Raw genomic sequence first — 109,536 nt, forward strand, 5'->3', positions numbered from 1 at the left:
GGTCCCGATGTCGGGAACCATAATGAAAGCTGCACAGGAAGACAGTATCAGCTGGGTGAAAGTGGATCTGCGATATTTCTGGCAGTATGAACTGGTTGATTCCCATCTGGGACCTGTCCAGGTGTCTCATAAGGCGCTTGTGCGTTTTGGCCGTCTGGCTAAACACGATGAAAATGCCAGCGCTATTCGTATGCTTCGCCAGCGGTTGTCATCACCATTTATTCAGGAATATGAGATGCCTGAGGAGGAGCTGAAGCGTAAGCAACAGATCATGAATACCGCCGATGTGAAAATGCTTTTTCATGCTCATTATCCGGGGCAGAAATTGCTGTTGGCCCGGTATGCCAATGGCTGGGTGCTGGTGGATTGTTTCCTGTTCCACCATATCAAACCCAAAAAGAAGGCGAAAAACAAAACCAAAGCAGGCAAATCAGAAACACAAAATATAAAAACGACGGGGAGTGAGGATCATGGAACTGGGCATTATGGTGTGCATCGTGTTGTTACTCTCACTGGCAGCGGTGTGGATCAGTAACAAGGCGGTGGGATTACTGGAAATCCATTATTTTAAGCGACCGCTGAGCATGGAATATGCGGCGTGGCTGAGGGTGATGTGTGCCGGTTTGTTGTTTATTTTTATCCAGATGGCCCCGGCATTCACGTTTCTGTATACGCTTAAGCTGGTGGCACTGTTAAACTTGGGTGTGCAAACTATGAAGCTTAACGGCGTTTATAAAATGAAACGCACAGGTATGCTGCCGCCGAAAGACGCCCTTCAGGATCTGAACCGGTTTAATCCTTTCCGTAAGAAATAACCCTCAGCAGCGCCCGCATGGGCGCTACTCATCCAGCGCTCCGCGCATGAATTGCGTCATCGCTTTTTTACCAGCTTCAATGTTACGGATATAGCGTGAAACCATCTCCGCGTTGCTCCAGTTACCCATCTCCATGATCTGCAAGAGCGTATACCCGGCATGAGCAAGTTCGATGGCACCGCCTACGCGGACGCTGTGACCGGTCCAGCATCGGGTGCCCGTTTCCTGCGGATGAAGCTCTTCCCAAAGCGCTTCAAAGGCCCGGAGTAGCGTGTTCTTACTAAGCATACCCTCATCCTCGACGGGAATGGGTTCGCCATTTCCCCCGAGCGGGGTTCGGGTAGGCAGATAGGGCATGTTATGGTTTCTCAGCAGCGCATTGATTTCGTTACCCTGGCTTCGTAAACCCCATTCAGGTGGCATATATCCGTTATCCTGAAAGTTAACGGCCTGAAAGAGATAGTCCTTCGGATGGCTGTATTGATCCCTTCCGACCATACCCATCAGCCTTCTCAGTGTGGCTGTGAGGTTAGGGGTCAGATGATAGGTGAGCAGGGTACTGACAGTGGATTTTGTCCGGTATACCGTCAAGGTAAAGCTGCCGGTCTTTTCATCCAGCACAAGGTCTTCCATCCGAATTCGCCTGATCTCCGCTGAGCGAAGCAGTGTTTCAAACCCTGTCCAAATTAGGCAAAGGTCGCGGAGTTTGCGCACCGACTGCGTCGTACTGTGTGCTTTAATCAATGCCTTTAGATCCGTCACCATGAATGGCGTAGCCTGGCGGGTAACTTTCTGCTTTCGGGCTTCAGCCTGTTCGAGGGCCGCAAGAATATAACCCACTTCAGATGTGATGATCCCAGGCTGATCGAGTGCTTTCCTTTGGATACTGTTCAGGGCATGCAGGCACCCTTTAATACTGCTTCGTGACAGTGACTTCTGAAGATGGTCTAAATAGGCCAGCAGTGGAGTTTCAGTCACCGGGAGAGAGCTGGCGGGCCAATCTTCGTTCACCTCCTTTCCTGCATTTGCCTGATACCACTCATTCCAGGAACGCAGCCAATGGAGATACGTCTTAGCCGTATGGTATTTCAGGTGAGAAAAATAGCGGATGAGGCGCATCAGTTGCTTGTCATTAACTTTAACCGTAGACAATTGTTGATGGAGATCGTTGTCTGCAAACCGTCTGGTTACTGGCTGGCTATTCATTGTGTCCACCTGAATACACTGTTTTTATTTACAGCCATTTTAGCATTGCGGTACCTGCTTATGAACAGGTTCCGGGCAACAAAAAAGTGCCGGTGTCAATTCTTTCGCGCAAATCAAGAAGGACTTGAAACCGTATATGGGACAGTAGGTTAGCTCCTTTCGGGGCCGCTTAGAAGAAGAGCGGCGTTGTCGGCTAGGAGCGACATAGGAGCGTTGGGAGAGAAAGCCGCATCGCACTGTGTAGTGCTGGATTGCCGAGGAACGGCGGGCCTGTCGCATCATCATAGCCCAACAGGCTCGGCGGCATCCAGAATGAAGAACGCGCAGCCTGGGCTGCGCGTTCGATGGATGCCGTTGAATAGCATGCGGTGCAATCATGGCGGCTTCGGTGGTGTGCTGCGGGTCGCCGTGCCCTTCCTGAATCCTCGATCCCCCGCCATGAACGCTTCCAGCATATGCGGGATCAGCGTCGCCGCATCAACGGCCTCGCCATACGCCTGCGCGTGTAGCGCGGCGTAGCGGTCGAGGTCGACTTTCAAGCTGGTCGGGCAAACGAAAGTCAGCTTGGTGCTCTCGGTCTTCGGCAGCGGGCCGAGCCGCAGCTTCTTGGTCGTGCTCATCGTGAAGTCCCCCGGTTGAAGAACAGCGGCTGGTACGGCCGCAGCACCAGATCCCGGTTGACGATGATGCGAACCGGCAGGCCCGGCCGTTGCGTTAAGGTCGGCTGGATGTTGAGGTTGCGCCGGGTCATCTCCTGGCCGACCTGATTGATGCTGTCCTGCGCGCTGTCGCGCCCAGCGATGATGACGCGATCACCATCCTGCCGGTTCTCCGGCGCGGCCAGCTCGGCACCGACGCCCAGCAGCGTGGTGAGTGCCGCACCGGCAAAGATGCGGCCCCAGTGGTAGTCCACATCGTCCTCCAGCCCGGCATAGCCGGCTGGGTCGGTGCCGGCCAGGTTGTCGAGCGTGAGCGAAGACGTGTCCGGCAGGATGATCCGGTTCCAGACGACTTGAACGCGGCTCTGCCCGTAGCTGACCTGGCTGTTGTATTTGCCCAGGATGCGCGAACCCTGCGGAATCAGCAGGAAGCGCCCGGTGGCTGTGTCATAGACCGGCTCCGTCACCGTGGCGATCACGTCGCCGGGCAAGTCCGACTTGATGCCCGTCACCAAGGCACCTGCGACCACTGTTCCGGCCATAACCTGATACGGCGAAATTGGCAGAGTCAGATTGCCGGAATTACGGGTTTCAGTGGGGCCAGCTTTCATGAAAGCCTCTTTCTGGTCTTGCCGGTTTTGCACCGCTGTCGGGTCAGCAGGTTGGGCCGCCGTGGAGGCCGGCCCGGCCGCCAGCGGGTCAAACGCCGCATTGGCGGCGAAGCCCGGCGCAGCGGCCACCTGTGTCTGCGCTACCGGCGCCGCATTCTGCCCACCCGAGCGGAAGAACACGGACGAGGCCGCGGCCGCCTCGGCTTCTTTTCGCAGGGCATCGTTCGGGTCGTGACCGGGGGCCGCGTAGGCAGCCGTCGCCGGTTGCTGCGACTTCACGATAGCCGGGCCAAGATCGCCCGGCAGCGGTGGCCCTAGTTCGGGAACGGCAGGCAGCAACGCCGGCGGCAGCTTGGAATAGTCCGTCGGCAGCGCATCCAGTCCTTCCGACTTTGACACGCGATCGACGTTGTAAAGCTCGGTCTGCTCGCCTGTGCTGCGTCGATGAGGTTGCAGCGACCACATCAGCGCGCCGAGCACGGCGACCGCTAGGACGCCGGCAAGGATGGCCAGCGAGCGCCGGTTCAGGCGTGTGACTGGACGCGGCTGGGCGCGCAGCGCCACTGCCTCCGGCGCCACCTTGTCCGCCTGCGGCGCGGCAAGGTCGGGAGTGTCATCCTGGCTCATGGTCAGTTCCTCCGTGCAACACCATCGGTGCGCTCGATCCGCACCACGTCGCCGCCATCGCCGCCCAGCCGCAGTTCGGCCGCGCCGAACAGGCGATCCACGACGTAGTACGGCGAGCGAAAACGGTAGTTCACCAGTTGCCCGTCGCCCTGCGCGCCGATGACAAACAGCGGCGGCAGCTCGCCCTGGGCGATGCCCGGCGGGAACTGGATATAGACCTTCTCTCCATCATCGAAGGCGCGCAGAGGCTTCCACGGCGGGTTGCTGCCCGATACCGCGTAGCGGAAGCGGATCTTGTCCAGCGACAGGCCCGTATCGACAGGCGTTGTTGCCTGCGCTGCCTGCGCCTGGCGCTGCAACGCGAGCATTCGGTCTTTCGGATAGTCCCAGGACACCGACGCCATCCATGCCCTCTCGGTCGAGGTCAGCTCCAGCAGGTAGGTGCGCCGACTGGTGGTGATGACGAGATTGGTTTTCAGACCGGAGCGGATAGGCTTGACCAGCACATTGACGCGCAGATCGGCCCCGCCGCCGCTGGACGTTTCGCCCACGATCCAGCGCACGGTATCGCCGGCGGCGACCGTTACCAGTTCCTCGCCCGGTTGAAGCGAAACCACCGTCACGCGCCCCGGCGACGCATAGACCTGATAAAGCGCGCCATCGGTGAACGGCCACACCTGAATCGCGTTGACGTAGCCCTCACGGGTAGGCGCGATACGCGCTTCTGCATTGGCACGGGAAACGCGCACCTTTTCGTCGGCCGGCTCCGGCGCAACGGGGGCCTCATCGAGTTCCGGCAGGGGCTTCAACTGCGCCGGCAGCGCCAGCGGTTCAGGGACGGCGACGACTTCGACGGGCTTGGGCGGTTCGGGCAACGGCTGGGCCAGCACCGTCTCGTCGAGCGAGATGGATGGCGGCGGCTTCCCCTGCGAGGCGCAGCCCGCGAGGGCCAGCAGCGTCAAAGGAACAACGTAAAGGCGGAAACGAAGTTTCATGGTTTGGCTCCTTCGGAAGAATCCAGTTCGCGGCTCCATGACAGGCCGTTGACGTAGATACCCAATGGGTTCTTGAGCAGGCGCTGTTCAGTACGCGGGGTTTGCAGGACGGTCGAAAGCACGGCGTTCCAGCGTTCGGTGCCGGCGGGCGCACCGTTGACATAGCGCTGCTCTGTCCAGCGCACGTTGAAAGACGTGTCGCTCGCGCGAACCACGCTGGTGATTTGCACCGTTACCGATTCCTTGCCGATGCGGGCGAATGGGTCATTGGTGCGGGCGTAGTCGTTGAGCACCGCCGCGCCCTTGTCGGTGGTGTAGTCGTAGGCATCGAGCCAGTTCTGCCGCACCACGATGGGGTCGATGGACAGCGAGCGAACCAGCGTCACGAAGCGCGCCAGGTGGTGCGCGATCTGCGCGTCGCCGGGCCGGTACGGCGTGGCGGCCTCTCCCACGGCGCGCACCTGCCCGGCTTGATCGACCTCGATGACATAGGGCGTCACGATGGACTGCGCCGAGCGCCACACCAGGCCGCCGGCCATCAACAGCGCGAGCACTAGGCAGCCGAAGGCCATCAGGCGCCAATTCTTCGCCTGCACGCGGGCGGAGCCGATACGGTCGTCCCACACCTGGGCGGCGGCTTGATACGGGGTGGCAGGCTGCGGCGTATCGGCGTAGCGCACCTGCGGTCGTTTGAATCGCATGGGTGTTCTCCTTGAAGGTTAGGTATCGGAATCCCGCAGGCTCGGGCCTTGCCCGGAGCCGCCGCCGTCGCCGCCGCGCAGCGTGTGGGCGGCAGTGGTCGCGGCATGGGTAGCCTGCTGGCGGCGGTGCATCCGCTTGGCCCAGGCCGGTTGCTGTTGCTTCTGCGAGCCTGCGGTGCCGTCTGCGGTCTGGCCGGGGCCAGCACCGTCGCTGCCGGCTTCTGTGCCGTTCCAGCCAGCGCGGAAGGAGTCGGCCACCTTCTGCCCAACAGCGGAAGCACCAGAGGTGACGCTGCGGCCTGCGGCTTGTGCGCCAGTCTTGGCGACATTGCCGAGGCCAGCCGCCGCGCCCTTGGCACCGCCGCCGGCCGCAGCGGAACCGGCCTGGAACGCCGATCGGGCACTGCCGGCCGCCGAAGTCGCGGCACGCGCACCGGCACCGGCCAGCTTTGCGGCCGCCGGGGCCATTCGTGCCCCGGCCATGACGGCGCCGCCCACGCCCGTTACGGCGGCGCCGATGGCAACGCCGGTGCCGACAGCCCCGACCGCAGCACCAGCCATCGCGCCCGCACCAAGCTGTGGCGCACCGGACACCAGGCCGGTGGCGATACCGGGGCCGAAAATGCCCAGCGCCAGCAGCGCGAGCGAGGCCAGCATCACGACCAGCGCGTGGTCGATGGATGGTTCGTCGGGATGCACCTGGAACTCGGCGAACAGGCCTGAACCGATGCCGACGATGACGGCCAGCACCAAGACCTTGATGCCTGACGACACCACGTTGCCTAGCACCTTTTCCGCGAGGAACGAGGTCTTGTTCCAGAGTGCAAACGGGATCAAGACGAAGCCGGCGAGCGTAGTCAGTTTGAACTCGATCAGCGTGATGAAAAGCTGTACGGCCAGCACGAAGAAGCAGAGGATCACCACCAGCCAGGCGATGAACAGAACCACGATAGGGTCGATGTTCACGAACACCTCGGGGAACCCAGCCATGTCCCCGATCTGTTCCAGAATCGGCGCGGCTGCGTCGATGCCGGTCTTCGCCAGCCGGCCCGGCTGAAGGAAGTTCTCCATCGTGATGGCCGAGCCGGTAGCGGTAATTCCCAAGCCGGCGAACGAGCGGAACACGATGCTCGCCAGCCAGTTGAAGTTGCCGATGATGTAGGCGAACGCGCCGACACAGAGCACCTTGCGCAGCAGCTTGGCGATCACGTCGTCGCCCTGGCCGGTGGCGTGGCTCATGGCCCAATACAGGCCAGCGATCGTCATGTCGATGACGATGAGCGTGGCGGTGAGAAATGCCACTTCGCCCTGCAATAAGCCGAAGCCCGAGTCGATGTAGCGCGAGAACGTATCGAGGAAACGGTCGATGATGGTCACGTCGTTCATGGCGAATCCTCGGGCGGAGTGAGCGGAACGGCGCCCTCTGGCAATTCATCTGCGGGCGTATCGAAGCTCGGCGGAATCGGCGGGAGTTCAGCCAGCGAGTTGTATTCATCCGGCCCGGTATGGCCGGCGAAGAAGCGCCGCCGGAAGGCTTCAGCGGCGGCGCGGCAGGCATCCTCGCCCACGGCCTGCCGGTCGGCCGCGCATTGCCCGCGCAACGCCTTGAGCCGCACCGGATCTGCGGTCAGGGCGTCGGCCAGGTTCTCGGCCGGCTGCTGGCCGCACGCGGTCAGCAGCACGGCCATCAGGACGGAAGCGCATCGCATGGCCGCCTCCGGTCAGTTGTTATAGAAGTTGACGGACTGCGGCGTGTACGGCGTGCCGGTGCCCAGAAAGCGCCGCCGCACTTCGCGGGCGCGCTCCATAGCCGCCGCTTGCCGCGCCAGTTCCAGTGAAGCGGCCCGGTCTTGCGTGATCTGGAGCTGCTGCGCCTGGATCGACTGCTTGGCCTGCAAAGCCAGGAGCTGGTTCGTCGCCTGCATCGCTTGCAGCGCGCCGGTGGCCGACTGGCTCTGGCTCACGAGATCGGCCAGCGCGCTTTCGTCTTGGGCGAGGTTCTGCGACACCTGCGCCTGCATCCGCATCGCGGTGTGCAAGCCGTTCAAGGTGTTCTGCCAGCGTTCGCGGGCGTCCTGTGCCATGCGGTCGCCGCTGATGGTGGCGGCGTACTGTTCCGGGTACAGGCGGGCGAACGTGGCATCCATGCTCTGCACGTCGTAGGCCAAGCCGCGCGCCTCGGCGATCAGGCGCTCGGTGGTGGCGAGCGTCGAGCGCAGGCGGTTGACGATGTTGAAGTCGAGATTTGCCAGGTTCCTGGCCTGGTTCATCAACATCTGCGCCTCGTTCTGAAGCTGGTTGATCTGGTTGTTGATCTGTTCCAGCGTGCGCACGGCGGTCAGCGTGTTCTGCACGAAGTTGGACGGGTCGAACACCGTCAGCGCGGATGCGGGCTGCACGGCCAGCAGCGATACCGACAGCACGGCAGCGAGTGAGACAGAGAGCAAACGGGGCTTGGTCTTCATGGTGAAACCTCCAGCGGTTGAGAAGCGAGAAAGGAAGCTGCCGCCGGAGCGGACGGCAGCAGGTCGGCGGCCCAGCCGAGGCCGCGATGGCGCAGCCACGCGCCGGCGAAGCCGGGAGCGCCGGCCTGCGTCAGCACGCGGTCAATATCGCGTTGGTCTTGAGGGGTGGATGCGCCCGCGAATGCGAGCGCGACAGGCCCCAGGTCGAGGTCGAACAGGCGATTGCCGAGGCGCGACTGGTAGTAGTAATCGCGCTTGGGCTGTGCGGTCGCCACGATCTCAATCTGGCGGCTGTTCAAGCCGAAGCCTTCGTAGATCGTGCGAATCTGCGGCTCGGTGGCCTGCGGGTTAGGTAAGAAGATCCTGCTCGCGCAGCTTTCGATGATGGCTGGCGCGATGGTCGAGTCCTTGATGTCGGCCAGCGACTGCGTGGCAAAGATGACGCTGACGTTCTTTTTTCTGAGCGTCTTGAGCCATTGCCGGATGCGGGCCGCGAAGGACGGCTCATCGAGGAACAGCCACGCTTCATCGAGGATCAGCAGCGTGGGCGCGCCGTCAAAACGTTCGTCGAAGCGGGCGAACAGGTAGCGCAGCACTGCTTGCACGGCGGCGGGGCTGTGCATCAGTTCTTCCATCTCAAAGCCCTGCACGTCGGCCATGCCCAGCCGGTCGTGGTCAGCGTCCAGCAGCTTGCCGTGGGCGCCGCCCAACACATAGGGCGCGAGCGCTTGGCGCAGCGCGTTGGACTGCAATAACACCGACAAGCCGGTCATGGTGCGCTGCTCCACTGGCGCACCGGCAAGGCTTCGCAGCGCCGACCAAATGGCAGCCTTCTCGTCCGGGCCGACCGTCACGCCTTCGTGCAGCAGCCGGCCCTCCACCCATTCGGCGGCCCAGGTGCGGTAGCCCTCGTGGGCTATTCGCGCGAGTGGCTGGAAGGCGATGCCGCCATCGGCACCGAGGTCGTAGTGCTCACCGCCAAGGCCGAGGATGGTGGCGCGCATCGAGCGCCCCATGTCGAAGGCGAAGATCCGCGAGCCGAAGTAGCGCCGGAACTGCATGGCCAATATGGCGAGCAGCACCGACTTGCCCATGCCGGTCGGCCCGGCGACAAGGGTGTGCCCCACGTCGCCGATGTGCGTCACCAGCCGGAACGGCGTCGCGCCATCGGTGCGGGTGACGATCAGCGGCGGGCCATCGAGGTGTTCGTTCTTCTCCGGCCCAGCCCATACCGCTGACATCGGCATCATGTGCGCCAGGTTCAGCGTCGAAACGATGGGCTGACGCACGTTCGCGTATGCGTTGCCGGGGACGGACGACAGCCAGGCATCGACTGCGTTGAGGGTTTCGGGGATGGTCACGAAACCCCGGCCCTGGATGACGCGCTCCACCATGCGCAGCTTCTCGTCGGCCACGGCCGGGTCGGCGTCGAGCACCGTCACCGTGGCGGTGAGGTAGCCGAAGGCGACTTGATCGCTGCCCAGCTCCTGCAAGGCGGCATCGGCGTCGGCGGCCTTGTTGCTGGCATCGGTATCGACCAGCGGGCTTTCCTGCTGAAAGATCGTTTCGCGCAGCAGCGCGATGACGTTCTTGCGCTTGGCGAACCATTGGCGCCGCAAGCGCCCCAATTCCCGTTCCGCCTCGGCTTTGTCCAGGCACAGGAAGCGCGTACTCCAGCGATACGCAAAGCCCAGGCGGTTGAGGTCGTCCAAGATCCCCGGCCAGGTCGAGGTCGGGAAGCCTCGTACCGACACCACGCGCAGGTGCTGATCGCCCAGCATGGGCGCCAGGCCGCCGACCAGCGCGGCATCGGCCAGCAGTGCGTCGATATGGAACGGCACGTCGGGCACGCCGACGCGATAGCGCCGCGTGGAGACTGTGGCATGCAGGTAGGTCAGCGTCTGGCTATCGTCCAGCCAGGCAATCTCCGGCATCACACCATCGAGCAGGTCGAACACGCGATCGGTCTCTGCCACGAAGGAATCAAGCCGACCACGCCAGTCCACACCCTCAGTGGGCCGGTTCTCGTACAGCATCCCAGCCGCACGGGCGCGAGACTCTTGCGGCGGTAGGTGTTGCAACGTGAAGTGATAGACGCTCTCGAAATGGCCATCCGACTCCTCGAACGCCGCGCGTCGCTCCTCATCCACCAGCCAGGACAGTGGTTCGGGAAAGGAGGATTGCGGATAGCTCGATGCCCGCATCCGCTCGGCCTCGATATAGAAGGCCCAGCCAGACCCGGTACGGCGAAGCGCGTTGTTCTGCCGCGCCGACGTGGCAATCAGCTCGCCCTGTGTCGCACTGTCCAAGTCGGGGCCGCGAAACTGGAACGTGCGTTGAAACGAACCATCTTTGTTCAGCACAACGCCCGGCGCGACCAGCCCGGCCCAGGGCAGCCAGTCGGCAAGCAAGGCCGGGCGCTGACGATATTCGGCAAGGTTCAGCATGGCGTCCTCCCCTCACACGTCCAGAAGCGGGCGGTGTTTGATATGCCGCGCGAAGACCTGCATGAACTGCGGATCGACGCGCGCACCCCATACGGCCAGCGAGTGGCCGACGATCCAGAGCACCACGCCGGGAATCCACAGTTGCAGGCCCAGCCCGACGGCGGCGGCTAGCGTGCCGTTGGCAATCGCCACGGTGCGCGGCGCACCGCCCAGCAGGATCGGCTCGGTCAGCGAGCGATGCAGCGGCACTTCAAAGCCCGGAAGATCGGTGGCCTTACTCATACGACGGCCCCTCCGGAGAAGCTGAAGAACGACAGGAAGAACGAGGACGCGGCGAACGCGATGGACAGGCCGAACACGATCTGGATCAGCTTGCGAAAGCCGCCGCTGGTATCACCGAACGCCAGCGCAAGCCCCGTCGAGATGATGATGATCACCGCCACGATCCGGGCGACTGGCCCTTGGATGGATTCGAGGATGGAGGTCAGCGGCCCTTCCCACGGCATCGAGGAACCGGCGGCCTGCGCCGTGCCCGCCAGCAACAGCATCAGCGCGGCCAGCAGCAGCCCTTGCCCTGCGGGACGGGCCAGGTGGCGCAGCCGCGCCATGCTGGACAGGCGAGAAATAGGATTTACGGAAAGACGGAAAGCATCAACGTGCGTCATGGCAGTTCTCCAGGTTGGTCAGGGGTCGAGGAAGGCGCAGCGGCAGCGGCTGCAAGAGGAACCGGCGGCAGCTCGGGAAACGGCGTTTCCAGCGCATCTGTCAGGCGATAGCCCGCACCGTCGAAGCCGACGACACGGGAGATGGTTTCGACGTGACGTTTGCGGCCACGGCCTGCGATGTGAATCACCACGTTGACCGCCTCGGCGATCAGGGCGCGGGGCGGATTCACTGCCACTTCGAGGATCAGTTGCTCCAGACGCAGCAGTGCGCCCAAGGCGGAGCCGGCATGGATGGTGGCAATGCCGCCGGGGTGGCCGGTGCCCCAGACCTTCACCAAGTCCAGGGCTTCGCCGCCACGCACTTCGCCGACGATCACGCGGTCAGGCCGCAGGCGCATCGTGGCCCGCACCAGCTCGGTCATTGTGACGACGCCGGCGCGGGTGCGCAGCGGCACATGGTCGCGGGCCGCGCATTGTAGCTCGATGGTGTCTTCGAGCACCAGCACGCGGTCGCCTGTGGCGGCGATCTCGGCCAGCAGCGCGTTCGCCAGCGTGGTCTTGCCGGTGCTGGTGCCGCCGGCGATCAGGATGTTCTGCCGCTCGCGCACGGCGCGGCGCAGGAACTCGGCCTGCCCGGCGGTCAGGATGCCGTCGGCCACGTAGCGATCCAGGCCGATGATGCTCACGGCCCGCTTGCGTAGCGCGAAGGCTGGCCCCGGGGCGGCCGGAGGCAGGATGCCCTCGAAACGCTCGCCGGTTTCCGGCAACTCGGCGGTCAAGAGCGGCTGGCCGCGATGCACCTCCGCGCCGACATGCGCGGCGACCAGGCGGATGATGCGTTCACCATCGGCCTCGGGCATCTCCACGCCCAGCGGCGAGCGACCCGACGACAGCCGATCCACCCACAGGGTGCGATCGGGGTTGAGCATGATTTCCACAACATCCGGATCTTCGAGCGCAGCGGCGATCAGCGGCCCCATCGCCGTGCGCAGCATCTGGATGCGGCGATCCTGGGACGCCGCGGCGGATGAGCGAGATTCAGGCGGAATCTGCGGAACGGCACTCATGACGCACGCTCTGCAGCTCGCTCATCGGCGGACGCCATCGCTGCTGCGTCATCCATCCGCATCGGATCGGGGTGCAGTTCCTCCACCACGTCGCGCACCAGACTGCGGCCACGCAGCAGGTGGCGACCCAACTGCTCGACGAACTGCTCGAAGCGCGCTTTGCCCTGGGCGCGGGCCGCGTCCTTGTGGGCTTCTGGCACCGGCGTGCTGATGGTCAAGAAATAGCGGATGAACAGCGCCAGCGTTTCGATCTGGATGTTCTGGTCGCGCTCCATGCGTTCGGTCTGCCGCGACAGTCGATCCAGCCGCTTGGCAATGGCGGCCTCACGCTGGTCGCCCGCATCGGGTGACAGCCAGGACGCCAAGGCCGCTGCGACGATGGAGGACTTGGACACGCCTTTCTTGGCGGCAAGTTCATCCAGGCGCTTGGCGTGCTCGGGCTGGATGAAAAGATTGAGGCGGTATTGGCTCATAGGTCGATTCCGTCGTTGGGGTCGAGAGAAGCCAGCCGGGCCGTGCGCTGCATGGCCGGGTCGAGCTGGCCGGGAAGCGGGAGCGCCAGGTCGTCGTCATCGAGCAGCTCCAGGTCGTTCGCACACGCGTCCAACTCGGGCTCGTAGGCGACGGTTTCGGAGAGTTCGAGCTGGCGGCGCGGGCCGCCGTCATCGGTGCCGCCCGGACCATCGGCGGATACCGAGGTCGGCGCCGTAGGTACGGCCGGGATCGCCAAGCCGCTCCAGTCGTCGGGGCGGGCTGGCGGCGCGTCGGCGTACCTCCCGACTGCGAGCACGGGCGGTGGCAGGACGCGATCCTTGAAATTGGCGTCGACGTAGTAACGCAGCTTCTTCGCGCGGATCGGGGCAACGCTGGACACCATGACTACGGCGTCCTCAGGTGGAAGCTGCATCACCTCGCCGGGCGTCAGCAGCGGACGTGCAGTTTCCTGACGCGACACCATCAGGTGCCCCAGCCACGGAGCGAGGCGGTGGCCCGCGTAGTTGCGCTGCGCGCGAAGCTCGGTGGCGGTGCCGAGGGTTTCGGAAATCCTTTTCGCCGTCCTTTCGTCGTTGGTGGCGAAAGTCACCCGGACATGGCAGTTGTCGAGGATGGAATGGTTCTGCCCATACGCCTTGTCGATCTGGTTCAGGCTTTGAGCGATGAGAAAGCTGCGGATGCCGTAGCCGGCCATGAAGGCAAGCGCGGACTCGAAAAAATCGAGGCGACCCAGCGCCGGAAACTCGTCCAGCATCAGCAGCAGCTTGTGCCGGCGCGCGATGCCATCGCTGCCGTCGAGCGATTCGGTCAGCCGCCGCCCGATCTGGTTCAAGATGAGCCGGATCAGCGGCTTGGTGCGGCTTATGTCGGAGGGCGGCACCACCAGATAGAGCGATACCGGGTGCTCGGCGGAAATCAGGTCGGCGATGCGCCAATCGCAGCGCGATGTGACTTCGGCCACGGTCGGGTCGCGGTACAGGCCGAGAAACGACATGGCGGTGGAGAGCACGCCCGATCGCTCGTTGTCCGACTTGTTGAGCACTTCGCGGGCAGCGGATGCGACAACCGGGTGAGGCGCATCGCCCAGGTGCTTCGTCGTCATCATCCGGTGCAGCGTCAGCTCGAACGGACACGCCGGGTCGCTGAGGAAGTTGGCGACGCCGCGCAGCGTCTTGTCCTCGCCTGCGTACAGAACATGCAAGATTGCACCGACCAGTAGCGCGTGGCTGGTCTTCTCCCAATGATTGCGCTTCTCTAACGCACCTTCAGGGTCAACCAGAATGTCGGCGATGTTCTGCACGTCGCGCACTTCATGTGCGCCGCGCCGGACTTCAAGCAGCGGGTTGTAGGCGGCCGACTGCCTATCGGTGGGGTTGAAAAGCAGGCAGTGCGAAAAGCGCGAACGCCAGCCCGCCGTGATCTTCCAGTTCTCTCCCTTAATGTCGTGAATGACGGCGGACGCCGGCCACGAAAGCAACGTAGGCACCACCAAGCCCACGCCCTTGCCCGAGCGCGTGGGTGCGAAGCTCAGGACATGTTCCGGCCCCTCATGTCGGAGGTATTGGTCGTCGTGTTGGCCGAGGAAGACGCCCGCCGGGAGGGTCAGTCCAGCTTTGCGGATGTCGACGGCATCGGCCCAGCGTGCCGAACCATAAGTCGTAACCAGCCGCGACTGCCGAGAACGCCATACCGACATGGCGATGGCGACGAGTAAAGCGAACAAACCGCTACCACCCGCAATCGCACCGCCTGTGTCGAAGACGTGCGGCGCGTAGGCATCAAAGAAGAACCACCATTCGAACAAGCGCCACGGGTGATAAACCGGTACACCTAGAAGATCGAACCAGGGCGATCCGAGGCGTACTTGATAGCCAAGGGTCGCTGCTGTCCATTGTGTGGCGCCCCAGACGCCGGCGATCACGATGCCGATTACCACAGCGATCTGGCCGAACAGAACGTTCGTCCCTTGCATGACCTGTCCTCCGATTTCTCCTGCGCTGGTGTCTCATTGAAAGCGTTGCACAGGGGGTGTCGCAGGCGTCAGGATCGGTTCTGGGCTAGTGCCGGTCAAAGACCGTTCGCAGCACAATGGTCGAGGGAAAAGAAAGAATGAGCGCGGTGGCGAGTCAAAGAAAAGCGCCGCAAGCGAAAGCGCACTGCGGCGCATACAGAGTTCCAAGCAAGTTACCCAAAAAAAGCCGTCAATGGGCCTTGCTTCCACTCATAGGCAATATTTAGATATCATGAAAAACGATGATATTTAAGATTGGAATAAAAATGAAAAATATCAAGAGTATGGATCTCAACTTGCTCAAGGCGCTGGACGCATTGTTAGACGAACGCAATGTGACACGGGCGGCGGCCCGTCTGGGACTAACCCAGCCGGCCTTGAGTGGCATGCTGACGCGGTTGCGCGAGAGCTTCGGTGACCCGCTTTTCGCGCGCTCGCAGCGGGGTATCGTTCCAACGCAGCGGGCGCTGGATCTAGGGATGCCTGTCAAGCAGGTGCTCGCCGAAATCGACGCGCTGCTCCAGCCACCTTCCTTCAATCCGGCCACCGCACAACTGACCTTCTCCATCGCCGCGACGGACTATGCGCTGCGTGCCGTTGCTGTCCCATTTCTATCGGCACTTAAACGGCACGCACCGCGTGTACGAGTCTCATTAGTGCCAGTCGAGAGCGGGCAGCTACAGAACCAGCTTGAGCGCGGTCAGATCGATTTAGCCCTCCTGACGCCAGAGATCACTCCGCCAAATCTGCATGCCCGAGAGCTGTTCAAGGAACACTATGTGTGTGTCCTGCGGGAAGACCATCCTGCGGCTATGGGGCGCAAGCTGACCGTTAAACAGTTCTGTGCTCTCGACCATGCGCTTGTTTCCTACGATGGTGGAGGTTTCCGCGGCGTCACCGACGATGCGCTAGAACAGTTGGGCAAACGACGCAGCGTCACACTGTCGGTCAAGAGCTTTCTGATCTTGCCAGACATCCTGCGTGCCAGTGACATGGTTGCGATCTTGCCGAGCCGCTTGGTCGCCGGTATGGACAAGCTGGCTATCTCCCTGCCGCCGGTGAAGATACCGGGGTTCACCAAGACGGCTGCTTGGCACGAACGCACCCATCACGATCCAGCACATCGCTGGATACGAGCACTGCTGTTCACTTCCTGTGCTAACAACAAGTAGGCAAGATCGCTCCTATCGTCATGCTCAGCACAACTCTACCTCGCACTACAAATAAGCAATCAGTCGGCTCAATTGGAGACGCGCCCTTTCGTAGCGCCGCTGCGAGATAGCCTAGTCGGTGGATGGCAGAACCTAGGCCTTGATATCATATTTTATGATATCAAAAATAGAAACTTAGGATTTCACTTATTGCAGATGGAGGCTCATGATTTGCTCCATGACCACTTGAATGACGCAGCCACCCCTGTTGCGTCATCGACATTTTGTGAAGGAGCTTCGATATGAGCAAGCAACAGAACGCCATCCTCTGGCCCGAAGGCTACACGCCGGGCTTTACTGAGAATTTCGCCTCCAATGAGATCATCGCCGCCGGCTTGAGCGCGGCCGACGTATGGCCTCTACTCGTCACACCATCGCTGTGGCCAAGCTACTACGCCAACTCGGCTAACGTGTGCTTTCATGACGGCAAAGGCCCGGTACTGGCCGACGGCGATCGGTTTTACTTCGAGACCTTCGGCTTCCCGGTAGAGGGGCAGTGCAACGAATACGTGCCACCTGCGGATGGGCAACCCGGCCGCGTGGCCTGGCACGGCTGGTCCGGCGAGGAAGGCACAGATACGCGCCTGGATGTGCATCACGCCTGGCTGGTTGAGAACCTGGACGGCAGGCGCGTGCGCATCCTCACGCAGGAAACTCAGAAGGGCAAACCGGCCGAGGAGCTGCACAACGCCAAACCCAACCCGATGATCAACGGCCATCAGGACTGGCTCGACAGCTTGGTCGAGGCAGCGCGCAAAGCCAAGCAGGCGTAGTGGTCTCCGGCCGCTTGATCCCAAGCGTCTGAACGGAGAAAACCATGATGAGAACTCCCCTCAGGATTCTGCTGGTCCTGACTTCGCAGGCAACGATGGGCGACGAACTGCTCAACCGCGAATGGTTCCGCAGTCGGACCGAAGCGAAGGTGCTGATCGAACGTTGGCGACAGTTCTACAACGAGCAGCGGCCGCATAGCGCGCATGCTTACAAACCGCCGGCGACGATCCGGCGCAACTGGATCCAATCCGATAGCATCCCCTCCGAACTCACTGCCTGACTGGCTACAAAGTTCGTACTCAGGTCACCTTGGCGCAGGCACTGAAGGTGGAGCCACCCGGAATGGGTGCTCCCACCGCCTTACGCGCACTGGCTCGAACTCTCCCGAGGCGCCGGCAAGCTCGTCACATAGCGACTAGAGAGAGGAGGTGACCGTACGAGTTCCCAGCGCCCGATCCACTCTGGGAGCTGGGTCGCCTAGCGACTACGCTACCAATGGAGCTAGCGATCAACTCGATAACTTGAGCGTGATAACGCCCAGGATGATCAACGCCACGCCAAGGTATCGCATCAGGGAGGTTGGGTCGCCATAGAAATGAATTCCGACTAAGAAAGTTCCCGCCGCTCCGATACCCGTCCACACCGCATAAGCAGTCCCAATCGGTATCTGACGCTGAGCAAGCCATAGGAAGGCGCCGCTAATTGTCATGAAAGAGACGGCTACTGCGACCCCACTCCAACGCGATGTTGGCTCTTGCGCCATTTTCAGCCCGACCGGCCATCCGATTTCAAACAATCCAGCCAAAACAAGATAGATCCAACCCATTGCGATTCTCCTTCAAATTTTTCATATCCGGCATACATACTCCGGCATGACCACCAGCTTAGAACTTCGGCGGCTCTTTAGGCGTGGTGTGGGGCACATCGCCATCTTCGTAAAAGCGCTTTCGCGTAGCCTCGGCAACCCGGTTACATAGTTGGTCGCCCAGCATTGGTCGATCCAACTTGCATTGCTTGCGCAACTCTTTCAGACGCTCAGGATTGAGCGCTAATTCATCGACTGTCGGAAGGTTGGCTTTATCTGGTTTCCCAGATGGGCTGCAGGCTGCCAATGTCGAGGAAAGCAATATGAGAGCAATCTTCTTCATGGTTAATTTTCTTTGGGAGATTGTGTGATGGTTTACCGCCGACCTTTGGCATCTGGAGATTTGATCGAATGAACGCGTTCCATGAAGCGAGTCAGCATTTCTGACGGCTCGCTGGCCGGCCGTAGTAGATAGGTCGTGAGCATTGGCGAACGTCCAGTCAGCGGCCGTGCGACCACCCCCTGTTCCCTGCTGGCTGTGATATGCGCGCCTCCTGTGAGGCCTAGTGCAAGTCCCGCCGAAACCAGGACCATCATTAGATCGCTGGAAGTCACGCGTTCGGCAATCAGTGGCTCTATGTCCACGCGACGTAGCACCCGTTCAACTTGCCGAGCATGGCCCTCACACGCCACCGCGTCGCAGAGCACCAGCGGATACCGCAACAGCTCTTCTAGGGGAATCTGTTTGTGGGATAGCAAGGGGTGCCGTGCGGGCACAGCTACCATCAGAGGGTCACTCCACACCGGCACGGCGATGATGCCTTCGCCGACTTCATCCGATTGAGCGAAGCCGAGATCGTACAGTTCGCCACACAATCCCTTGATTTGCTGTGCCAAAGGCACCTCGAAGAAGCGAACTTCCACTTCCGGCTCTTCCTGCCGGCAGAGCGCCAACAACGCAGGCAGGCGCGATGGCGTGATTCCATCAGACAATGCAATACGGAGCTGGCAATGAAAGCCATTGGCTGCGGCGTTCACACTGTCGCGCGCCTGCTGCAAAGCTGCGAAGACACGCGGCACGCTCTCAAAGAAGAGCCTGCCCGCACGAGTCAAGCGGGTGCTCCGAGTGGTTCTCGCAAATAGCGCTACGCCCAACTCTTCCTCAAGTTCCTTGATGGCGCGCGACAGCGGCGATGTCTCTATGTGGAGGCGCTCTGCGGCTCGGGCAAAGTGCAGCTCCTCTGCCACCGCCAGAAAGTAGCGCAGGTGTCGAATTTCCATGTTCGCATTCCTCATCACTCAGGCCTCACCACCTTCGCCTTGCGTCACGCTATTTAGCTAGCCTTCGCAAGCTGCTCCAGCATGTTTCTGCGATCAAACAGGAGAGCCGGATAATGCTTTTGCCAGGACGCCCCATTGCATGGCTGTCTCGGCCCGCGTGCGGATCAGCGAAGCCTGCGCTGACAGCACCCCGGCCTCAGCCTCGGCCACCACCGTGGCGTCCACTTGTCCCGCCTCGAACAGACGTCGGCTGCGATCGAGCTGACGCTCCGCGACTGCGACACCCTCGGCCTGATGCTCCAGTGCTGCGTGCTGCGTATGCCAACCGAGATATGCGTTCTCTACGTCCTGCAAAGCACTCAACAAAGTGCGCTCGAACTCCGCACGGGCAGCTCGGCTGCGCGCCTCTCCGGTCTCGATGCCGGCACGGATCGCGCCACCATCGAAGATCGGCAACGACACCCCGGCCCCAAGTGAAAAAATGTTTCCAGTGATGCGGGTTCCCACACTCTCTACGCGCTGCCGTCCGCCGCTCAGGTCCAACACCAGCCTGGGGAAGCGTTCGCCTTCGGCTGCGTTCCAGCGCGCGGTTTCGGCGGCGAACTTCGCTTCGGCGGCGCGCACGTCGGGCCGCTCACTCAGCAGGTCCGCAGGTATGCGTGTCGGTGTCCAGTCCGGGACGGCGAGCGACGCAAGAGTTGGGGAAGCTGCAGGCGCTCCGGGCGTTTGTCCCACTAGTACATCGAGTGCATGCGTCGCCTCGCCGCGCGCACGCCGCAGTTGCTCTTGCTCCACGCGCAGTGCGACGACGCCGGCGCGGGTACGCTCGATGTCGAAGCCGGTAGCTTGTCCGGCCTCGAACTTCCGTTGCATCAGCAAGACGAGTCGTTCTGCGGATGCCAGCCGCGCCGCGGCTAGCGCTTCGAGCTCACTGGCTTGGCGCTGCTGCACAGCCGCCGACACTGTTTCAAACGCGACCTGCCACCGCGTGGCAACCCACGCTTGTTCGGCTGCCACCGCATCCAGGCGCGCACCTTCTGCTGCCTGCGAAAGCCGTCCCGACAGGTCTGCCTCCCACGATGCGGACAACGTGGCGCGGCCATCATTGCCGATTGCAACGTTCTCTGAATAGTCGCGTCCTCGAGTTGCCTGCGTGCCCGCGGACAACGAGGGGAGCAGGGAGGCCCGTGCTCGCCGCGTGGCGGCCGATGCCTCGTCCACGCGCGCTCGCGCAATCGTCAGTTCGGTATTGCGCTCCAGCGCCGCCCGGACCAAGGCATTGAGGTGCGGATCGCCGTAGGCCGTCCACCAATCGACGGGAAGAGTACGGCGGGACGATTTGTCCAAGATGCCTTCACCTCCCTCTTCATTTGAGAAATGGGCCGGTACATCCAGGCGAGGTGGATCGGCAGAGTGCGGGGCATGGCTGCAGGCCGCAAGAAGCAGTAGCGGAGAAATCATGGCAATGAGGCGATAGCGTTCAAGAATTTGAGACATGGCAGCTCCTTGCGCTCCGAAAAAGTCTTGACGGACTGTTGTATGGCTTCTACTATACCGTCTGGACTGTATATGACTCAAGCTTTTTTGGAGCACGACCATGCCGCCCCGCGCGAAAACAAAGTTGCCCCCCCCGTCCACTGCCCATAGCAGCGCCGATGCGCAGCCCGGCCTCCAGCAAGGAGCCCAGCGAACTCGCGACCGCATCCTGCAGGCCGCCCGCGAACTGGTGCTGGAGGAAGGTGCCAGTCGCTTGACACTGGACGCCGTCGTTGTGCGGGCCGGGTTGAGCAAAGGGGCGTTTCTCTATCACTTCAAGACCAAACGCGATTTGTTCGTGACACTGATCGACGAGATGATCCGGGCGTTCGACGCGGCTATCCACTGGGCCTGCGGGCCATCACGGCGGGCGGTCCGATGCGCTGGGTCGGCCTCTGTGTGGCAGTGACGTGCATGGCGGCCAGCGGCGCACTTTTGTGGTTCGCGCTCAAGCGGATTCCGATCAGCGCGGCCTCTGCAGCCTGGGCAGGAATCGGGCTACTTGGAAACTTGGGCGTCGGCGCCCTCCTACTAGGCGATGTCGCATCGGTAACGCGCTGGTCTGGCACCGCCCTCATCGCAGCAGGCATTGCCTGTCTTAGTTTCGTTTGATCAAGGAGACCCATTATGAAGAGCAAAACTGCATTGATCCGCGGCGGCATCTTTTTTTGCGTAGCAGGCGCGCTCTCTGGATGCGCGACCAACAGCATGACGCGCTCCGGATTTCTCGGCGACTACGAGAAGTTATCGCCGACACGATACGAGAACGTACTGATGTACCGCGCAGCGGGATTCGAGCCCAAGCGTTATGCCGCTGTCGTGGTGGAAGAAGCGCAGATCAAGACCGCCTCGGGTCGCATCGATGGGCTCGATGACGCGCAGCAGCGCGAAGTGCTAGACCATGTGACGAGCGAACTGAAACGCCAGGAAGGCAAAAGTCCCGCCCCCCCAGGTGGCGCGGGACAGGTTCGGGTGCGTGTAGCGGTCACCGAACTGCAGACACCGAATCGGGCAGTCAATGCAATGACGACCCTGCTGGTTGGACCCGTGACGACGGGTGGTGCCAGCCTAGAGTTCGAAGCAGTCGATTTAAGGACGGGACGCCGGGTTGCTGCCGCCAGTTGCTTCGAGCGCGGCAACGTCATTAAAGAGTTCGCCGGTTCGTACACATTGCTGGGTCATGCCAAAGCGGCGATCACGAACTGCATCGAGCGCATCGACAGCGCTTGGCGGGACACGCAGCCATGAGCAACGCTTCACAGGCTTGGCTCCGGCAGGATGCCATGGTCGGCGGTGATCACAAATGGCTGGCGGGTGGCGACTGGACGATAGAGCACTACGCCAGTCTGGCAAAATCCGTGTCCGCCGCCCGCATCAGTCATGCCGAGGGGTACGCCACTCCCTTACTCGACTGGACGCAAGTCCAGAGACTGGACACCGCCGGCGCGGCTCTGCTGGTGGAAATTCTCGGGCCAGACTCGATACTCGACCGGCCGGAGGCAGCTCCAAATCTGTCCTCGGATCGCCTCGCCCTAATGAGAGCGCTGGCCGCCGCTGCTACCGATCAGCAGAAGACGGAGAAAGCAGCGGTGAGCGGGAATCCTCTGCTCCGCGGTCTGGGACGCATAGGCCTGACCTTGGAACAGGGCTGTCGTGCGTGTCTTGGTCTGGCCGGGTTCGTGGGCCAGATCATCGAAACATGGAGCCGTACCGTTCGTCACCCGCGTCGCTGGCGCGCGACCTCGGTGATCGCTCAAATCCAGCGATCAGCGGTGGACGCCATTCCCATCGTGGCGCTACTGAGCTTCATGGTAGGAATGGTGGTGGCGTTCCTGGGAGCAACGGTGCTGGCCAACTTCGGTGCGAGCATCTTCTCGGTGCATCTGGTCGCCTTCTCGTTCATGCGCGAGTTCGGAGTGCTGCTCCCGGCCATATTGATTGCAGGCCGTACCGCAAGCGCGTACACCGCCCAAATCGGTTCGATGAAGGCAAATGAAGAGATCGATGCGCTTCGCTCCAACGCGCTCGACCCCATCGAGTTACTGGTGCTGCCACGCGTGCTGGCGCTTCTTGTGTCCTTGCCACTGCTCACCTTAGTAGGCATCTTGGCTGGCATTGCGGGCGGCGCCACCGTATGCGCACTGAGCTTGGAAATTCCTCCCGCACAGTTCCTTGCCATCGTGCAGGAAAAAATCGAGGTGCGCCATTTTCTTGTCGGAATGAGCAAGTCCCCGCTCTTCGCGGTGATGATCGCCGCTATCGGCTGCCATGAAGGGTTCAAGGTCGCCGGTAGCGCTGAGTCGGTAGGCGACCACACGACGTCTAGTGTCGTGCAATCAATCTTCATGGTGATCCTGATAGACGCCATCGCTGCACTGTTCTTCATGGAGATGGGCTGGTGAGCGCGGTGAAGCAAGACACCGACAACGGTGTGCGACACGCTATTGAAGTGCGCGGCCTGGACAACAGGTTTGGAACCCAGCAGGTCCATCAGGACCTAGACCTGGACGTGCGGCGCGGGGAAATCCTTGGCGTGGTGGGAGGGTCAGGCACCGGGAAATCCGTGCTCTTGCGTAGCGTCGTCGGGCTGCAGAAGCCGCATTCGGGCGTGGTCCGTATCGGGGGGCGCGACCTACTGCGAGCCCAATGGCTTGCGCGCGCGCGTATGGAGCGAAGGTTCGGCATTCTGTTCCAGAAGGGCGCGTTGTATTCATCGCTGACCGTCTTGGAGAACGTCGCTCTTCCTTTGATCGAGCATGTCGGTCTGGCGCGGCCTCTTGCCGAGCGTTTGGCAAGAAGCAAGCTGGGCTTGGTGGGGTTGCCTGCCGGAGCGGGAGACAAGTATCCGGCCTCGTTGTCCGGAGGCATGGTGAAACGAGCAGCACTGGCGAGAGCCTTGGCGCTTGATGCGAACATCCTGTTTCTTGACGAACCCACCGCAGGACTGGATCCAATCGGGGCTGCATCTTTCGACCAATTGATTCTGACCCTGCGCAATGCACTGGGCCTCACGGTGTTTCTGGTAACCCACGACCTCGATACGCTGTACACCATATGCGACCGTGTCGCGGTCCTGGCGAACCAGAAGGTACTCATCAACGACGGCATCGAGGCAGTCGAGCGCTTCAAGCACCCGTGGATACAGGAATACTTTCACGGCCCCCGTGGCCGTGCGGCCGCACAGGCCACTGGTGCTTCCAGCCAAGAGACGCAGCCATGAAACCCCTCCGCATCTGCATCATTCTTCCGTCGCGCACGCATTGGGCTGGGCGCACGCAATATTTAAACTCTGAGAACGAGGTGGTCTGATCATGGAACCACGTGCCCATCATGTATTCATTGGTCTGTTCGTCGTGCTGCTCGGTGCGATTGGTATTGGCTTCGCGCTTTGGCTCAGCGACACACGTTCCGACCACGATTACCAGTATTACCGGATTATGTTCGATGAGCCAGTGACCGGGCTTACGCCCGGCAGCCAGGTTCAGTACAGCGGAATCACGATTGGCGAAGTCGTTGCACTTTCTCTTTCACCGCGAGACCCAAGGCGGGCGATAGCGCGCGTACGCATCAATGCCACCATCCCGGTCCGGCAGGATACCCGCGCTGAATTGGTCATCACGGGAATTACCGGCAACGCGGTGATCGAGTTGAGCGACGGTGGGCCAAACGTGCCATTGCTGGATCGGAGAGAGGACGAGGAACCGTTGATCCTCGCACCACGTTCGGCGATGGCATCCCTGGTCTCCGGTGAGGGGAACAGCATGACGACACTCAACGGCATCTTGCTGCGCACGCAGGAGTTACTGTCGAAGGAGAATTTGGCTCTTGTGCACCGCAGTCTGGTGAATCTTGAACAGACCACGGGCGCGGTCGCTGACCAGAGGGCCGAGATCGCGACGTTAATCAGCAATCTGACCGAAGCAAGCAGAGAATCGACAGCTGCCGTGCGCCAAGCAAATAGCACTCTTCGCGATGCCAACCTGCTACTAAATAACGATGGTAAGCAAATCATGGTGAACACGCGTGATGCAACGGCATCCCTCGAACGCGCCGCTTTCAGGGTTGAGACGCTACTGCAAAACAATCAGGAATCGCTGAACCAGGGCTTGGCCGCCACAGGTCCTGCCATGCACGAACTCCAGCAGGCGCTGGCCAATCTAAACACCGTGCTGCGCCGACTGGATCGCAATCCGGCGCAATACCTGCTCGGTGGAGAGAACATTGAGGAAACCAAGCCGTGAACACTTCCGCCAGGATGATTCCCGTCGCTGCCGTGACTATGACGCTAGTACTCGGCTTGTCCGCGTGCAGTGTGCTTCCCAAAGCAGCTCCAATGGTCACCTACAAATTGCCCGACTATCACATCGCCCAGGCGGAGAGTACGCCGCGCGCCGTTCCGGGACCCGGGGCGCTGCGCGTCTACGCCCCTGAGAGTAGTCGCGTCCTGGATTCGGAGCGGCTGTTCATTGCGCAGCCCGATGGTCGCTTGTCGGCTTGGCAAGGAGTGCGTTGGGCCGACCCCGCACCGGTGCTGCTGCGTGACCGAATCGTCGAAGCCTTCATGCGCGATGGGCGGTCGACTTCCGTGATTACCGATAGCACCCCAATGAGCGCCGATATGGAGTTGCGCAGTACGCTGCGGGCGTTCCAGCTCGAATACCGCGGCACTGAAGCGATCGCCGCGGTTCGGCTCGATGTGCAACTGGTCGATCCGGCCAAACGGACTGCTATTGCCAGTAGACGCTTCGAAGCAATCCAAGCCACAGGCAGCAAGCGAGAGGCCGATGTGGTGAGCGCGTTCGGTGTCGCCACGGATATATTGGCCGGGCAGATCGTTGAATGGGCAGTTCAGGTCGGGGCAGCGCGTTTGCGAGTTGCACCGGAATTGGCAAGCAACCATGCACCCACAGCGTCGTCGATAAGCACAGACTAGTCGTCTTAACGGAGCACAGAAGCTAGGGCCAAAACGCTGCTCGACACCTTAACTCGGTACGACAGCCTACGGCCCCGATCCAATCCCAGGACCTCTTTGCCGTCCAACCTCCCATGACACACCGCCGCCGCGTACAGTCGCGGCGATCTGCTGCCCCAGTCGTGGCTCGATTATCGGCCGCCAAGGCACCAGACTGAATCCCATGCCGTCATCGAGCAGCGCATAGCGACCGCTGGCGAGCATGACCGAGCGCCGGTAGATGCCGGCTACGCGCTGCCCGTCTGTGACGTGCCGATGCTCCAATCCGCTATCGGCGGCAATGTGCTGGGCGGCCTGCGCCAGCTCCCGATTGCGCAGCGTTTCCAGCAGATTCCGGGAGAGAATCAGCCGCTGCCCGCGCCGCTGGGCCAGCCCCTGTTCTTCGAGGAAGTCGGCGCGCTGCTGCAAGGCTTGCCTAGCATCGCCGCCAAAGCCCAGGTCGCCCAGTCCCTTGCCGCCGCCGATCAACTGCTGATCCAGCCAGGTCGCGCCGATGACGCGGGCCTGCCGTTCAATCGGCAGATGCGATTTCAGTTCGACCGCCACGCCGCCCAGCCGCTGCGCGTCGTACTGGCGGCCACGCTCGGCCAAGTCGTCCGGCACCTTCCATAACCCCTCGGCCACGCGCTCCACGATGCCGGCCCGCCGTAGGGCTTCCAGCCGGCGGATATGGGCCGCCACAGCCTCTTGCGGGTCGCGGCCGGGCTTGGCTCGGCCTTGCTCGATCGCCAGGTGGTGATCGGTGCGGTACAGGCCATTGCTCGCCAGCGTGGCGATGTTCTTGTCGGCCGCCCGCACCTCGGCGGAACCGCGTACCTCCACCACCGCGCCGATGGGATAGTTCGCCAGCTCGTCGCGGGCGTCCAACGCGACGTAGTGGGCTTTGCCGTCCAACCCGTCGATGACCAGATAGCCGCGGTCGTGCAGCTCGTCGGCCAGACCCTTAGCAGCCACGCGACCGACGATAGTGCGGCCGTCGTCGCCCGGCTCGAACACCGCCAGCTCGCGAGGCTTGCCGCTCATGGCCCGCTGCATCGTTCGGATGATGTCGCCACGCTCGCCCAGGGCACGCAAGGTCTTCTCCGCGTCCGCATGGACGGCCCAGGTGCCGGGCTGCACCTCGTCGGCCAGGCCCAGGCGCTGCAAGTGTTGCAGGCGGCCGATCAGCAGCAGGCGCTGGCGTTGCAGCCGGGGTTCGTTGAAGCGTTCGATCTGCACCCGGCCATCCTCGCCGGCCTCGCGCTGCAACGTGCGGTCGAGGCTCGTCCACCGCTCTTGCTCCACCTCGCGCTGCAAGGTCTGCTGGATCTCCAGTTCGGTGCGCGGCCCCAGCCATTCCGTCGCCAGCTCGGCGGCGCGATGGCGGAAGCCGTGGGCGATGTAGTCGCCCGCGATGATGAGGTCTTTGCCGGTATCGTCGCGTCCGCGCACGATCAGGTGCGTGTGCGGGTTGTCGGTGTTCCAGTGATCGACCGCCACCCAATCCAGCCGCGTCCCCAGGTCGGCCTCCATCCGGTTCATCAGGTGCCGGGTGTAGGTGCGCAGGTCGTCCAGCTCCGCACTGTCTTCAGGTGAGACGATGAAGCGGAAATGATGTCGGTCGTCCTGGCAGCGTTCCTTGAAGGCATCGAGGTCGGCTTCGTCGGTCTGCGGCCCGTAGGCACGGCCCGGCTCGCCGTTCCGGCCGGCACCGTCGCGCTCGATGTAGCGCAGGTGCTTGGCGAGCGACTGCGGACTGGCGTTGCGCTGGTTGACCAGCAGCGTCTTGATGGTCACGCGCCGTGACATAGGGGTCAGCTTTGCGCCTGCGAAGCGCGCCGCCGTATGGCCGCGTCCAAGCCGTGAGCCGGGCCGCTGGCCGGCGTGCTGGCCGCTCCCGCCAGCGGTAGGACGGCGCACCGCCGACTTGCCGCCGCTGGCCTTGCCAGCCTGCTTGAGCACCTTGGAAACGAAGCTCTGGCCCTGGCCTTTGCCTCGGTTCTTCGGCGCGCCAGGGCGCACCCAGAAATCATGGTCGCCGCGGTCGGTCATGGCTGTGCTCCCTGCAAGCTCCGGCGTGTCCGAGCGTGCGAAGCACGCGGACATGCCTGCATCGGCGCGTGCCTCGCGCCCCACGCGGCACGGCGGCGAAGCCGCGCCGTGCCGCGCCACCCCCACGTGCAGACTGGCTTTGCGGGCGGCAGAGTGCCGAACCCTTTTGTCTTGCCTTCCGCCTTTGCCCCTCGCTCCCGCTCCGGGCATCGGCGGCCCGGCGGCGCTGCTGCACGAGCAGCCAGCCCGCCGGCGAACACGCCAATGGCCGCAGGCCAGGCGCGTTCGAGGCAAGACGCCTGCACGTTGGGCGGCTGCGCCGAAGGCAGCGCGAAGTGCGGTGCGAATGCACCCGCACTGCACGCGCGACGACACGGCGACGAACAGTAGAACGACATGCCCGATGGCACGATGAGAGGCGCGGCAAAGTGCAGCGAATCGGCGGCCATCATGGACGTGTCTCCAGCCAGATCGGATGCGCAACGCCGATCACGGCGAACGCGCTGACCGGCCCGAAATAGCGGCTGTCGAACGACGCCGGGTTGGTCGCGCTCAACAGGAACAGTTCGCCCGGTTGGAGACGGCGGCAAAGCTGCAAGGATGGCAGCGGCCGGCCCAGCCGGTCGGCAGGCAGGGCGGCGGCCACCGGCACGCCGTCGATGCGAACCTGGCCGGCGACGATGCAAACGTGTTGTGGCGCGACTGCGCCCACACGTTTGAGCAGCGGAACGCGGGTCGGCAGGTAGCCGCGCTGCGCAGCCAGCATGGCGGCCCTGTCGGGCAGCGGCATCAGCACGATGCTGTCCACGGACAGCGGACGTGGCCGCGAGGCGGTGCGCGGGTCGAACGGTTCGATGCGATACCAACCGACCGCCACGCTGTCGGACGGGTTGTAGGCCATTCGCGGCAGGGGCTGCACGAACGCCGCCCAGGCCAGCGCAGCGAGGCCGACGGTGGCGAAGCCTGCCAGCACGAGGCGAGCGCGCAGGCGCGAGCGAGGATGCGGCACGGGGCCGGTCGTGGAAATCGTGGTCATGGCAATGCCCTCCCGGCCAGCCAGGCGGCGTGCCGTTCTGCGGTGTATGTGGGTAGCGCCGAGCGCGCTGCGAGCCGGTTCGCGAGCGTGCGCCAGTACGCGGGCGATGTGTCTGCGGCTGCGATGCCCAGCGCCTCGATGCCGTCGATGCGTTCCAGCACGGCGCGCACGTTGGCATCGCCTTCGGCGTGCAGCAGCAGACGCGCGCCCGGCTGCACGCCGGGGATGCGCTGCACGGCGTCCAGCGGCGTGGCGGTCTGCATCACCATGAGCTGCCAGCGGATCGTGCCGTAGTCGTTGGCCTGCCAACGGATGCGGCACAGAACCGCGTTCGGCAGGAACACGGCGCAGCGCCGCCAGCGGTCGAGCTGGAGCGTGCGCGCCGGTTCGCCGAAGCGCAGGTAGAGCTTGAAGCGCGGTTCGATGTAGGCCAGCGCCACGCGCGTCAGCGGCACGTTGCCGGCCTGGCCGGCGAGTGTCGAAGGCGCCGGCGGCGGCGCAGCCGTGGGCGCACTTGCTTTGGGGGTGTGGGCGGTCGAAGCGGATGCGTTCACGGCGTGCCCTCCGGGGGAAACTCCCGCTCCAGCAGGTCGCGCAGCAGTTCGGCTACGGTCACGCCTCGCGTGAAGGCCGACACCTTGATGCGCGCCCGCATGGCGGGCGTGATGTCGAGCGTCAGTCGAGCGGTGTAGAGGTCGCCTTTCTGCACGGCATCTGCGTCGCCCTGGCGAATCCACGCTTCGGCGTGCGGATTCGCTGGGGGACGCGCACCGATGCCGACGCGCTTGCTGCGTGGTGGTGGCTTCCCAGTCATGTCGGCCACCGCAGCAGTTCGTCGGTGAGCGCGGCGATCTCGCGGGCAGCGGCGCTGTCGGGCGCGGTTTCGCGGGCGAGCCGGCCAGCGGCTACGCTGTCGGCAAAGACGATGCGCTGGTGGATCTCCGAGCGCAGCGCGGGCAGCGGCTGTTCGGCCAGCGATTGCCGTGCCTCCCTGCCGATGATGGTGGTGCTGACGCGCCGGTTGATGACGAAGGCCGCGCGCAGCGCTGGCCGGAACACCTGTGCTTCGCGGATCAGTGCGACCATCTCGGCAGAAGCCCATACGTCGTAGGGGCTGGGCTGCACGGGGATCAGCACGCGCTCGGCCGCCAGCAGCGCGGAACGCGCGAGGGCGGCGATGCGCGGCGGGCCGTCGATGATGATGTGATCGGCCCGCCTGGCGAGTTCTGGCGCTTCCTGATGCAGCGTTTCGCGGGCAAGGCCCACGGCGCTGAACAGACGGGGCAGGCCCTGCTGGCTACGCCGCTGCGTCCAGTCGAGCGATGACCCCTGCGGGTCGGCATCCAGCAGGATGACATGCAGGCCGCGCATCGCCAGTTCGCCGGCGATGTGCGTGGCGAGCGTGGTCTTGCCGACGCCGCCTTTCTGGTTGAGAAACGCGAAGATCATGGCGCGGCCCTCCGAGCTGGAAAGCCGGCCTGGCCGTGCCGTTTCGTGGTTGTCCACCGAAACGGCGCGCTTCTACTAAAAGTTATGTATTTCTTGTTAGGTAAGTTAGAGGGAACGCAAACCCGCGCCGTTGTTGGCTTTCCGGCGTTTTCGTACTCCTGATAGCACGAGGGTCGTACTCCTGATAGCACGATACCCGGTACTCCTGATAGCACGAGGCCGTCCACAGGTTCTCCCGCAGTTATCCCCGTGCCGCGTGCGGCACGGGCCGGAAGGTCAGCAGCTCGGTGTTGTCGTCCGGCATCCGCTCGATGCCGAGGACGTAGCCGGGCAACGACTGCCGCGCCACCAGGGCGCGCACGTCGTAGGCGAAGTCCGAGAAGCGGGCCGCGCTGCCGGATTTGCGGTACAGGTGTCGGAAGTCGAATTGCCAGCCGTGCTCCTGCCGCCCGCCATGCTTGCGCACCAGGCGGTACAGCCAGCGTTCGATACCGCCCTTCAAGCGGAAATAGGCCGGGTCGATGGTCAGCACCAGGGCGGCGTCGAGCACGCCGGCATAGAACCAGTCCGGCAAGATCAGCTCGATGCCCAGCGGGGTGCCGCTGGCGTCGGCGAGTTCCTTCCACTCGTTGATCCACGAGAAGCGATGCAAGCGCCTTCCCGTGGTTTCGCGGATGGACGTGGCCACCGTGGTCGATTGCAGCCGGTCGAGGGCGGCCTTCAGGCGCTGGTAGTCGTTGAGGGACGTGCCGCGCCCGATGAAGCGCAAAATCTCGTAAGGCGTGGCGCGTATCCAGCGCGACGGGCGCAGGCCCGCGTCGCGCGCCTCCACGATCTGCGAGGCGGCCCATATCAGCACGTCGGCATCCCATATCGTTGCGATGCCGTGCTCCTGCGTGCCTTCCACGCGAATGGTGACGTTCCCGCTGCGGAAGTCGATCGGCGCCGTGCGCCGCGACTTGGCAAGCGAGAAGAACGGAAAGGCCATCAAGTCCTGGGAATCGCGTGGCGCCATGTCGCCCGGCAGCGCGCGGAACAGATCGAGCTGTTCGCGCTGCGGCAAGGCTTGCCCTGGCGGGCTGGACATGGCGAAGGCCACCCACGCGCCGACGATCAGCGGCCATCACGGTAGTCGCCCGCGTGGCGCTCGGCGTATTCGGGATCGGACGTGGCCTCGTAGCTGCGCTGGTCGGCCCAGGCATCGAGGTCGGACACCGCGTACATGACGCGGCGGCCGAACTTGCGGAACTTGGGGCCGCCGCCGATCACCCGCTGCTTCTCCAGCGTGCGCGGCGACAGCCGCAGGTAGTCGGCGGCTTCGTCGTTTGTCAGGTAGCGTTGAGGCTGCGAGGTCGCAGTGACGGCAGCGGCGGCAGGCCGCGAGGGAGCAGGTCGCATGGGATGTACCTCCATCAAGCCCGGCCACACCACGCGGCCGGATAGAGGCACTCTCAAGAAAGCAAGGCTTCTTGCTAAGGGACGATTCGCACGGGTCGAGAAACGTCCCCCCTAATGCGACGGGAACATTGGAAGCTGCGCTAGTCGGCGGTAGCCGCCGTGCATCAGCTCATCGCCGCGGCGTACCAGCCGCCGTACGCGGGCACGCAATGCACTGTCTTTGTGCCAGTCGGCCGCGACGGCATCCGCGCCGAACAGACCTTCGCCCACCTCGCGCAAGGAGGCTCCCGCGAGGGTCGCGTCGAGCGCTTGCAAGGTATGCAGTTCCAGCAGCGCGGCGGGCGTGGGGCGGGAGCGGGCTGTTGCCACAGGCGTGGCCACGGTTGCGGCAGATAGCGCATCCAGCTTCGCAGCGAGCGTGCGGTAGCGCGCACAGGGCGTGGCGCAGGCGCGTGTGGCGTAGAGATAGGCCGAACCATCTTCCAGGTCGGGTGCGAGTGCCAGCCGAACGCAGCAGCCTGGCCAATGCGATACGAGCACCAGGCGCTTGCCGTCGTGGGTCAGTTGCTTGCGCCCAGGAATGCGCCAGAACTCGAAGGTATGCGCATCGGGTGGTGGGTCGGCGTCGGGGTATAGCTGCACCACGGCATCGTGATCGGGGAACCAAGCAGGATGTGCGTCGCGCGCATCCAGGCCGGGATCTTCCAGCAGGCGCAGGCCCCAGGCCTGCGCCGCATCAGGCTTGCGACGCCGGCGTAGCCAGTCGCGCCGGTAGCTTGGATTCCTGCGCAAATACTCCCAAGCCAGCGCTGGGCCATCGAGGTGCAGCGTGTAGAGATACGCGGCCGTGGGATACCAGTGTTGGCTGCTGCGGTCAGTCATGGCGAAACCTCCCTGTTTCTGGGAACGTCGCCACAATTCCGCTGTGCGGGAGCTATCGAATCGCCATCAAGTGGTCATCAAACTCGGGTTACGCTTTAACTGCTGGTGTCAAGACAGATTCGCTCCAGTGCATTGCCGAAATCGTCTAAATGCGACGACTGCACCGCCCGGAAATGGGGTGCAGCATTGAACACCGTGCCGAATCTCGCGCCTGGCATCATGACTGTTTTGGTCAGGAGCGCACCACCCTGGTGCAAGCATGCGGATCAAGACTTGCCAGGTCTTGGCTAAGACCGAAATAGTCACAATGCGATACTTTTTGCCTGGTCGCGCTGGAATGCGTCAATCGGTGATCGAACCGTTTTCCTGAGCCAGTCGAACGTATTCCGACAGCGGCCGCGTCGGCTGGAAATACCGATCTCGTATCACGGGCTGCTTGAGCGGCCCGACGATGGACGCCAGATCGGACAGCTTCACCGTCGCCAGGGCAGGCATCCCGATCCCGAGGTCGATCAGGCCGTAGGCCGTATCGCCATCGGTCGGATCGAGCGCGGCCAATAGCCAGGTCGCATGTGCGTCCGGTGTGAACAGGCGCACCACGGGCAGCGGGTCACATTCCTGGCCTGCGGCGCGGGTGAGGCCGTGGGCCAGTAGGTGCACCCGGTCTTCCTCGGTGACAAGCGTGGTCAAGGCCGCGCCCCTTCCACGAACACACGCAATCGCCGAGGCGCATCTGTGCCTGCGGACGGATGCACGTATGCGCAAGCGCACGAAGCCGCAAAAGCGGAGAGGCACGAAGGCGTATTGGTGGAAGTCAGGAAAGACACGGATGCGGTTCCCTGGGTCTGAGGAAATCCGCAGATGCGGATCTCCGTAAAAGCACGGAAAAGGAAAACATCACCACCAAATGAACACTATAGATTGTAGTCCTATAGGGCGCAATGGGCTGTCATCTTGGTTTTTTGGGGAAACCATAGGTGGCAGCGAAGAACTCATTGGCAGCGGCGATTCGGACGGTAAGGAAGGCGCGTGGTTTGAGCCAGGAAGCGTTCTCCAACGTGTCCAGTCGCACCTACATGAGCACGCTGGAGCGCGACCTGAAAAGCCCAACCATCCAGAAGCTGGCCGATCTGTGCGAGGTCATGGAAGTGCATCCGCTCACGCTGCTCACATTGGCTTATGCCGGTGACAGCACCCGCGAAGCTGATGAATTGCTGGCACAGGTGCGCCAGGAACTCAGGGCGATATTGGAAGAGCCCGACACGCCTTAGCGCGTTGGCGTGTGGTACTGAATTGCAGCAAGCGGAGCGCGCAGCGCCGCAGGCGCGAAGGCGTGAGGGATTGAAGCCGGATGGCCGTGACGGCTTGCCGGCACGGGGCGAAGCCCGAAAGCCCGGCGGCGCTTACAGCGCCGACACGCCACACACCGCTCGTTGACACGGATTGCGAGCCACAAGGCACGCATGCAGGCCCGCCGTGACGGGCGTATCCAGCACGCGGCAGCAGCAGAAATCCTGCGCGTGCGGTGCTGCGATCAGCAGCATCGCGCCCCGCCGCAGTGGGCGGGACGCGGTAAGCGGCTGTCAGGCCGCCTTCGGCTTGTTGCGCGACCAGATCAGGTCGTGCGTGCCGTCCTCGTTCTCGATCAGGCGGGCATAGACCGTCGCCGGGAACGAAGGGTCGTCGATGGATACGGACAGGTATTCCCGCCCGGCCTCGCTGGTCTTCTTCCACGCTGCGCCGACTTCGTGGCCAGCCGCTTGCAGGTGGAAGTCGGGGGCGTTCTCGGTGTCGCCCTTGTCGTTGGGAACCAGCTTGACCTTGACGTTGAGCGTCAGGGTGCGAAGCGTGCCGGTGAAGCCGTCTTTCTCTGCGGTGAAGGTGCCGATGTTAGCCATGATGTTTCTCCTTTCGGGTTGAACAAGGTCGCGCCAGTGCGTCCTTGTTGTGATCCGGCCGGCGGGGGATGGGCTGGTCGCACCGCACAGCGGTCGCAACAACGTGGAGAACCTGGAAGCGAAAAGAATTTGTCCCGCGAGGAATGCGCGCAGCGCAGGGGAAATTGTTTTCGCTGCAAGGTTGCGGCCATCAAGCACAAGGCGCAGCCGCGCCACCGCCAGGATTCACAACAAGACAAGGACGCACAGGCCGCCCGCTCCCGAATGGAGACGTGGCCAACTCGGCATCCCCGCGTGACGGCTGCACCGGCTTGCGCCCTGACGCGGGCCAGGTCAATGCCCCGACGACAAGGCCAGAGCGCCCCTGCCGCAGCTCACGGCCACATACTGAGGCGTGGTGTGGAAGCTCCATAGAAGCGAGGCTGGGCGGCGTGTCGGTGAACCGTCTTTCGTGACGTACAGACAACGAACCGCCAGCGTCGGGGACGGCACGCTTTCGTGCAACCTGCCGCAGCAAGCCGGGGCGTAGCCACACCAGCCCCGCCCATTGCGGCGGGGCTCGGTCGAATCGTTGGCGGCGCGATGCGCCGCCACACTTGCTGGCTTCGTGGATTTCGCGCACGAGCGCCCTTGTGCGTGGCCCCATCGCCGCCTGTCCGAAGGCGGCGATGGGGCGTTTTGGCTTTGAGCAGTGAAACCGGGCGCGGCCACCGCCGCGCCCGGAGTTTTCGACCACCGGCCCCAAGGCGGCACGGCTTGGGGCCGGTGCGGCTCGTTATTCCTTGGTTTCGATGATCCACCACACGGCGCGCGGCAAGGCGCGGCCCGTGAGGGGATGCAGATCGGTCAGGTCGGCGCGGGCCGTCCAGCCACGCGGCGGACGGTAGCCGCGCACGTCGCCGTCGCCGTGCCAGCGGCGGGCGCGCACCGTGCCGGAGGCATAGGTCGCAGCTATGCGGGGGCGGTTTGCGGGTTGGTGGGTCATGGCAGGCATCCTCAACATGAAGCGCCCCGGCCGGAACCGGGGCGCTATCTACGGTGCGAAGTCACGCGGCCAAAGCCTCGGCCTGCGGCTGGTCATCCGCCACGGCGGCCACTTCTTCCTGTGCTTCGGCTTCGCCATCCGCCGGCGCGTCCTGCCCGGTCTGCTGCGGGCCTTCGGAGCGGAAGATGGCGGGCATCCAGCCGGTGCCAGCGGCCAGCCGTTCGGCTTCGCTGGCAATGTCGCCCTTCTTCAACTTCGCCAGTCGGGTGACGTGCGAGGGCGCGAACCCGCCAACGGCTTCCAGAATCGCGGCCTTCGGCACATGCCGGAAGTAACCCTCATTGGTGGGCTGCCACCACGCGGCCATATCCAGCCCCACGGCCTGCGCCAGTTCCGCGCCGGGCTGGTGCGGCGTGGCGCGAGGCGTCACCACGTCCACCGTGGAAGCTAAGCACACGGCCAACAGCCGCACCAGTTCATCCTGTGATTTCGCCAGCAGCGCGGCGAACAGTTCGGCGCTGTCCTCCGGCAAGGTTTCGCCTGCCACCTGTTGCAGTTCGCGCAGCGCCACGGCGGCGGGTGATTCCGGCCAGTCCGGGGCCATGCCTTCCAGCCGGTCTTGCACCGTGAGGCGCACACCCAGCGGCAGGTCGTGCCCGTAGTGCCTTTCCTGCAAGACGGTCTGCACCATGCCATGCACCACGGCGGCCAGCGCTGCTTGCGGATGCCGTGCAACTTCGATTTGCAGCGCAGCGGTACGGTGCGCGCTCAACCGCTGCGCCAGTCGGTCAGACATGGCGGCGGTCTTGGGCTGCTCGTCGTCCTCGCCTGCGTCCTCGTTCGCGGCTTCGCCTTCGCTGCCGAAACCCTGCCGCAGCCGCTCCAGCGTGCGCAGTGCCTTGGCCTCCGCTTCGCGCAGCAGCCCGCGATGAATCGCGGCCTGCCCGTCGCGGTCGATGGTGACAATGGCACCGGCTGCGGCCTTCACGTTGGCCGCATAGTCCAGCAAGCCATCTTCCAGCGCCTGCAACTGCTCGCCCAGGCGTTCGCCTTCTTCCTGCAAGGCATCGGCCTTTTCCTCGTCCTCGTCGTCCAGCGCGGCATCCACCGCCTCGGCCAGTTCGTGCAGCTTGGTTTGCAGCTTCTCGATGCGCTGCGCGTCGCGCTTGTTCGGACTGCGGCGTTCCCTTGGCGCACGCTGGAAGGCTTGCAGATCGGCATGGGTCATGCCCGGCGTGGCATCCACCCACGCCCAGCCCTCGGCCTGCACCTTGGCGGCGATACCTGCCAGCTTGTCCTGCGCCAGCCGTTCCAGCAGTGCGGCATCGGTCAGATACACGCCTTTGTCGCCCTCCGCGAACAGGTCGCGGCGGATGCCACCGCCTTCCTGCTCGTAGCCGTCCAGCCCGACAAAGCGCACCAGCGGATGCCGGTAGGCGTCGATTTCGCGTTCGGTCAGGCGGTCGCGCAGGTTGTGCGGGCCGCGCTGCCATGTGGGCGCATCGTAGAACGCGGCTTCCTGCGCAGCATGGTCGTCGGTGATGGCGAGGGCCATCAACTGGTCAAGGCTCACGGCCTCGGCCCGGTAGTCGGCCAGCAGGCGCGGCGACACGTTGGCGAGTTTCAGACGGCGCTGCACCACCAGCGGCGTGACGCTGAAATCCGCTGCAATGTCCTCGATGCTGCGGCCTTCGGCCACGAGCGCGGCGAACGCCTCGAACTGGTCGGCGGGGTGCATGGCTTCGCGCTGCACGTTCTCGGTGAGGCTGGCCGTGCGGGCGGTGCCATCGGCCACCAGCAGGCAAGGCACCTCCCATTCCTTGCTAATGCGGTGCTTTTTCGCCAGCAGCTTCAACGCTGCGAGGCGACGGTCACCGGCCACGACCTCGTAATGCTCGCCATCGGCGGCGGCAATCACGATGAGGTTTTGCAGCAGGCCGACACGCTGGATGCTGGCGGCGAGTTCGGGAATGGACATGCGCGGGGTCTTGCGCACGTTGCGGCCAGTGGGACGCGACACCAGCCGCGACAGCGGAACCAGAATCAGGTTCTTGGTCGGATCAGCGGCTTCCAGCGGGATAGCGGCGGCGGTGTTGATGGCGCGGGCTTCGGTTTGGGTAACGGCGTTCATGGTGATAACTCCTATCGGTTCAGGGATGCAGCAGCGAAGAAAGCGACAAGGGCTGCTGCCTGCCCCTGCCGCGTGGGGATTCAGGCTTTCAACTGGCGCATGCCATCGGCCAGCAGCCAGAGGGCGCGATTTAGTCGGATGTTTTGGTCGATGCCCTGCACCGGGCGGGTTTGCTGTCGGCGCCCGTTGGCGCTGCGGCCACGCAGCCCGCCTTGGGTCAGGTTTTCTTGGGTGCGGTTGAACACGCTCCACAGGTCGGGGCGGCGGTCGTCGAAGCGGCGCGGCATCAGGATTTGCGATTCCGTGATGGGCGCGGGCTTGTCGGGGTCGTCGTACTTGAGGGCGAGCGCGGCGCGGGCGAACACTTCGGATTCGCCATCGTCCAAGGTGATGCCGCGCATGGCATCGCGCGATTCCTTCACCCGATCGAAACCGCTCAAGACTTCGTAAGCCCCCTCAATGACCAGACCGGCCACGTCGCCTTTATGGGGCACTCGCACATCGGCCACGGTGTTGCCGCAGACAAGGCCATTGCTGCACACGAACCGGAACATTCCGGCCAGCATCTGATAGCTGCTGGTGCCGTCGTGCGAGTTCAGCAGCACGATTTCGTTGGCCTCCGCGCCGTTGATCTGGCTGGCATGGCGCAAGCGAATCATGTGTTTGGTGTGCTCGCGCTTGCCTTCGTCGCGCACGCGGGTTTGCGTCACCATGAAAGGCTGGAAGCCTTCTTTGCGAAGCTCGGTCAGCACGGCGGCGGTGGGGATATAGGCGTACCGCTGCGAACGGCTCTCGTGCGGGGCATCCGCGAAGATGGACGGGGCCACGCGGTGAATCTGGTCGTCGGACAGCGGGTAATCGCTGCGCAGCGAGGGGGAGCGGAAAGCGAAACGGGATGCGAGTTGCATGGTCTTTCTCCTGACAAAAGAGGTTTGCTGTTCACACCGCACACCGGATTTCTAGATTCGGAGCCCAGCCTTTCGGCTGTTTGGTGCGGTCGGCACGAGGAACCCGGTTGGCCCTGTTGCCACCGTCTTTCCTGAGTTCATCGCCCGCGCCCAAAGGAGCGCGCGGACGGGGGCCGTCAAGGAGCCAAGCGCAGGGTTGGTGCGGCCCGCAGGCGCAGCCGAGGACACGGCCCTGCGCGCCTTGACGGCACACGGTCGCGGGCTACGGTCGCGGGTAAGGTGATGAAGTCAGGGGAGACGGCTGGACAAGGCAACGGCCATCCCTTTGTGCTGACCGCACGCAAGCGAAGCGCGCAGGCCCGAAGCTGGAAGCCGGGCCGTAGGCGTCAGCGATGCGGAAGGCTGGCGAAGCCAGTCCCGCCAGGGATGAGCGACTAGCGAACCTGGAGCAGCGCGATCCGCGAAGCGGAGACGCAAGAGGACTCTTCGTTTACCATTTGTTTCGCAAGCAAATGATGGGAAAGCAAGAACACGGAGATATAGAGATGATTGTCTGCATCAACCGCCTCAAACAGTTCGGAATCTTCAGCGACTTCAATGGAACGAAGATCCAAAAGTTCGGCCGGTACAACCTGGTCTATGGTTGGAATGGAACAGGCAAGTCAACGTTATCGAATCTATTCTCTTGCTTTGAGCTTCGCTCGATGGTTCCCCGCTTCAGCACGGGCCAATTTTCAGTAGTTCTGGAGGATGGCTCAACGATCACGGAATCCACACTCCACTCATCCCAATTGAATATTCATGTTTTCAATCAACGCTTCGTGCATGAGAACATTGATTGGGACAAATCCGTAAAGAGCATCCTTCTTATTGCGAAAGAGAAGATTGATGACTTGCAGAAGCTGGAGAAGCTGAAGAGCGAGCTTCAGTCGAAAAAGAAGGCTCACGACGACAAGCAAAGCGATATCAAGAAGCAGCGTGAGGCATTAGAGAAGTTCCTGACCAATGCTGCCAAGAAAATGAAGCTTGGACTTCAGGCGATTGATACGAGCGACAGTTATTACTTGAATTACGACCGCCGCAAGCTCTTCAACTTCATACAGAATAACGGCGAGACAATTATCAAGGCGGAGTCGGTTCTTCCAGATGAGAGGGTTATCGACCTTACGAATGCCGCCAAGCCAGATCAGCTTCCAAGCATTGCTTTCGCCTCAACGGCCATTGAGCCGGACTACTTTAAGAAAGCGGCGGGCCGCATCAGAGATTTGATTGGGACTACGGCGGTCAATCAAGCAATCCAGCGGCTGACCGATAACCCGGAAATCCGCGAATGGGTTCAAGCAGGCTTGGAAATCCATAAAAACCACGACTCGCAATCCTGCGAGTTCTGCGGCTCTCCGTTCGCCCAGCTTCGTGCCGAGGCGCTTGCTGCCCACTTCAGCAAGGAGTTCACGGAGTTTCAGAGCCGACTTCAGAACGCGGCGACATGGATTGAATCTCAAGGCGCTCCAGCTAATCAGTTTCCCGCATCGACCGAGTTTTATAAAGAACTATCGGCCGAGGCAGAGAAGCTTCAAAAGGACTACGCAACTGCTGCTGAAAAGATCGACCAGCAAATCGACGCCTGGCGGGAAGCCCTGAAGGCCAAGATCACAGACCCTGGGAAGACAGACATTCAGATCTCGGATGTGGTTGAAGACGATGTCACCAATTTCAATGACATCCTGAAATCGATTGTTGCTCTCGTTGGAAAGCACAACAATAAGACTTCAAATTTCAAATCTGAGACCTCAAAAAGCAAGGTGGCACTGGAGCTTCACTTTGCTGCGGCTGAGGTGCAAGAGTTTGACTATGCTGGAAGTGAGAAGAAGTGCAATGACCTTGAGTCAGAAGCAAAGAACGACCATAAGGAAATTGAAAAAATTAGTCTAGAGGTCGGAGCCATAGAAGCGGCGCTCTCGAATGAAACGGTCGGGGCAAAGGAGTTCAATGACATCCTGCATCGCTTCATTGGCCGCTCTGAGCTTTGCCTGAACTTCAATCAGAAGAAGAAAGGCTATGAGATCATCAGAAACGGGGTTGGTGAGCACGATGGGAATTTGAGCGAAGGTGAGAAAACTGCGATTGCATTTGTCTATTTCATCACGAAGCTCAAAGAAAATGGAAATAACATCAAGGATACGATCGTCGTCGTTGACGATCCGGTCTCAAGCTTTGATTCTAATCACTTGTTTCACGCCTACTCGTTTTTGAGAACGCAATGCACTGAAGCCAAGCAACTTTTTGTGCTGACTCACAACTTCACTTACTTTAAGCTAGTGAGAGACTGGTTCACTGGCACCAATAGGAATCGAGTCAAAAAAGGCAACGCCGAGAATTGCTTCTTTTATCGCCTGGATGCGCCACCTGGCTCCCCTCGTCACTCCCTACTTGTGGATGCCGACGACTCACTCAAGAACTACGGTTCCGAGTACCACTATATCTTCAAGAAGCTCTACGAATATAGGGCGCACACAACACTCAATCGAGATGAGGCGTTCTTGACCGCCAACCTCGCCCGAAAGCTTGTTGAATCGTTTTTCACCTTCAAATATCCAAGGCGTCGAAGCGACATTAGTCAATTGATGGAGGCTGGCCTAAAAGATTGCACCATCACGACACCAGAGCTTAAAGAAAAAATCTACCGCTTTATCAATAAGTATTCACATAGCGACGTTATTGAGATAACAGAGGAATCCGCAGAAAACTTGGCAGGCGAAAGCCACAGCGTCATCGGGAACATCTTCCAGTGGCTGGAAGAGGTGGACAAGAAACATTACGACGAGATGATTCAGGTTGCGACGGCCTGAGCATCAGGCCGCGAGGGCCATAGCTATGCCACCAGGCGCAGCAAAAAGGGGCCGAAGCCCCTTGGGCTAGATCAGCCCATGCTCGGCGAACGATGCCGTTTCGTTGCCCGCAACGATGATGTGATCGAGCACGCGCACGTCCACCAGACCCAACGCTTCCTTGAGCCGCTGGGTCAGCGCCCGGTCAGCCGCGCTCGGCTCGGGGTTTCCGCTCGGATGGTTGTGCGAAACGACGACCGCCGCCGCATTGAGCCGCAGCGCCTCCTTGACCACTTCGCGCGGATACACCGACGCACCGTCAATAGTGCCGTGGAACATCTCCCTGTATTCGATCAGACGATGGCGCGTATCCATGAACAGCACTACGAACACCTCATGCTCGAAGCTGGCCAACTTTGTACGCAAGTATTCCTTGACCGCCGCCGGCGAAGTGAACTCTGCTCCGCGCCGCATTTTCCGGTCAATGACCTGGCGCGCAGCTTCCAGAATGTCGTCGGCCGATGCCGGTAGATAGCGCCCGTGCGCGTCGCGCACCAGCAGACAGGAATCGAACGAGGGAAAGGACAGTTGCGACATGATCGTGCTCCGGTTGCTCGGGCGGAATTGCCCGGAACCGGCGGCAGCACGGCGCAGCGCAAGCAGTCAGGGGTCGCAGACGGCCGCCAGGACGCAAGCGCGCATGGCGCGCGCCGCCCTTGACGGCGAGAACGCCGTGATACGGTGAAGGGAACAGCAAGACCGCCCACACCCGCCCACTGCACAGAGTCGATTTTTGGCAAGCGGAGCGCGCAGGCCCGGATCAACGAGCCGGGACGGAGGCGTCAGTGATGGAAGCCCGACAGGGGCGAGACTCGCGCAGCGAAGCTCGATGCGCAGCACGACAGCGCGACGGCGGCACGCCGGGACGCCCGACTGCTTGGGACAGGACTACTCGTTGTCCGTCTTGCGCTGCTCGATTTGCAACTGCGCCCGTTGCGTTGCCTGTTGCAGCCGCTCCACCAGCACGCCCCTCGGCGGCAAGGCGGTCAGATACTCGGCAACGTGGATGCCGGACTTGTCCAGCTCCAGCAATTCGATCTGCTCGCGCTTCTTGCCGGTGCAAAGGATGATCCCGAGCGGCGAGGCTTCCTCCGGCTCCCGTTCGTGCTTGTCTAGCCACCGAAGGTAAAGCTCCATCTGCCCTTTGTAGGCCGCCTTGAAGTCACCTACCTTCAACTCCACCGCAACCAGCCGCCGCAGCTTGCGGTTGTAGAACAGAAGGTCAAGGTGGAAATCCTCGTCGTCGATCGGAATGCGCTTCTGCCGGGCGACGAATGAGAAGCCCGCGCCCAGCTCCAGCAGGAAGGACTCCATTTCACGGATGATCGCCGCTTCCAAGTCGCCTTCCTGCCAAGTGTCCCGCAGGCCCAGGAAGTCGAGGATGTACGGGTCGCGCATGACCAGGGCCGGCGACATGCGCTGCGCATCGCGCAGGGTCGCCAACTCCTGCGCTATGGTTTCTTCCGGCTTTTGGGAAAGCGCCGTGCGCTCGTACAGCATCGAGTCGATACGCTCGCGCAGCGTCCGCACGCTCCAGCGTTGGGTGCTGGCCATCTGTGCGTAGTAGTCCCGCTGGAGCGGGTCTTTCAGCGGCATCAGGGCGATGAAGTGCGTCCAGCTCAATTCTCGTATCAGTGATACGAGAATTCGCTCGTCGGGGAAGGTGGCGGCGAACTGCACCATGCGGCGCAAGTTCTGCTCTGCAAAGCTGCTGCCGTACTCCTCCACCAACTGCGCAGCCAAGGTGGGCAGAACTTCCTTGCCGTAGGCGCCCCGGCGCCTGTCCAAGACCTGCGTGTGGATGCGTTGGCCGATGCGCCAGTAGAGCATCGTAAGCTCGCTATTCACCGTCGAGGCGGCGCGCAAGCGCGCCGCCTCGATCAGTGCCCGAATGTCGCCCAGCAGCGCCGCGGGCGCTGCGAGCGATGCTGCTGATGGCCGGCGCCCGTTCATGCCACCGCCTCCGCAAGCTGCCGCGCGCCCGTGATGGCTTGGCGGCGGCTGGCCACCAGCTCGGCCGCCTCGCGCACCGGCTTGTCCTCGGTGTGGACGTAGTGCATGAACATCGCCACGGTCTTGTGGCCCGTCAGCTTCATTCCCACTTTGGTCGGCACACCGGAATTGGCAATGTCGGTGGTCGAGCGATGACGGATGCCGTGCGTGCCTACGTGCGGCACGCTGGCGGCCTTGAGCGTCCGGCACCAGCCGCCATAGTGCTCGCCAAAGGTCAGGTGCTTGGCCGGGTCGTTCGGCGACGGCAGGACGTAAGGGCAGCCTTCCAGACGCGGCGCCGTCGAAAGCAGCCGATAGGCTTCCTCGCTCATGGGCTTGGAAATGCCGCCAACCTTGCTGTCGGGCCACACCACGCGCCGGTTCTCGAAGTCCAGCCAGCTCCATTCGAGCGGGCAGATTTCGGAGCGCCGCGCCGCAAACTCGAATTGCAGCCGGATCGCCAACGGGATGACGTAGTTCTCCAGCCCCTCCGCCTCCAGTTTCTCCAACTGGCGGAAGATCCGCACCATTTCCTCGTCCACGATGAGCCGGGTTTCCTTGCCCGGCGGGTACATCGGGACGTGGCGGCACGGATTCGTGCCGTCCGGGCGGAAGCCCCAGACTTCGGCCAAGTTGAACATCTTGCGCAGCACGCCGAAGGTCTTGTTGGCCTCGGTCGGCTTGTAGGCCAGCTTTTCCATGAGCCCCGCAATGTCGGGCCGCTTCACGTCATGCACCTTCTTGCGGCCCAGCAGCGGGATGATGTTGCGGTCGATGACGCCCTGGTAGCCGTCCTGCGTGCTGACCTTGTTGCGCTTCTTGGAGTAGTCCTCCATGAACTTTTTGCACAACTCGGCCATCGTGGGCGCCTTGCGCGCCTCGGCCTTGGCACCGCCGGGATCACCACCCCGGCGAACCTCGGCCAGCCAGTCCTGCGCTTTGACCCGCGCCTGTTCGACGGTTAGCTCCCCGTAGAGTCCCAGCGAGGGCTTGCGGGGCTGGCCAGAGTTCGTGCGGTACTGGAGCATGAACACCCGGCGTCCCGTCGAGGTAATCTTGCAAAGGAAGCCGGGCACGACGGTATCCCGTAGTTCGATGTCCTTCGCCTGGGGTTGCGCCGACTCTACGGCGGTCTTGGTGAGCTTGATCTTTGCCATGATGACTCCTTGGAACGACCCGGATTCCAGGAGCCAGATAGGAGCGGCGCGAGGGAGAACCGGGTCAAGTTTCAGAAAGCACCGGCATATGATGGAAGCGCGTAAGCTATTGATAAACCTGCTGTATCGGGCTACGTCGCAGTCCAGCGAACTACCGGGCTGGAGTCATCGTGAAACAAAAAAAGGGGGCCCGCCAGTTCAGCAACGAGCCGGAGTTATACGTCAAATAGTTGCAAAAAAAATTAGATTCCCGGAACAAATCCACATAAGATTGGGATACTGTACTTTTGCTGAAAATAACTTAAGGTTGACCATGTCCGAAACTAAACAGGCGTATTTGATGAAATTTCGTAAGTGCTCTTCATTTGACACACTGGAAAAAGTATTTGAACGACTCTGTGAAAAGAATGTTGGTATAGTTTCACTAGAAATTTCCGGGGCATATGACCATCGAAAAGCTGAATTGACAATGAAAAAACTCTACGATAAAGTCCCCGCCAGTGTATGGACCCTGGTTCGTCAGTAAAATGAAAATCCCGGGAACCATTATACAGCCGACGTTTAACAAAAAGAGGTTTATGAAATCGTCTGTTGAACATATAAATTTATTAAATTATTTATTACCACCTCTGGGAATTAGTTTAATCAGAAAAGTAATAACTTCACTTAAAATGCTTTACTTGCTCTGTTGTGGTAAAACGCATGGGAATTAAACCTTTATTAATTTTAACTCTTCCATTCATCTCCTTTTATTTAAACGCGGCGAGCCTAAACGAGTTCAGTCAAAAACTGGATGAAGGTTACCGTTACGCCTGTAACGCAACTCAGACGGGCAACGCAGAGGTTGCCTCTCTGGCGCTTGAGAACTACAGGGCAAATTTCACTACCTCAGACCCAAAAGTTGGTTTCAGCCAGATAATGAATGATGAAATAAACAAGGTTGTCTCGAATTTTTTCAGAATGGGCATGATCCAGGGGAACACCAGTACTGCGGCCTGCGAGACGCCTTCGGAGTTGCTGAGTCAGACCGCTTTGGCGGTATATTCCCGACAGGAAAAGGCGGCGTTGGCATCGAGCCTTGATGCTGTCCGCTTCACTGAATATGCGGCGCAGGCCTACCCGATTTTTGATTCAATCCGGAGTACAAGCATCAGTGAGGATGAAGTAATTAATCAGATTAATAAAATTGGGAATAATGCAATTATAAATGACAAGAATGCTATTGACGCCAGCAATGCGACAAGTGCGATGAAAAACGTAGTGACTGTACTTTTTTCTGCCCGGAGTGACCCGGAACTTATGCAATTTATGATGGGTTATATTGATCAACACAAACTGGATTGAATGTAGGGTCCAGTATTTATATTAAATCAGCTTTCGTCCTGAAAGTGAGCCCACTGTTGGAATGCTCACTAATTCCGGTTCCGTCCGTATTAATAAGTCTCACTGCTGGTGGAGGGACGGGCAACCGGAAAAGTAGCTTTTTACCAGCATAGAATTGCCATCGCTTTATCCATTTGCCCCTGCCACAGTAATAAAAGCAACTTAAAAACTCATGAAAAAAGACCTCTTATCGAAATGTCATACTGCTTTCGTCCGATATAGTGAATGTCTGTATGCTGCGGGGGAAATAACATGCGAAAGAGCTATACCTATGGGATTCCTTTCGGACTCCATCGCGAAACTGGACGGTATCTGGACATCACGGAAGTAAGCAGAGGGAGTGCATGCAACTGTATCTGCCCCGGGTGTCGTACGGATTTGATCGCCAGGCAGGGTGAGGTCAAACTCTGGCACTATAGCCACACCACGGACCTCTTCGGTGATTGTGACGGCTTGATGGAGGCGATTCGGGGAAAAATTATTGAAGTTGTCCGGGAAAGACATCTTCTCGGTTTCCCGCATCTTCTGGCCGGTTATGAAGGCGGGAAGGTGCCACTTGATGAGGTAAGCGGCAGCGGAAGCATGTTCGGCGCCACGGCAGATCTGTTTGTGAAGGTTAACGACCTCTGTGTCGCCGTGTTTCTTGATACCGATCGCAGCGTGGCCGGGAAGCTGACGTTCGACCATCTCCATCCCTCGGAAATGGTAGCAGCATTACGTATCGATCTGCCGGATATAGAATACGAAATCAGTCAGGTACAACTTGGCAGGCGAGATGGAACCTACAGCGAACGTATCGAGAAAATTATCATTGATGAGACGGAGTCACGAGAGTGGTTGTATCATCCCATGATGCAGGAACTGGGGACTGAACCCCTGAAGGTTTATCAGGGCCGTGAGCCTGCGGAAGCAGGACCACTTCTCCAGCGTCTTTCCGACTGCTACATGAAGCTGCCGGACATCTTACCCCAGAGCATGAATACGCTGATAAGAATGCAGCAGGACACCATCGTTTGTTTGTGTCGGCTCACCGTCAGAGCATCCAATATAGCCCAGACTGATGAATTTCCGCTGTTTATACGTTACTTCCGTCTGCATTGTCTCGACACCAGTGAGCATGTGAATTACGAGAAATTGCTGAACTGGCAGGACATGATCACAAAATCACAGGAAGGGCAGTCGCTAACGATGGAGGAACGGGATTATCTCCAGGAAATCGCCCGTATTGGCCTCTACAACCACCGACTTAAAAGTGTCTGCCTGACGGCCTGCGAAGACAGTAAGGTGGCAACAACTGAAGGACCAACAAATTTCTCATTGCTCTGAAGGGGGCTGGGGAGTTACGGGCCTGGCGGGCATGGAAACGTAAACAAAATCTACTTGCTCGCCTTAAGCAGTAATGGGTTGTTCATTTCTTACATGGTCTCAGAGTACCTATCATGATCAGTCCGGTAATATAAACTGGCACAGCCATCATAACAGCCCAACGCTAATGGACATACATTAGCGTTGGGCTGTTATGGCCGAAAGACTGGATCAGGAGTTCCGGATTTTTGCGCGGTAGGTGTGTTTGATCCTTTCAATCGTGGCAAGAGATGCATTCCAGTAGCGTTCAGCGTCGGGGCGATATTGGTCATCGAAGATGCAAAGATTCAATAATAGTGTAATTAGCGTCTCCTGGCGGCAAAGTCAGTCGGCCGGAACTGGTAAACTGTATTCCACCTCACCCGGGCTGGCGGGCGACTGACGTCTTGCCGGTTCATAGCCGGTGGTCGCGTCTGACAATGCGGTGTCCTGCCGGTAGTGACGCTGGCAGGGAGGTTTGCCAAATATACCCTACAGGGACTTCAGGAATGAATACGTTCGAACAGTTTAAAGCACAGGTCACCCAACATGCCTGTGGACTCGGTCCGGAACAACTGGCCGGGTACTGGGGGCGGTCCACCAGCGGCGAATGTGTTTCGCCATCGTATGAAGTGTTCAGGGGTTATCCGACCCGCCATCCGCTGGCGGAGTTTGTGGAGATGGCTGCATCCCGCAACGGCATCAGGCCGGATGACTACCTGGGTGATTTACTCCGGGGGCCGCATGAGGTTGTCGGCTCCCTGACGGATGACAGCACGTCACCCGCCGCCAGCCTGCCTGTCTATTTCTTCCCGGGTGCCGGGATTTACGCTGCGGCGGTCAGTGATACCGAGGTGCTCGATGTCTGGATGAGCTGGCCTTGCTACCCGGAAAACTGGTGAACATCCGAAACCGGGTTAACCGGCCGGGGATGATTTCCACGACAGCTGGTGCGGACGTGATAACACAATTGCATGTCCTCATCCCTAATGCCCCCTGCCAGACCCTTCCGTGCGGTCAGGCTTCGCCTGATTCCCGATCGGCGCGTATACATCAGGCTATAACTCTTTGTTTTCTTTTTATTTTCTTCCTGTTTACTCGAAATTCGCGGGCGGCCTTGCCAGGGCACAATTGTCAAATACGTGATACTGATGGCTGCACATTGTTAATGTCGGGCACGATGTTTTGTAGTTAACAAGCACTAGTTGGATGAGGACATGCAACTTCATGATGTATCTGACGCTGTTGACTCATGGCAGTCGCCAGTTCAGTTACACCATAAACGTTAGCTTTTAATAAGAGAGGGTTACTATGTTTAGAACTGAGCAAAAGTCAGAGCATTTAGGCCAGGTCATGATGATTGATCCGGAGCTGGTTGGGCAGGGCATAGAGGTTGGACAGGTCGTTGTGTTTGATCTGGGGCACGCCAGCAAAGGCGTTGTGCATTTGATGCGCGAAAGCAAAAAGCGTGATTGTTTTTCCCCTACAACAGAGCGCAAACAGACTTTCAATATGACCGATCAAACTACCAAGGGAGGTTGATACGGGTAAGACGACTGTGGGGCACATCTCACACTGATGATGAGGTCATGCAACCTATTAGTCACCGACTTGGCTGATGTTATGATGTACATCGCTTTCATCTCTTTAGACCGGTCTGAAGTAGAGTCTCAATAATCCGTGAGGAATTCGTTATGAGCCGTGAAGTACCTGCTGGTAGGTTTTTTTGTATGGATGAGTTCCACAATCATCATATGAACGATGATGTCATTCGCGAAAGGCTCCGCTCAATAGACGGTATCCCCGGTGTGAGCTATCAGGTATATGGCGATAATGTTTTCGTGTTCGAGAAACTTGTCCAACTGGTGAAACAGAATGGCCATAACCTGGCAACAGCCTTAGACCTCGTTCCGCAGGCAACAATGACCGCCTCAGAGGCTATTGAGGAGTGGTCGGTCTTCCCGGCGCCATATTCTCGTGAGATCAATAATACCGACCATAGTCAGGCGATCTACCACCCTTATTTCAATGCGTATTTGCCCCGGAAATATCCTGACCGTGACGCCTGTAATGCGGATGCGACCAGATTGCTTCTCGGTAATCCTGTCGAGGGTGAGGGGGATTTTGTCTACCGGGGGCAGTCCATGATCCTTCGCCAGCCCTTTACACTCGACCGTCTTCCCCCACGGCCTGAATGGGATGTGCCGGTGTATGAAAATCCCGGTGCCTACACGCATCTCTGGAACACGGATTTTGTCAGTGGCTTCGCGCCGGTTTCCGAATCTTTGTTTAACGAGGTTAAATCAGCGGAGTGGGAATGGAACCACGCTATCGCCGCGACATGCGCGTACATGGGAAATCCGGAGTGTTTCGCCTCGTTGTGGCCCCGGGCGGGAGAGTTCGGACTGGAGCAGCTGGAGCTCAAATCCAGTGACGTTGACGAACTCGATCCGGAATACCACCAGCAATTCCAGGCTATATACCCGGAGCTGTCCATGTTGTCCCCGGCCGCTATCCAGAGAGCCTATGACGAGTACTGTGAATCGATGTGGGAATACCCTGAGAGGTGCGACGGATTTCTTTATCACCTTATTGGCAGTACCGTCAGTTCGAATGTGTCCCGCGACAACCCGGAAAAAACAGGAAGACTCATCGCACACGCATGGCTGACAGGAGCCTCGGTTGAGGATGCCTATCGTTTTGGCTCAGAGGCTCAGCAGTTCGATACCGCTCTTTCTGGGCTGGCGTATCAGGTATCCGTGGCCATGAAATTTGTTGCCGGTGATTCTGCGGCCGCAGGAAATGAAGGCCATCCGATCAGCACACTTTCCGATACCTTCCGTCAGATGAGAAAAGTAAGTAGTACCCTCCTGACGGCCACACAGAACGGCCGGAAATGATAAGCACTAACCAATATGGATTCTAACAAAAAGCACGATGAATACGTCGACTGGCTCATTGAGCAGGCAGACGATCATGAAATAAATGCCATCAGCTCAGGACTCAGAGATGCGTGGGAACTTTGTACGACCTTTCTGGCCTGTGTTTTGCTCGGCAGTGGGATGGTTCTTGCCTGCTTAAATATCACTCAGTAGGGAAATCTGATGACAACTCAAATTGAAGTTATGACGGTCGCTGAGCTGCATGCTCAACTACAACAGCTGGTGGATGATTGGCTCGGAGATATTCCGGTATGTGCGACAGATCTCCGCGCCCGGTAACGGTACCGGCGGCGACATTTTTCCGGTGAAAACCCAGCAGGACTACCGTGCCGCCTACCGTAAGCTCGAAGCGGATGGATATGCACCGGCCGTTATCGAACAAATGACCACAGGCGCTGCCTACAATCTGGCTTATCCACGAATCCCGTTAAAACGCTCTGAGAACGCCACCAGCGAACGGAAGCGAAAACCTGACGTGGACATTCAGGGAGAGCCTTGCGAGCGCTTTGTGACCCAGCGGAGCGGCGCAGCGCAGACAAAATTCAAGAATCTCCTTGTTGAGAATTTCGCGGGTCGGTGTGCGGTCACGGGATGGGTTAATGGTGGTGTGCTGGTAGCGGCTCATATCGAGCATGGGACGCGCTACAACCCTTCGAACGGCATCCTGTTGACGCCGACAATGCACGCGCTGTTTGACGCGGATCTGATGGGTATAGACCCGTCCACACTCACCGTTCATTTTAAACCGGGCATCGAGGCGGGAGAGCTGTTTGAAGGCAAAACGCTCAACCCGTTGGTGTATGACCTGGATACAGACCGGCTGGCTGCTCGCTGGGCTGATTTCCTCGGTACCGAGGAATAGATGGAAAATCCAGCCTATACCGGATGACAGTGTTTCCTGGTTAGGCACCTCATTCTGAGATGTGCTGACTGCACGCCACCATTTTATTGAAAACCGACAGAGTTGATACCACTAATGCCAAATTACCTTACGGGATATTTAAAAGCGACCATTGTTATTTTATCTGCGGGCCTGTCAGGTTGCGACCTGGCAAATGGTGCGACGGAAAGTGGAGTGTATCAGAAATACACGAATGGACCTTTCAGGGAGCCGACTATCGTGATGAGTCCGGGCTGGCGAATGGATGACCACGGCAAGGAAGCACTTATATTCGGGAGCAGCCAATGCCCAGATGCTAACGGCAACACTACGTCTGAGGGCGGTTGCGTCCTCATTGAGAATCACTCTGAGACTGTCGCGGTCATCGTTGTTGATGCGACAAAGCAATTCCGACGCCAGGAAACATGGACGATTGAACATAAAAAGGATCGGACCATTGTGATGCGCCCGGATAACAGTTATGTGATGCCCTGGGTAAAATAGCCAATTAAGTTAATCAAATTAGGATTCATACTATGGGCATTCAAGATTTGGTTGGAAAAGAAAGAGAGCTGATCGTCGTCGCACTACTGGCCCTGCATCGTGAACGCGTTAATAGTTTTAATTCAGCTTGCACGGCATGTTCATTAGCGGGGAAAGAATGGCCGGAACAGGAAATGTTTGGTATTAACGAAGTAATGAATGCCCTCCGCATGGTTGGTGCTTTGCCTGTGAGATAATGAGACCTGCTAGCTTCGCATCTGGCTGATTGATTGCCTGACCTATAACGGATTTCATGAGTTTTGAAGAGATTCTGATGTGGACGCCGTGAACAGGCCTCTTAGCGACGAGGGCTCGTTTTTATGACTAGGCGTGGACGCCAGTGCCAACCTGAATGAACAATGGGATGCAAACCGGAAACAACATGAACACCAGAGTGAATAAGCCTCAACCCGTCAGGCTTCGCCCTGTCTTCCAGAAACTGGAAGAGCTGGGGTTAACAGGGGAAATTATTTCCATTCGCACGGACGGGAAAACTGGAACCTTAACTCCAGACCTGAAGCCTGGTATCTTCAAAACGGGTCCCTGCCAAACGAAACGGATCATGACCGGCAACTGGGTTATCGCTGACTCAAGGGACTACTTTGAACATGTTGTTCTGTGTGTTGAGCGTCCAGACGGAGCCTATGACATATTCACCGGCTCTTTCATAAAATTATATCCGGTTGAAAACTGCAAAAGCAAAATCGTCGAAATGAGTAACCCTGTCCTGGTGGGCATGACTTACTCCATCCGGAAGGTTTTTAATGGAGGAAAGTTCAGTCGGCGAGGAATTGCCTATCTCTCGATCCCCGCAGTAACATCAACAAAAGTAACTTTTCCTTCCCGAACGTATCAGGAGGGGCAGGAACAAATCACAATGTCGAGCCCGGACCAGGCACCATTTTCCGAAGATGTCCGGAAAAACTGCGCCGGTACGTGTGTTCTTACCGGCGTTCGAGCCAGACAAAGAACTGAGGCAGCGCACATTAAACCCCGTCATGCTGGTGGTGAGCCGGATGTGACAAACGGGATTCTACTGCGAAGTGACATCCACACCCTCTTTGACAATTGGCACTTTTCAATCGACCCTGATTCAATGAAAGCCCGTTTCAGCCCGGATGTGCTCTCCGTCGATAAAGACTTGCTACAACTGGAAGGCAAGCAAATTGATTTTTCCCGCTTGCAAATGCCTATCAATATTGAATACCTGCGACATCACTGGAACGAATTTTTTAACCGTCATGGCAATCCATTCAGAAAGAAAGAGCCAAATAATAAAAATCAACAATTATGAAAAACGCCCAGTTAGCAGCAACATGCACTATGAGGCTATGTTAGCCTAATGGCATTCTTATTTGATAAAGCTTGCTACAAGAAGTTTTGTCAATGTTCAACCTGTTTATCAAACCTATGGAGATTATTTATGACTGGGAGTGGTATGAATACTGTACGCATAAACAATGAAGTGAAACACATCTCAGAGTTAGATTCCGAGACCCTTTCTCTTGAATGGAATAAACTGAAAAACGAAAATAACGAACTGTATCGCTGCATAAAGGAAGCAAATTCTGGTTGGCGAGGTTTTGTCCTTCGTTTGATAGGGGTTCATCTGCCTGATGGTAAAACAATTGTCATTCATGGTGTTAGCACTAAAAATGAATCTACTCACACTGAATAATACACAATAGAAAAACTGTTAGTATCAAAGATCACAATGAGGCTATGTTAGCCTTCGAACATTCACAAGAACTAAGAAATTCAAATGGCTTACGTTCAATTCGAGGTAAAAATGATGGCAGATATCAATGACTCTTATTATGCTCGTAACGAAAAGTGGATTAGGCCAGCACTGATTGCTTTTATATTTGCATTTGGCAATAGTCTCGGTGATATTCTCGGGGTTGCGAGCCCCATAGTTTCCACAGCAAGTATGTGGTTGGCTGCAATTGCGTTTATTATCACTGGTGTAATGGTGATGTTTACAGATACGATTTCAGCACATATTTTAAAATTGTTGGCGGTCGTGGCACTGTTAGGGGCAGTCATCACTTTAGTGATTCGCTATTTCACATAGAATCCCTCAATGAATGCACCGCTTGCACGCTTTCTGAGTTATTGTTTCCCTTTATAAACGTCGGCTTATGTATAGCGTTCATCTGCACAACGGGGACGTTGAGTGAATGAGAACTGCCGGATTGCGTTCCTGCATTACCACAATCAGAGATCCTGGTTGTGGTTTCTAAGAAAATTCTGAATATCGGTTCATGAGACCGGTGGTTACAACTTGTAATATATTAGACTTAGCTTTTGATTCATATATTTGTACTATACCCACATCATTTATATGGATGTAGGTCGCTATGGCGTTAAAAGGCAAATTAACTCTCAATGATGCAGATTATGCTCCATTTGAACTTAATGGGGTAGGCGTCTTTATGGCCTTTTCCGGAAACGGAATATACAGAAATCACGGTGGTTGCAGGGTTGTGCCGGATAATGGACCTAAGCGCTGGGCGTACCTCGCCGTTGTTCTCGACCTGTTCTCAAGAAAACCAGTGGGCTGGGCCATGTCGTTCTCGCCGGACAGCAGGCTTACCATGAAAGCACTGGAAATGGCATGGGAAACCCGTGGTAAGCCCGTCGGGGTGATGTTCCACAGCGATCAAGGCAGTCATTATACGAGCAGGCAGTTCCGGCAGTTACTGTGGCGATACCGGATCAGGCAGAGTATGAGTCGGCGTGGAAACTGCTGGGATAACAGCCCAATGGAGCGCTTCTTCAGGAGTCTGAAGAACGAATGGGTGCCAGCGACGGGCTATGTAAGCTTCAGCGATGCAGCTCACGCAATAACGGACTATATCGTTGGATATTACAGCGCACTAAGACCGCACGAATATAATGGTGGGTTACCACCAAACGAATCAGAAAACCGATACTGGAAAAACTCTAACGCGGTGGCCAGTTTTAGTTGACCACAACAGCACTGAGGTATCTGACGAGCAGTACGAACGCTTTCTGGGGCACAGCACGAGCAAGCAGGCTGAACAGATCCTACGCGGAGAGCAGCCAGCCAAGGGGCTTCAGTATGCAAAGCGAGCGAAGAAGCTCGCTTCTGAAAGAAAAGCCACAATTGATCTGGATAACGAGCACCTGTCTGAAATCGAAAAGTATCGGTAGCCCTAGACTTTTAGCCGCTGAAGATCTCTTAGATACCATTGGTGAAACTTGCTGAAGTCAGCCTTCTGTTTCTCTACCGTGCTGTTATAGATCGCATCACTGGCAACCGCACAAGCAGTCCAGCCAGCCTCATAGACGAAGCGAGTAGCTATCGGTGACTTCTTCGGGGTGCTATCCCAGCGGTTTTTGAGCCACCGCGCAAGCCCTTCATCAAGAGGGACAACCAGATTTAGCTGCTGTTTTGTGCGAGTGATACCGACATAAAACAGCCGACGTTCCTCCTCGATTTCCTCTTCGGCCGGAGGGGTGTTCATCGATGTGCGAACGCTGTAAACATCATCGGGTTTGCCGCCAGGAAATTCCTGCTCATTCAGCCCGATCAGTATTACGTTATCCCACTCCAGCCCCTTGGAACCATGCAATGTGGAAAGAATGAAGGGATCGCAGTCAGTAGCAGCCTCGCCTGGATTCAAGATAAGGTTTAAAAACGTGCGGGAATCGATCTTACTGGAGTCAAGTAGCTCCCCGATCCTCACGACCCCTCGTTGCTGGTCGTTCGATCCAGTGCGAGTTACACCCTCAGAGCCAACACTATCAATGAAACCCTCCATACTCAGGCGTCGTAACACATCGATAGCAGGCGTTTCCTCTCCGTCTTTCTGGCAGATAGTGGCGAGCCTGCCCAGCCGATCTTTTTGGTATTGTGCGCCCTCGAATAACTGACCTAGAGCAGACCATAGGTCGGCGTGCGGAGCCATCAATCCACTGAGCGCCGCTTTGAATTGCCCTTTCTGCCAGCTAAAACCAGCCTCCTTCAGAAAGCCGTAAACAATCGCTTGTTTGTTGGGATGGTTTTCCAGTAGCCGCAGATCGCCGTACACAGACAGCAAGACGCCAACTACCAGTATCCCGATTTCGGTGCGGGTGTGTAATGCGCTTGAACCATTGAGGTAGCGATAAGGTAGCCCACACAGGCGTAAAGCAATTTCCGCCTCAGCAAGGTTCGCCTTAGTGCGGGACAATATGGCTTGTGTTCCACTGCTCACCGAGAGGTTTGATAGCACCTTGGATAGGCAGTTATCAAAGTGCAATCTGACCTCTGTTTTGGGGGTGCTAGGATGACTGACACAAAGCTTGGTCAGCTTTGTAGAGTTGCGCCGAATTACCGAGTTAGCCATCAAGGAAAGCTCATGGCCAAATCTGAACGTGCATGACAGTTGAAACACCTTCGTATTCGGGTAGTGCCTTTCAAACAGTCCGCCGATAAAGTCTGGTCGAGCACCACGCCACTCATAAATACACTGGTTAACATCACCAACAGCCATAACTGACGTATCCGACTTAGATAGCAAGCGGGTCATGTCATGCTGTATCAGGTTAACGTCCTGATATTCATCAACAATGATGTGCTTGAAGTGGGCACCAAGGCTGCTGTCATTACGCAACAGTGCGACAGCCTCAATCAAACAGTCATCAAAGGTTCGCAGACTGTTTTCCTCCAGCAGCTCACAATAGCGGCCATAGGCGCGAATAAACTCCCGTTTGATGTTGCTGAACGTTGGATCATTGGCAGCATCAACAGGAGTTACGGCCGCCGCCCGGCAGCGAGCAATAAACAGCTCGAAGTTTTCAATTTCATTGGGGTCAATATAATTCGCCTCATGGTCAAAGCCATAGCGGTAGGCTTGCTTTACCAGTTGCTCATAGCGGTAGTCGCTTGGAGTAATGAGGTCTTTCTTCTTGATTATCTGTTGGCGTTCTCCGTAACCAACAATCTTTAAGGCCAAGCTGTGGAACGTGCGGATTTCTGGAATCACGCTCGACATCAGTGCCGTCTTCAACTTCTCCGTGAAGCTCACCTGCGCCGACTTGTTGTACATCAGGATCAGAATGGAGCGAGGATCAGTTCCCGTCTTGACCAGCCGCTCAACGCGCTTTACAAGTGTGGTTGTTTTCCCGCTACCAGGTACGGCTTTTACCAACGCATGTCCGGTGTCATGGCTGACAATACTTTTCTGCTCCCAAGTCAGTCTTTTTGTCATGCCTTAACCTTGTAATTGGCGCACTGACGGGCCTCGGTGTAGGGAACGATCTTTGCCTTACTGTGACATTGCAGATAGCCATCCTCCCATCGGCCTGCTTGCTCGCACATAATGCAGTTGGGAAATAGTGAATGAGGATCGGCGTGACGGATAAAAGCTCGTAAGTTATCAGCCAGCTCAGCGGCCCCTAACGATCTAGGCCATGTGTTCACGTCAGAATTGATTGTTAAATCCACTTCAGCGAGCGGCATCGTTTGTTCGTTGAGTCGGCCGGAACCACTTAAACTCCAGACAGACATATCCACGTTACCTACTGAGCAGACGCCGCTACAGGTGTCCACAGATTGAAACGGGGGAAGCCAGTTGAATACTCTCAGGATCTTCTCCTTGATCGAGTAGGCCCCGGTAAGCAACATCTGAATATCAGAGGCAGATTGGACCTTAAACTCAAGAATCGGGATACCGGCTTCGATCTTGTCTTGAGAGCAGGGGTGTGTGACACAAATCTCTACGTAGCAACGCCTTTCGCCAGTCGTATCATACAACATCACGTCTGGTCGCAGCCCTGTGACCTTATCGTGTTTTTCCAGCTCTGCCTGATCGAAAAATTGAGTCAAGTTGTAGCGTGCAGGCACGGATTTTACGCACTGACGTGCTTCGTCTCTAACTAAGGCTAAATGAGAACCATTACAGGCAACCCGGCGCTCCAGCTCAAGGCTAATAGGGGTTTGAGGTCCAATGATGTAAAAAACCACGATAAGAAGATAACCTGCTGTTTTTATTTAAAAAAAGCAGAAACCTTTCTGTTGTTAATGTTTTTTAATTTTTCCCCTTGAAAAATAAAGGATTGCCCCACTATCATGGTCGAATAAATAACTAATTTGTGCGGATTTAGGAGGCCGCTTGGAAAAGGGAAAAGATCCTACGCCAAGGCTTTTTTAGCAGAAAGGTGTCAGTAACTACCTGAATTAACCCTGCTACGCCGTTTTTGCGTAAGAAACCGAACGTTTTCATACCGTTGGCCTTCAAACCACTATGGAAAAAATAAAAGGGTGATGTGATTGAGTAAAAAAAAATGGCACTGTTGCAAATAGTCGGTGGTGATAAACTTATCATCCCCTTTTGCTGATGGAGCTGCACATGAACCCATTCAAAGGCCGGCATTTTCAGCGTGACATCATTCTGTGGGCCGTACGCTGGTACTGCAAATACGGCATCAGTTACCGTGAGCTGCAGGAGATGCTGGCTGAACGCGGAGTGAATGTCGATCACTCCACGATTTACCGCTGGGTTCAGCGTTATGCGCCTGAAATGGAAAAACGGCTGCGCTGGTACTGGCGTAACCCTTCCGATCTTTGCCCGTGGCACATGGATGAAACCTACGTGAAGGTCAATGGCCGCTGGGCGTATCTGTACCGGGCCGTCGACAGCCGGGGCCGCACTGTCGATTTTTATCTCTCCTCCCGTCGTAACAGCAAAGCTGCATACCGGTTTCTGGGTAAAATCCTCAACAACGTGAAGAAGTGGCAGATCCCGCGATTCATCAACACGGATAAAGCGCCCGCCTATGGTCGCGCGCTTGCTCTGCTCAAACGCGAAGGCCGGTGCCCGTCTGACGTTGAACACCGACAGATTAAGTACCGGAACAACGTGATTGAATGCGATCATGGCAAACTGAAACGGATAATCGGCGCCACGCTGGGATTTAAATCCATGAAGACGGCTTACGCCACCATCAAAGGTATTGAGGTGATGCGTGCACTACGCAAAGGCCAGGCCTCAGCATTTTATTATGGTGATCCCCTGGGCGAAATGCGCCTGGTAAGCAGAGTTTTTGAAATGTAAGGCCTTTGAATAAGACAAAACGCTGCCTCATCGCTAACTTTGCAACAGTGCCCCTAATCGTGTTCAGCAGAATAGCCGGAGGAAGTTTCCTACTGTCGATAAGAAAGGATTGGCACAGGGAGTGTGAATATCGAAACACCATCACAGAATAATGCCAGATAGAAATGCGATAGTAGGGTTGGATATTTAAATAAGGAGCATCCCGACTTAAAATGAATATGACTGCGTAACCAGGCGCAATAAAAAAAGCGAAAGAATCGCTTTTATTCTGGTTGTTTTTTCGAAGAGTGACCGTTTTCTGAGATGACAAGAAATAAGGAAGTCCTATGATCGCTAGCGGAATAGTTCAAAAACTGAATGCGCAAATGAATCAGGAGTTTTATACCTCAAATTTGTATCTTCAGCTCAGCCAGAGGTGCAGCGAGAATAGCCTTAATGGCACCGCACTATTTTTGCGTCATCAGGCGCAAAATACGGTGACGCAAATGATGCGCATGTACGAATACATCAAACAGAGCGGCGCCACGCCGGTGTTACAGGAGCAACACGCCCGGTGCGGTGAATTTTCCACGCTGGAAGATCTGTTTGAGCAGACGGTAAGCGATTACCAGAAGCGCATTAATGCGCTGACCTCTTTGACGGAAGACGCCCAGGCAGCAAACGATAAGTCAGCGATTAACTTCCTGAAGCGATACAGAAAAGAGGAAATCGTGGACGGGACGCTGTTGCAAATCATTCTGGATGAAGTCCGCAGCGCTAAAAAAGCGGGCATCAACATGCAGCAAACCGACCACTATCTGGTTGGCGTGATCGATCGCTATCACTAAATCAATTTCGCAGTACGAGGAGGTTTTACGCCTCCTCAGAAAATCTGTTTTACATCAGAAACAGAGGTTTATGCCAGTGAACATTTGATACCCAACACGTCATAGTGATTTTTTAACTTAGCGTTTTTATATCGTGCCAAAAATGTCTCTGCTTGTGTCTTTATATTAAGGAAGGTGCGAATAAGCAGGTCATTTCTTCCCAAGCTGACTCGCTGATTAAAATTTCGCGGATCTGGGCCGATTTTTTTCCCGCAAACACATCGAATCAGCCTATTTAGGCTATTTTTTCCACCATTTCTGGCGTTATTTCCGGTTTTTACTGAGATCTCTCCCACTGACGTATCATTTGGTCCACCCGAAACAGGTTGGCCAGGGTGAATAACATCGCCAGTTGGTTATCGTTTTTCAGCAGCCCCTTGTATCTGGCTTTCACGAAGCCGAACTGCCGCTTGATGATGCGAAACGGGTGCTCCACCCTGGCACGGATGCTGGCTTTCATGTATTCGATGTTGATGGCCGTTTTGTTCTTGCGCGGATGCTGCTTCAAGGTTTTTACCCTGCCGGGACGCTCGGCGATCAGCCAGTCCACATCCACCTCGGCCAGCTCCTCGCGCTGTGGCGCTCCTTGGTAGCCGGCATCGGCTGAGACAAATTGCTCCTCTCCATGAAGCAGATTACCCAGCTGATTGAGGTCATGCTCGTTGGCCGCGGTGGTGACCAGGCTGTGGGTCAGGCCACTCTTGGCATCGACACCAATGTGGGCCTTCATGCCAAAGTGCCACTGATTGCCTTTCTTGGTCTGATGCATCTCCGGATCGCGTTGCTGCTCATTGTTCCTGGTAGAGCTGGGTGCCTCAATGATGGTGGCATCCACCAAAGTGCCTTGGGTCATCATGACGCCTGCTTCGGCCAGCCAGCGATTGATGGTCTTGAACAATTGACGGGCCAGTTGATGCTGCTCGAGCAGGTGGCGGAAATTCATGATGGTGGTGCGATCCGGCAGGGCGCTATCCAGGGATAATCGGGCAAACAGGCGCATGGAGGCGATTTCGTACAGGGCATCTTCCATGGCACCGTCGCTCAGGTTGTACCAATGCTGCATGCAGTGAATACGCAGCATGGTCTCCAGCGGATAGGGCCGTCGGCCATTGCCCGCCTTGGGATAAAACGGCTCGATGACAGCGGTCATATTCTGCCATGGCAGAATCTGCTCCATGCGGGAGAGGAAAATCTCTTTTCGGGTCTGACGGCGCTTAGTGCTGAATTCACTATCGGCGAAGGTGAGTTGATGGCTCATGATGTCCCTCTGGGATGCGCTCCGGATGAATATGATGATCTCATATCAGGAACTTGTTCGCACCTTCCCTAAGTCACCGGCGGCTTGCCTGCCACACATTGAACATTACAGACCAATTAGCACTTTGTCACCGGGGAAAGATGTAAAGATTATGTATAAATAGATTGGCTTAGAAGTGACATTTCAACTTTGGAGAAACAGGTGACATTTTAAACTTGCTTTAACAAAATTTTGGGACTGACCGAAACAAAAAGGCCAGCCCCGGAGGGCTGGCTATTCAGTACAGGGCAATGACAGGTTTCTTGATGCCGCAGGCGTGAGCGTAGCGGGTCAGTGTGTCGATGCTGGCTTTGGTGATGTTGTTTTCCAGGCGAGAAATAACCGGAGGTGTAACCCCCATGCGTTCAGCAACCTGCGCTTTTGTCAGGTTGTCATGCTTGCGCCATTCAGCAAGCAGCTCCCTGAGCTTTTCCTTACGTTCTTCTTCCTGCCATGCAGCGCGATATTCATCGTCCTGCATCCACTCGTTATGCAGTTCTTTATGGCTTACCAGTTTCATTAAGTACCTCCGCTAACCGCTTTTTGGCGAGATCGATTTCTTTCGCTGGCGTTTTCTGTGACTTCTTGATGAAAACACGGAGCATGATGATGGTATTGCCTTTGTGGTATACCCAGATTCCCCTGGCTATGTCCGTCCCCATCGTGCGGATCTCAAAAAGTCCATCGCCCAGGGGCTTCGTGTCCGGCTCCCGCAGTAATCGGGCGTCATACTCCAGTTTGCCGATGAGACGGTCAAACTTCACCCTGATTTTTACGGGTAATGCTGTGGCTTCTTCCCTGGCTTCCGGGTGATAAACAACGCTAAACATGTGACCTCCCATTTCTATTAATATTAACCTATAGGCTAATTTCAGACAAGGTAGAATTAACCTATAAGCTAATTTTGTTGGCAGTTATCGTGGCTACCCGGTCACTACCCTGTTAGCGTGAGTTTTCGTTCCACTGAGGAACGGGGATTTATGCGCGTTAGCGCATGTAAGGCGGCAGGATGAAATGACAGGTAGCACCGAGGGTTAGCCGCCGATACCAGTGAGGGATCGAAAGGGATCGCCTATCCATCCCTTCACCCTGCAAAGCCATATTCCGCTAAAAGCGGCTCAGAGGCTTTTGTGCGCGGTCGGAGTGGTCACAACAAGGGGACGTCTCAGAAAACGGAATCTATGGTCACTCCCGTTTTTGCAACACCGATTTTGACGACAAGTTGGCTTGCTTGAATCTATCCGGCGTCTGAATGGGATTTTATTCCCGCGCCTTGATGAGTTCCGCGCCTGATGAACCTCCAGAAAATATACGGCTTCAATGAGCCTTTCCGTTTTACAGGTTCCTCAACAGGCCGGTGGGCCGTTAGTATCATCAATATCAGTATTCGCAAAACCAGATCAGTAATTCTTTAAACCGGTGTATTTCTGCCGTTATGCTACATAAGTTTGCTGTCGTGCCGTTAGGGCCCAGGCTATTCTGGCCAGCTTGTTTGCCAGAGCACAAGTGACGACAAAGTTGCTTTTCCGGCACAGTAAATCCCTGACCCAATCGGCCAATTTGCCAGACTGGTGTTCCAGTTTTTGTATGAATACCCTGGCACATTGAACCAACAAAGTTCGGATCTTTTTATTACCTCGCTTACTAATTCCCAGCAATGTCGTCCTACCTCCCGTGCTGTACTGCCGAGGTACAAGCCCTGTTGCCGCCGCAAAGTCACGGCTGCTGGCGTACTGCTTCCCGTCGCCAATCTCAGTTGAAATAGTACTCGCTGTCAGTGTTCCGACGCAGGGAATGCTCAGCAAGCGCTGTCCAACCTCATCTTCGTCCAACTTTCGTTTCAACTGGGATTCCAAATCTTTAATCTGCTCAACAAGATAGTGATAATGCTGTTGTAATTTCAGCAATAACTGGCTGAGGTAAAGAGGCAAACTATTATCCTCAAGAATGGTACTCAGTCGGCTAATAACGGCAGCTCCTCGGGGAACGCTAATGCCAAATTCCAGCAGAAAAGCATGCATTTGATTGGTTGTTTTTACCTTATCCTGAACCAGGGATTCACGGACACGATGCAGAGCCCGCATTGCCTGCTGAGATTCCGTTCTGGGCTGCACAAAACGCATAGACGGACGCGATGCAGCTTCACAAATAGCTTCGGCGTCGACAAAGTCGTTTTTATTGCTTTTAACGAACGGGCGGACAAATTGTGGTGATATCAGCTTTGGGGAATGCCCCAACTCTTCCAACTTGCGTGCCATAAAGTGAGAACCGCCACAGGCTTCCATTGCGATGGTTGTAGCGGGGCATGTCGCCAAAAATTCGATCAACTTTGGCCGGGTAAATTTTTTACGGTAAACAGCCTTCCCGCGACGATCCTGGCAATGAATATGGAAAGAGTTTTTACCCAGATCGATACCAATGAGCGCAATGTTTTCCATGATAGTTCTCCGAATGAAAGCCTGTCCTCAGCATAGTACCGGGAAGGAGGGAGTGACCATCTCATTAAATAAAGCACGTTAAGCCCATTGCAGACTCTAGATATTGACGAGTACGTCGGGTTTTCTCTTGTTTGAGTTGCCTCTTGTGGTAAGATAGTAATCAATTACTATCTTACCAGGAGTGCTCGTGGACACCCATCCAAAGCATCTGCCGGCCGATGAACGTCGTGCCGTAACTGTCGAGTCCGTCGTGGCGCTTGCCGGTTCGCAAAACCCAAGCGAGATAACCACTGCGGCTATCGCTAAACACATGAACTTGACCCAGGGTGCGCTGTTTCGGCACTTCCCGAACAAGGAAGCCATTTGGCAGGCGGTCATGGAGTGGGTAGCAGAGCGCCTATTAGCCAGAATCGATCGATCCGCACAAGGAATCGAGTCGCCCTTGGCAGCCATGGAGGCGATGTTCATGAGTCATATCGAATTCGTAGCTGAGCACCCAGGCGTGCCAAGAATGATGTTTGGTGAGCTTCAGCGTGCCGAATCGACACCGGCCAAGCGCATGGTGCAAACCTTGATTCAGCGCTACGGCGAACGTTTGCATCGTCTCATCGAGAAAGGCAAGGCCAGCGGCGAGTTGTCTCCCTCGCTTGACAACGAGGCGGCGGCAACGCTGTTCATTGGCACGATCCAGGGCTTGGTCATGCAATCGCTGTTAGCGGGTGATGTGGGACGTATGCACCGCGATGCGCCGCGCGTCTTTGCAATTTATCGGCGTGGCATAAGGAGTGCGCAATGAAAAAGTTACCCTTGCAAGGCCGCACCCTGGCACTGCTTGCCGTCATCATTCCTTTGCTGGTGCTTTTTATTTATGTCGGTCTGCGATCAGGGCCGCTCGCCCCGGTCGCTGTGACGGTGGCAAGCGTGGAATCACGGGCTATCACACCGGCGCTGTTCGGCATCGGCACGGTGGAGGCGCGCTACACCTACAAGATCGGGCCGACGTTTGCCGGGCGCGTCAAACGCCTGGAGGTGCATGTAGGCGGCCAGGTCAAGGCCGGACAGGTGCTCGGCGAGATGGAGCCGGTCGACCTTGATGATCGGGTGCGCTCACAGGAGTCTGTATTCAAGCGGGCGGAAGCGGCTTTGCGCGAGGCAGAAGCCCGGCAAGCCTACGCGCAAACCCAGGCGCGCCGCTATGAGCAATTGTTTGCGGTGCGCTCGACCAGCGAGGAAATCGTCACCACCAAGCGGCAGGAACTGCAGATCGCCGATGCCGCCCTATCCGCCGCTCGGGAAGATATTGCCCGGGCACGCTCCGACCGCGAAGCACTCGTCGCGCAGCGGAGCAATCTGCGCCTGATCGCGCCGGTCGACGGTGTAGTCGCCGTGCGCGATGCCGATCCCGGCACGACCATCGTCGCGGGCCAGGCCGTGGTGGAAGTGATCGACCCCAAGAGTTTGTGGATCAATGTGCGCTTCGACCAGATCAGCGCATCGGGGCTGGCTGGGGGGCTGCCGGCTCATATCGTCCTGCGTTCGCGTGGTGGCCAGACCTTGAAAGGTCGCGTGCTGCGGGTGGAACCCAAGGCCGACGCGGTAACCGAGGAAACGCTTGCCAAGGTGACATTCGATAACAAACCAGAACCTTTGCCACCAGTGGGTGAACTGGCCGAAGTCACGGTTGACTTGCCGGCGCTCCCGGCCGCTCCACTGATCCCCAACGCTGCCGTCCAGCGTGAAGGCGATAAAGTTGGTGTCTGGCAAATCGTGGATGGTGATCTGCATTTCTCCCCGGTCAAGCTCGGCACTTCCGACCTCAATGGTTACGTGCAGGTGCGCGAAGGGCTCAAGAATGGGGACCAGGTTGTGACCTATAGCGAAAAGGCACTGACGGCGCGCAGCCGCATCCATGTGGTCGAGCATATCCCGGGAGTTTCACGATGATCAGCCTGGCCGGCCGCGACATTCTCCATGCCTGGGGGAAATTCGTCTTCACCGGCATCGGTCTGGGTCTGCTGATCGGCGTCACCCTAGTCATGGCTGGGGTGTACCGAGGCATGGTGGACGACGGCAAGGCGTTGCTCGACAACAGTGGCGCTGACCTTTGGGTGGTGCAAAAGGATACTCTGGGTCCTTATGCGGAGTCGTCCAGCCTCAACGATGACGTGTATCGCGCCATTCTCGCCATGCCGGGAGTCTCACAGGCAGCGAACGCGACCTACCTGACCATGCAGGTACGCAAGGGCGAGAGTGATGTACGCACCATGGTGGTCGGCATCGCGCCCGGTGCGTTGGGGGCTACACCCGGATGGCCTCCTTATCTCGTCGCTGGACGCCAGATCACGCGCGGTCACTACGAGGCTGTGGCCGACATCGCCACCGGCTTCAAACTGGGAGATCGTCTTGCCATTCGCCGCAATCATTACACCGTCGTGGGGCTGACACGGCGCATGGTGTCGTCCAGCGGCGACCCGATGGTATTCATTCCGCTCAAAGATGCCCAGGAGGCCCAGTTCCTCAAGGACAACGATGCCATCTGGCAAAGCCGGCGTCGCACCGAAGCCAACCCGGTCTTCAATCGACCCGGTGATCCAGGTTTGCTGGATGCCGTGATTGCTTCACAGAGCAGCAACGCGTTCGTCAATGCCGTGCTGGTCACTCTGAAACCTGGTCATGCGCCGGACGAGGTTGCCGAATCCATCCAGCGCTGGAAGCGTTTGACGGTCTACACCCGGGCACAGATGGAAGACATCCTCGTCGGCAAGCTGATCGCCACCTCGGCCAAGCAGATCGGCATGTTCCTTGTGATTCTGGCCATCGTTAGCGCGGCCATCGTTGCCTTCATCATCTATTCGCTGACGATGGACAAAATCCGTGAGATCGCGGTGTTGAAGCTCATCGGCACACGCAACCGAACCATCGCCGCGATGATCATGCAGCAGGCGCTCGCCCTGGGCGTGATTGGCTTCGTGGTCGGCAAGATCACAGCCACCTTTTCAGCACCGGCTTTTCCAAAATATGTCCTGCTCACGCCAATGGATTCTGTCGCCGGTTTTTTTGCCGCGCTCGTGATCTGCGTTCTAGCTAGCCTCGTCGCCATTCGCATAGCACTCAAGGTCGATCCGGCCGAAGCCATTGGAGGTTGAGATGAGTGGCAAAGGGATACACATCGAAAGTTTAAGCAAGCGGTATGGCGATGGTGACACCGCTGTCTTTGCCTTGAGAGACGTGAATATGCATGTTGCGCCTGGTGAAGTGGTGGGACTGATCGGCCCTTCCGGGTCCGGCAAGAGCACGCTGCTCAAGTGTCTGGGTGCGGTGATCGAACCGACCGCCGGTCGCATGACGCTGGGCGATGAAGTGATCTACGCCGATGGCTGGAAAGTCCGCGACCTGCGCGCCTTACGGCGTGACAAGATCGGTTTCGTTTTCCAGGCGCCGTACCTGATTCCGTTTCTCGATGTCACCGACAACGTGGCGCTGCTGCCGATGCTTGCAGGCGTCGCGAATGGAGAGTCGCGCGCGAAGGCACTGGAATTGCTCACAGCGCTTGATGTGCAACACCGAGCTCGCGCAATGCCCTCGCAACTCTCCGGTGGCGAGCAGCAACGGGTCGCCATCGCGCGCGGACTGGTCAATCGTCCGCCGGTGATCCTGGCTGATGAACCCACTGCGCCGCTGGATTCCGAGCGCGCCATGGCTGTAATCCGCATCCTCAACGACATGGCCCGGAAGTTCGAGACCGCCATCATCGTCGTCACCCATGACGAAAAGATCATCCCCACATTCAAGCGCATCTACCACATCCGCGACGGCGTGACCCATGAGGAAGCTGGCGAAGGGCGGGAGTTCGAATGAGAGAACGATTGAATTACAGGAGAATTTCATGACCCACCGCAAACACAGCCACGCATTTGGAACTATCACCCTGACCGTTACGGCCTGCCTGCTTTTATGGGGTTTTCAGTTGCCAGCTTGGGCTGGTGACGCTACCCAGGTTGAGCCACTGGCGCTACGCAAGATCATGCAGGAACTCGGGCGCAACATGCAGGCTATTACCGGTGCGATTTCGCAGGAGGAATGGGTTCAGGTCGTTCAGCTCGCCCCAAAAGTTGCTGCACACCCCGAGCCACCGCTTACTGAAAAAATGCGCATCCTTGCTTACCTCGGCGCTGATGCGACCAAGTTCAGAAACTTTGACGCGCAGACTCACGAGGCGGCGCTGGCCATGAAGCTGGCTGCTGCGAGCAGCGACGGCAAGGCGGTGATCCAATCATTCGCCCTATCTGTCCCCGCTGGGGTGGGAGCATATCAACCTGACCGGCGATTACCTATGGCGCAGCAGTGCCAAGGTCGGTGCGGGGAAGTTCAGGCCATTGCGACCGCTGCCACCGGCTTAGCGTGCTTTATTTAATGAGATGGTCACTCCCTCCTTCCCAGTACTATGCTGAGGACAGGCTTTCATTCGGAGAACCATCATGGAAAACATTGCGCTTATTGGTATCGATCTGGGTAAGAACTCTTTCCATATTCATTGTCAGGATCATCGTGGGAAGGCCGTTTACCGTAAAAAATTCACCCGACCAAAGCTAATCGAATTTCTGGCGACATGCCCGGCAACAACCATCGCGATGGAAGCCTGTGGCGGTTCTCACTTTATGGCACGCAAGCTGGCAGAGTTAGGGCATTTTCCAAAGCTGATATCACCGCAATTTGTCCGCCCATTCGTTAAAAGCAACAAAAATGACTTCGTTGATGCTGAAGCTATCTGTGAAGCAGCATCACGTCCATCTATGCGTTTCGTGCAGCCCAGAACCGAATCTCAGCAGGCAATGCGAGCTCTGCATCGTGTCCGTGAATCCCTGGTTCAGGATAAGGTGAAAACAACTAATCAGATGCATGCTTTTCTGCTGGAATTTGGTATCAGCGTTCCGCGAGGTGCTGCCGTTATTAGTCGACTGAGTACCCTTCTTGAGGACAGTAGTTTGCCTCTTTATCTCAGCCAGTTACTGCTGAAATTACAACAGCATTATCACTATCTTGTTGAGCAGATTAAAGATCTGGAATCTCAGTTGAAACGAAAGTTGGACGAAGATGAGGTTGGACAGCGCTTGCTGAGTATTCCCTGCGTTGGAACGCTGACTGCCAGTACTATTTCAACTGAGATTGGCGACGGGAAGCAGTACGCCAGCAGCCGTGACTTTGCGGCGGCAACAGGGCTGGTACCCCGACAGTACAGCACGGGAGGTCGGACGACATTGTTAGGGATTAGCAAGCGGGGCAACAAAAAGATCCGAACTTTGTTGGTTCAGTGTGCCAGGGTATTCATACAAAAACTGGAACACCAGTCTGGCAAGTTGGCCGACTGGGTCAGGGAGTTGTTGTGTCGGAAAAGCAACTTTGTCGTCACCTGTGCTCTGGCAAACAAGCTGGCCAGAATAGCCTGGGCACTGACGGCGCGACAGCAAACTTACGAAGCATAAAGGCAGAAATACACCAGTTTAAACAATCATTCATCTGGTTTTGCGAATACTGATATTGATGATACTAACGGCCCACCGGCCTGTTGAGGAACCTGTAAAACGGAAAGGCTCATTGAAGCCGTATATTTTCTGGAGGTTCATCAGGCGCGGAACTCATCAAGGCGCGGGAATAAAATCCCATTCAGACGCCGGATAGATTCAAGCAAGCCAACTTGTCGTCAAAATCGGTGTTGCAAAAACGGGAGTGACCATAGATTCCGTTTTCTGAGACGACCCCCTTATGGCAGCACTTTAAATTGAGTCTCATACAGTATCTGTTTTCTTTCTCTTCATCTCTCATGACCTGCTGCCCACTTACAGACTCCAGGGTAAAGCAAAAAATTCTCCACCGGTGAGCAGAGTATATTGCATATGCCAGTTTATGAGTGTATATATAGCATATGCCAATAAGGAGCCTTCATGCCAAGACCCAGAATTCCCCGTAACATCTGTGGCCGCCCTGCGGATACCTGTTTTAAGCCCAATGCGCGACCGATGAGCCAGCTTGAACATGTTCATTTAAAAGAAGATGAGTTTGAAGCGTTACGGCTGGTCGATTTACTGGGCATGCAACAGCAGGAAGCGGCTGTTGCAATGGGGGTTTCAAGGCAGACACTGGCCAATGTCCTGAAAGCAGCCCGTTTTAAGGTTGTGGACTGTCTCACTCAGGGCAAGGCCTTAATAATGCACTCTGAAAGGGAAGGAGTTACACAAGATGATCACAGCCATTCCAGTGAATGACGACCGGGTAGCAAATCATTTTACCAAAGCGAGTCACCTTGTCCTGGTGGATGAGCGCGGTGTGGAGCTCAGCCGGACAGAAAATCCCGCGCTGGGCGCAGATTGTTCAGGTAAACGGAAGCTGGTTGACCTGCTGGTTCAACAGCAAGTCAGCCGCGTTGTGGTCCGTAACATCGGGGAACGGATGCTGGGTAAATTACTGGGGCATCAGATCGCGGTGTACCAGACTGACTGTGGTCGTCGTTTGTTCACTGAACTGTGTGATCCGGATACCCGTGTTCTGACTGAACTGAATAAGCCGGAGCAGGGACGCCAGTCCTTTCATCATGAGGCGAAAGGGAAAAAATGCTGTCACTCTGACGGGAACACAGCAGAAAATGCGTGCCAGGGTGGGCGTCAGCATCATCACGGAAACGGGCGCTGTTGCCATTCATGAGTTTATTTCATCACGGGCGGTGATTTTTATCAGACCCGTATTGTGTATAAACCAGGAGCCGGAATGTGTGGAGGAGGCAGTAATGATGCCGGGGGAGCCCCTCAGCTGACTGAATTCCGGATGCCTCCCGTCAGTACAACCGGACGCTGAGCAGAAACAGATGAATTGTTATCTTGATGCCAGAAAGGCCCATACCTGTTGTATGGTCTGTAGTTCCCGCGACAACAACCCTGATACGGTGAACTTAATGTTTTCAGAGCACCCGGATGGCTCTGTATGTGCGGACTACACGGCCAATCACAGGCATCAGGGGTATACGGGTCTTTTACATGGCGGAATGACGAGTACCCTGCTGGATGCAGCAATGACTCATTGTTTGTTCATGCAGGGTGTGCAAGCCCTGACGGCTGAACTGACGGTAAGATTCATTTCACCCGTTTGTACCGGAGACAAACTGATGGTATGTGCCAGACTGCTTGGGCAACGCAGGGGGATTTACCTGCTTGAAGCATGGCTGACAAAAGGACAGCAGACAGTGGCACGTGCCACGGCGAAATTCATTGTTCCGTCGCAGGATATTGCTCTGGCGCATCGCTAGTGTGACAGACGACAGGTGTACCTGGTTATTATAAAAATTTGAGGCGTGTTTTGCTCAGACCGGAAAGAATAATCGCATATCGTATATTCCACTGAAACCGTGTAAGAGGTAGTTATGAGTAAACAAATCATTGATATTGGTATTGCTGAATCATCCCGGGTGGAGATTGCAGACGGTCTGTCCCGGCTTCTTGCTGACACCTATACCCTGTATATAAAAGGGTCTTCCCTTGTTGTGGTGGCTGAAGGCATGATAATGGTGTATTTAATCGCCAGAGGTCACCGCCATGGACGAAAAGTCCCTCTACGCTCATATTCTCAACCTGTCCGATCCGTGGCAGGTAAAGTCCCTTTCTCTCGATGAAAATGCCGGTTCTGTTACTGTCACTATTGAGATCGCTGAAAACACCCGGCTAGCCTGTCCGACCTGCGGTAAATCCTGTTCTGTTCACGATCACCGTCATCGTAAATGGCGCCATCTTGATACCTGCCAGTTCACCACTATTGTTGAAGCCGATGTTCCACGAATTATGTGTCCGGAGCATGGCTGCCTGACGTTGCCTGTTCCGTGGGCTGGCCCCGGAAGCCGGTATACGTTGCTATTCGAATCGTTCGTTCTCTCATGGCTGAAAATCAGCACCGTTGATGCTGTCAGGAAGCAACTTAAGCTCAGTTGGAATGCGGTTGACGGCATTATGACCCGGGCAGTTAAGCGAGGTCTTGCCCGGATAAAAAAGCCATTATCCGCCCGTCATATGAATGTGGATGAGGTCGCCTTTAAAAAAGGACATCGTTACATAACGGTGATCTCCGATCGCGATGGTCGGGCGCTGGCCTTAACGGATGATCGCGGCACAGAGAGTCTTGCCGGCTATCTTCGCACGCTCACTGATGGGCAGTTGCTGGCTATCAAAACGCTCTCAATGGACATGAACGCGGGCTATATAAGAGCAGCGCGTATCCACTTACCCAGTGCGGTTGAGAAAATCGCCTTTGACCGCTTCCATGTGGCGAAGCAACTGGGCGAGGTAGTTGATAAAACCCGTCAGAATGAACATCCGCACCTCCCTGTTGAAAGCCGACACCAGGCAAAAGGAACCCGCTTCCTGTGGCAGTACAGCGATAAGTGGATGACCGAATCCCGGCAGGAAAAGCTGATGTGGCTGCGTGCACAGATGAAGCTGACGAGCCAGTGCTGGGCGCTGAAAGAGCTGGCAAAGGATATCTGGAACAGGCCATGGAGCGAGGAAAGACGGAGTGACTGGCAGAGATGGTTGGCGCTGGCGGCTAACAGTGACGTTCCCATGATGAAAAATGCCGCGAAAACGATAGGAAAAAGGCTGTACGGGATCCTGAATGCGATGCGACACAGTGTCTCAAACGGAAATGCGGAGGCACTTAACAGCAAGATCAGGCTGCTGAGGATAAAAGCCAGGGGATACCGAAACCGGGAGCGCTTTAAACTGGGGGTGATGTTCCACTACGGAAAGCTGAATATGGCGTTCTGAGCCTTCCCACCATGATCGGGGAAGACCCATATAAAAACACATTACTATCACTGGAATGTAACTGGCCCCATGTTTAATAGCTTACATTTAATGTTTGAAAATCAATACAATGAGTTGGCCACCGCCGTTGATGATATTGCTGAACGTATACGCTCGCTCGGATGTTTCGCGCCCGGCACATATCATGAATTTTCACGTTTAACTGCGGTTAATGAAGACAAGGATATTCCGGCAGCAAAAAACATGATTGAAAATCTTGTCCAGGGCCAGGAGACCGTGGTTAAAACCGCACGCTCTTTATTCCCGATCGTTAATAGTGGGAATGATGAAGCCACTGCGGATCTGCTTACACAACGTATCCAGTTGCATGAGAAAACCGCCTGGATGTTGCGTAGCCTGCTTGAATGATGTCACCCGGTAGCAGCAGAGATAAACAGTTTGTCAGCCACAGGCCATTTCTGACGCAGCAGTATCACTGCGTGCCTGTGGCTCTTTTATCTGACCGGAATAGTATAAAAACCGATAAATCAACCAGTAAACCTGTGAGCGGGCAAGTGATTAAACAGTCCGGAAAGGGATTGCCGGCGGGTATATCCGAATCACTGTCGTTTTCCCGTTACAGTTTCGTCCAGGCACTTCATAGCCTCAACAAGTTTATGATCCACTGATAAAACGGTTTGCAGAGAAAGCAGAATCATATTATTCGTTGTTATGGTTTCCTTTACCTGTCCCGGCCTGCGGACAGTAAAGAGTATATAAGGTATTTAACAACGTCATGATCCGGTTATCCCCGATACGGTAATATACCATTTTACCAGCCCGTCGGGTCTCAACCAGCTTCAGGCGGCGCATGACGCCAAGCTGCTGAGACAACGTCGGCTGAGTAATCCCGACCGCCGCTTCGAGTTCGGACACATTCGCTTCTCCCTGGCTTAACTGGCACATCAACAGCAACCGGTCGCTGTTGGCTAGTCCCCGTAAAACATCCGCTGCCCTCAGGGCCGCATTTTTCATATCAGTCTGACGTTTTGTGTCTTCATTCATTTGCATTGATGATTTCTCATATTATGTGTTTTTATATAATATATTTTAGTATAATGATAGTGGCATAATTTTGCCACCGTGTTCGCCAGGTCTGCAGCGTCCAGCTGACCCGGGTAACTAATTATATCTGGCAGGCATTTTGCCCCGAGTGAACAGAGAGGATGTAATGAAAATAGTGATAGTTGGTGGTGTTGCCGGTGGCGCATCCGCTGCAGCCAGGGCTCGCCGGTTGTCAGAGGATGTCAGTATTGTTGTGTTTGAACGGGGAAGCGATGTCTCTTTCGCCAACTGTGGATTGCCTTATCATATAGGCGGAAATATTCCCTTACGGCAGTCACTTATTCTTAAGACTCCGGAGGATTTTAAATCCCGCTTTAACATAGACGTCCGTACCTGCCATGAAGTGACGTCAGTGGATCCGGTTAATAAAACTGTAACAGTTAATAATTTGATCTCAGGCGAGATCCATACCGAAGTATGGGATCGTCTGCTCCTCAGTACCGGAGCCGCGCCGGTTGTCCCTCCTTTGCCCGGGCTACAGCAAGAGGGAGTCTTTACGCTCCGAAATCTTACTGACATGGATGCTATCCTGGCGTGGATTGAGCAACATAACGTCGCTCACACCACGCTTGTCGGGGGGGGGTTCATCGGACTTGAAGTGATGGAGGCTCTGAGCGAACGGGGGATCCGTGTCACTCTGCTGGAGATGGGGGAACAGGTTATGGCTCCGGTTGATCCTGAAATGGCATCAGTCCTGCATCAGGAAATCCGGAATCATGGCGTGGATCTGCGTCTCAGAACGGCACTCACCGAGGTACTGCGGACAGAAACGGGATTCCGCGTTGCACTGTCTGACGGTGGCTTTGTGCAGACCGACATGGTTATTCTCGCCATCGGGGTAAAACCTGAGAACAGCCTTGCCACATTAGCCGGGCTCGAAGTGGGTAAACGTGGAGGCATATGTGTCAATGCTTGTATGCAGACCAGTATCCCTGACATCTACGCCGTGGGGGATGCAGTTGAAACACCTGACCTTGTTTTTCAGGAACCCGCTAATATTCCTCTGGCTGGGCCCGCCAACCGCCAGGGACGCATTGCTGCTGATAACATGCTTGATCACCACAGCCTTTACCATGGCAGTCAGGGGACATCCATTTGTAAGGTATTTTCGCTGAGTATTGGCAGCGTCGGTGCGAATGAAAAGCAACTGAAAGCCCACGGCACCCGATACGAGAAGGTTTACGTCCATGCTGCTGATCATGCCGGTTACTACCCGGGGGCAACGATGATCAGTCTTAAACTGCTGTTCAGCCCCGATACTGGCAAAATTCTCGGGGCCCAGGCGTCAGGGAAAAAAGGGGTTGATAAACGCATCGATGTCCTGGCTGTCGCACAGCGTGCGGGACTTACCGTCAACGATCTTGAGCATCTGGAGCTGACTTATGCTCCTCCTTTTAACAGTGCAAGGGACGTTGTTAACCAGGCTGGAATGGTGGCGGCAAATGTCATCAAGGGAGATACGGTCATCTGTCATGTCCGCGATGTGTTACAACGGGTACCGGGCAGTTATTGTTTACTTGATATTCGCTCTCCTGCAGAACTGAAACAATTTGGCGAATATCCTGACGCGCTATCCATTCCACTGGATTCCCTGCGGGAGAATCTTGAAAAAGTGCCTAAAGATAAAGAGATTTTTATAGGGTGCCAGAGTGGCCTGCGCGGGCATGTGGCATACCGTATTCTTCAGGCCCACGGCTTCAGGACATATAATCTGAGTGGTGGCTTTATAACCTGGCAGGCGGTAACGGAGTCAATAAGTAAATAAGAGATGAGGTGCCATACACATGGCACCCTGAATCGCCACAGGTTTAACAGTGAAGTGGTCTGCTGAATTTGTTCACCTGAACAGAGGTGTGGACTGACCCCGCACCGTTATAAGGACAGTTATGAAAAAAATAACTTTTCAGATCAGGCATATAATGTCAGATTCATGGTCACTATAGGAATGGCAAGGACTGGATTTTCATTTTGCAGCCATCAGGCTGCTTAGTTCAGAGATAGGTCTGTGTAATGCGTAACTTCGTGACTCGATTGAGAGTATGGTTTCCGCCCCCACTCATCTTATTGCTGTTTTTCGTCACTGATGTGTTGACTGCAATCCCGCGTTTTACCTTCGACATCGTGAATATAGTGCTAAGCGTGTTGCTGACCGGTGTTTGTATTACCATGATACTGCACACCGCTTGGCAGATGAGCACGAACGGCACGACGCTTAATCCGCTTCATCCGGATAGAACCACCAAGCTGGTAACTGTCGGTTGTTACGCATGGAGTCGAAACCCTATTTACCTTGGAATGAGCGGGCTCCAGTTATCCGTTGCTCTCTGCTTTGGCAGCCTGGTGGGGATACTTGCTGTACCGTTGTTTATGTTTGTAGTAGCCAGATTACATATCCATGTTGAAGAGGTACAGCTTCGAAAACGTTTCGGGTTGGAATGGGAACGCTATACCCAACGGGTTCGTCGCTGGTTATAGCAACCCCGTGGTGTTGCAGGAGACAAATAAGGGGTCAGTTTGGAGATCGGAAATTTTTGTACGTTAAGCACATTATTTAACCAATTAGGATACGTAAGTGATTGATTTATCGTCAGTGGCTATCGCTTTTAGGTTGTCGCTCTTGCTGTATCGCATTTAGGTTATCCGATTAAGACAAAATCCCCTGAAAACGCTGTATAGCGCGGGAGTACACCCTATTGCTACAGGTAAGCCTGTTCAAAAAACAGGCTTACCGTACAATAATTCTCTATATCCAAACTGACCCCTATTTGCAGTACCAGCGTACGGCCCACAGAATGATGTCACGCTGAAAATGCCGGCCTTTGAATGGGTTCATGTGCAGCTCCATCAGCAAAAGGGGATGATAAGTTTATCACCACCGACTATTTGCAACAGTGCCCGTGAGCGCCTCAGATTTCACGTAGCGTTACCTGTTTATCAGGCACTACCCCATGATCCATGCTTCAGGCACTGCTGATAAAAAAGACTAAGCAACTCTTGTTCTGTAGGGGGGTCGCCAGCAAGACCAACTTTTGCCGGAAGAAAGGCGTTATTTTTCTGACCTGCGAGCGAGCGGAGTTCATTAGATTTTCTAAGAACGTCATCAAGAGCCCTGGATAGCTCAAGCCCATTACTGGCAGGTATGCTAGTAAATACGGCCATGCCTCCCTTGATCTCCCGAACCGCGCCTTTCTTTGTTGCTACACAAACAATAAAGAGGTTTATTTCTGGCTGTTCCCATGCTTGTTTTACAAAATCATCCGGGTAGTTCACTTCATAATGCGTTATCTGGCTAAGATCGCTTCCTGTTTTAAAGTACATAAGTGGCAAGGTAAGGCTCATAACTCCTCCTGTATCATAAATCAAAAAGCCCCAAGCTTAAGCGTGGGGCTTTAAAAGATTATTATGCTTGTTCTGTGCCGGATTGGTCTTTCTCGATGAGAAAATCCTCAAGCTTCTGACCAGCTTTAAGGGCTGCATCAATTGGTTTAGGCGCACGACCGCGACCAGACCAATATTTCACTACGCCATTTTCTTCAAACTGATATTTTGGCGGTGCTTTCGGAAGTTTGTTTTTTTGTTTTTTCGGTGCCCCTTCGCTTAATCCTAGCAGTTCTTCAGCGGAGAAACCTTCACCTGCGATCAACTGAAGCAATTCTAGACGCTTTCTTTCACGTTCTTCTCGCTCTTTGGCTTCCTGCTCAGCTTCTTCACGGCGCTCTTCAATAACCGCATTAAGCTTTTCCTGCATTTCAAGAAGTTGTTCAAAGTGAGTATCACGCGCAAAAACACGTACCGATCGGATATTCAAAAGCAGTTTTCGCACTAATTCAAAGTTATCATTGTCACTCATAGTTAATACCCTTACTTTTTAGCAAACTCGAAACCAATTTTTCCAGTGTTTTTATCCTGTAAAACTAAGGTAGCGTCAAATTTTTTTCCGGTTTTAGTGCTAGTAAACCCTTTGAGCGAACCTGTTTTACCCTTTTTGATCAACGTTTCTGCCTGAGCGTTGGTTATTTTTTTACCAGCAATTTCCGACCAAAGCTTGAAACCACACCCAGTACAGAAGAATCCTTTAGGGCGTACAAGTATTTCTTTATTGCAGGAAGGGCAGGGTACATTCAGACGGTCAATCGCGCCTTCAGTTGTTTTCTTCTCAGTCGCTGGTTTCCCATCGCTATCAGGAAATGATGTTTTACATACAGGATAGGAAGAACAGCCCCAGAAGAAGCCATTTTGCCCCTTGCGCTTACGCAGGAAACCGTTGTTACAGACCGGGCATGGAGTAGCATTTGAAGAAATAGAAATCCCGTTCCTGTCCAGCTCGTCGATTAATCCCTGCACATACTCATCATTTGATTTAGGGGTTTGAGGTCCAATGATGTAAAAAACCACGATAAGAAGATAACCTGCTGTTTTTATTTAAAAAAAGCAGAAACCTTTCTGTTGTTAATGTTTTTTAATTTTTCCCCTTGAAAAATAAAGGATTGCCCCACTATCATGGTCGAATAAATAACTAATTTGTGCGGATTTAGGAGGCCGCTTGGAAAAGGGAAAAGATCCTACGCCAAGGCTTTTTTAGCAGAAAGGTGTCAGTAACTACCTGAATTAACCCTGCTACGCCGTTTTTGCGTAAGAAACCGAACGTTTTCATACCGTTGGCCTTCAAACCACTATGGAAAAAATAAAAGGGTGATGTGATTGAGTAAAAAAAAATTAAGTTTGTTGTGCTTTGTGGTTATGGGTTTCGGGAAAAAAACTGATTTCCGGTCAGGTAAGCTCTTAAACCTAGATGCCACGTACAATGAGATAATAAAACCAGCGGCAGAAGAACTAGGCATCAAGTGTGTCAGGGCTGACGAAATAATGCAGTCTGGGATTATTGATGTGGAAATGTATAAATTGCTACTTTCTGCTGATATTGTTGTTGCAGATATATCAACAAGTAACGCAAATGCTATATATGAACTAGGCGTAAGGCACGCACTAAAAAAAGGAACGACCATCATAATGTCTGAAAAGTCGGCAGTGCTACACTTCGACTTAAATCACATTGCAACCTTACAGTATGAACATCTTGGTGATGATATCGGTTGTTCCGAAGCGAGAAGAATAAAAGGGCAGCTGAAATCATTAATGGAGTCGGCATTAAATGAAACACGTATAGATAGCCCAGTCTATACTTACCTGCCAGATTTAAACACTCCGACACTAACGGCACAAGAAATAAAAGAAATCGTAAAGGATTCAGATGAAGCAGAAAAGGAATGGGGATATATTTTTAATAGCGCAGAAGAAAAGTTGAAGTTTGGGGATTTTTCAAATGCAAAGGAACTCTATCAAAAAGCGCTAGAAATAAGACCTAGAGATGAATACTTAATTCAAAGACTAACACTCTGTACATACAAGGAAAAAATAGAATCAAAAAGCAGAGTGATGAGTTGTATGGATGCAATGGTTATTTTATCAGACTTATCTCCTGAAACCAGTAACGACCCAGAAACAACAGGAATGGCGGGTGCCATAAATAAATACATATGGATGGACACTAAAGATATCACGTTCCTAAACAAAGCAATTTCATTCTATAACCGTGGATATACAATAAAAAAAGATTACTATAACGGTGAAAATTTAGCGCTTTGCTACTTTGAGAAGTCTAAACAGCTAAAGAATACAGAAACTGCAAATGATAAAGACATCGTATTTAATGAGATTCTTGCAGAAAAAACGTTCAAGTCCGTACTTGAAATCACTGAGGGGATCATAGAGTCAACTAACTTCAATGAACGAAGTGATGTAAAATGGGTTTACGCAACAGCAGCAAAGTCAGCATCATATCTAGAGTTAAAAGAAAAAGAGGATTTATACAGTAGTAAGTTTAAATCACTCTGCGACAACTCATGGGATTTTAATACATTTGAAGAAAACAAAATAAAGAAGGATTGATGAAGTGAGTAAAACATACAGCATTTTTATTAGCCATTGTTGGGATTACAATGATTCGTTGATAAATCTAAAGAATTTATTAAACAAGGAAGATGGGCTTGTGGCATCTTATGAAGAAGTAACTGTAGATGCGCCTATAAACTCAGAAGATGAAAAATACATCAAGCGAGTACTGAAGGCGAGAATATCCGCATCAGATGTGTTTATTGTTGTAGCAGGAATGTACACAGCACATAGTGATTGGATGAAATGGGAAATTGAAACAGCAGTTGCTAATAACATACCAGTTATTGGGATTAAACCGCATGGTTCACAACGAACGCCTCAAGTTGTCACAGACAATGCGAAAATTATTGTTGGATGGTATACACCATCAATTATATCAGCCATCAAAGACTGCTAATTAACATAAGGCAAGGGCTTATACCTCTTGCTTTACTTCTGCTTATATTTATAATTTCCCATGGTTTATCTTCTTCCAAGCTACCAACTCGCCTCTTCTTTCCGAGGTTTGAGGTCCAATGATGAAAAAAATACGACAATAAGATAACTTATTGTTTTTACAGCATTAAGTAGAGAAACCTTTTTGTTGTTATTGTTTTCTTTAACTTTTACCCTTGAAAACCAAAGGATTGCCCCCACTATCATGGTCGAATAAATAACTAATTTGTGGGGATTTATGGCAAGAGACCTAAATATTTTTATTAGTCATTCGTGGGGGAGTCACGACGAATTACTAAGATTGCGTAACCTACTAAATTCAAGACCCTATTTTAGGGCCGAGTTTTCAGAAGTTAGCAAAGATGTCCCAATTAATTCAATTAATGCTGATTACATCAAAAGAGTTCTTGGCGAAAAAATTCGTAACAGCAATGTGCTACTTGCCATTGCAGGAATCTATGCAAGTCATAGTACCTGGATGGAGTGGGAAATGGACACAGCTATTAGAAATGGAATTCCTGTTATTGGCGTTATTCCCCACGGAGCTTCGAGAGTTTCTCAGATTGTAGCTAATAGATCTGTCGAACAGGTTAGATGGAGTACAGAAAGCATTGTTGATGCCATTCGTCGACACGCTAGATAATTTTAAAGGGAGCTTTAACGCTCCCTTTATCATATTCAATTTATGCAACTCGTCTTGCTTGCCATTGTGTATGTTCACGTGAGAAAGCGGTTTCAGCATCTCGAATGAAATCTAAAAAATCTTTTTCACCAGAAATATAATACGATTGTTCTTTTACCAGCCCAATTTCATGTGCTGTAAGGGCATATGATGCTGAAAGCTCATTGTATTTCTTAATTTGCACCCAGCCAATCAGAGCAGAAATGATGGTTGTAATCAGTTCTGTTGGTAGCGATGCGGCTTGGACCAGATCTTCGGCAAGGAGTGCCGTCATAGTAAGAGATAGAATATAGAAAATCAGTATAGCTACAGCCCATGCTCTCCCTAATCTTTTGTTGAATACCGATTTTTTTGCATACCATGTTCGTTGTTCTTCAATCCGTTGTTCCACATATAAATCTCTTCTTTGCTCATAATTCATTTCTCTAATGCTTTTTAAACAAATACTAAACGTATCCCCTTCAAGGTTTTTTAGCGTTTCTGTCTTAATAGCATACTTGCTATCTTTAATAATATTCCTTATGTAACCAATATATTGCTTAGCATCATTTATCTCTTCAGAGCCATTAAATGGTTCCGCTTTCATTGCGAATTTCCATGTTGTTGTCTTTATTGATTCGGTAACCGCTCTATATTTGTACCATTTTTGTTCGAAGTTTATAATGTTCCTGACAAGTAATAACATTATTAGCAGAACAAATAACACTAAATTTACACTGTATTTTTCCATGTAAGATAGAGAGCTATTTACAGCGATAAATATCAATAATGCATATTCTGCCCTTATGCCATTTAAGAAATATTTTTGGTTTTTTACTGAACGCTCATTTGTAATTTCATATAAATGAGGGTAATCAATCTTCATGATTTATGTCCATTAGTTATGCAAGGCAAGTGTGTTTTTTTAGTCTAAAATAAGTCGCCCGGGAAATTCCGGTTCTTTCCATGACAAAGCTTACAGACTGGTTCTGATGGATTAATTCCCGTGCAATTTCAGATTTTTTATGTGGTTTACGACCAAATTTAACGCCCGCAGCCATAGCTGCAATTCTGCCATCGTTGGTACGTTCCAGAATACGTTCACGTTCCGCTTCTGCTACAGCGGCCAAAATTTGGATCACCATTTTTCCCATAGTGCCTTCCGTACTTAGCCCATTCTCCAGAAAACGAATGGCAATCCCCTTTTTATAACACGCATCCACAATGTGGATCATGTCTGCGGTATTGCGACCAAGCCGGTCCATCTTTGTACAAATGATGATGTCGTCTTTTTCCGCACGGGCAAGCAGCCGTTGTAAGCCTTCACGTTCGTCCGTAGCTCCTGACATTATATCAGTAAAAATTCTGTCATCTCTGACACCGACAGATTTCAGCTCCGTGATCTGCACAGTTAGCTTCTGATGGCTGGTTGATACTCTTGCATATCCCAGTAATGCCATATTAGTCTCACAAATCGATATTGATACTGAGTAGTATCATAAGGCATAAATCATGATTTTTGATACTCACGTTTAATATCATTTTCAGTAGTCTCACAAATTATAATATCTGAGACTGTCAAAAATAGAGCAGATCGCCAGTTTACGAAAGGATACGCAATGAGTGATGACTTTCTGACCAGAGAACAGACAGAAAACTACGGTCGCTATGTGGCAGAGCCAAATGAGGTTCAACTGGCCCGATATTTTCATCTGGATGAGCGTGACCTTGCTTTTATTAATCAGCGACGGGGAAAACATAACCGTCTGGGGATTGCACTTCAACTGACTACGGCGCGCTTCCTGGGAACATTTCTTCCTGATCCCCTTCAAATTCCTTCATTCATCCGTTTTTACATTGCGGCACAGTTGAACATCAGCCGACCAGAGATCCTTTCCCGATATGCTGAAAGAGAAAATACCCGCTGGGAGCATCAGGGGCTTATCAAGCTCTATTATGATTATCATGATTTTGGTGATTTCCCCTGGACATTCAGACTGAAGCGTTTGCTCTATACTCGCGCCTGGCTCAGCAATGAGCGCCCAGGTCTGCTGTTTGATTTTGCTACTGCATGGTTGCTGCAAAATAAGATCCTGTTACCCGCAGCCTCGACTCTGACAAGGTTGATTGGCGAAGTACGTGAACGGGCAAGTCGACGATTGTGGCGAAGGCTGGCTTTGTTGCCTGACAGCTGGCAGAAAGCGCAACTGGACGGTTTACTTGAAATACCTGAAGGGCAGCGTATATCGGTGCTGGAGGAGATACGAAAAGGTCCTGTCACTATCAGTGGACCGTCATTTACAGACGCCCTGGAGCGATATACCCGACTGCGTAGCATGGAGTTTTCCCGGCTGAATTTTTCCGGTCTGCCTGCCATCCAGCTGCGAAATTTGGCCCGTTATGCCGGAATGGCTTCGGTGAAATATATTTCAAGAATGCCTGAGGAACGGCGACTGGCCGTGCTTACTGCGTTTGTGAAAGCGCAGGAAATTTCGGCGCTTGACGAGGCCGTGGATGTGCTGGATATGCTTATTCTGGATATCACTCGTTCTGCGAAAAGTATTGGGCAGAAAAAGCGGCTCAGGACCCTGAAAGATCTTGATCGTGCCGCGCTATTACTGGCACGGGCATGCTCGTTATTACTTGATGAGAACACCGATGAAGCAGCTCTGCGGCAGGCTATTTTTCGCCGCATACCAAAGGACAAACTGGCTGAATCCGTCGGTAAGGTAAATGAGCTGGCACGCCCGCAGGATACTCACTTTCAGGATGAAATGGTGGAACAATATGGACGGGTGAAGCGCTTTCTTTCCGCGATGTTGCGTGACTTACACTTTCAGGCTGCCCCGGCCGGGGAGCACACATTGTCAGCAATCCATTATCTGGCCGAACTGAGTGGCTCAAAAAAGCGAATTCTCGACGATGCACCAGAGCAAATCATTTCCGGCCCCTGGAAACGTCTGGTCTACGACAGAGATGGCAGGATTCTACGAGCGGGTTACTCGTTGTGCCTTCTTGAGCGCCTTCAGGATTCTTTGCGCCGTCGTGATCTCTGGCTGGAGAACAGTGACCGGTGGGGGGACCCGCGTCAAAAATTGCTTCAGGGAGCTGAATGGCAGGCACAACGGATCCCGGTATGTCGGGCGCTGGGTCATCCATCAGACGGAACTAAAGCAGCAGAACAACTGGCTACGCGGCTTGATGACACATGGAAATCAGTGGCTTCACGTTTTGCCTGCAACGCAGCGGTCAGCATAAGCAATGAAGGTAAGCATCCCTCACTGACGATCAGCAGTCTGGATAAACTGGATGAGCCACCGGCACTGATACAATTGAATCGTCGGGTAAGAGAACTGATCCCACCCGTTGATCTGACTGAGCTGTTGCTTGAAATAGATGCCCGAACCGGTTTTACCCGCGAATTCAGCCACGTCAGTGAATCAGGTGCACGGGCGCAGGATCTCCAAGTCAGTCTCTGCGCAACATTGCTGGCGGAAGCCTGCAATATAGGGCATGAACCTCTGATAAAGCATATTATTCCCGCGCTTACTCGTCATCGTCTGAGCTGGGTTAAACAAAATTATCTCAGGGCAGAAACGCTGGTTAGCGCTAATGCACGGCTGGTTGATTTTCAGTCCACGCTGCCGCTCGCAGGGTACTGGGGAGGTGGGGAGGTTGCCTCCGCAGATGGTATGCGTTTTGTCACACCGGTTAAAACGGTTAATTCCGGACCAAATCGTAAATACTTTGGTTCAGGACGCGGTATCACCTGGTACAACTTCGTCTCAGATCAGTACTCCGGTTTCCATGGCATTGTAGTTCCCGGTACGCTTCGTGATTCCATCTTTGTACTGGAAGGGCTTCTGGAGCAGCAGACCGGGCTGAATCCGGTAGAAATTATGACGGACACGGCAGGATCCAGCGATATCATTTTTGGCCTGTTCTGGCTACTGGGCTACCAGTTTTCCCCTCGTCTGGCCGATGCAGGTGGGGCGATATTCTGGCGGGCAGATAAAATGGCCCATTATGGTGCCCTGAATGAGCTGGCTCGGGGATGTGTTGAACTTTCAAAAATAGAATCCCAATGGGATGAAATGATGCGAATGGCGGGTTCACTGAAGCTTGGGACCATCCATGCATCAGAGCTTATTCGTTCACTGTTGAGAAGTAGCCGACCATCTGGTCTGGCTCAGGCGATTATGGAAGTGGGCCGGGTCAACAAGACTTTGTATCTTCTCAACTATATCGATGATGAGGATTACCGGCGTCGGATACTCACTCAGCTCAACCGGGGAGAAGGACGCCATGCAGTGGCTCGAGCCATTTGCTACGGACAACGTGGTGAGATTAGAAAACGCTACCGTGAAGGTCAGGAAGATCAACTGGGTGCTCTGGGCCTGGTGACCAATGCGGTTGTGCTGTGGAATACACTTTACATGCAGGAGGCGTTGTCACATCTTCGCAAATCGGGGGAAACTCCTGAGGAGGAGCACCTGGCAAGATTGTCGCCGCTGATACATGGCCATATAAATATGCTGGGGCATTATACGTTTTCGTTACCAGAAGATATTCTGAATGGCGAGTTAAGACCATTAAATTTCAATACAAACAATGAATTAAACCCTTAGCGTGGTTTTTTACATCATTGGACCCCGAACCCCTAATAGGCATTTCACGGCTGAGAGCTTGTTGGTAGCGATAGAAGAATGCTTCTTTGCCGCACTTGTGAAGATAGGTTTCAAGGGCACAGCATTCTTCCGAATGGCGAAAGTGCTTAGCGTTGAACTCGCCCATTACCGGGGTCAGGGGGCTCTTACAACCTGGGCAGGTGTAAGTATGTGAGCGCAGGGCAGCGCCAATGTGCGTGAGGGTGCCCTCGCCGTCTAGCGCGTAAGCGTATTGTATTGAGCTGGATTGAGTTGTCATGACTGCGTAGCCTCCCAAAAAAATCCAGCTAAGAACAGACCTTACGGCAGGCAAATGGTAAGTAGTGCTTCTTGAAGCAGTCGAGTGTACAGCGGCTCAGTGAAAAAGCTAATCGCCCGCTCAACAACCTAGTGATACTGGTGCAGATTCGACAATGAGTTAATGCCCGGAGAGCATCTGCAAGACTTCTAGCTGGAAGGCATTCCAACCAGCCCTCGCTTCTGAAAAGCCGTCAGGAAACGGTAAAATCCAACCAAGTGAGCAACTTCACTTGCTCAAAGATCTAAGGCTAGAATGATGGAATTCCAACCTTAGTTTGCAAATAGCCCTTTTAAAGTGACCTGTTTGTGATGTTCTTTTACTTAGATGAGGAAATCATCCAGTGACTTACCGGCCGCGAGCTGCTCAGCCAGCGCTTTAGGGGTGCGCCCTTGGCCAGTCCAGGTTTTCGTTTCACCATTTTCATCGGTAAACGAATATTTCGCCGGACGCGGATCGCGAGCTTTTTTTGGTGCGCTGGATTTAGCAGAGAAAGAGCTCAGAAGTTCTTCAGGATCGATTCCGTCTTCAAGCATTAATTTACGCAGGGAATCGAGTTTTTCCTGACGTGCTTCCTGCTCAGCTTTTTTGGAAGATTCTTCCTGACGGCGTTCGTCTACGACAACGCTTAATTTTTCCAGCAGTTCTTCAAGAACCTCTAATGGCAGTTCACGGCCCTGCGCACGAAGAGTACGAATGTTGTTTAATGCTTTTAGTGCTTCGGACATATGGCCTCACTTAGAGATTTTGAAATTAAAAGGATACGGAATGATAGTACACTGTTTTAATATTTTACGCCAGTTTATGAAGTAAGAGATACAAAACGAGGCGGAAGAGAGTTAATGACTAGTATCAGGTTTGATCGCTGAAGCATATTTATAGTGGATATCCATAGCATGTCTAAATGCCGAAGACTCATTTACTAATCTTTTTTTATCAGAAGTTTCATTCTGTACAGATTTCACACGGCAATTCAGTTCGCCATTTTCATCAATAAACAGACTTTCCAAAAAATCAACAATAAACTGATGTGAGTCTTCATTAAGGCTATTTACAACCTTACCAGTCTCATCAAATCGTGAGTCCCAAACAGGTTCTACATTGTAGGCATCTATAAATTCTTGAGATGCTGTGACACACTGTCCGCCCTGATACTGCTGACTGGAGACATTAACAACGCGATTTACGTTGCCAAATGCTTTCTCTCTGGCCTGTACCTCAGTAGCGCCAACTCCGCATAGCTGGATAGTAATACTGTCATTTGTCGAATTAACATGGATAATCGCTTTCAATTCTAAAACCCTCTGTTTTATCTATTTCAGCCATAGACTAAATGCGTTGACTACTAATGATATATTGCGCGAGTTTGATGTTGAGACATACCATGTTGCTTGAAAGTTCCGGCATCATGCGGGATTCACTACGAATTAAATAGGGTTCCAGCCCCCCAGAATATGCCCCAGATGTTACAACGGTCAACTGGGCAATGGGATTATTTAGTTTACCTACTCCTGCCAGGATATCGTCCTCAACCGCAGCGATATAAACTGGGGAGGCAGCGATCACGTAATCATCAGTAGGCCTGGCTTCCATTAACGTCCCTATGGAATTCTCCGATCTTTCCTTCCCGAATGTATTTGTTAATTCCCGCCACCAATGGCGGTGACTGAACGGTAAATTATGAAAGGTGGCTTCATATACGTCGACGAGGTCCCGACTATTCAAAAAACCCAACCCGGCAGAGATCACCCACAACTCCAGGTTTTCCGTCGTCCGTAAAATCTCTTTTGCCGTTGACCAGTGATTCCCAGTATAGAGCGATAGGGCGGGTACCGGTGATGCACTTTGCGACCGTCTTATGGTCGCTGCCCAACTGGCCATAGCCTCTTCAGGTGTCTCTCCGGCCCGGATGCTCAGTTCCGCACGGGAGCCGCACTGGAAGTGCTTACCTTTGGTACAGGACGTTATTAGGTGTGTAATTCGCGACGCCGTCATTTTGTTGCCCTTAGCCCAATGTGTGCAATCACTGTCTATCAGTCGTAACAGCCCCTCATCCGTGATAACGACCAAAGAGGAGGCCCGAACAACTATCCCATTATACATTTAGTCATGCCTTTACTAATAACTAGTTACCATAAAAAAACCTCGCGAGGTGACGGTGTCACGCTTATTGGCCTTTTTTAGCTCACTTTATGTACTATGGGATTTAATTATCGGTAAATCCCATCGTTCAAATAGCACCCCCCATAGTGTAATTGCGGCTAAAACCCTTATTAATCAGTCATATAACGCAATGGTTGTGCATTCAGGGGATGCGATCGCCACTTAACGGGTTGCGGGTTGTTGGTCACCCGACATCTGTGTGCTAATCTTTTTCATCATTAGTCACTAGTAAAGGCTTCACTATATATGACGCTACGAGTATTTTTTTAACGAGAGAGGTGGATAGGCCAGTGAAAATCTCTCAGCCAAAACAGTGGGAAAAGGATCGTGAAATGAGCATGAATTCGCAGCCGGAACTGAAGTTGAGTACCCGTACCGAACAACTCGCCAGTAGTCGTGATGCCGCTATGCAAAAATTTCTGGACGGCATGACGCTGATTGCCGAAGCCTCAGCAATTTGCGGGTTTTCACTGTTTAACAGCAAAATTATGGCCCCTAATGCTTTTGGCCTTCCTGCGTCCCTGGCCGCAAGCATCGAGGAAGGGCGACAGCAAATAGACCGTAAGACATGGAACAATCTTTTTGAAGAAACGGGTATTGACCGATTCTGGAATCACAACCAGCGGGCAGAGTTCCGTGAGTCTCTCCGGAACGCTCCGCCAATTGCGTCGTTAACCGTAATCCGCAGTACATTGCGCCAGGCAGTTGCCATGCGCAGCATTACACTTGCTGAAGGGTTTGTTGATCTGCTATGCCAGCTTGATCGCCGGTATAAAACTAATGCCCAGCAATTTGTGATGCCAAAAAAACTGGTACTACGCGGCATTTTTCCCGACTCGAACATGATGAGATATAATGGCTTTTCTCAGGATAATCTCTTCTATTTAAACGACTTTGAGAATATCGTTTGCATCTGCTCCAATGCAGCAACACCGCCTGTCGGCAGTGGAATGAACATGTACGATCGGCTTGCTGTCTTACGGAAAACCGATTTTACGGGTGACATTACCGACCCGAAGGGCTGGAAGTGCCGATTGTTCGAAAATGGTAACGTCCATATCTCAGTTGAGTGTGAAAGCCTGCATAACGCACTGAATGACCTGATTAGCATTTATTTTGCCAACCAGATCCCGGCCAAAGGATAAGAATGATGACTGACAATGTAAATTTGATGAACGGGGATGAACAGACAGCGTCCAGTTTAAGTGAAGATACTCCAAAAACGCCCCCTCTAAGCCCCGAGTTACTGAAGAATTCCCCTTACTCGTCAATAGCTAAGGTTAAATATTTCACCGAGATTGAACAAATCTGCCTCGATAAGAGCATCAGCACCGAAAACCTCGACCAGTTTTTCAAAGCCCACTGGCTGCGGGATAAAATGGGGGGATCTTTTGCCCGGGCTCAGGAGATGCTGGCGGCCTACAAGCAATACGTGGACGAGGTGCCCGAAGAAGCACGCGCGATTGAAATCCCTGACCAGATTAAAGATGCATTCAGTGATTTTACTGCGTTTATCACCTGGTACTTCCGCTTAAGCTATACGGCTATCCAGAGTGATAGCGTGAAAATTGCGAAGGCAGAAATTACTCAGTTACGGCACCGGAATGCTGAAATTCTGGAAGAACTGTCACAGTCGAAAGAACAGGCTACAGTCCTGAATAACGAAAAAGTTAACCTGATTAACCTGCTGGAGCAGCAGCGTGAACTCTCCAGTAAATTAGAAGATTCACTTCAGGAAGCAGAAGAAACTCTGGCAGGAACTCAAAGTGAATTACAGCATGCCCAAAACGAGATCCAGCTTTTACAGCAGACAGTAGGGACACTGAACCAGCAACTGAGTGAGCGCAAACAGGAACTGGCCTCGCAGCAGGAGTATCAGAAGCAGCTTAATGATGAAAATAAAGCGCAGCAGGTAGAGCTGACCGCCCTCAACAGCCAGAATGAAAACTTACAACGGACCGTGTCTGATTTAAAGTCCAGTGTCAGTCAGCTTGAACAGGACCTTTCTTCATCACAATCCCATGCCTCTGAATTGAGCTCATCTTTAGCCGAAAAGGACACGGCCCTGACGCTCGTCCGGTCGGAGCTCTCAACAGCTAAAGGGACGAATGAACAACTACGAGCTGAAGCACAACGCTTAGCTGATGAGAACCTGGTGTCCAAAAAGGTCCAAACAGATCTGACAGAAGAGCTTCAGCAGCTCAGGAATCAGATGATGTCCATGGAAGCGACACTCAATGCGGAAAAGACCATTGCAGAGTCTTTACGAGGAACAATCAAGCAGCTTACCGAAGCTATGACCGGCGTAGTTGCTATCAAACCTAAATCCCCAGGGGCATCAAAACCGCGAAACAAAAAGACGACATAACTGCTCCCGCCAGGAATTTGCTATAAACTTAAATTCCTGGCGCCCGTAGGCTCTTTATCCCGTCCGGAGGAGTTTACGTCCTTCCGATAGCATTTGGCTGATTTTCCCCGAGTCACTGATCTCAAGAGCATCAACCAGGCTAGTGATCCCGCCAACAGCTTGCTGCTGCGAAATAGCTCCCAGCTTATAGTCATCGAGTACTGCCGCCAAAAACGCTTTCAGTTTAACCTGTTCACTCATCGAAAGTATGTACGCCATTTTTAACCCCATTTTAAGGTTGTGATTCGGGTGAATTGTATTTTTTAGCTTCAGGGAAATGAGGGAGATCCTGGGATTCCGTCTTCTCCGTAGCATCCCAGTGCCACCATCCATAGGCCCCATATTCCTGGTTGTAATACGCCTTCTTAAGTTCCTTTCGCGCAAGATAGGCTGGTGTCGACATTCCGAAAACCTCCATCGGGAACGGCTTATCACTCCGGGTATCAAGTAAATAAAAATCGGGGAATACATCGCTCGCACTTGCGTCATACCGCATAGGCTTAACATAGTGCCGGTGTTCGGCATCCAGTTTACGGGATACAATCGCTTCGTATGAGGAGTCCAGAGGTATCCAGTTATCACTCACCAGCATAAGCACTATCTGATGAGCTCGTGCAGAGAGACCTCTAGTGGTCACAGATACGGGAGAGGTAAGTGCAAAAACAACAACTTTGCCACCATTTTTCCAGGCTGCATATTCCAGTGGGAATCGCCGCTTCACGCTATCCCAGTGCCCGTCTGAGTTAAAGAAGGTAAGGGGCATACCGCCGAAGTTACGCATAGGAAGAAACTTCAGTGGCTTCTCATGCTTTTCTGCGTCATAGCGCGGCAGTACTGATAGCAGCAGCAGTCGCTTGTCGCTCAGTTCTGCGGACGACAACAGCTTAACCTGCTCACTGGCCACTTTGCTTTTAGAGTCCGCCACCCCGATAAAGAGATGGTCGCCAATACACGCTCTACCTGATTTGACCTGCTTTGCGGCGTCCAACATCCGGTAGCGAACCAGCGAATCATTTCGCTTCCCGGCCATATTCGGATACCAGACATTAAGACCGGCTTCAGTCCACAACAGACTCAGAAGTCCGGACAGGGTCATTGAAGCCTGTCCACCTTCAGGTCGCTGGATTTGGGGCGGGGTAGGAACCTCTGACTTTTCCGGCGGATCTTTCTCCGTCATGCCTATTCCGAGGCGTATTGACATGGTCCCCTCATTGTTGATGCGTACAACATTGCTGGCATAACCCTTTAACCCCGTATGCCTGGCATCAAGGTCGAAAAACACGCACGATGGATCATGCTCAGTGCCGGTATTTGCAGCCTTAATCAATATGAAGGTATCACTGTTTGGTAGCGACCGGACGTACAGACGCTTTGCGCCTTTGCCCCGGCATCCGCAGGTGATCACAGATTTCTGCCCGGACGTGTGGTGTGCTTTCTTTAGGGCCGACTGCCATCCCTTTACATACTCGTTCTGCGTCTGAAATTCAGCCGAGTATCGTTTCGTGTTTGGTTCGTCATCGTAAGCAATAAATACTGCAAACTTCTGGCCCATGGGACCTCCTGAAATTTAAAAGACTAATAGCCCAGCCATCTCAATACATCCTGCGCGTTGTACTCTTCCTTCTCACCCAACTCGGAAAAAAACACGTTGATGTCGCTGGCCTCAACGCCATGTTTAGCAAGCTCTTGGAGAGCCCTTTGTTTTGTAATAGTAAGATCTTCAGTTGAATCAAAATACGTCATCAGTACCTCCTGATGAAGGCGATAACTGAAGCAGGCTTACTCTTCCTGCCCAGGTTTTATCTGCGTGAATGTTAATATTTTGTGAATTAAACCATTACGTTACCCTGTTAAATCACACAGAAGAATGACTATGATGCCGCTTCAAACTCTCCCTTGAGCCGAGCCGAAACGGCAGTCTCAATACGGCTCCGAAGCAAACTGGCCACGGCCGCAAATACGTCGACGATGACCGAATTCCCGAACTGGCGATAGGCCTGCGTATCAGAGACTGGAATGCGAAAAGTAACTTTTCCCGGTTGCTCGAACCCCATAAGGCGGGCACATTCTCGCGGGGTTAAACGGCGTGGGCGCCTTGCCAAATTGACAGGATCATTAAAGTGCTTTTCGCCTATGCTAAAATCCCATCCCCGGTCTAATAAAATTTCAGATCCATCCCGATAATAGCGTGCGCTGAGTGTTCTGCAAACCACTGTTTCTATTGATGAATCTACCAAACCATAGCCAAATCCATTGCCTTTTGCCTGGTGCTTTTTAGCGTAGTTATAAAGGTATTCCCAGAGCTTTGGAGAAAGGATGTAACGGCTATCGACCTCAGCGTCCAGCAGCTCCCTAAGGGTTGGCCGTCGTGAAGGATAAAGAGCGGATACACCACTTAGCGAAAAGCCATCATTGAGTTTCAGATCACGGCGGAAACCGACCAGCACGATACGTTCCCGGTGCTGAGGTCTGAAGTTCTTACCGTCAATTATTTTGGGGTCCTTTGCTCCGTGAGCATCGGAGTCGGCAACATCGTAGCCGAGCTCATCAAGCGCATTCATGATGATGCGGAACGTATTGCCTTTATCGTGACTCTTCAGATTTTTTACGTTCTCCAGAACGAAAATGGCAGGCTGTTTGGCTCGGATGATCCGGGCAACATCAAAAAAAAGGGTCCCCTGGGTGTCGCATTCAAAGCCGTGCTTTCGGCCAAGGGAGTTCTTTTTGCTGACACCGGCAATACTGAACGGCTGGCATGGGAAACCTGCGAGCAAAACATCATGGTCTGGGATGGATGCATCGATAGAAGCATAGGCCTGGTCATCCGAAACATCGGGAAGATTACTGAGTGTAATGTCCCGGATATCTGAGTTGAAATGGTGCTCAGTCTCGTCACAGTACCAGTTTGCACTGTAAGTCCGTCGGGAGAACTGATTCCACTCACTGGTGAACACACATTTCCCGCCGATGGCGTCAAAACCACTCCGGAGGCCACCGATCCCAGCAAACAAGTCAATAAATCGGAAAAACTTCTGGTCATAGTCCGCTGGCCGAGAGGGGAGCAACGTTCGAAGATAACGATATCCTTCCTGGGTGATTTGGCATTCATTAACTGCACCTTTAATCTGGCGAATAAGCGTTCCCCTCGACCATTCGCTGCCGGTTGCAGCATTAAGTTGCTCAGCCAAATCCTTCACGTCGTAGATGCTTGCAACCTGCACCAGTAATTTATGGATAGAGGAAGGTGTCTCATCATTAAGCAATGCTGTTATTGCAGGCTCAGTTCTATCGTTGTACATCCTTACTCCGTGAAATGTGATTAATTTAGGTTCTCAGACTACCACGCGGTGAAAATTCAATTTTTTGTTAAAGGCCTTTATTTTCATCTCCTGTATTAAAATTTTTATCCACTCAAATTGCCTCCGTTAACAGAAAATCGCCGAGTTTCTAATTGGTACAATAAGCGCGTCAAATCACACGACTTATTTGTTACTACGAACCATCTAATTCAGGGAGAACGTATGACTCTTTTGAAAAAGTTACTTTTGCCGACATTAATCGTCCTTTTCCCGGTGGCAACTCTTGCTACCCAATCATCATTTGAAGCGAAAGTGGTAAAAATTATCGACGGGGACACAATCACCGCGCTCGATGGTCAGAATACAAACATCAAAATCCGCTTGTACGGTATTGATGCCCCCGAAAGTAAGCAGGCCTTTGGACAAAAGGCTAAACAAGCGTTGAGCTCCGCGATTGCTGCACAGAATATTACGGTAATAGACCACGGACCTGATATTTACGGCAGGATGCTGGGAACCATTTGGCTTGATGGTTATGACATAAACGCCTCAATGGTAGACAGTGGCTATGCATGGGTATACCGGTTTGACGGTAATGCCATCGTCCCAAACTATCTGAAATTCGAAGCTTCAGCGCAGAAAGCAGTTAAAGGCCTCTGGGTAGATCCGAATCCCGTTGCCCCCTGGGAGTGGCGCCAGCAAAACCAGAAACCTCAAAAGACGAAAAGCAGGGGGTGACCGCGATGACAAGACAACATCCTTTATTGAAAATTGCGCTTAATAACGATGGACATCTTTCGTGGCCAATTTTACCCGGACAAACTCAGCGCTGCCCAACGTGTCTGCGAGACGTTATTCCGGGTCCGGATGGGGATTTAGTACATCAAGTGGAGGAGGGCGTTAACCCCTGCACGCCATCTGTAGATGTTGTCATTTCAAAGTCGATCATTGAACTCCTCAGCGCAGGTGAGCGCCTATATGTTAACCCAGTTAAGAACGCGAATAGAACACTGGCCCCATCGTTTATCTTTCTGCACAAAGACCAGCAACTTCGACCATTTATAAATACGGACTATCAACCAGCAGGGGCCACCTGGAGAAGTGATAAAGGGAACAGACTTGGTCTTTTCTATATGGATGAGCGAGCGTCTAAAATTAATAAGGACCAGTTCGATTTTATTGCTGTAATAGACCCATCTACTTTTCAAGCAGAATTTGAGACCTTATGGTCCATGGGCGAATTTGATAACCCCCTTACCGCGTTACAGCACTCACTGGTTTCAGAGAATATGTCATCTGTCTGGGTGAAATGGCCTGTTAAAAACCTGCAATCGAGGAAAGAATCGGTGAAGTACGATTACTGGTATGACTATTATACACCTCACTACCCAGAGGAGCAGGCAGCTTGCACGGCAACCGTGATTGGAATAGACGGAAATGTATCCGGGGAAACTATTTACATGCTCCAGATCGCCCTAGACCGGTCGACAGTTGAGTACCAGCTTGTAAAATCGCTAGGGGTCATATTGCTACTGGATAATACGGGAAATTTGGTATCGGAGGCGCAGCCTCACTTTGATATAATCATCAAAGCTTGCATCTCGGGCGTCAGAGACTTTGTACGTCAAAATCCTCGAATGCGGAGTGTGGAGCATCAGATTACCAGTGCAATGCCTGGTTAGTTAAATCATGAAGGATTTCCAATGACATGCAGCCGGTTGAGTTCTGATTCGATTGACGGGTTCACCTTTTTCATTTCGCCTCACGGTCAGGGATGTAGACTGTCTGTCGAACCTGAATACCGCCGCAATGGAACACAAAATTTCGATGGCTGGTTCCCTCGATATTACACTAAGCCACAATACGCTAAAGCAGCATTGACACGGTTTCTTGGGGAACCTGTTAATTGGTTGGATTGTAATGACCATAATTAGGGCTTTCAGACAGTTAGCCAACAAAAAAATCTTTAACTCACCAACAATATTGAGAATTACCAAATGGAAAATCTGGATGTTGTATCAGCGGTAGATTTTTACTTAGAAAAAGCATTTTATTTATTTGGATTCATAATGTTAGGTATGGCATGGCTTACTTTCCGTGCTGGTTCAACTTATCAGCATTTTAAAAATGCTGATAAGTTAGTCAGTGAAGGTAGAGGATCTTTCTCAAGCGGTGAAGAACCTGAAATGATCCGGCGACTTAAGTTCCAAACATTGATCTGGTACATTGCTAATTGTGTGGTGTTAGCACTATCCACTATTGTTTTTGGGTATCTATTTTATCTACTTCACAGTTAATCAAACAAGGAGATATTTTTATGCACGAGAATCAGGCACATCAAATAATTGACGCACTAAGTAAAGATAAGTATATCTACATTGCCCTTATGATTTTAGTCATTCACCTCTTGATGAAGCAAGTGAATAAACATCACGATAAGCTTGTAACTTCAAGGCGTATTTATGATGACCATAAATCTGGCAAAGCACTCGATGAAACACCAGCCGAAACCTTGACCATGATGAAAAAAAGCTTTATTTCCATCGTAGTTAACTTATTTTCAATTATTAGCGTCACGGTACTGGCTGCATGTTTTTTCATCTATTTTTAGTTCAGTAATGGTACAGATAGTTCCGCTGGTACCTATGGCGGTCTATCTGTATGAGTTTAAAAAATTTTTCTAGTAACGAAGGACCTAAAATGATTAGGTAAGAACGGGGTAAGCCCGTCCTATGTCCTGGATGGTGATAATGCAGGTTGCCCACAGGAAAATCATCATGGAAATCCCAAATCCCGTGCCAGTGCGTAATCCAAGAAGTAAAACGTAACCCATTGATTTATATGTCAAAGCAAGTTTAAAATGTCACCTCTTTGTGCAAGATAGAAAGGGCACTTTCAGCCTATGTAATCATATTAATGTGACTGCTGCGTTATCCCACTCAACCAATTAATAAAGCAAAAGTTAAATATGAAAGACTGGAATAAAAATATAACGAAAACATCTTAATATGGAAATATCTGTGTCAACGGGATCTTTAGTTATTGAATATCTGGTTCTAAATAGGTTCTACATTCAACGGGAAGGGAAACCAAATATCTATATGTTTTTTATAAATACCATTACGTGGCAAACAACAATCTGCATATTTTTTTAAAGAATCTCCACATGGACAAATATTTTCTGGCGATAATACTCCATCATGTTCTTTCGCCTTAAATCTCCAGGTCGTAATATTGAAAATTTGATGTGGGGATTGTATGTATTTGACAACACTAATTAAAGTTGAATAGTTATAATGATCACCATCATTGGAGAAAAAAACACTACATTTGTTAACGGGATTACTAACTATGTCATAAGTAATTAATTCAAAATCGATCACTTCATCAAAGCAAAGAACTCCATTATAAAGTTTATTTTTAACATGACCACAATCATTAATAAAACTACGGGTTGTATTACATACTGAACATTTCACTTCTTTTATTATTTCACGAGAACTACCGAAGATTTTATATGGGAATAACGCCTGCCAATTACATACCATTCTCGCTAAGAAGTTAACACCATAGAAATTAACCTCAGGCAGAAACTCATTATTTTCTTTAATATGTATTAAATCTATTTCTATCCTTTCAAGTTCTACCCATGCTTCATAAAAATCACCTCTTGTAAGTAAATTAATGACTTGAATATATTTTAAATGGGCTAGTAAAATTGTTTTGTATAAAAACAATCTGTTTGATTCATTATTCAAGCTCAAGGATTGAGCTTTTTTTAACTCAGCATTAAGATAATCAAGAATAGCACTATCTTCTTGAGTAATACACATCCAACGCTTTAACTTTTCGTGAATATTCATAATATCTATATAGATTTTTATTTGATTTTGTTAATTACTTTTAAAACATCGTCTACTTTTCCAGAAACAGTGTATTTCACATGTTTTCCTGATTTATTTTTTTTAATTATAGAGACTTTAACGTCTATATCTCTAGTTCCAAAGTTATCAATTTTTTTCTGAATATAATTTGAAACAAGATTTACTAAAAAAGGTATCATTACTGATGTGGCAAAGAAAGTGCCTAACGCTAACGTTATACTGTTTAATTGCAGGTACGAAACACCATTAGAATCTCCGTACACTTTAACATTAGAATGTGATTGCTTGGTGAACTGGAAAAAATCCAGTGCATTACCTCCAGTAATTTTTGAACTATCAAAAACGATCGCAATCTCATCATCTTGAGGTTCATATGAAGAAATGATTTTTACCTCTTCATCTTCATCACTCATTTCACTCAAAGTAATGGGGTTCATTCTCAACTCCTTGTTTTATATTTTTACATTCAAATTTTACTATACGACTGGTTAATTGCTCCTGTCCAACACACACCAGAGTTCATATGCTTAGCATACAAGGGACCAATGCCAGTAGCGACAGGCTAGTGTGTCAAAAAACCACATGAAGATCAATCTCCTGCGGAAAATTTGGCCGCAATTAGTTTCATTGTCCTTTCCATGCCTTGATAAACTGTCGCATCTGTAATGTTTAACCTTGCGAGTTCCTTAAGTATTCTAGCTTTGTTTCTGATCACTATTTTTTCTACTTTAAACTCTTGCATAGCATCATCAGGGTTTGAAACTAAATCGGGATAAACAGCATTATTCCCAAATAATAAGAATGCACCTGACTGTGATGACATCCTTTCATTATTATTTCTTCCTTTAACGAAAATTAACCTTTCCAAATCTGATGGTATAATTACATCTTTAAAATAAGGTTTTTCATCTTTAATGTAATGTATGAGTTTTTGACAAGCTTCAGTTTTATTGAAAGCCTCCTTGTCCATTTTACAATCCAGCTGATCTTTCAGTGTTTGACTTAGCATTGATATATTTGATATGCAACTTACTGTATCAGAGTCAAAGAATTTTATACGATCCCTTTTTGTTTTGAAAATAATAACATGTCCATCAACCTCATTTGTATTTTCATTATTACTAATGTCGCAACAAGCGAAATACAGAGCGATTAGTGGATTTGATGTTATATCCAACAAACGAGTTGGTAGTCCGTAGTGTTGCATCCTTACTAACTTGTCTAGCATTGTTTTATCATCAACAAACTCAGTTGGCCTTGCTGTTAGGGCTTCACGGACTAAATTTGATTCACTGTGCAAATGCTTGAAGTTACCTTTTTTGTTTTTCCTGAAAACTGATGGAGCCAACTCGTAAGATACATCAGAATGTCCACGATAAAATATTTCTGCATCTTCTTCATGATCTTGTTCTAAAACACGCGCCATGAAACTTTGAACATTATCTATTATTGGGTAGTTATCAACTTCATCAGGAAGTGCTTCAGTAGGAGGAAGTGGTGTACTTCTTGTCGTTATATTTAGAAGTGCTAATGTTTGATTTAAATCACGTGCTTTTATTCCCCAGTGAGTCCGTTTCAGCCCATATGCACCTAATTCTAAAGCTGTTTGATATAACTCTTTGTTTATCACTACGACATCATCTTGTGAGTGAGTGATTCTGAAATCAAACTCAACATTTTTGTTAACTGTTCGTAGATTTGAAATTACACCAAGTCGCAAAGTAATGTATTCAACATTGTCTCGGGAATAAAGTTCTGACATAAAAAGCGTAGGTAATTTCTCAATATAAGATAATGCTTTATCATTCAAAGGCGTTAACTTCAACCGGATGTCATCAGAGGTGCCTTCTAACATACGTGATATAGGAAAATCACAACTCCCACTAACCCGTTCATACATGGGCCAATGTTCAAAATAGTCAGGTTCTCCGCCCATAATTAGATTAAACATTAAAACTAAATCCTTATATTTTACTTAATGAATTATTTACAATCCAATCAATTGCGCCAGAGGTGCGAATCCAAGGCTTTATATTATGATTCACATAATAAATGGCTTCATCCATTCCACCTAACGTGATATATCCACTGTTAGACTTGATCTGTAATCTGCACTTCGATAACAAGCCGGGGATGTGTCTATTAGAATCAATCGCAGCTTTAGCGATATCATCGGCATCCGGGGATGACTGTCGGTAGGCGAGTAGGGCGCGTGTATACTGAAAAAACGAACGCATATCCCCAGGATAATCGTCCAGTAGCAAGGCCAGATCATCCACCATTTCAAGCTCAAGGTAATAGTTCGCTAATAAATGACGAATCCCCTGGTTATCGTTCGGGTTGAGCTTCAGCATTTCGCGGCTATGAGCCATAGCCGGATAAAAATTACCAGACTCCCATAAGGCCTCAGCCAAAGCTGCTTTTGCTCTCATATATGGACGTGTTTCGACAAATCCCCAGAAACGTCCTGCGAACTCCTGAAAATCCTCGCCAAGTGCAATGCTGGCTGCGTACAAAGCAGTCTCCAGCTTCCCGATTTTTGACTCAGGAGGTTCTTGAGATATCTCGCAGTAGAATGAGTATGCGTCAGCACAGAGCGGGGATTTCTTGATAGCTTTTCTGATGAGTTTCAGCACAACTTCCAGGTCATCATTTTCCCAGGCATCGAACATGAACTCCTGAGCCGCAACCAGATCTAGATGTAATTGCTCAGAGCTGACAGCAGTTTTATACAAATCAACGCGCTTTGTAGTCGGGAATTTAATCATCTCAAGTATCCTTTTGGGGACTCACTGTTCCGGTACTTTGCAGCACTGATGGTCGATTCTATCGCTTTGAACTTGCCACAAACAAGCTCGGGTCTGCCAGAACGGGATTGATAGCCCGGAGCTGTTCCTGGATGCGCACCTGAGCCTTACGGCTGGGCGATTTTTTGCTTCGTTCCCGTTTGCCTTCGCTTTCCCGCTCATCCTGTTTTACCTGAGCCAGTCGGAGTACAGTCCCGAGACGTTTGTTATCAACAATCTGCCCCTGGTCGACACAGGCCAGCTTATCAAATGCCTGGCACTTAAGGCTCCGGTGCCCATAGAGGAAGGCGAGGGTGCCATCGGGATAATCCAGTACTTTAATTTTTTCACCGGCAAGACGGCTATTTTCTTCTGTGGTGTCCATGAGATAAAGGATCTTATCGTACTGGAAGGTCAGTGATTTCGACACGGTACGAACATCATGCCAGGCAAAGATGTCTCTTAATTCATCGGGGCTTTCCTGCACCGGACGATGCAAATCTTTGGGGAACTTAGCCGGTCGTGAAAACCGGCTGTTAAAGTCAGCGATGAAAGTGGCAAGCCAGGCATTTGCAGCCTCAATGCCGGTTATACCTTCCAGACGCATTTCTTTGATCAGCCGATCCTGAAGTGTCTGATTCGCACGTTCCACGCGGCCTTTAGCTTCAGAGCTGTTGGCACAAATAAGCTCGATTGCCAGGTCATAAAGCACACGTCCGAACTGGGTAACGGTGGTATTGCGTTTCTCCGGACCACTGACGCGAAATATTGCGTGTTTGTCACTGTACAGCGATACCGGCTTCCCATGCTGCTCGATGTATTCCCGGGTTGCCAGCATGTAGTCAAAGGCTGTTTCTGACTCGCTGAACCGCAAATGCATCAGACGCCCGGTGGCATCATCGATAAAGACCAGCAGGCAGCATTTTGGCGCACGGCCTTCAAACCAGTCATGGTGGGAGCCGTCGATCTGGATAAGTTCACCCAGACAATCACGCCGATGTCGGGGTTGATAAACCCGTGACTTACGGCGAGCATGCGGGACCCAGAGTCCGTCAGACGTCATCCAGTTGCGGACGGTCTCGATTGAAAGCCGGATATTATGGCGCTCTCTGAGTTTTTCTGCGGCCAGTGTGGGCCCAAAGTCACTGTAGTTTTCACGTATCAGCGTGAGTACTCGTAGTTTGAGAGATTCGGTCAACCGGCGGTTGCTGGGCTGGCCGCGTTTGCGGCTGACAAGTCCTTCAGCACCAGAAACTCGGTAACGATTGATAAGTCGTTGCGCCTGACGTTCTGAAATGCCAAGCTGTGATGCTGCATCACGACGGCGTAGACGCTTTTCACAAACTGCCTGTATCACCGGTAGGCGGTGGATCTCTTTATCTGACATGGTCACCAACATGCGTTGAGTCCCTTAGAATTGCATTCAGTTTAGCTTACTCTAAGGTGACGTTTCTATCTGGATAAAAAGTGACATTAGAATATGGGAGCTACATTATAAGTGCGTATAACGTGGATTATGTTAACCCAAAAACGTTTAATTGTAATGGATAGTCGAATTGGGTATACTTTCGGGAAGTACTTCAATTCATAATATACCCATGACTGAACTCGTTGAAAGTAAGCTGTGCCGAAAATGCAAGACTCTGAAGAGCTTGTTAGACTTCGGAATTGACCGTAAAAGTAAGGATGGCCATAAGACTCGCTGCCGCCAGTGCGTAGCTGGCGAAAACCGGTTGTATAAATTGAATAACCGCAATGTAGTCAATGCAGCCAAGAACCGGTATCGTCAACGCCATACCGCCGAAATGGCCGACTATATGCGTTTGTATCGTGCCAGGGTCCGTGGAAGCCAGCTGGCTGACCGCCACCGTCAGCACCTGGAGTTTCACAAAGAAGTGAATATTCAGCTTCAATTTAGGCTCGGAGCCATCATGGCCTCTCAGTTACTTCAGAATGACAAAACTATAGAGATTGAAAAGTTACTTTTAAAGTACCTTAAATCGCCTGAATCTGCTTCCGGAAGAAAGGCTCTTAATGAAGCTAGGGGAATCGCTTTCAGAGCGAAAATATCATATGAGGCGTTCAATACTCTTTTGAATACATTGAACAGATCACGAATTTAGATGCCCCGTTAGTATAAATCGTGTTTCTAAAGGCTTTCGTATGTTTAAAAAAGGAAAAAGCTTAATAGCTTTTAGTGATTAAAATTACTATGCAGGCGAAATAAATGAGCAGATTTTATGATTTCAATGCGTTAGAGCTAATGGAAATGGCCCCCATATCTATCTTCAGTCGTAACAAAAATACTGAGATTTTCCTGGATGATCAATTATTAGAGCAGGAACGTCGCCATTGCCTGTCGGTTCATATTTTTTGCAGAAAGCTCGAAAGATTTGAAGAAGAATTTAACAGCAATAAAAGTTCCAGAAATCGCTTGGTTAAGTTCCTTGAATCACAAGAATGCGATTTTATCTATGATATAGCTAAAGAGTGGTCATCTTACAATTTCCAAAAAGTTCCTCAAAGCACAACTTATACGTACTTGAAAACACTTGTCGAACACATCAACGAACTCAAAAGTAAGTTTGGCATTATGAGTTATGCCACTTATCACAACAATTACATTCATAACTTAATTACGACAATCAATGAAAACCTCGTAAATATTAATTATGATTTATCCCTTATTACATCAACAAAGCGAAATTGGAATCTTTATCGAACTGAATTCGGACTAATTCTAGCGAACGGGATTAGGAAAGTATTACTTATTGATAAATTAGAACATTTGAAAAACAAAGATCTTAAGCCGGGACTTATTTTCTTCATTACAACGCCAGTGTCACAAGATGTCTTGCAGGATTTATTTTCACGTCACCAGCCTTACATTATGATTTATAGGAATGAAAAAGGCATTATAAAAACAGTTGAACCACTTCATCTGCTTACCGATGCTCTTTATGAAATCATTTCACTGGCTTCAAACATTAAAAATAAAGACTCAATGTTCTTTGAACCTAAAAATAAGTTAACCTCTATTATTGAAGAATTGTTTGAGCTCCAGAACCTTTTTGAAGAATACATGCGCCAGAGTTTTATGCAGGTCAGATTAAGTGAAAGAAACACACAATATATATATAATAAAATCAGATCACTTAAACATCAAGCCAATCATCTTGAGTTTGGAAATACAGAAAAAATACGGACGCTCGCTTTTAAACTAGGTGTATTAGCTGATTCATTTAATAATTACGATGTTAAAAGCAAGACAATCGACCTTCTGCCTAATACTATTTTCACTGGCATTCAGGGAAGGTGCGAATAAGCGGGGAAATTCTTCTCGGCTGACTCAGTCATTTCATTTCTTCATGTTTGAGCCGATTTTTTCTCCCGTAAATGCCTTGAATCAGCCTATTTAGACCGTTTCTTCGCCATTTAAGGCGTTATCCCCAGTTTTTAGTGAGATCTCTCCCACTGACGTATCATTTGGTCCGCCCGAAACAGGTTGGCCAGCGTGAATAACATCGCCAGTTGGTTATCGTTTTTCAGCAACCCCTTGTATCTGGCTTTCACGAAGCCGAACTGTCGCTTGATGATGCGAAACGGGTGCTCCACCTTGGCCCGGATGCTGGCTTTCATGTATTCGATGTTGATGGCCGTTTTGTTCTTGCGTGGATGCTGTTTCAAGGTTCTTACCTTGCCGGGGCGCTCGGCGATCAGCCAGTCCACATCCACCTCGGCCAGCTCCTCGCGCTGTGGCGCTCCTTGGTAGCCGGCATCGGCTGAGACAAATTGCTCCTCTCCATGAAGCAGATTACCCAGCTGATTGAGGTCATGCTCGTTGGCCGCGGTGGTGACCAGGCTGTGGGTCAGGCCACTCTTGGCATCGACACCAATGTGGGCCTTCATGCCAAAGTGCCACTGATTGCCTTTCTTGGTCTGATGCATCTCCGGATCGCGTTGCTGCTCTTTGTTCTTGGTAGAGCTGGGTGCCTCAATGATGGTGGCATCCACCAAAGTGCCTTGGGTCATCATGACGCCTGCTTCGGCCAGCCAGCGATTGATGGTCTTGAACAATTGACGGGCCAGTTGATGCTGCTCGAGCAGGTGGCGGAAATTCATGATGGTGGTGCGATCCGGCAGGGCGCTATCCAGGGATAATCGGGCAAACAGGCGCATGGAGGCGATTTCGTACAGGGCATCTTCCATGGCACCGTCGCTCAGGTTGTACCAATGCTGCATGCAGTGAATACGCAGCATGGTCTCCAGCGGATAGGGCCGTCGGCCATTGCCCGCCTTGGGATAAAACGGCTCGATGACAGCGGTCATATTCTGCCATGGCAGAATCTGCTCCATGCGGGAGAGGAAAATCTCTTTTCGGGTCTGACGGCGCTTAGTGCTGAATTCACTATCGGCGAAGGTGAGTTGATGGCTCATGATGTCCCTCTGGGATGCGCTCCGGATGAATATGATGATCTCATATCAGGAACTTGTTCGCACCTTCCCTAGTGTAGCTAGAATTTTTGTTCCATTTGTTGAGCTTCAAAATCTCTCGTTGCCTTCAATAATGAAGCGCCACTGTAGTACTCCGGTTCAGTAATATCATCCTCTTTATTCAACCATTGCGAGGCTGATTCATTGCCTGTCTTAACTGTACTCACATCGCTGCCTTGGTATTTGGGCAACATTACGGCATCCACTTCTTGATAAACGCCATTGCGTTTCACCAGGATTTTAACCGCTTTCGCTTTGCTGCGTTTTTCGCGCACTTTATTAACCAGATACAGCACGACAATCCAGCCTACCAGTACGTAAAGAAAAGTATTCATAATGCCCTCCTTTGTATGTGTCCATTATACCAGGTTCCGTCCCAGCCCAAATAGGTTCGGTGCATGAAAAATAGACTTTCCCGCTTGAATCTGCAAATCACCTCCGGCGTGCCTTTGCTGCCCCGAGAGATATTTTCTTTCCGGATGCGTCTGACAGATTCAGAAAAGGTACTTTTCTGCACGACGGATTTAATTTAGATTCTCTGACTTCACGCCCCACCAGCCAGAGCCCACGGCCGCAACCTTTACGAAAAAAACCGTCAAAATTACCAATGTCGATAGCTCCCCACCAGCGGACGCCTGCGAACAGCATCAATCACCACCACCCCCACATCCGCCACCAGCGTCACCACCACCCCCACATCCACCATCACCGCCTGAGGTATCGGGGGTAAAGAAGGAACCATTTCCGTCGGCAATCCCCCCTCTCTTACTATCCTGCGTATACCGACGCCCTTCGGTCTGGGAATGGCAAAGTGCCTTTTTATTACGGGCTCTCAAAAATAGACAGCAGAAAAGACATACAACCACATAGAGGGTTAAAACAATATTGAGAATCATAAGCACCAGTGAAATCCTGTGAGTCATCGTTAATTGTCTGAGTATTTATATCAAAGTCCCTCGCGCTTAATTTTTGCTAGCACGTCCCTTTTCTCTCGATCGCGAATTAAGATGGCTCAGTTCAGTTACAGACGACACACCGCAGGCATCCGCCAGGCATATCTACACGCAGGTCGGGAGGTCACGACGATTTCTTTCCGGATGCAAGATACCTTTTCAGTTCCCCGGCGCCATCTCGGCACCGGGCGAAACCATCTGCATGCGGGTCAGACTTATACCACCAGCTGTGGGCCCCGGGCAGACCCAGACTCCCTTCCCCGTTTGCCAGCACTGACATCTGAGTCCATAAAAAGAAACCCGGAGTTACCGGGTTCTTGTGCTGATCAGCTGGCCTTCAGTCCGTGGCTTTGCAGGTGGCTATTGAGCGCATCATAGGCATCGGGTTCATAATTCCAGTTACGCCAGATCAGCTGGCGATCGTGGTCGCGATGATTACGGATGGCAATCTGGAAATGGCCTGCTGGCTGGAGGTTTTCGATAAAGACGTTCTGGTAACCGGCGGCAACGGCGCGGGCTTGAGCCAGTGATAACGGTGATTCGTTGCTGAAAAATCCGCTCATGGGCATTTCCTTCATAATGGCCAGGCCTGAGCCTGGCACTGGGTGTCAGGCCACAAGGCGTTTCGCGAGTTTAACGAAGTGATCTTGGTTGTTGTAGAGCGGCATCTGATAGGCCCGGTCTGAAATAAACATCCGGATCTGGTCAAACGTCATGCCGCAGTTAAAGCCGGTTTCGCTGACATTAGCCCGGGGAAAATCGGCGCAAAATTCGTTTAACACCTTCTCATGGACAATGCCGATATTAAGGAGTCCGGCAGGTCCGTTATCACGGAAAGACACCACCCGGAATGCACCGTACCAGCCCGACTGGCAGAAGAAGGTAAACGCCTGGTTCGCAAGTCCGTTAAACAGCTCGTAACGCAGGCTGGCACTTAGCGATTGACTGTCCAAGCAGTACACACGGTTGATGAAGACGCCTGGGTCGATATTTGCAGGGGTCTGCCCGTAAGCAATACACGGCATAGGCATTTCCGCAGTGTCTTTGTTATCACCAATTACTTTATATTGGGTGGCGATGATATCCGCCAGCATTGATCCACCAAGTGTGTTAATTGCTGCGATGTCGTTAATCTGAATATTAAGATTTTTCATATTTCACCTCGTCGTTTTTTATTATTATTCCACAATCGGTTTCGTGGCTAATAACCTGAAGTGAAATATTTAATAAATAATTCAGTACGACAGACACAAGCCGGTTGACCGTTCAAAAATGTCCTGTAAATGAATACCACAGACATCCAGATTAAAGCGGACAAGCTCTACTTCATTATTTGAAGTAGAAAATAAATAAAAATCAAATCCACCTGTATTATCATCTTTGAAAATTCTGAAGGAATTATTATCAACAGCGTCGGCCAGTTCAACGTGAACGCCATAGCGCACTTCACCGTCGTCAAACTGTGCAATTCGGCGCACAGATTTAAGACGGACAAATTTCGCCAGCTCCAGTTCGGGCGCCTGGGAAAACGTCAGTGCCTCGAAGATGAGATCAGCCGTTTCATGTTGCTTCCTGCGGTCGAACTCAAACAAACCGCCACCGTTGTTGCGATAGACCGGCTGAAGCGCATTGACCAGGTTGAACGACTGCCGGTTCCTGTCATATCTGTACATTTAAAGGTACTCCAGACCTGCCAGCATCCACCAGCAGGACATAATGTGATTAGTGCCAGTCGGCGATCAGTTCTTCGCACTGCAAAAAGGATAAGCACTGCTGTGCCAACACGGGCAGTACGGCAATGTTGGGTAGGCGGTTGTAACACCAGGCGTTAAACAGCATCTGCCACGGACCGGCGTAGTAACCGGCCATTTTCTTTTTTTGCTTCGGAGTACGGCACGCTGAAATAGCCTGCTGATAGAGACTTTCATTTTCGGCACCTGAGCGTTGTTGCAGTGCCTTGTAAATAAAGGAATAGAGAGAGTCGGAACAATTAGATGCGTAAGCCAGACTGGTTTTCATAATACCTCCTGTTTTTTGGTATTATATAAAATTCGACCTGCTAGCTAATAACCTACACTGAATATATTTTTAAATTCCCATAAATATTAAATATGGACGAATGTGGATTTAAGCGTTGTAAATTATTAAAACCATATCTTATTCTACCATTATGTATTCCCTACAATACGCTTGCTAATTCGTAATTTTGCAGTTATTTGAATATCACCATCCTAAAAGCTGGTAGCCACCTATTTTCCCTCGGATGTAAGTTCACAATAACTCTGTTTATTGCCTGTTCAGTGGCGGTTAAGATTTATAAATGGGTGTGCCATTCGTCAAATCGGTATCCATGGGGTTTGCAGGTACTTATTAAAACGGATCATTCACCTTTTACGTTTACTGCAAACGAGCGTAAGAATTCAGTTGCAGCTCTGCGTCCGCCTGCTGTTGCAGCACGTCCATCACCCGGCTGAGCATGGTCAGCGCCTGGGAGGGGGAGCCGCCAAAAGTCACTTTAATTTCGTTGGTGGTGTGGTGCTGCTCCAGATCGAGAATATTCACTTCCACGTCTTCGCCCTTCTCATCCTTCGCCGTACACTGAATGCTGACCCGGGTCACAGGGTCCTTAACTGTCTGCAATGGTGCCTTCGTGCTGACGTTGATCGCGATATTCTTCATTACCCTGTTTCTCCTTGACCTGTGGTGGTAACCGACCCTACCGGGTGGAGGGTCGGTCAGAAAATCATGCCTGGCCCTGTTGCTGCTTTTCGGCATGCTTACGCAGGTACTGCGTGAGATTGCCGTGGGCTTCACAGATGGCATTCATCTCATCATTGGTCAGCACTAAGGTGTACGTATCGTCGCTGAGGTTCTTAGCGGCACGTTGTTCTGCTTCTTCCGCAATACGCGAAAAAAGCGGGATTGCCGTGTCCGCAATCGTCGTCACGGTCTTTTTGTTGAGTACGCTGGAGACCGATACAGTTTTAGGCTCTGGCGTTTTGATCGGATCTTTCGCCTTCGGCTCCGGGGTGTTTTCCGGAGTTGGCTCCGGGTTGGTCCCAACATTCCCGTCCACCAGCTGCGGCGGGGTGGTCTCATCCGTAGTACCTTCGACGGATGTTTGTTCCGTCACGGTGGTTTCAGGGGTGTTTGCGTTCGTTTCCTGCACGACCGGCGCTTTCGGCTGCATGGCTGCATCAATTTTGCCAGCTTTGACGAATTTAAGGGTTTTGGCCGTCGCCTTGCCATAGACGTCGATGGCTTTGGTGATATTATTCACGGCCTTATCGCCGCTGTAGAGATATTCATCCAGCGCGACATACATGCTCACTTCCCCTGTCACCAGCATAACCTGGAGGGCTTCAGGCAGGTCCAGGACGCGAACCATCTGACGCAGGTGCTGTTCTGTTTTACCGCGACGCTTGGCCAGTTCTGCGAACGTTTTAGGTTCTTCAGCATCTTCGACCATCCGTTTGATGGAGAGCGCCTCAGCCACGACAGACAGAGCCAGATTAGAGTTACCGTCCAGCGTAAACTGTTCGGCACTGGCGCGGCTACCGCGAAACTCCTCGCAGCGAATTAACGAAATCAGTTCACGCCCTTCCTCTGCCAGCTCGATGTTTGCCATAGCGGCGGCGCGGATACGACATGCCCCCTGACGCAGAACAGGACGACCATTCAGAACCTGCACGACGATAGCTGGTACGCTTAAAGGCTCAGACTTATAGGACTCTTTAAGACTGTTCAGGTGGGCTACCACGTGGGGTAAGGAGTAGTAGCTTTCTCCCATGCCAGCGGTACGGGTGTTAAAACCTTCTTCCTCTTCGACCACTGCCGGGTTGATGACCAGACCATTGCTTTTGCGTGCGCCGTTACCGGAACGCTCCAGGTAAGTGCGCAGGCTGATATCGTTGTTAGCGGTTTTTACATCATTTTCGATAGTGGACATTGTGGCCTTCCTTTTAATTTTTCGTTTAGGGTGGTTGTTCGCTACAACACAACAATACCAGGTTCGATTCATTTCCTAATAACCTGAGGCGAAAAAAAAAGTAACTTTTTTTCCCGGGGTAATAGTACGTGATCCGTCCGTTTTAATTTTTCGCTAAGGAGGCCAAATTTAACTTTAGTGTGAAATCGGGTACCAAAAAGCCGGAATTTATCGAAAAGTTACTTTTCCGTCTGCAAGAACCCACAATAATGCAGATCCGTCAGCATGAAAGGTGTGACATGCGCTGAAGGGAAGATGAGTAAGAGGGGAACTGCGGCGTCACACGGCATCTAAAGTTACTTTTCCAAAATATGGAATGGCAATCTATCTATCGCTATAAAGGAATAACCGGGATCACTGTCGAACATCTCAACGCGGGGCAGGTAGAATGAGGGAATTAAAATCGGGCCAGGCTAAATCTGCCCGGCCATCGGGAAAGGATACGGCGGCATGGGTCTTACACGAGATAATGCGAATGTATGGTCTTTTCCGGTTGCGACTGTTGGGTTTCTTTCTCACCTGTGGCTAACCGTCGGTATTCGGCGTCACAAAACATCCGTAAGTTGGTAAAGACTTTCTCCATAAACTCAGCGTGAGCAAACGACTCACCCGGGGATTGTGTACGTTCTTTCATACATTCCTTTTTAATCATGTCGACACCTTCGGCACAGGTTGCAGCGGGTACGTCAGCGGGTCACCGGCTGGCGCTGATAATTCGTGAATCCGGAATAGTATTCTACCCTGTTCGCATGCCACATCTGGTCGATAAGCGGGGAATTTCAA

At 53.5% G+C, this 109,536-nt stretch carries 119 protein-coding genes and 3 pseudogenes (1 of these 122 cut by a window edge); 53 read left to right on the forward strand and 69 right to left on the reverse strand.

Translation table 11 applies throughout. The features are described 5' to 3' along the window. Both AC0XWG_RS23330 and AC0XWG_RS23335 read left to right on the forward strand, forming a co-directional pair. Nucleotides 1–535 carry the 3' portion of a hypothetical protein gene (locus tag AC0XWG_RS23330; protein WP_015063149.1) on the forward strand. The gene continues 374 nt to the left of window position 1, outside the view, so only the last 535 of its 909 coding nucleotides appear in the window; its start codon lies beyond the left edge, outside the window; its stop codon occupies nucleotides 533–535. Then, the gene (locus AC0XWG_RS23335; protein ID WP_015063150.1) at nucleotides 471–815 is read left to right on the forward strand and encodes a hypothetical protein; all 345 of its coding nucleotides are present in this window, start codon (nucleotides 471–473) and stop codon (nucleotides 813–815) included. Before AC0XWG_RS23330 ends, AC0XWG_RS23335 begins: the two co-directional genes overlap by 65 nt. A gap of 24 nt (nucleotides 816–839) precedes the next feature. Here AC0XWG_RS23335 and AC0XWG_RS23340 read toward each other — a convergent pair whose 3' ends face one another. The 14 genes from AC0XWG_RS23340 to AC0XWG_RS23405 all read right to left on the reverse strand — a co-directional run bounded on the left by AC0XWG_RS23340 (nucleotide 840) and on the right by AC0XWG_RS23405 (nucleotide 14,725). Beyond that, nucleotides 840–2,021: a tyrosine-type recombinase/integrase gene (locus tag AC0XWG_RS23340; protein WP_015063151.1), complete on the reverse strand. Its 1,182-nt coding sequence runs from the start codon at nucleotides 2,019–2,021 to the stop codon at nucleotides 840–842. Between the two features lie 374 nt (nucleotides 2,022–2,395). Then, the gene (locus tag AC0XWG_RS23345; protein WP_000108283.1) at nucleotides 2,396–2,641 is read right to left on the reverse strand and encodes a DUF2274 domain-containing protein; all 246 of its coding nucleotides are present in this window, start codon (nucleotides 2,639–2,641) and stop codon (nucleotides 2,396–2,398) included. Further along, nucleotides 2,638–3,918 carry a TraB/TrbI/VirB10 family type IV secretion system protein gene (locus tag AC0XWG_RS23350; RefSeq protein WP_003092274.1) on the reverse strand — a complete coding sequence of 427 codons (1,281 nt, stop codon included), beginning with the start codon at nucleotides 3,916–3,918 and terminating at the stop codon, nucleotides 2,638–2,640. The genes AC0XWG_RS23345 and AC0XWG_RS23350 overlap by 4 nt, the downstream gene beginning before the upstream one ends. A gap of 2 nt (nucleotides 3,919–3,920) precedes the next feature. After that, nucleotides 3,921–4,913: a P-type conjugative transfer protein TrbG gene (gene trbG / locus AC0XWG_RS23355; RefSeq protein ID WP_040115280.1), complete on the reverse strand. Its 993-nt coding sequence runs from the start codon at nucleotides 4,911–4,913 to the stop codon at nucleotides 3,921–3,923. Further along, complete coding sequence (gene trbF / locus AC0XWG_RS23360; protein WP_001211312.1) at nucleotides 4,910–5,614, reverse strand: conjugal transfer protein TrbF; 705 nt, start codon at nucleotides 5,612–5,614, stop codon at nucleotides 4,910–4,912. The genes trbG and trbF overlap by 4 nt, the downstream gene beginning before the upstream one ends. A gap of 18 nt (nucleotides 5,615–5,632) precedes the next feature. After that, complete coding sequence (trbL, locus tag AC0XWG_RS23365) at nucleotides 5,633–7,000, reverse strand: P-type conjugative transfer protein TrbL (RefSeq protein ID WP_023093366.1); 1,368 nt, start codon at nucleotides 6,998–7,000, stop codon at nucleotides 5,633–5,635. Beyond that, nucleotides 6,997–7,323, reverse strand: coding sequence for a hypothetical protein (locus tag AC0XWG_RS23370; protein WP_475681133.1), 327 nt, complete (start codon nucleotides 7,321–7,323; stop codon nucleotides 6,997–6,999). Before AC0XWG_RS23370 ends, trbL begins: the two co-directional genes overlap by 4 nt. A 12-nt stretch (nucleotides 7,324–7,335) precedes the next feature. Beyond that, nucleotides 7,336–8,079, reverse strand: coding sequence for a P-type conjugative transfer protein TrbJ (gene trbJ, locus AC0XWG_RS23375; protein WP_003092277.1), 744 nt, complete (start codon nucleotides 8,077–8,079; stop codon nucleotides 7,336–7,338). Further along, complete coding sequence (gene trbE / locus AC0XWG_RS23380; protein WP_000933135.1) at nucleotides 8,076–10,526, reverse strand: conjugal transfer protein TrbE; 2,451 nt, start codon at nucleotides 10,524–10,526, stop codon at nucleotides 8,076–8,078. The genes trbJ and trbE overlap by 4 nt, the downstream gene beginning before the upstream one ends. Nucleotides 10,527–10,538: 12 nt before the next feature. Further along, nucleotides 10,539–10,808 carry a VirB3 family type IV secretion system protein gene (locus AC0XWG_RS23385; RefSeq protein WP_003092280.1) on the reverse strand — a complete coding sequence of 90 codons (270 nt, stop codon included), beginning with the start codon at nucleotides 10,806–10,808 and terminating at the stop codon, nucleotides 10,539–10,541. Then, nucleotides 10,805–11,191, reverse strand: coding sequence for a TrbC/VirB2 family type IV secretion system protein (locus tag AC0XWG_RS23390; RefSeq protein WP_000150010.1), 387 nt, complete (start codon nucleotides 11,189–11,191; stop codon nucleotides 10,805–10,807). The genes AC0XWG_RS23385 and AC0XWG_RS23390 overlap by 4 nt, the downstream gene beginning before the upstream one ends. Next, on the reverse strand, nucleotides 11,188–12,258 hold the full coding sequence (gene trbB, locus AC0XWG_RS23395; protein ID WP_023093367.1) for a P-type conjugative transfer ATPase TrbB: 1,071 nt from the start codon (nucleotides 12,256–12,258) through the stop codon (nucleotides 11,188–11,190). The genes AC0XWG_RS23390 and trbB overlap by 4 nt, the downstream gene beginning before the upstream one ends. Next, nucleotides 12,255–12,731: a ribbon-helix-helix protein, CopG family gene (locus AC0XWG_RS23400; protein ID WP_000085131.1), complete on the reverse strand. Its 477-nt coding sequence runs from the start codon at nucleotides 12,729–12,731 to the stop codon at nucleotides 12,255–12,257. Before AC0XWG_RS23400 ends, trbB begins: the two co-directional genes overlap by 4 nt. Next, entirely contained in the window at nucleotides 12,728–14,725 is a 1,998-nt protein-coding gene (locus AC0XWG_RS23405; protein WP_001163195.1) for a conjugal transfer protein TraG, read from the reverse strand. Before AC0XWG_RS23405 ends, AC0XWG_RS23400 begins: the two co-directional genes overlap by 4 nt. A gap of 305 nt (nucleotides 14,726–15,030) precedes the next feature. On the opposite strand from AC0XWG_RS23405, the gene AC0XWG_RS23410 reads away from it, so the two are divergent. From AC0XWG_RS23410 to AC0XWG_RS23420, 3 genes and pseudogenes are all read left to right on the forward strand, one after another. Next, a complete protein-coding gene (locus tag AC0XWG_RS23410) occupies nucleotides 15,031–15,936 on the forward strand; it encodes a LysR family transcriptional regulator (protein ID WP_023093368.1) in 906 nt (301 codons plus the stop codon). A gap of 281 nt (nucleotides 15,937–16,217) precedes the next feature. Next, nucleotides 16,218–16,748 carry an SRPBCC family protein gene (locus AC0XWG_RS23415; protein ID WP_000043569.1) on the forward strand — a complete coding sequence of 177 codons (531 nt, stop codon included), beginning with the start codon at nucleotides 16,218–16,220 and terminating at the stop codon, nucleotides 16,746–16,748. Nucleotides 16,749–16,849: 101 nt separating this feature from the next. Beyond that, nucleotides 16,850–17,029 (forward strand): annotated as a pseudogene (locus AC0XWG_RS23420) (integrase core domain-containing protein); the annotation flags it as partial. A 228-nt stretch (nucleotides 17,030–17,257) separates the two neighbouring features. Here AC0XWG_RS23420 and AC0XWG_RS23425 read toward each other — a convergent pair. From AC0XWG_RS23425 to AC0XWG_RS23440, 4 genes are all read right to left on the reverse strand, one after another. Beyond that, a complete protein-coding gene (locus tag AC0XWG_RS23425; RefSeq protein ID WP_000539741.1) occupies nucleotides 17,258–17,575 on the reverse strand; it encodes a DMT family transporter in 318 nt (105 codons plus the stop codon). 58 nt (nucleotides 17,576–17,633) lie between these two features. Continuing rightward, nucleotides 17,634–17,897, reverse strand: coding sequence for an EexN family lipoprotein (locus AC0XWG_RS23430; protein ID WP_000717310.1), 264 nt, complete (start codon nucleotides 17,895–17,897; stop codon nucleotides 17,634–17,636). Nucleotides 17,898–17,929: 32 nt separating this feature from the next. Continuing rightward, on the reverse strand, nucleotides 17,930–18,835 hold the full coding sequence (locus tag AC0XWG_RS23435) for a LysR family transcriptional regulator (protein ID WP_000405670.1): 906 nt from the start codon (nucleotides 18,833–18,835) through the stop codon (nucleotides 17,930–17,932). A gap of 93 nt (nucleotides 18,836–18,928) precedes the next feature. Beyond that, the gene (locus AC0XWG_RS23440; protein ID WP_000078291.1) at nucleotides 18,929–20,332 is read right to left on the reverse strand and encodes an efflux transporter outer membrane subunit; all 1,404 of its coding nucleotides are present in this window, start codon (nucleotides 20,330–20,332) and stop codon (nucleotides 18,929–18,931) included. Between the two features lie 100 nt (nucleotides 20,333–20,432). Here AC0XWG_RS23440 and AC0XWG_RS23445 point away from each other — a divergent pair, with 100 nt between their 5' ends. The 7 genes from AC0XWG_RS23445 to AC0XWG_RS23475 all read left to right on the forward strand — a co-directional run bounded on the left by AC0XWG_RS23445 (nucleotide 20,433) and on the right by AC0XWG_RS23475 (nucleotide 25,304). Beyond that, nucleotides 20,433–20,780 carry a TetR/AcrR family transcriptional regulator gene (locus AC0XWG_RS23445; RefSeq protein ID WP_223866330.1) on the forward strand — a complete coding sequence of 116 codons (348 nt, stop codon included), beginning with the start codon at nucleotides 20,433–20,435 and terminating at the stop codon, nucleotides 20,778–20,780. A gap of 5 nt (nucleotides 20,781–20,785) precedes the next feature. Beyond that, on the forward strand, nucleotides 20,786–20,983 hold the full coding sequence (locus tag AC0XWG_RS23450) for an SMR family transporter (RefSeq protein ID WP_230145850.1): 198 nt from the start codon (nucleotides 20,786–20,788) through the stop codon (nucleotides 20,981–20,983). 15 nt (nucleotides 20,984–20,998) lie between these two features. Further along, nucleotides 20,999–21,619, forward strand: a complete 621-nt coding sequence (locus AC0XWG_RS23455) for a DUF3313 family protein (RefSeq protein ID WP_000837791.1) — start codon at nucleotides 20,999–21,001, stop codon at nucleotides 21,617–21,619. Next, entirely contained in the window at nucleotides 21,616–22,773 is a 1,158-nt protein-coding gene (locus AC0XWG_RS23460; RefSeq protein ID WP_000063629.1) for an MlaE family ABC transporter permease, read from the forward strand. Before AC0XWG_RS23455 ends, AC0XWG_RS23460 begins: the two co-directional genes overlap by 4 nt. 5 nt (nucleotides 22,774–22,778) lie before the next feature. Then, entirely contained in the window at nucleotides 22,779–23,591 is an 813-nt protein-coding gene (locus AC0XWG_RS23465) for an ABC transporter ATP-binding protein (protein WP_024944155.1), read from the forward strand. 91 nt (nucleotides 23,592–23,682) lie between these two features. Next, nucleotides 23,683–24,612 carry an MlaD family protein gene (locus tag AC0XWG_RS23470; RefSeq protein WP_000433686.1) on the forward strand — a complete coding sequence of 310 codons (930 nt, stop codon included), beginning with the start codon at nucleotides 23,683–23,685 and terminating at the stop codon, nucleotides 24,610–24,612. A gap of 92 nt (nucleotides 24,613–24,704) precedes the next feature. Then, complete coding sequence (locus tag AC0XWG_RS23475; RefSeq protein WP_003124411.1) at nucleotides 24,705–25,304, forward strand: ABC-type transport auxiliary lipoprotein family protein; 600 nt, start codon at nucleotides 24,705–24,707, stop codon at nucleotides 25,302–25,304. A 66-nt stretch (nucleotides 25,305–25,370) separates the two neighbouring features. Here AC0XWG_RS23475 and AC0XWG_RS23480 read toward each other — a convergent pair whose 3' ends face one another. The 9 genes from AC0XWG_RS23480 to AC0XWG_RS23520 form a co-directional block, all read right to left on the reverse strand. Then, a complete protein-coding gene (locus AC0XWG_RS23480; protein ID WP_000132148.1) occupies nucleotides 25,371–27,374 on the reverse strand; it encodes a relaxase/mobilization nuclease domain-containing protein in 2,004 nt (667 codons plus the stop codon). 448 nt (nucleotides 27,375–27,822) lie between these two features. Further along, the gene (locus tag AC0XWG_RS23485) at nucleotides 27,823–28,410 is read right to left on the reverse strand and encodes a S26 family signal peptidase (protein WP_003092304.1); all 588 of its coding nucleotides are present in this window, start codon (nucleotides 28,408–28,410) and stop codon (nucleotides 27,823–27,825) included. Next, nucleotides 28,407–28,964 carry a DUF2840 domain-containing protein gene (locus AC0XWG_RS23490; RefSeq protein ID WP_023093372.1) on the reverse strand — a complete coding sequence of 186 codons (558 nt, stop codon included), beginning with the start codon at nucleotides 28,962–28,964 and terminating at the stop codon, nucleotides 28,407–28,409. Before AC0XWG_RS23490 ends, AC0XWG_RS23485 begins: the two co-directional genes overlap by 4 nt. Continuing rightward, a complete protein-coding gene (locus tag AC0XWG_RS23495; protein WP_000147048.1) occupies nucleotides 28,961–29,224 on the reverse strand; it encodes a hypothetical protein in 264 nt (87 codons plus the stop codon). The genes AC0XWG_RS23490 and AC0XWG_RS23495 overlap by 4 nt, the downstream gene beginning before the upstream one ends. Beyond that, nucleotides 29,221–29,859: a ParA family partition ATPase gene (parA, locus tag AC0XWG_RS23500; protein ID WP_003092312.1), complete on the reverse strand. Its 639-nt coding sequence runs from the start codon at nucleotides 29,857–29,859 to the stop codon at nucleotides 29,221–29,223. The genes AC0XWG_RS23495 and parA overlap by 4 nt, the downstream gene beginning before the upstream one ends. A 241-nt stretch (nucleotides 29,860–30,100) precedes the next feature. Continuing rightward, nucleotides 30,101–30,922: a replication initiator protein A gene (locus tag AC0XWG_RS23505; RefSeq protein WP_022580213.1), complete on the reverse strand. Its 822-nt coding sequence runs from the start codon at nucleotides 30,920–30,922 to the stop codon at nucleotides 30,101–30,103. Between the two features lie 50 nt (nucleotides 30,923–30,972). Continuing rightward, the gene (locus tag AC0XWG_RS23510) at nucleotides 30,973–31,257 is read right to left on the reverse strand and encodes a helix-turn-helix transcriptional regulator (protein ID WP_001247107.1); all 285 of its coding nucleotides are present in this window, start codon (nucleotides 31,255–31,257) and stop codon (nucleotides 30,973–30,975) included. Nucleotides 31,258–31,368: 111 nt separating this feature from the next. Then, nucleotides 31,369–32,139, reverse strand: a complete 771-nt coding sequence (locus tag AC0XWG_RS23515; RefSeq protein ID WP_003092318.1) for a DUF2285 domain-containing protein — start codon at nucleotides 32,137–32,139, stop codon at nucleotides 31,369–31,371. A 342-nt stretch (nucleotides 32,140–32,481) separates the two neighbouring features. Beyond that, nucleotides 32,482–32,829, reverse strand: coding sequence for a DUF2958 domain-containing protein (locus AC0XWG_RS23520; RefSeq protein ID WP_016487838.1), 348 nt, complete (start codon nucleotides 32,827–32,829; stop codon nucleotides 32,482–32,484). A 287-nt stretch (nucleotides 32,830–33,116) separates the two neighbouring features. On the opposite strand from AC0XWG_RS23520, the gene AC0XWG_RS23525 reads away from it, so the two are divergent. Then, nucleotides 33,117–33,410 (forward strand): helix-turn-helix domain-containing protein, encoded by a 294-nt coding sequence (locus AC0XWG_RS23525; protein WP_006379425.1) that lies wholly within the window; start codon nucleotides 33,117–33,119, stop codon nucleotides 33,408–33,410. A gap of 312 nt (nucleotides 33,411–33,722) precedes the next feature. Here AC0XWG_RS23525 and AC0XWG_RS23530 read toward each other — a convergent pair whose 3' ends face one another. The 4 genes from AC0XWG_RS23530 to AC0XWG_RS23545 all read right to left on the reverse strand — a co-directional run bounded on the left by AC0XWG_RS23530 (nucleotide 33,723) and on the right by AC0XWG_RS23545 (nucleotide 38,061). Further along, nucleotides 33,723–34,037 carry a DUF736 domain-containing protein gene (locus AC0XWG_RS23530; protein ID WP_001273857.1) on the reverse strand — a complete coding sequence of 105 codons (315 nt, stop codon included), beginning with the start codon at nucleotides 34,035–34,037 and terminating at the stop codon, nucleotides 33,723–33,725. A gap of 775 nt (nucleotides 34,038–34,812) precedes the next feature. Beyond that, nucleotides 34,813–35,022 carry a hypothetical protein gene (locus AC0XWG_RS23535; RefSeq protein ID WP_022580212.1) on the reverse strand — a complete coding sequence of 70 codons (210 nt, stop codon included), beginning with the start codon at nucleotides 35,020–35,022 and terminating at the stop codon, nucleotides 34,813–34,815. A gap of 61 nt (nucleotides 35,023–35,083) precedes the next feature. Further along, the gene (locus AC0XWG_RS23540; RefSeq protein WP_000994919.1) at nucleotides 35,084–37,153 is read right to left on the reverse strand and encodes a ParB/RepB/Spo0J family partition protein; all 2,070 of its coding nucleotides are present in this window, start codon (nucleotides 37,151–37,153) and stop codon (nucleotides 35,084–35,086) included. A gap of 80 nt (nucleotides 37,154–37,233) precedes the next feature. Beyond that, on the reverse strand, nucleotides 37,234–38,061 hold the full coding sequence (locus AC0XWG_RS23545; RefSeq protein WP_003092327.1) for a DUF932 domain-containing protein: 828 nt from the start codon (nucleotides 38,059–38,061) through the stop codon (nucleotides 37,234–37,236). Between the two features lie 392 nt (nucleotides 38,062–38,453). On the opposite strand from AC0XWG_RS23545, the gene AC0XWG_RS23550 reads away from it, so the two are divergent. Beyond that, nucleotides 38,454–40,910, forward strand: a complete 2,457-nt coding sequence (locus tag AC0XWG_RS23550) for an ATP-binding protein (RefSeq protein ID WP_001223964.1) — start codon at nucleotides 38,454–38,456, stop codon at nucleotides 40,908–40,910. Between the two features lie 66 nt (nucleotides 40,911–40,976). Here the strand turns inward: AC0XWG_RS23550 and radC are convergent, their stop codons facing one another. The 3 genes from radC to AC0XWG_RS23565 all read right to left on the reverse strand — a co-directional run bounded on the left by radC (nucleotide 40,977) and on the right by AC0XWG_RS23565 (nucleotide 44,098). Further along, the gene (gene radC / locus AC0XWG_RS23555; RefSeq protein ID WP_003092330.1) at nucleotides 40,977–41,486 is read right to left on the reverse strand and encodes a RadC family protein; all 510 of its coding nucleotides are present in this window, start codon (nucleotides 41,484–41,486) and stop codon (nucleotides 40,977–40,979) included. 351 nt (nucleotides 41,487–41,837) lie between these two features. After that, on the reverse strand, nucleotides 41,838–42,902 hold the full coding sequence (locus tag AC0XWG_RS23560) for a PDDEXK nuclease domain-containing protein (protein WP_003092331.1): 1,065 nt from the start codon (nucleotides 42,900–42,902) through the stop codon (nucleotides 41,838–41,840). Then, nucleotides 42,899–44,098: a tyrosine-type recombinase/integrase gene (locus AC0XWG_RS23565; protein WP_001062689.1), complete on the reverse strand. Its 1,200-nt coding sequence runs from the start codon at nucleotides 44,096–44,098 to the stop codon at nucleotides 42,899–42,901. The genes AC0XWG_RS23560 and AC0XWG_RS23565 overlap by 4 nt, the downstream gene beginning before the upstream one ends. 313 nt (nucleotides 44,099–44,411) lie before the next feature. Between AC0XWG_RS23565 and AC0XWG_RS23570 the strand changes: the two genes are divergently transcribed. From AC0XWG_RS23570 to AC0XWG_RS23630, 13 genes and pseudogenes are all read left to right on the forward strand, one after another. Further along, nucleotides 44,412–44,624 carry an Hha/YmoA family nucleoid-associated regulatory protein gene (locus AC0XWG_RS23570; RefSeq protein ID WP_022652191.1) on the forward strand — a complete coding sequence of 71 codons (213 nt, stop codon included), beginning with the start codon at nucleotides 44,412–44,414 and terminating at the stop codon, nucleotides 44,622–44,624. A 176-nt stretch (nucleotides 44,625–44,800) separates the two neighbouring features. Further along, a complete protein-coding gene (locus AC0XWG_RS23575) occupies nucleotides 44,801–45,442 on the forward strand; it encodes a hypothetical protein (protein ID WP_040115272.1) in 642 nt (213 codons plus the stop codon). 291 nt (nucleotides 45,443–45,733) lie between these two features. Next, the gene (locus AC0XWG_RS23580) at nucleotides 45,734–46,807 is read left to right on the forward strand and encodes a competence protein CoiA family protein (protein ID WP_022652192.1); all 1,074 of its coding nucleotides are present in this window, start codon (nucleotides 45,734–45,736) and stop codon (nucleotides 46,805–46,807) included. 527 nt (nucleotides 46,808–47,334) lie between these two features. Beyond that, nucleotides 47,335–47,727 carry a hypothetical protein gene (locus AC0XWG_RS23585; RefSeq protein ID WP_022652193.1) on the forward strand — a complete coding sequence of 131 codons (393 nt, stop codon included), beginning with the start codon at nucleotides 47,335–47,337 and terminating at the stop codon, nucleotides 47,725–47,727. A gap of 409 nt (nucleotides 47,728–48,136) precedes the next feature. Next, on the forward strand, nucleotides 48,137–48,367 hold the full coding sequence (locus tag AC0XWG_RS23590) for a hypothetical protein (RefSeq protein ID WP_022652194.1): 231 nt from the start codon (nucleotides 48,137–48,139) through the stop codon (nucleotides 48,365–48,367). 152 nt (nucleotides 48,368–48,519) lie between these two features. Continuing rightward, nucleotides 48,520–49,725, forward strand: a complete 1,206-nt coding sequence (locus AC0XWG_RS23595) for a hypothetical protein (RefSeq protein WP_015063155.1) — start codon at nucleotides 48,520–48,522, stop codon at nucleotides 49,723–49,725. Between the two features lie 244 nt (nucleotides 49,726–49,969). After that, complete coding sequence (locus tag AC0XWG_RS23600) at nucleotides 49,970–50,629, forward strand: HNH endonuclease (protein WP_015063156.1); 660 nt, start codon at nucleotides 49,970–49,972, stop codon at nucleotides 50,627–50,629. Nucleotides 50,630–50,743: 114 nt separating this feature from the next. Beyond that, complete coding sequence (locus AC0XWG_RS23605; RefSeq protein ID WP_015063157.1) at nucleotides 50,744–51,151, forward strand: hypothetical protein; 408 nt, start codon at nucleotides 50,744–50,746, stop codon at nucleotides 51,149–51,151. 32 nt (nucleotides 51,152–51,183) lie between these two features. Next, entirely contained in the window at nucleotides 51,184–51,387 is a 204-nt protein-coding gene (locus tag AC0XWG_RS23610; RefSeq protein WP_022652195.1) for a hypothetical protein, read from the forward strand. A gap of 185 nt (nucleotides 51,388–51,572) precedes the next feature. Continuing rightward, nucleotides 51,573–52,484 carry an HNH endonuclease gene (locus AC0XWG_RS23615; protein WP_022652196.1) on the forward strand — a complete coding sequence of 304 codons (912 nt, stop codon included), beginning with the start codon at nucleotides 51,573–51,575 and terminating at the stop codon, nucleotides 52,482–52,484. A 129-nt stretch (nucleotides 52,485–52,613) separates the two neighbouring features. Then, nucleotides 52,614–52,868 (forward strand): hypothetical protein, encoded by a 255-nt coding sequence (locus AC0XWG_RS23620; protein ID WP_022652197.1) that lies wholly within the window; start codon nucleotides 52,614–52,616, stop codon nucleotides 52,866–52,868. A gap of 84 nt (nucleotides 52,869–52,952) precedes the next feature. Next, entirely contained in the window at nucleotides 52,953–53,264 is a 312-nt protein-coding gene (locus tag AC0XWG_RS23625; protein WP_032610398.1) for a hypothetical protein, read from the forward strand. 430 nt (nucleotides 53,265–53,694) lie between these two features. Continuing rightward, nucleotides 53,695–54,162: pseudogene (locus tag AC0XWG_RS23630) on the forward strand (IS3 family transposase); the annotation flags it as partial. A 207-nt stretch (nucleotides 54,163–54,369) separates the two neighbouring features. Here AC0XWG_RS23630 and AC0XWG_RS23635 read toward each other — a convergent pair. After that, nucleotides 54,370–56,409 (reverse strand): ATP-dependent helicase, encoded by a 2,040-nt coding sequence (locus AC0XWG_RS23635; protein ID WP_040115271.1) that lies wholly within the window; start codon nucleotides 56,407–56,409, stop codon nucleotides 54,370–54,372. Continuing rightward, nucleotides 56,406–57,164 (reverse strand): hypothetical protein, encoded by a 759-nt coding sequence (locus tag AC0XWG_RS23640; protein WP_223866328.1) that lies wholly within the window; start codon nucleotides 57,162–57,164, stop codon nucleotides 56,406–56,408. The genes AC0XWG_RS23635 and AC0XWG_RS23640 overlap by 4 nt, the downstream gene beginning before the upstream one ends. A gap of 385 nt (nucleotides 57,165–57,549) precedes the next feature. Between AC0XWG_RS23640 and AC0XWG_RS23645 the strand changes: the two genes are divergently transcribed. Both AC0XWG_RS23645 and AC0XWG_RS23650 read left to right on the forward strand, forming a co-directional pair. Then, the gene (locus tag AC0XWG_RS23645) at nucleotides 57,550–58,254 is read left to right on the forward strand and encodes an IS6-like element IS26 family transposase (RefSeq protein WP_001067855.1); all 705 of its coding nucleotides are present in this window, start codon (nucleotides 57,550–57,552) and stop codon (nucleotides 58,252–58,254) included. A 326-nt stretch (nucleotides 58,255–58,580) separates the two neighbouring features. Then, on the forward strand, nucleotides 58,581–59,081 hold the full coding sequence (locus AC0XWG_RS23650; protein ID WP_001752509.1) for a non-heme ferritin-like protein: 501 nt from the start codon (nucleotides 58,581–58,583) through the stop codon (nucleotides 59,079–59,081). A gap of 316 nt (nucleotides 59,082–59,397) precedes the next feature. On the opposite strand, the gene AC0XWG_RS23655 is transcribed toward AC0XWG_RS23650, so the two are convergent. From AC0XWG_RS23655 to AC0XWG_RS23670, 4 genes are all read right to left on the reverse strand, one after another. Continuing rightward, nucleotides 59,398–60,378: an IS5-like element ISKpn26 family transposase gene (locus AC0XWG_RS23655; RefSeq protein WP_040115270.1), complete on the reverse strand. Its 981-nt coding sequence runs from the start codon at nucleotides 60,376–60,378 to the stop codon at nucleotides 59,398–59,400. Nucleotides 60,379–60,655: 277 nt separating this feature from the next. Continuing rightward, nucleotides 60,656–60,937 carry a helix-turn-helix domain-containing protein gene (locus AC0XWG_RS23660; protein WP_000780222.1) on the reverse strand — a complete coding sequence of 94 codons (282 nt, stop codon included), beginning with the start codon at nucleotides 60,935–60,937 and terminating at the stop codon, nucleotides 60,656–60,658. Beyond that, a complete protein-coding gene (locus AC0XWG_RS23665; protein WP_000493286.1) occupies nucleotides 60,918–61,247 on the reverse strand; it encodes a type II toxin-antitoxin system RelE/ParE family toxin in 330 nt (109 codons plus the stop codon). The genes AC0XWG_RS23660 and AC0XWG_RS23665 overlap by 20 nt, the downstream gene beginning before the upstream one ends. A 603-nt stretch (nucleotides 61,248–61,850) precedes the next feature. Further along, nucleotides 61,851–62,855 (reverse strand): IS110-like element IS4321 family transposase, encoded by a 1,005-nt coding sequence (locus tag AC0XWG_RS23670; protein ID WP_000427623.1) that lies wholly within the window; start codon nucleotides 62,853–62,855, stop codon nucleotides 61,851–61,853. A 187-nt stretch (nucleotides 62,856–63,042) separates the two neighbouring features. On the opposite strand from AC0XWG_RS23670, the gene AC0XWG_RS23675 reads away from it, so the two are divergent. The 11 genes from AC0XWG_RS23675 (at nucleotide 63,043) to AC0XWG_RS23725 (ending at nucleotide 72,067) form a co-directional block, all read left to right on the forward strand. After that, a complete protein-coding gene (locus AC0XWG_RS23675) occupies nucleotides 63,043–63,651 on the forward strand; it encodes a TetR/AcrR family transcriptional regulator (protein WP_004393990.1) in 609 nt (202 codons plus the stop codon). Next, entirely contained in the window at nucleotides 63,648–64,799 is a 1,152-nt protein-coding gene (locus AC0XWG_RS23680) for an efflux RND transporter periplasmic adaptor subunit (protein WP_032430843.1), read from the forward strand. The genes AC0XWG_RS23675 and AC0XWG_RS23680 overlap by 4 nt, the downstream gene beginning before the upstream one ends. After that, nucleotides 64,796–66,001: an ABC transporter permease gene (locus tag AC0XWG_RS23685; protein WP_040115262.1), complete on the forward strand. Its 1,206-nt coding sequence runs from the start codon at nucleotides 64,796–64,798 to the stop codon at nucleotides 65,999–66,001. The genes AC0XWG_RS23680 and AC0XWG_RS23685 overlap by 4 nt, the downstream gene beginning before the upstream one ends. A 1-nt stretch (nucleotide 66,002) precedes the next feature. Beyond that, nucleotides 66,003–66,713 carry an ABC transporter ATP-binding protein gene (locus tag AC0XWG_RS23690; protein WP_004393997.1) on the forward strand — a complete coding sequence of 237 codons (711 nt, stop codon included), beginning with the start codon at nucleotides 66,003–66,005 and terminating at the stop codon, nucleotides 66,711–66,713. Nucleotides 66,714–66,741: 28 nt separating this feature from the next. Beyond that, nucleotides 66,742–67,269, forward strand: coding sequence for a hypothetical protein (locus tag AC0XWG_RS23695; RefSeq protein WP_044258217.1), 528 nt, complete (start codon nucleotides 66,742–66,744; stop codon nucleotides 67,267–67,269). 64 nt (nucleotides 67,270–67,333) lie between these two features. Continuing rightward, nucleotides 67,334–68,338, forward strand: a complete 1,005-nt coding sequence (locus AC0XWG_RS23700) for an IS110-like element IS5075 family transposase (RefSeq protein ID WP_000427614.1) — start codon at nucleotides 67,334–67,336, stop codon at nucleotides 68,336–68,338. A gap of 459 nt (nucleotides 68,339–68,797) precedes the next feature. After that, nucleotides 68,798–69,118, forward strand: a complete 321-nt coding sequence (locus tag AC0XWG_RS23705; protein ID WP_001137910.1) for a DUF134 domain-containing protein — start codon at nucleotides 68,798–68,800, stop codon at nucleotides 69,116–69,118. Beyond that, nucleotides 69,093–69,554 carry a NifB/NifX family molybdenum-iron cluster-binding protein gene (locus AC0XWG_RS23710; RefSeq protein WP_000626969.1) on the forward strand — a complete coding sequence of 154 codons (462 nt, stop codon included), beginning with the start codon at nucleotides 69,093–69,095 and terminating at the stop codon, nucleotides 69,552–69,554. Before AC0XWG_RS23705 ends, AC0XWG_RS23710 begins: the two co-directional genes overlap by 26 nt. 247 nt (nucleotides 69,555–69,801) lie before the next feature. Next, nucleotides 69,802–70,152: a PaaI family thioesterase gene (locus AC0XWG_RS23715; RefSeq protein ID WP_023135766.1), complete on the forward strand. Its 351-nt coding sequence runs from the start codon at nucleotides 69,802–69,804 to the stop codon at nucleotides 70,150–70,152. A 286-nt stretch (nucleotides 70,153–70,438) separates the two neighbouring features. Next, nucleotides 70,439–71,659, forward strand: a complete 1,221-nt coding sequence (locus AC0XWG_RS23720; protein WP_000343760.1) for an ISL3-like element ISKox3 family transposase — start codon at nucleotides 70,439–70,441, stop codon at nucleotides 71,657–71,659. A gap of 30 nt (nucleotides 71,660–71,689) precedes the next feature. Further along, complete coding sequence (locus AC0XWG_RS23725; RefSeq protein ID WP_475681138.1) at nucleotides 71,690–72,067, forward strand: Dps family protein; 378 nt, start codon at nucleotides 71,690–71,692, stop codon at nucleotides 72,065–72,067. Nucleotides 72,068–72,358: 291 nt separating this feature from the next. On the opposite strand, the gene AC0XWG_RS23730 is transcribed toward AC0XWG_RS23725, so the two are convergent. Continuing rightward, nucleotides 72,359–72,709 (reverse strand): ArsR/SmtB family transcription factor, encoded by a 351-nt coding sequence (locus tag AC0XWG_RS23730; protein ID WP_040115257.1) that lies wholly within the window; start codon nucleotides 72,707–72,709, stop codon nucleotides 72,359–72,361. Between the two features lie 160 nt (nucleotides 72,710–72,869). Here AC0XWG_RS23730 and AC0XWG_RS23735 point away from each other — a divergent pair, with 160 nt between their 5' ends. Together AC0XWG_RS23735 and AC0XWG_RS23740 are read left to right on the forward strand one after the other, a co-directional pair. Continuing rightward, entirely contained in the window at nucleotides 72,870–74,528 is a 1,659-nt protein-coding gene (locus AC0XWG_RS23735; RefSeq protein WP_040115255.1) for an FAD-dependent oxidoreductase, read from the forward strand. A gap of 245 nt (nucleotides 74,529–74,773) precedes the next feature. Beyond that, nucleotides 74,774–75,238: a methyltransferase family protein gene (locus AC0XWG_RS23740; protein WP_001243598.1), complete on the forward strand. Its 465-nt coding sequence runs from the start codon at nucleotides 74,774–74,776 to the stop codon at nucleotides 75,236–75,238. A gap of 289 nt (nucleotides 75,239–75,527) precedes the next feature. Here the strand turns inward: AC0XWG_RS23740 and AC0XWG_RS23745 are convergent. The 4 genes and pseudogenes from AC0XWG_RS23745 to AC0XWG_RS23760 all read right to left on the reverse strand — a co-directional run. Then, nucleotides 75,528–75,596: pseudogene (locus AC0XWG_RS23745) on the reverse strand (IS6 family transposase); the annotation flags it as partial. Between the two features lie 101 nt (nucleotides 75,597–75,697). Beyond that, the gene (locus tag AC0XWG_RS23750; protein WP_040115252.1) at nucleotides 75,698–76,102 is read right to left on the reverse strand and encodes a hypothetical protein; all 405 of its coding nucleotides are present in this window, start codon (nucleotides 76,100–76,102) and stop codon (nucleotides 75,698–75,700) included. 61 nt (nucleotides 76,103–76,163) lie between these two features. Continuing rightward, nucleotides 76,164–76,613 (reverse strand): H-NS family histone-like protein, encoded by a 450-nt coding sequence (locus AC0XWG_RS23755; protein ID WP_040115250.1) that lies wholly within the window; start codon nucleotides 76,611–76,613, stop codon nucleotides 76,164–76,166. A gap of 11 nt (nucleotides 76,614–76,624) precedes the next feature. After that, nucleotides 76,625–77,158, reverse strand: a complete 534-nt coding sequence (locus AC0XWG_RS23760) for a topoisomerase C-terminal repeat-containing protein (protein ID WP_247831445.1) — start codon at nucleotides 77,156–77,158, stop codon at nucleotides 76,625–76,627. Nucleotides 77,159–77,503: 345 nt separating this feature from the next. Here AC0XWG_RS23760 and AC0XWG_RS23765 point away from each other — a divergent pair, with 345 nt between their 5' ends. From AC0XWG_RS23765 to AC0XWG_RS23775, 3 genes are all read left to right on the forward strand, one after another. Continuing rightward, nucleotides 77,504–78,712, forward strand: coding sequence for a TRAFs-binding domain-containing protein (locus tag AC0XWG_RS23765; protein ID WP_045284274.1), 1,209 nt, complete (start codon nucleotides 77,504–77,506; stop codon nucleotides 78,710–78,712). Between the two features lie 4 nt (nucleotides 78,713–78,716). Beyond that, nucleotides 78,717–79,115, forward strand: coding sequence for a TIR domain-containing protein (locus AC0XWG_RS23770; RefSeq protein ID WP_043495620.1), 399 nt, complete (start codon nucleotides 78,717–78,719; stop codon nucleotides 79,113–79,115). A gap of 276 nt (nucleotides 79,116–79,391) precedes the next feature. Then, nucleotides 79,392–79,796 carry a TIR domain-containing protein gene (locus tag AC0XWG_RS23775; protein WP_043495618.1) on the forward strand — a complete coding sequence of 135 codons (405 nt, stop codon included), beginning with the start codon at nucleotides 79,392–79,394 and terminating at the stop codon, nucleotides 79,794–79,796. 40 nt (nucleotides 79,797–79,836) lie between these two features. Here the strand turns inward: AC0XWG_RS23775 and AC0XWG_RS23780 are convergent, their stop codons facing one another. Together AC0XWG_RS23780 and AC0XWG_RS23785 are read right to left on the reverse strand one after the other, a co-directional pair. Beyond that, nucleotides 79,837–80,700 carry a DUF4231 domain-containing protein gene (locus tag AC0XWG_RS23780; protein ID WP_040115243.1) on the reverse strand — a complete coding sequence of 288 codons (864 nt, stop codon included), beginning with the start codon at nucleotides 80,698–80,700 and terminating at the stop codon, nucleotides 79,837–79,839. Between the two features lie 16 nt (nucleotides 80,701–80,716). Beyond that, complete coding sequence (locus AC0XWG_RS23785; protein WP_040115241.1) at nucleotides 80,717–81,274, reverse strand: recombinase family protein; 558 nt, start codon at nucleotides 81,272–81,274, stop codon at nucleotides 80,717–80,719. Nucleotides 81,275–81,433: 159 nt separating this feature from the next. Here AC0XWG_RS23785 and AC0XWG_RS23790 point away from each other — a divergent pair, with 159 nt between their 5' ends. After that, nucleotides 81,434–84,442 carry a Tn3 family transposase gene (locus AC0XWG_RS23790; RefSeq protein WP_040115239.1) on the forward strand — a complete coding sequence of 1,003 codons (3,009 nt, stop codon included), beginning with the start codon at nucleotides 81,434–81,436 and terminating at the stop codon, nucleotides 84,440–84,442. 660 nt (nucleotides 84,443–85,102) lie between these two features. Here the strand turns inward: AC0XWG_RS23790 and AC0XWG_RS23795 are convergent. From AC0XWG_RS23795 to AC0XWG_RS23805, 3 genes are all read right to left on the reverse strand, one after another. Next, entirely contained in the window at nucleotides 85,103–85,507 is a 405-nt protein-coding gene (locus tag AC0XWG_RS23795; protein WP_040115235.1) for an H-NS family histone-like protein, read from the reverse strand. Nucleotides 85,508–85,618: 111 nt separating this feature from the next. Further along, on the reverse strand, nucleotides 85,619–86,071 hold the full coding sequence (locus AC0XWG_RS23800; RefSeq protein ID WP_040115233.1) for a hypothetical protein: 453 nt from the start codon (nucleotides 86,069–86,071) through the stop codon (nucleotides 85,619–85,621). Between the two features lie 37 nt (nucleotides 86,072–86,108). Then, nucleotides 86,109–86,774 (reverse strand): DUF6884 domain-containing protein, encoded by a 666-nt coding sequence (locus tag AC0XWG_RS23805; RefSeq protein ID WP_040113341.1) that lies wholly within the window; start codon nucleotides 86,772–86,774, stop codon nucleotides 86,109–86,111. Between the two features lie 458 nt (nucleotides 86,775–87,232). On the opposite strand from AC0XWG_RS23805, the gene AC0XWG_RS23810 reads away from it, so the two are divergent. Both AC0XWG_RS23810 and AC0XWG_RS23815 read left to right on the forward strand, forming a co-directional pair. Next, entirely contained in the window at nucleotides 87,233–88,087 is an 855-nt protein-coding gene (locus AC0XWG_RS23810) for a DUF4942 domain-containing protein (protein WP_223866326.1), read from the forward strand. Nucleotides 88,088–88,089: 2 nt separating this feature from the next. Continuing rightward, complete coding sequence (locus AC0XWG_RS23815) at nucleotides 88,090–89,310, forward strand: coiled-coil domain-containing protein (RefSeq protein ID WP_032610436.1); 1,221 nt, start codon at nucleotides 88,090–88,092, stop codon at nucleotides 89,308–89,310. Between the two features lie 54 nt (nucleotides 89,311–89,364). On the opposite strand, the gene AC0XWG_RS23820 is transcribed toward AC0XWG_RS23815, so the two are convergent. The 4 genes from AC0XWG_RS23820 to AC0XWG_RS23835 form a co-directional block, all read right to left on the reverse strand. After that, the gene (locus tag AC0XWG_RS23820; protein WP_024191726.1) at nucleotides 89,365–89,568 is read right to left on the reverse strand and encodes a hypothetical protein; all 204 of its coding nucleotides are present in this window, start codon (nucleotides 89,566–89,568) and stop codon (nucleotides 89,365–89,367) included. A 13-nt stretch (nucleotides 89,569–89,581) separates the two neighbouring features. Then, on the reverse strand, nucleotides 89,582–90,901 hold the full coding sequence (locus AC0XWG_RS23825; RefSeq protein ID WP_032610439.1) for a DUF1173 family protein: 1,320 nt from the start codon (nucleotides 90,899–90,901) through the stop codon (nucleotides 89,582–89,584). 23 nt (nucleotides 90,902–90,924) lie between these two features. Continuing rightward, nucleotides 90,925–91,092 carry a hypothetical protein gene (locus tag AC0XWG_RS23830; RefSeq protein WP_475681134.1) on the reverse strand — a complete coding sequence of 56 codons (168 nt, stop codon included), beginning with the start codon at nucleotides 91,090–91,092 and terminating at the stop codon, nucleotides 90,925–90,927. A 128-nt stretch (nucleotides 91,093–91,220) separates the two neighbouring features. Continuing rightward, nucleotides 91,221–92,648, reverse strand: a complete 1,428-nt coding sequence (locus AC0XWG_RS23835) for a DNA cytosine methyltransferase (protein WP_015062959.1) — start codon at nucleotides 92,646–92,648, stop codon at nucleotides 91,221–91,223. Between the two features lie 222 nt (nucleotides 92,649–92,870). Between AC0XWG_RS23835 and AC0XWG_RS23840 the strand changes: the two genes are divergently transcribed. The 4 genes from AC0XWG_RS23840 to AC0XWG_RS23855 all read left to right on the forward strand — a co-directional run bounded on the left by AC0XWG_RS23840 (nucleotide 92,871) and on the right by AC0XWG_RS23855 (nucleotide 95,259). Further along, nucleotides 92,871–93,386, forward strand: a complete 516-nt coding sequence (locus AC0XWG_RS23840; RefSeq protein WP_015062960.1) for a thermonuclease family protein — start codon at nucleotides 92,871–92,873, stop codon at nucleotides 93,384–93,386. Nucleotides 93,387–93,391: 5 nt separating this feature from the next. Then, nucleotides 93,392–94,330 carry a hypothetical protein gene (locus AC0XWG_RS23845; RefSeq protein WP_475681135.1) on the forward strand — a complete coding sequence of 313 codons (939 nt, stop codon included), beginning with the start codon at nucleotides 93,392–93,394 and terminating at the stop codon, nucleotides 94,328–94,330. A 315-nt stretch (nucleotides 94,331–94,645) separates the two neighbouring features. Next, nucleotides 94,646–94,945 carry a hypothetical protein gene (locus AC0XWG_RS23850; protein ID WP_016246547.1) on the forward strand — a complete coding sequence of 100 codons (300 nt, stop codon included), beginning with the start codon at nucleotides 94,646–94,648 and terminating at the stop codon, nucleotides 94,943–94,945. 20 nt (nucleotides 94,946–94,965) lie between these two features. Next, nucleotides 94,966–95,259, forward strand: coding sequence for a hypothetical protein (locus AC0XWG_RS23855; RefSeq protein WP_016246546.1), 294 nt, complete (start codon nucleotides 94,966–94,968; stop codon nucleotides 95,257–95,259). A 445-nt stretch (nucleotides 95,260–95,704) separates the two neighbouring features. On the opposite strand, the gene AC0XWG_RS23860 is transcribed toward AC0XWG_RS23855, so the two are convergent. From AC0XWG_RS23860 to AC0XWG_RS23885, 6 genes are all read right to left on the reverse strand, one after another. Beyond that, nucleotides 95,705–96,511: a hypothetical protein gene (locus tag AC0XWG_RS23860; protein ID WP_016239971.1), complete on the reverse strand. Its 807-nt coding sequence runs from the start codon at nucleotides 96,509–96,511 to the stop codon at nucleotides 95,705–95,707. 17 nt (nucleotides 96,512–96,528) lie between these two features. Then, complete coding sequence (locus AC0XWG_RS23865) at nucleotides 96,529–96,969, reverse strand: hypothetical protein (RefSeq protein ID WP_016239970.1); 441 nt, start codon at nucleotides 96,967–96,969, stop codon at nucleotides 96,529–96,531. A 152-nt stretch (nucleotides 96,970–97,121) separates the two neighbouring features. Continuing rightward, a complete protein-coding gene (locus tag AC0XWG_RS23870; protein ID WP_000482601.1) occupies nucleotides 97,122–98,483 on the reverse strand; it encodes an FRG domain-containing protein in 1,362 nt (453 codons plus the stop codon). 13 nt (nucleotides 98,484–98,496) lie between these two features. Next, entirely contained in the window at nucleotides 98,497–99,300 is an 804-nt protein-coding gene (locus AC0XWG_RS23875; RefSeq protein ID WP_000589340.1) for a hypothetical protein, read from the reverse strand. A gap of 58 nt (nucleotides 99,301–99,358) precedes the next feature. Next, a complete protein-coding gene (locus AC0XWG_RS23880; protein ID WP_076611902.1) occupies nucleotides 99,359–100,705 on the reverse strand; it encodes an ISNCY-like element ISLad2 family transposase in 1,347 nt (448 codons plus the stop codon). A gap of 268 nt (nucleotides 100,706–100,973) precedes the next feature. Beyond that, nucleotides 100,974–101,231, reverse strand: coding sequence for a hypothetical protein (locus AC0XWG_RS23885; RefSeq protein ID WP_103216141.1), 258 nt, complete (start codon nucleotides 101,229–101,231; stop codon nucleotides 100,974–100,976). A gap of 314 nt (nucleotides 101,232–101,545) precedes the next feature. Here AC0XWG_RS23885 and AC0XWG_RS23890 point away from each other — a divergent pair, with 314 nt between their 5' ends. Further along, nucleotides 101,546–102,643 carry a hypothetical protein gene (locus tag AC0XWG_RS23890; protein ID WP_040115229.1) on the forward strand — a complete coding sequence of 366 codons (1,098 nt, stop codon included), beginning with the start codon at nucleotides 101,546–101,548 and terminating at the stop codon, nucleotides 102,641–102,643. A 131-nt stretch (nucleotides 102,644–102,774) separates the two neighbouring features. On the opposite strand, the gene AC0XWG_RS23895 is transcribed toward AC0XWG_RS23890, so the two are convergent. The 9 genes from AC0XWG_RS23895 to AC0XWG_RS23935 all read right to left on the reverse strand — a co-directional run bounded on the left by AC0XWG_RS23895 (nucleotide 102,775) and on the right by AC0XWG_RS23935 (nucleotide 108,714). Beyond that, a complete protein-coding gene (locus AC0XWG_RS23895; protein WP_032430896.1) occupies nucleotides 102,775–103,755 on the reverse strand; it encodes an IS5-like element IS5 family transposase in 981 nt (326 codons plus the stop codon). A 77-nt stretch (nucleotides 103,756–103,832) separates the two neighbouring features. Continuing rightward, nucleotides 103,833–104,147 carry a hypothetical protein gene (locus AC0XWG_RS23900; protein WP_015063011.1) on the reverse strand — a complete coding sequence of 105 codons (315 nt, stop codon included), beginning with the start codon at nucleotides 104,145–104,147 and terminating at the stop codon, nucleotides 103,833–103,835. A gap of 266 nt (nucleotides 104,148–104,413) precedes the next feature. Then, nucleotides 104,414–104,566 (reverse strand): hypothetical protein, encoded by a 153-nt coding sequence (locus tag AC0XWG_RS23905; RefSeq protein WP_158654571.1) that lies wholly within the window; start codon nucleotides 104,564–104,566, stop codon nucleotides 104,414–104,416. A 525-nt stretch (nucleotides 104,567–105,091) separates the two neighbouring features. After that, a complete protein-coding gene (locus AC0XWG_RS23910) occupies nucleotides 105,092–105,328 on the reverse strand; it encodes a DUF905 family protein (RefSeq protein ID WP_032610472.1) in 237 nt (78 codons plus the stop codon). A gap of 45 nt (nucleotides 105,329–105,373) precedes the next feature. Next, nucleotides 105,374–105,919, reverse strand: coding sequence for a hypothetical protein (locus AC0XWG_RS23915; RefSeq protein ID WP_032610473.1), 546 nt, complete (start codon nucleotides 105,917–105,919; stop codon nucleotides 105,374–105,376). 81 nt (nucleotides 105,920–106,000) lie between these two features. Continuing rightward, the gene (locus tag AC0XWG_RS23920) at nucleotides 106,001–106,438 is read right to left on the reverse strand and encodes a hypothetical protein (RefSeq protein WP_040115208.1); all 438 of its coding nucleotides are present in this window, start codon (nucleotides 106,436–106,438) and stop codon (nucleotides 106,001–106,003) included. 49 nt (nucleotides 106,439–106,487) lie between these two features. Continuing rightward, complete coding sequence (locus AC0XWG_RS23925; protein WP_040113314.1) at nucleotides 106,488–106,784, reverse strand: hypothetical protein; 297 nt, start codon at nucleotides 106,782–106,784, stop codon at nucleotides 106,488–106,490. A 378-nt stretch (nucleotides 106,785–107,162) separates the two neighbouring features. Next, nucleotides 107,163–107,444: a hypothetical protein gene (locus tag AC0XWG_RS23930; RefSeq protein ID WP_032610475.1), complete on the reverse strand. Its 282-nt coding sequence runs from the start codon at nucleotides 107,442–107,444 to the stop codon at nucleotides 107,163–107,165. A 64-nt stretch (nucleotides 107,445–107,508) separates the two neighbouring features. Next, nucleotides 107,509–108,714, reverse strand: a complete 1,206-nt coding sequence (locus AC0XWG_RS23935; protein WP_040115206.1) for a DNA-binding protein — start codon at nucleotides 108,712–108,714, stop codon at nucleotides 107,509–107,511. Nucleotides 108,715–109,536: the final 822 nt, after the last annotated feature.

This window comes from Enterobacter sp. DVT3837 (assembly GCF_056238685.1).

Coding starts and splice junctions, on each gene's coding strand:
- AC0XWG_RS23735 (WP_040115255.1), top strand. CDS start 72,870: ATGAAAATAGTGATAGTTGGTGGTGTTGCCGGTGGCGCATCCGCTGCA.
- AC0XWG_RS23410 (WP_023093368.1), top strand. CDS start 15,031: ATGAAAAATATCAAGAGTATGGATCTCAACTTGCTCAAGGCGCTGGAC.
- parA (WP_003092312.1), bottom strand. CDS start 29,859: ATGATCTTCGCGTTTCTCAACCAGAAAGGCGGCGTCGGCAAGACCACG.
- trbJ (WP_003092277.1), bottom strand. CDS start 8,079: ATGAAGACCAAGCCCCGTTTGCTCTCTGTCTCACTCGCTGCCGTGCTG.
- AC0XWG_RS23790 (WP_040115239.1), top strand. CDS start 81,434: ATGAGTGATGACTTTCTGACCAGAGAACAGACAGAAAACTACGGTCGC.
- AC0XWG_RS23560 (WP_003092331.1), bottom strand. CDS start 42,902: ATGAACGGGCGCCGGCCATCAGCAGCATCGCTCGCAGCGCCCGCGGCG.
- AC0XWG_RS23445 (WP_223866330.1), top strand. CDS start 20,433: ATGCCGCCCCGCGCGAAAACAAAGTTGCCCCCCCCGTCCACTGCCCAT.
- AC0XWG_RS23720 (WP_000343760.1), top strand. CDS start 70,439: ATGGACGAAAAGTCCCTCTACGCTCATATTCTCAACCTGTCCGATCCG.
- AC0XWG_RS23920 (WP_040115208.1), bottom strand. CDS start 106,438: ATGTACAGATATGACAGGAACCGGCAGTCGTTCAACCTGGTCAATGCG.
- AC0XWG_RS23775 (WP_043495618.1), top strand. CDS start 79,392: ATGGCAAGAGACCTAAATATTTTTATTAGTCATTCGTGGGGGAGTCAC.
- AC0XWG_RS23425 (WP_000539741.1), bottom strand. CDS start 17,575: ATGGGTTGGATCTATCTTGTTTTGGCTGGATTGTTTGAAATCGGATGG.
- AC0XWG_RS23845 (WP_475681135.1), top strand. CDS start 93,392: ATGACAAGACAACATCCTTTATTGAAAATTGCGCTTAATAACGATGGA.
- AC0XWG_RS23550 (WP_001223964.1), top strand. CDS start 38,454: ATGCGGAAGGCTGGCGAAGCCAGTCCCGCCAGGGATGAGCGACTAGCG.
- AC0XWG_RS23470 (WP_000433686.1), top strand. CDS start 23,683: ATGGAACCACGTGCCCATCATGTATTCATTGGTCTGTTCGTCGTGCTG.
- AC0XWG_RS23890 (WP_040115229.1), top strand. CDS start 101,546: ATGAGCAGATTTTATGATTTCAATGCGTTAGAGCTAATGGAAATGGCC.
- AC0XWG_RS23340 (WP_015063151.1), bottom strand. CDS start 2,021: ATGAATAGCCAGCCAGTAACCAGACGGTTTGCAGACAACGATCTCCAT.
- AC0XWG_RS23460 (WP_000063629.1), top strand. CDS start 21,616: ATGAGCAACGCTTCACAGGCTTGGCTCCGGCAGGATGCCATGGTCGGC.
- AC0XWG_RS23605 (WP_015063157.1), top strand. CDS start 50,744: ATGCCAAATTACCTTACGGGATATTTAAAAGCGACCATTGTTATTTTA.
- trbG (WP_040115280.1), bottom strand. CDS start 4,913: ATGAAACTTCGTTTCCGCCTTTACGTTGTTCCTTTGACGCTGCTGGCC.
- AC0XWG_RS23635 (WP_040115271.1), bottom strand. CDS start 56,409: ATGACAAAAAGACTGACTTGGGAGCAGAAAAGTATTGTCAGCCATGAC.
- AC0XWG_RS23540 (WP_000994919.1), bottom strand. CDS start 37,153: ATGAACGCCGTTACCCAAACCGAAGCCCGCGCCATCAACACCGCCGCC.
- radC (WP_003092330.1), bottom strand. CDS start 41,486: ATGTCGCAACTGTCCTTTCCCTCGTTCGATTCCTGTCTGCTGGTGCGC.
- AC0XWG_RS23390 (WP_000150010.1), bottom strand. CDS start 11,191: ATGACGCACGTTGATGCTTTCCGTCTTTCCGTAAATCCTATTTCTCGC.
- AC0XWG_RS23485 (WP_003092304.1), bottom strand. CDS start 28,410: ATGACCACGATTTCCACGACCGGCCCCGTGCCGCATCCTCGCTCGCGC.
- AC0XWG_RS23495 (WP_000147048.1), bottom strand. CDS start 29,224: ATGACTGGGAAGCCACCACCACGCAGCAAGCGCGTCGGCATCGGTGCG.
- AC0XWG_RS23570 (WP_022652191.1), top strand. CDS start 44,412: ATGTCCGAAACTAAACAGGCGTATTTGATGAAATTTCGTAAGTGCTCT.
- AC0XWG_RS23825 (WP_032610439.1), bottom strand. CDS start 90,901: ATGGGCCAGAAGTTTGCAGTATTTATTGCTTACGATGACGAACCAAAC.
- AC0XWG_RS23730 (WP_040115257.1), bottom strand. CDS start 72,709: ATGCAAATGAATGAAGACACAAAACGTCAGACTGATATGAAAAATGCG.
- AC0XWG_RS23535 (WP_022580212.1), bottom strand. CDS start 35,022: ATGACCCACCAACCCGCAAACCGCCCCCGCATAGCTGCGACCTATGCC.
- AC0XWG_RS23615 (WP_022652196.1), top strand. CDS start 51,573: ATGAACACCAGAGTGAATAAGCCTCAACCCGTCAGGCTTCGCCCTGTC.
- AC0XWG_RS23655 (WP_040115270.1), bottom strand. CDS start 60,378: ATGAGCCATCAACTCACCTTCGCCGATAGTGAATTCAGCACTAAGCGC.
- AC0XWG_RS23685 (WP_040115262.1), top strand. CDS start 64,796: ATGATCAGCCTGGCCGGCCGCGACATTCTCCATGCCTGGGGGAAATTC.
- AC0XWG_RS23335 (WP_015063150.1), top strand. CDS start 471: ATGGAACTGGGCATTATGGTGTGCATCGTGTTGTTACTCTCACTGGCA.
- AC0XWG_RS23415 (WP_000043569.1), top strand. CDS start 16,218: ATGAGCAAGCAACAGAACGCCATCCTCTGGCCCGAAGGCTACACGCCG.
- AC0XWG_RS23405 (WP_001163195.1), bottom strand. CDS start 14,725: ATGCAAGGGACGAACGTTCTGTTCGGCCAGATCGCTGTGGTAATCGGC.
- AC0XWG_RS23805 (WP_040113341.1), bottom strand. CDS start 86,774: ATGACGGCGTCGCGAATTACACACCTAATAACGTCCTGTACCAAAGGT.
- AC0XWG_RS23400 (WP_000085131.1), bottom strand. CDS start 12,731: ATGAGCCAATACCGCCTCAATCTTTTCATCCAGCCCGAGCACGCCAAG.
- AC0XWG_RS23865 (WP_016239970.1), bottom strand. CDS start 96,969: ATGAACCCCATTACTTTGAGTGAAATGAGTGATGAAGATGAAGAGGTA.
- AC0XWG_RS23440 (WP_000078291.1), bottom strand. CDS start 20,332: ATGTCTCAAATTCTTGAACGCTATCGCCTCATTGCCATGATTTCTCCG.
- AC0XWG_RS23785 (WP_040115241.1), bottom strand. CDS start 81,274: ATGGCATTACTGGGATATGCAAGAGTATCAACCAGCCATCAGAAGCTA.
- AC0XWG_RS23690 (WP_004393997.1), top strand. CDS start 66,003: ATGAGTGGCAAAGGGATACACATCGAAAGTTTAAGCAAGCGGTATGGC.
- AC0XWG_RS23880 (WP_076611902.1), bottom strand. CDS start 100,705: ATGTCAGATAAAGAGATCCACCGCCTACCGGTGATACAGGCAGTTTGT.
- AC0XWG_RS23480 (WP_000132148.1), bottom strand. CDS start 27,374: ATGACCGACCGCGGCGACCATGATTTCTGGGTGCGCCCTGGCGCGCCG.
- AC0XWG_RS23665 (WP_000493286.1), bottom strand. CDS start 61,247: ATGTTTAGCGTTGTTTATCACCCGGAAGCCAGGGAAGAAGCCACAGCA.
- AC0XWG_RS23860 (WP_016239971.1), bottom strand. CDS start 96,511: ATGAATATTCACGAAAAGTTAAAGCGTTGGATGTGTATTACTCAAGAA.
- AC0XWG_RS23670 (WP_000427623.1), bottom strand. CDS start 62,855: ATGGAAAACATTGCGCTCATTGGTATCGATCTGGGTAAAAACTCTTTC.
- AC0XWG_RS23610 (WP_022652195.1), top strand. CDS start 51,184: ATGGGCATTCAAGATTTGGTTGGAAAAGAAAGAGAGCTGATCGTCGTC.
- AC0XWG_RS23695 (WP_044258217.1), top strand. CDS start 66,742: ATGACCCACCGCAAACACAGCCACGCATTTGGAACTATCACCCTGACC.
- trbF (WP_001211312.1), bottom strand. CDS start 5,614: ATGCGATTCAAACGACCGCAGGTGCGCTACGCCGATACGCCGCAGCCT.
- AC0XWG_RS23875 (WP_000589340.1), bottom strand. CDS start 99,300: ATGATTAAATTCCCGACTACAAAGCGCGTTGATTTGTATAAAACTGCT.
- AC0XWG_RS23350 (WP_003092274.1), bottom strand. CDS start 3,918: ATGAGCCAGGATGACACTCCCGACCTTGCCGCGCCGCAGGCGGACAAG.
- trbB (WP_023093367.1), bottom strand. CDS start 12,258: ATGAGTGCCGTTCCGCAGATTCCGCCTGAATCTCGCTCATCCGCCGCG.
- AC0XWG_RS23765 (WP_045284274.1), top strand. CDS start 77,504: ATGGGTTTCGGGAAAAAAACTGATTTCCGGTCAGGTAAGCTCTTAAAC.
- AC0XWG_RS23595 (WP_015063155.1), top strand. CDS start 48,520: ATGAGCCGTGAAGTACCTGCTGGTAGGTTTTTTTGTATGGATGAGTTC.
- trbL (WP_023093366.1), bottom strand. CDS start 7,000: ATGAACGACGTGACCATCATCGACCGTTTCCTCGATACGTTCTCGCGC.
- AC0XWG_RS23645 (WP_001067855.1), top strand. CDS start 57,550: ATGAACCCATTCAAAGGCCGGCATTTTCAGCGTGACATCATTCTGTGG.
- AC0XWG_RS23475 (WP_003124411.1), top strand. CDS start 24,705: ATGGTCACCTACAAATTGCCCGACTATCACATCGCCCAGGCGGAGAGT.
- AC0XWG_RS23755 (WP_040115250.1), bottom strand. CDS start 76,613: ATGAGTGACAATGATAACTTTGAATTAGTGCGAAAACTGCTTTTGAAT.
- AC0XWG_RS23840 (WP_015062960.1), top strand. CDS start 92,871: ATGACTCTTTTGAAAAAGTTACTTTTGCCGACATTAATCGTCCTTTTC.
- AC0XWG_RS23930 (WP_032610475.1), bottom strand. CDS start 107,444: ATGAAGAATATCGCGATCAACGTCAGCACGAAGGCACCATTGCAGACA.
- AC0XWG_RS23710 (WP_000626969.1), top strand. CDS start 69,093: ATGATCACAGCCATTCCAGTGAATGACGACCGGGTAGCAAATCATTTT.
- AC0XWG_RS23870 (WP_000482601.1), bottom strand. CDS start 98,483: ATGTTTAATCTAATTATGGGCGGAGAACCTGACTATTTTGAACATTGG.
- AC0XWG_RS23855 (WP_016246546.1), top strand. CDS start 94,966: ATGCACGAGAATCAGGCACATCAAATAATTGACGCACTAAGTAAAGAT.
- AC0XWG_RS23450 (WP_230145850.1), top strand. CDS start 20,786: ATGGCGGCCAGCGGCGCACTTTTGTGGTTCGCGCTCAAGCGGATTCCG.
- AC0XWG_RS23565 (WP_001062689.1), bottom strand. CDS start 44,098: ATGGCAAAGATCAAGCTCACCAAGACCGCCGTAGAGTCGGCGCAACCC.
- AC0XWG_RS23650 (WP_001752509.1), top strand. CDS start 58,581: ATGATCGCTAGCGGAATAGTTCAAAAACTGAATGCGCAAATGAATCAG.
- trbE (WP_000933135.1), bottom strand. CDS start 10,526: ATGCTGAACCTTGCCGAATATCGTCAGCGCCCGGCCTTGCTTGCCGAC.
- AC0XWG_RS23900 (WP_015063011.1), bottom strand. CDS start 104,147: ATGAATACTTTTCTTTACGTACTGGTAGGCTGGATTGTCGTGCTGTAT.
- AC0XWG_RS23370 (WP_475681133.1), bottom strand. CDS start 7,323: ATGCGATGCGCTTCCGTCCTGATGGCCGTGCTGCTGACCGCGTGCGGC.
- AC0XWG_RS23680 (WP_032430843.1), top strand. CDS start 63,648: ATGAAAAAGTTACCCTTGCAAGGCCGCACCCTGGCACTGCTTGCCGTC.
- AC0XWG_RS23925 (WP_040113314.1), bottom strand. CDS start 106,784: ATGAAAACCAGTCTGGCTTACGCATCTAATTGTTCCGACTCTCTCTAT.
- AC0XWG_RS23915 (WP_032610473.1), bottom strand. CDS start 105,919: ATGAAAAATCTTAATATTCAGATTAACGACATCGCAGCAATTAACACA.
- AC0XWG_RS23585 (WP_022652193.1), top strand. CDS start 47,335: ATGAATACGTTCGAACAGTTTAAAGCACAGGTCACCCAACATGCCTGT.
- AC0XWG_RS23705 (WP_001137910.1), top strand. CDS start 68,798: ATGCCAAGACCCAGAATTCCCCGTAACATCTGTGGCCGCCCTGCGGAT.
- AC0XWG_RS23510 (WP_001247107.1), bottom strand. CDS start 31,257: ATGCGACCTGCTCCCTCGCGGCCTGCCGCCGCTGCCGTCACTGCGACC.
- AC0XWG_RS23910 (WP_032610472.1), bottom strand. CDS start 105,328: ATGAGCGGATTTTTCAGCAACGAATCACCGTTATCACTGGCTCAAGCC.
- AC0XWG_RS23620 (WP_022652197.1), top strand. CDS start 52,614: ATGACTGGGAGTGGTATGAATACTGTACGCATAAACAATGAAGTGAAA.
- AC0XWG_RS23575 (WP_040115272.1), top strand. CDS start 44,801: ATGGGAATTAAACCTTTATTAATTTTAACTCTTCCATTCATCTCCTTT.
- AC0XWG_RS23385 (WP_003092280.1), bottom strand. CDS start 10,808: ATGAGTAAGGCCACCGATCTTCCGGGCTTTGAAGTGCCGCTGCATCGC.
- AC0XWG_RS23625 (WP_032610398.1), top strand. CDS start 52,953: ATGGCTTACGTTCAATTCGAGGTAAAAATGATGGCAGATATCAATGAC.
- AC0XWG_RS23700 (WP_000427614.1), top strand. CDS start 67,334: ATGGAAAACATTGCGCTTATTGGTATCGATCTGGGTAAGAACTCTTTC.
- AC0XWG_RS23580 (WP_022652192.1), top strand. CDS start 45,734: ATGCGAAAGAGCTATACCTATGGGATTCCTTTCGGACTCCATCGCGAA.
- AC0XWG_RS23820 (WP_024191726.1), bottom strand. CDS start 89,568: ATGGCGTACATACTTTCGATGAGTGAACAGGTTAAACTGAAAGCGTTT.
- AC0XWG_RS23815 (WP_032610436.1), top strand. CDS start 88,090: ATGATGACTGACAATGTAAATTTGATGAACGGGGATGAACAGACAGCG.
- AC0XWG_RS23830 (WP_475681134.1), bottom strand. CDS start 91,092: ATGACGTATTTTGATTCAACTGAAGATCTTACTATTACAAAACAAAGG.
- AC0XWG_RS23590 (WP_022652194.1), top strand. CDS start 48,137: ATGTTTAGAACTGAGCAAAAGTCAGAGCATTTAGGCCAGGTCATGATG.
- AC0XWG_RS23850 (WP_016246547.1), top strand. CDS start 94,646: ATGGAAAATCTGGATGTTGTATCAGCGGTAGATTTTTACTTAGAAAAA.
- AC0XWG_RS23795 (WP_040115235.1), bottom strand. CDS start 85,507: ATGTCCGAAGCACTAAAAGCATTAAACAACATTCGTACTCTTCGTGCG.
- AC0XWG_RS23935 (WP_040115206.1), bottom strand. CDS start 108,714: ATGTCCACTATCGAAAATGATGTAAAAACCGCTAACAACGATATCAGC.
- AC0XWG_RS23750 (WP_040115252.1), bottom strand. CDS start 76,102: ATGAGCCTTACCTTGCCACTTATGTACTTTAAAACAGGAAGCGATCTT.
- AC0XWG_RS23780 (WP_040115243.1), bottom strand. CDS start 80,700: ATGAAGATTGATTACCCTCATTTATATGAAATTACAAATGAGCGTTCA.
- AC0XWG_RS23835 (WP_015062959.1), bottom strand. CDS start 92,648: ATGTACAACGATAGAACTGAGCCTGCAATAACAGCATTGCTTAATGAT.
- AC0XWG_RS23515 (WP_003092318.1), bottom strand. CDS start 32,139: ATGACTGACCGCAGCAGCCAACACTGGTATCCCACGGCCGCGTATCTC.
- AC0XWG_RS23455 (WP_000837791.1), top strand. CDS start 20,999: ATGAAGAGCAAAACTGCATTGATCCGCGGCGGCATCTTTTTTTGCGTA.
- AC0XWG_RS23345 (WP_000108283.1), bottom strand. CDS start 2,641: ATGAGCACGACCAAGAAGCTGCGGCTCGGCCCGCTGCCGAAGACCGAG.
- AC0XWG_RS23895 (WP_032430896.1), bottom strand. CDS start 103,755: ATGAGCCATCAACTCACCTTCGCCGATAGTGAATTCAGCACTAAGCGC.
- AC0XWG_RS23740 (WP_001243598.1), top strand. CDS start 74,774: ATGCGTAACTTCGTGACTCGATTGAGAGTATGGTTTCCGCCCCCACTC.
- AC0XWG_RS23435 (WP_000405670.1), bottom strand. CDS start 18,835: ATGGAAATTCGACACCTGCGCTACTTTCTGGCGGTGGCAGAGGAGCTG.
- AC0XWG_RS23715 (WP_023135766.1), top strand. CDS start 69,802: ATGTTTTCAGAGCACCCGGATGGCTCTGTATGTGCGGACTACACGGCC.
- AC0XWG_RS23530 (WP_001273857.1), bottom strand. CDS start 34,037: ATGGCTAACATCGGCACCTTCACCGCAGAGAAAGACGGCTTCACCGGC.
- AC0XWG_RS23600 (WP_015063156.1), top strand. CDS start 49,970: ATGCTCAACTACAACAGCTGGTGGATGATTGGCTCGGAGATATTCCGG.
- AC0XWG_RS23545 (WP_003092327.1), bottom strand. CDS start 38,061: ATGCAACTCGCATCCCGTTTCGCTTTCCGCTCCCCCTCGCTGCGCAGC.
- AC0XWG_RS23660 (WP_000780222.1), bottom strand. CDS start 60,937: ATGAAACTGGTAAGCCATAAAGAACTGCATAACGAGTGGATGCAGGAC.
- AC0XWG_RS23430 (WP_000717310.1), bottom strand. CDS start 17,897: ATGAAGAAGATTGCTCTCATATTGCTTTCCTCGACATTGGCAGCCTGC.